Below are 115,343 nucleotides of genomic sequence, written 5' to 3'. Positions count from 1 at the left end.
TTAAATCTTCAGTTAACACATCTGTTTCAAAAACTAATACATCTGGTCTACGAGCAGCAAAACGCTGATCGTCTGTCATATATTTTCTTGGCGTAAATACTGTTTTAATATCTTCTGAATACGGAACAGGACGTTTTACATCACTGATAAACTGAATTTTTGTACTTCCTGCTTTTACCGATTTTAACTCTTGATTTTCTCCTAAGTAAAAAGATTCTTTTTGAATGTTCTTAGGAGGCCAAGCTTCGTAAGATTTCCATTCTTTTTTTCCAGTATCAAAAACGTAAGCTTCTGGCAATCCTGAATTCTTAGACCCATCTCCTTTTAAGAAATGATTGAAAAACTTTGTTTCAATATCTTTTTGAAAGTTTAAAGAAATAGAATCTCCAAAATAATAATTTCCTACTTTATTTTTCACTCTACTTCTCGACCAACCTCCATGATCCCAAGGACCAAAAACCATCGTATTATAATTATTTGGCTGATTCTTTTCTATCCCTTTGTATGTTTCTAAGGGTCCGTATAAATCTTCCGCATCAAACCATCCACCTACAATCATTGTTGCAACAGTTGATGGTACTTTATTTAAATGTTGAATAATACCTTTGCTTTGCCAAACAGAATCATAATTTGGATGTTCTACAATTTCTTTCCAAAAGAAATCATCAATTCTATTTTTATCATTAGTAGCAACTTTTGTATCTAATTTATCGTACTGAAAATATTCGTTCAGGTTTTTCAATGGACCTTTATCTAAGAAAAACTGATATTGATCTTGTGTATTCATCTTTGGAAATGAGTACCAAGCAGAATCTGTTGGTTGATCTTTATATGTTCCGAACAAAGAAATTGCTCTGAAGTAACTCAATAAGAAAGCTCCATTATGGTGAAAATCATCAAAAAAGAAATCTCCAATACAAGCTTGAGGCGAAGCTGCTTTTAAAGCTGGATGCGCATCAATTGTAGATACTGTAGCATAATGACCTGGATAAGAAATTCCCCAAGTTCCAACTTTTCCATTATTATTTTTCACATTTTTCACTAACCAATCGATAGTGTCGTAAGTATCTGTAGTTTCATCAGATTCTTTTTCTTTCTTATTCGGTATATAAGCACGCATATTATCATATACACCTTCGCTCATCCAACGACCACGAACATCTTCATATACAATAATATTTCCTTCTTTCATTAAATTCGGATTCGGCCCTATTCTTCTTCTAAACTTATCTTCTCCATAAGGTGCACAGCTATATGGAGTTCTTTGTAATAAAATAGGATATGTTTTAGTAGTATCTTTTGGTGAATAAATGGTAGCATGGAGTTTAACACCATCTCTCATGGCAATCTTAACTTCTTTCTTTGTGTAATTGTCTTTCACAAAGGTGTCTTGTTTCTTAACTGCTTTGTTTTCTTCCTCATTCTTTTTAGCTGTAGTACAACTCAGAATAAAACTAGCGATTACGAAAAGTTTTAATACTTTTTTCATGTTTAGTTTTGATTGATTTTGAAATAAATTTAAATAAAAAAGAGGTCTAAAAAAGACCTCTTTTTGGAGTTCCTAATTATTTAGGATCTAAAATATTATTGATTCGTTCTACAGCATCTTGTAAGTGATATCTACTTAAACGATCTGATGTTCTTCCGATAGCAGCTTTAACATTTCTTCTTAAAATTTTTAAGTCCGCTCTTACAATAGCTCTAATATCAGACTGACTTACATCCACTCTTGTTCCTCCGAAAAAAGCTCTAAATCTAGCTGGTACTGGTCGTTGTTCTTTTTCCATTAGGAATTGTAAACGCTCAATATGTGCTCTTTGTAAGTTTCTTCTGTAAGTGTCTATTTTTCTTCCACTATTTAGTTCACTCCATAAACCTCTTCGTAATTCACCTAACATGTCTATAACACTATAAGCTTGCGTATTGTTTAATGTTTCATTTTCAATCATTCTTGCTAATCTACCAAAGTCTAAAACATTATTTAAAGTTCTTACCTGAGCACTTCTTAAACGTTCTACACTACCAGAATTTTCAATCTTGTTGAAAATATTTTCATCAATTAACCAAGTTGGAGTTTTAAACAATTCATCTTGTAAAAATTTCATTGCTTTTTTCTGATGTGCTTTACTTACATGAGTATATACTGCTCCTTCTTGGTCATATGTTTTATAATATTCATATACACCTCCAATATTAGAAGAAACATGTCCCATATATCTGTTATACTGTCCTAATAACTGACCATACATTGTTCCTAATTCACTATAATTCTGACCATCTTCAGCCGTCCATTTAATTAAATTAGGTAAAATTCGTTTTAAGTTAGCTATACCATACTTACTTGCTTTTACAGCATCATCTCCCAAATCTTCAGTTTGTGAACTTGGATCTATAACTCCAAACTGTTGTCTCCCGAAACGATACATAGGATCTCCCGCATGTTCTAAAATCCACTGATCTAAAACTGGTTTTTCACCTTCAGCTGTTTTATCTAAAATAGGACGATATCCCCACTTAATAGAATACTTATCATAAATACCAATATTTGGCATTAACGCTACTCCTTTATCTTCTGGCTGAGCAACGTAATTAAAACGAGCATAATCCATAATAGATGGAGCTGTACCATATTTCTTTGTGAATGAAGCAGAGCGTAAAGAATCTACTGGATAAGCAACAGAACTCCCCATATTATGAGGTAAACCAATCGTATGACCAACTTCGTGAGCTGAAACGAAACGAATTAAACGTCCCATAATTTCATCTTTAAACTGATTTGATCTTGCTTCTGGATTAATTGCTGCAGTTTGAATAAAGTACCAATTATGTAATAAAGTCATTACATTGTGATACCAATTGATATCTGATTCTAAAATTTCACCAGATCTAGGATCACTTACGTGAGGTCCGTTTGCGTTTGGAATAGGAGAAGCTAAATATCGTACAACAGAATAACGTACATCTTCTGGACTCCAATCTGGGTCTTCCTCTTTACTAGGAGGATCTTTAGCTATAATAGCGTTTTTAAATCCTGCTGCTTCAAAAGCAACTTGCCAATCTTCAATACCTTGCTTAATATATTTTCTCCACTTTTCTGGTGTAGCTCTATCTATATAGTAAACAATTGGCTTCTTTGGCTCTACTAACTCACCTCTTTTGAATTTCTCTATATCTTCATCCTTTACTTCTAATCTCCAACGATCTAAGTAACGAACAGATTTACTTTTTTGTACATCTAAACCATAATCTGTTTGAGACCTAGCAAACCAACCTACTCTTTGATCAAAGTAACGACGTTTCATTGGTTTTTCTGGAAGTAAAATCATAGAATTACTCATTTCTAAAGAAATTGAACCTACACTTCCATTTGATGGTGGTTCACTAGAAAAATAAGTTTTTACATGACGTACTTCAATATTTTTAGGATAACTACTCATACGGTCTATAAAAGATCTTGTTTTATCCATCCTAGTGATTTTGAATTGTCTTCTTCTAGATTGTGGAAAACCTAATGCTTTTACATCTGTTGAAAATAAAGGAGTAGCATCGATTACAGTCGCTGTAGAATCTTTACTAAACGCTTTAATTGGAAATGAAAATAAAATAGGTTCGAAATTAGAATTTACAACAGCTTCATGAACAGGTAAAATACTATCTGCTACGACAGAATGGGAAACTACTCGTAATAAAACATTTTTTTGTTTCTTTTCCCATCTTAAAACTTGAGTGTTTTGTTTACCTCCACCAAAGCCAATTCCGCTTGCAGTTTTAGCTATTCTAGTTACCATTAACATTTCTTTACCTAATAAAGAATCTGGAATTTCGAAAAGATAACTTTGATCTTTAGAATGTACTTTAAATAAACCTTCGTCTGTTTTGTGCTTTTTTGTAACTACTTTTCCGTAAGGTTGTATTCCTCCTTTTTTAGGTTTCTTCATCGGAGGCTTTGTAGCATCCTTGTCATTTTTTTTACTATGATGCGTCTTGTTCTTATTTTTTCTTTTTTTCCTTTGCGCATCTACATTTACTGTAACACCCAAAGTAATAAGAATAGCAAGTGCTCTTGTTATTAATCTTATATTCATATAAATTAGTTGAAAAAAATTTATCGAAATTAACAAATGACCATCCCATAAGTTCTTAATAATATGTTAAAGAACTTTAATTATTCTTAATAAAAACAGAACTTATATAAAATACTTATTTTTAAACATTAAAATTTATCATAATATTAAAGAAATGAGAAAAATTCTACTTTTTGTATTCATTATCACTTTAACTGCTTGTCAACAAACCAAAAAATCAGAAAAAACCACAAAAACTTCCCCAGAGTTAAAGCCTAATAGATACAATGTTGCATTTCTTATTATGGATGGAACTTATAATACTGAACTTACTGCTCCATACGATATTTTTCAACATACCATTTTTAGAGAAGGAATAAAACCTATGAATGTTTTTACTGTAGCAGATAAAGATGAACCTGTTACCACTTTTGAAGGAATGCGTATTATTCCTGATTTTAATTATCTAAAAGATAAGTTACCTAAGATTGATATCCTTGTTGTACCAAGTGCTGAACATCATTTAGATACTGATCTAGAAAACAAGGAAATGATAGCCTTCGTTCAAGAAGTAGCTAAAGATGCTAAATTTGTTACTTCACATTGTGATGGTGCTTTTGTTTTAGCTAAAGCTGGTTTACTTGACAAAAAAGTTTCTACTACATTTCCTTCAGATATTGATAAGATGCGTGAAATGTTTCCTGATTTAGATATCAGAAAAGAAGTACTTTTTGTTCATGATGATAAATATATCACTTCAGCAGGTGGTGCAAAATCTTTCGAAGCGGCTTTATATTTATGTGAACTTTTATACGGAAAAGACATTGCTAAATCTATTTCTCGCGGATTAGTAATTGATTGGGATATTACTAAAGTTCCGCATTTAGTTGTAGAATAACATTACATTTTAAATATATCTGGATTTTTAAACCCTATAATAACACCTATAATTAGAGTTAAAACCACAACAATAAAAAAGAAAATTATAGCAAAAATTGTTAGCACTAGTAAAAATCTAAAAAAGCGAATTATTCCTTGCTTAAAATTAAGCCCATGTAATTTATTTAACACGTACAAGTAGTATATTGTAAATACAACAATATTCGAAAAATAAAAACCAGGATGTACTAATAAGGCAAGAAAAAACATTACTATAGAAACATACATTGAAGTACCAACTAAATAACTATTTATTACAATATGTTCTCCAAAATTATAAGGCTTTCTGTATGTAAAACTACTTACTAATGCATAGATTGGAATTAATAGAAAAGTAACTAGATTAAAAAACTTTAAAAACAATGTCATTATTTTATCTTGTACTTTTAACCTCATATTAGCTGTCATTTTTTCAACTTTCAGTTTTTTTAGTTGTTCGGCAGACACATCTTTAAACTCAGATAAATCTTGATTAGCTATCTTTTTTAAAGTTTCTATTTCTACTGAATTAATAGAGTTTTGAATTTCGATAAAATCTTGAGCAAAAAGATTAAAAACAATTAATGATAATGCAGCACTAATAGCCAAATAAGTAAAAGGATTTAAGTATCTTTTTCTAATACCACTAATGTATTCTCTTAAAACGACATGAGGCTCTGTAAACATTTTTTTTATCGTTACAATAAAATAACTATCCCAACCAAAACTTGCAAAGAGTTCTTTTAGTAAAAAACGAAATGTAATACGATCTTTTAAAACTTTAGCTCCACAATGATCACAAAATAAGGCACTATTTTCTATTGTTCCATTACAATTTTTACACTTCATCTTTACAATTACTTGAGTTTATCCTGCTCAAATATATAAGAATTAACCAATATTACCGTATTTTTGCAAAATATGAGGATAAGAAGACTTTCTGACTGGTTACCAACAACTAACAAAGAAGTAAAACTTCGAGGTTGGGATGAATTAGATGTAATTTTGTTTAGTGGAGATGCGTATGTAGATCATCCATCATTTGGCCCTGCAGTAATTGGACGTATATTAGAAAGCTATGGTTTACGAGTAGCTATTGTTCCGCAACCTAATGTGAACGATAACTTACAGGATTTCTCAAAATTAGGAACTCCAAGACTTTTCTTTGCTATTACTGGTGGATGTATGGACCCTATGGTTAGTAATTACACAGCTAACAAAAAGAAAAGAGATAAAGATGCGTATACCCCAAATGGTGACATTGGTTTTAGACCAGATTATGCAACTTCTGTATATTCTAAAATATTAAAGGAAAAATTTCCGGATGTTCCTGTACTTATTGGTGGAATTGAAGCTTCTTTAAGAAGAGTAACGCATTACGATTATTGGTCGGACAAGTTACTTCCTTCTATTTTAGAAACTTCTAAAGCAGATATGTTAGTGTATGGAATGGGAGAACAACCTTTACGTGAAATTGTAGAATTATTACAAAAAGGTGTTCCTTTCTCTAGTTTACGAACGATTAAACAAACTGCTTTTTTAGTAAACCCTGATGAGAAAACTCCTAAAAACAAAAACTGGGAAGATGTAGAAATTGCTTCTCATCAAGCTTGTTTAAAGGATAAAAAAATATTTGCATCTAATTTTAAAATCATTGAGCAAGAATCTAACAAGTTAATTGCTCGACGTATTTTTCAACAAATTGGAGATAAAAAATTAGTCATCAATCCTCCTTTTCCAACAATGACGGAAAACGAAATTGATGCTTCTTTTGATTTACCTTATACAAGATTACCGCATCCAAAATACAATAAGCGTGGACCAATTCCTGCTTTTGAAATGATTAAATTCTCTATAAATATTCATAGAGGATGTTTTGGTGGTTGTAGTTTCTGTACAATTTCTGCACATCAAGGAAAGTTTATTGCTAGTAGAAGTCAGGAATCTGTTTTAAAAGAAGTTGATAAAGTTGCTCAAATGGACGACTTTAAAGGATATTTATCTGATATCGGTGGACCTTCTGCTAACATGTATAAAATGAAGGGAAAAATACAATCGATTTGTGACAAATGTGTTGCTCCATCTTGTATTTCACCTGTTATCTGTAGTAATTTAGATACTTCGCATAAACCATTAACAGAATTGTATAAAGCTGTTGATGCGCATCCGAAAGTAAAAAAATCATTTATTGGAAGTGGAATTCGCCATGATATGTTGGTTCCTGAATTCAATAAAAATGCTGATCCTCAAGAATTAGATGATTATACTGAAGAAGTAATGAAAAATCATGTTTCTGGACGATTAAAAGTTGCTCCAGAACACACTTCAGATCCTGTTTTAAAATTAATGCGTAAACCTTCTTTTACATATTTCCATAAGTTTAAAGATCGTTTTGACCGTTTGAATAAAAAGAACAAACTGAAACTTCAGTTAATTCCATATTTTATTTCTAGTCACCCAGCTTGTGAACCAGAAGATATGGCAAATTTAGCCGCAGAAACTAAAGATATGGGGTTCCAATTGGAACAAGTTCAAGGATTTACTCCTACTCCTATGACTGTAGCTACAGTAATTTACTATAGTGGTTATCACCCGTATACTTTAAAACCAGTTAAAACTGCGAAAACGCGTCAGGAAAAATTAGATCAACATAAGTTTTTCTTTTGGTATAAAAAGGAAAATAGAAAGTGGATTAAAGACACGTTAACTAAAGTTGGAAAAACAGATTTAGTAAAAAAATTATTACCTGAAGATAATTCTTGGCGTAAAAATAAGCCCGGAAAAACAAAAAATACGTTTAACGACACAGTAACAAGTGTAAAAGAATCGAGAAGAAAGAACAAAGGATTTAAAAAGAAGAGAAGAAGATAATTTAATACAACTTCATTACTTCATCGAAAATAGCATAAATTTTAGTGGTTGGAATATCTTGGTGTATTTCAACCATTAATTTTGATGTAAAGGTTCGTTTTTCTTTGATCAAATCTGGATGATTGATATGAATTCCTTTTCCAATAGCGATATATGGCGTTTGACTTTTTTTATCAATCCACAAATAACAAAATATTTGATTCTTATACATAAAGCAAGGCAATCGATAATACCATTTGTGCGTAAATTCTGCATTGTACTTTAATATAATACTTTTTAACGCCAGTAAACACTCTTTTACTTCATCTTCTTGATTGTAATAAAACTCTTCTAAAGATTTCATATCAACTTTACAATTATCTACAGATCTAATGTATAAAAAAACACCATTCAAAATTTATATTTTAAATGGTGTTTGAAAAATATAAAGTAAAACTATATCTCTTTATTTCAACTGTAAATCAGCAACTAAATCGAATTCGTCATAAATTGCTTTATCTTTTAAGTTATCGAAGAAACTAGAAGAACCATATTTAATATCAAATTTCGTTCTATCTACTTTTAATGAAGCTGTTGCTTTGTTTCCATAAATAGAAATTAAAAACTTTACCGATTTAGTAATTCCCTTAATAGTTAATTTCCCTGTTACTTCATATGCATTCTTTCCTTTAGCTTTCACTTTAGTAAAATCTAAAGTTGAAATATTGTATTTTTCTACATTAAAGAAATCTCCTGACTTTAAATGACCATCTAACTTGTTTTTATAATCTCCTGTTAAATCTGTAGTATTAATAGTTGTCATGTCAATCGTTATTGATCCTCCAGACAATTTCCCATCATCAAAACTTAAATATCCTGATTTAATATTCACTATTCCTTTGTGAGAACCTGTTACTTTATAAGCTTTCCACTCAACATTACTTTCACTGATATTAATTTGTTTTCTTTCTTTTTTAATCGTTGTGAAAGAAACTGTAAAAAGAGCGATTAAAGCAATTCCTAATCCTTTTTTGAATAAATTCTTCATCGTATTTGTTTTTAATAAAAATTATACGACAAATTTCTGCAAGAAAGACGAAGGTAAAAATGATCTATTTTATGAAATCATGTTAAACTAGTTTAACTTTTTGTTTCTCTTACTAGTTGACTTTTTATCCTACTCAAAAACTCTTTTGTAATTCCTAAATAAGATGCTAGTAAGTATTGCGGAACTCTCTTTTCTATTTCCGGATAATTCTCTTTAAAAATTAAATATCGTTCTTTAGCAGTTTCGCTAAAGTTGGTGATAATTCTCTTTTGAGAAGCTACTAAAGCTCGTTCTGTTATTTTTCTAAAACAACGTTCTAGCTTTGGAACTTTTTTAAATAATTCTTCTACCGTAGTATAGTTTAACTGTAGCAACTCTGTATTTTCAATACATTGAATATTATAATCTGCTGGTGCTTGAGTTATAAAACTTCCCATATCTGAAGTCCACCAATCTTCTATAGAAAACATTACAATATGCTCATGACCATTAGAATCTAGGTAAGATGTTTTAGTACATCCTTTCAATATAAAATTGATGCATTTACAAACGTCTCCCTGCTGAACTATATATTGATCTTTTAAGTATTTTCTATGTATTAAAGCATCAATTATAATTTGTTCTTCATTTGAATTTAACTCAACTATTTTATTAATATAACGTATAAGGCTTAATGTGTGTTCCAAATCTTATTTTATAAATACTAGAGTTTATAGTTTTTAAAAAAACTTTACTTATTCTCAAATGTAACATTTATAGTGAAGTAATTCCAGTTTTAACTCAAAATTGTAAATGAGTTAATATCTAAATCTTTTGAGCAAAAACGAGTTAGGTCTTGAATGTACTTTTGTAATGAAAGGAATGATTAACCAATTAATTATAAATGATTATGAGAGATTTAATAAATATAATTTTAATGAATTTAAAGCAATTAGGTAAAGCAGCAGGTTATGCTTTACGACATTAAAAAACAGTAATAAGACTTTTATTAAACACTGTTTAAAACAAACTATAAAATATTATATGTTGTTTCGTAGTTTTTAATAGTAGTTTTTCTTTTTCATGGAGAAAAAAACCACTCAATTGCTTGAGTGGTTTTTTATTTAGCTCTTATTATAATTGCTTCAATAATAATTCTGCAACTAATTCTGAAGATGCAGGGTTTTGTCCGGTAATTAAATGTCCGTCTTCTACTGCATACGGATGCCAATCTTCTGCTTTAGAATATTCACCTCCATTTTCTTGTAACATATTTTCTACTAAAAAAGGAACTACTTCTGTCAACTGTACAGCTTCTTCTTCTGTATTACTAAAACCTGTGACTTTCTTTCCTTTAACTAAAGATTCTCCATTAGCTGTTGTGTTTTTTAAAACAGCTGGTGCGTGACAAACTGCTCCTACAGGCTTATTGCTATTATAGAAATCTTCAATTAAACGAACTGAATCTTTATCTTCTGCTAAATCCCAAAGTGGTCCATGACCTCCTGGATAAAAAACAGCATCAAAATCTTCTGATTTTACTTCGCTCAATACTTTTGTATTAGCTAATTTATTTTGAAGTTGTTCATCTTTATTAAAACGTTCTGTTGATGGTGTTTGAAAATCTGCCAATTCACTTTTTGGGTCAATTGGAGGTTGACCTCCTTTTGGTGAAGCTAATGTTATTTCAACTTCTTTATCCGCTAAATAGTAATAAGGGTTTGCAAATTCTTCTACCCAAAAACCTGTTTTTTCTTCTGTATTTCCTAGCTTATCGTGGCTAGTTAAAACAAATAATACTTTTTTCATGAGTTAAGTGATATAAATTATATTACAAATTTAAAATCTAACTCAGAGATAAAAATTGATGTATGGTAATTTATGCTTTTAATGAAATTTCTTTTCGTATTCTACTTAAACTTTCAGTAGTAATTCCTAAGTAAGATGCGATATGGAAGTTTTTTATATGTTTTTCGAAATCTGGATATACTTTTAAAAAGTCTAAATATCTTTCTTTTGCCGTTTTTGTAAGATTTGCTAAAATTCTTTTTTCTTGACGAACAAAAGCGTTCTGTAATTTTAATCGAAAAAAAGCATTTAATTTAGGGACTTCAGAAAAAAGTTGATCTAAATCTTGTTGGCTTATTTTTACTAATTCTGCATCTTGAATACAAGCAACATTTAAAACAGATTTTCTATTTGCCCATAAGGCAATATAATCACTTATCCACCAATCTTTAATAGCAAACTGTAATGTATGCTCCTTTCCAGAATCATCAAGATGATAAGTTCTTAAACAACCATTCAACACAAAAAACTGATCTTTAACATCATGATTTTGCGTTAACAACAGCTCTCCTTTTTTCACCTGAATATACACCAACTTAGAAAGTATATTATCTTTTTCTGTTTGTTTTAAATCAAGAGTTTTAAAAATAGTATTTACAATGATTTCCGATAACATTATTTACACACTTTACAGTCTTTTTTGTCCTGTATTTCGCCCACTAATTTACCATTTTCATTTATCGTATAACCACAACAATCCATAAAACCTTTTGCTATTAATTTTCTTCCTCTTTGAATTTGAGATTTAACTGTAGGCAAAGGTAAATTCAATTGTTTTGCTATCTCTTGCTGTTTTACTCCTTTGATATCATACAAGAAAAGTGGAGTTCTATATTTCTTAGGTAAATTTTTAATTATTCCTGGCAAGCAATCTCTTTCCGTATGCTCATTACTTTCTTCTTCAAACTCTATATCTATGTTATCGAATGTTATTGTTTTACCATTAGATTTAAAGTAATCGTACATTGTATTTCTAACAATTGTAAAAACCCAGGACTTTAATTTTGACGGTTCTTTTAATGTAGATAATTTACTATGAATTCTAATAAAAGCATCTTGCAAAATATCTTCCGATGTTGCTTCTTCTTTTACTTTACTAAGAATAAAACGCTTTAAATCTTCACTGTAATTCGTCCAAACCTCATTAGTATTCATATATACAAAGATAATTTACTAAAAACAGAGTTTCAATATATAATTATTGAAACCCTGTTTTAAACTATTTTAATTAACAATTACAGTTAGAACAAGTACAGTTATCACATGTACAATTAGAACAATTCCCTGTTTTGCATCCATCACAATTACATGTGCATTCTCCTTTGTATATCATAATATCTATTTTTAAACTTCATACAATAGACATTATTCTTGTGAAAAAGATGCAAACTTGTAAAATTATTTTTCTTGAAGCTGCAAAATATCTTCGAAGTATTTTTCCCAAACACCATTTACTAAACGTTCTCCAAACTCATGAAATTCTCCTTTTTCTGTTTTTGTAAATATTAAACGTCTGCTTTCATTAAAATATACCATAAAATTTCCATCTACTACTTCACCTTTATAACCTTGTTTATTTCCGTTTTTTGTAAATGGATAATAGTAATAATTTTTGTCCTTAAGATTATAACTCACAATAGTATGTAAAGCAATCCATGGAGATTTTACGTTAAGTTGAATTAAATTACCATCCATTAAATAACTAACATTTTCTGTTACGGATACTTTTTTAACTCCATCTTTACCGTAAGAAATTGAAGTTCCTTGCCAATCACCTATTAAAAATGAAAGTTTTTGCAATGCTTGTTTTTCTGATTCTTGAGCATTTACTACAAATATGACACAAAAGAATACAATTATTAGTTTTATTGATTTCATAATATAAAAAACGGGTTATTTTTTAATTCCTTACAGAATATAAAAATAACCCTTTATAACTATTTTAATTACTACTAAGCTGTTAACTCTTTTTATTTCTGACAAAAGAATTTAAGTTTTACCTTTTAAATAGTTTTCAGCCAAATTGCTAACGCTAATAGTATCCTTTTATTTTATTGACTTGTAAAATTACTTTACTTTTTGTCCAGCTAAGTAAGTTTCAAGAACTTTTGTCTTTGGAACTTTATTAATTTCAACAGTCATAATATCTTGATCTAAGATGATGAAATCTGCCATTTTACCTACTTCGATACTTCCTTTTTCATTTTCTTCGAAATTAGCATAGGCATTCCAAATTGTCATTCCCTTTAAAGTTTCTTCTCTTGTTAAAGCATTTTCCATTTGATATCCGTTTTCAGGATAATTATTTAAATCTTTTCTAGCAACAGCTGCGTAAAAAGTTAAAAACGGATTTACTTTTTCTACAGGATAATCGGTACCTAAAGCTACTTTTCCATATACATTTAAAAGCTGTTTAAATGCATAGCCTCCTTTTATTCTTTCTTCTCCTACTCGATCTGCTGCCCAGTACATATCTGAAGTTGCGTGTGTCGGCTGAATAGATGGAATTACATTTTTAAACAAATCGAAATCTTGTTGATCTACAATTTGTGCATGCTCGATTCTCCAACGCCTATCAGTTTGACCTTTTAAAACTTCTTGATACGTTTTCAACATTAAATAATTTGCTGAATCTCCAATTGCATGTGTATTCATTTGATATTCTGAATCTGCAATTTGTTTGGCAATTTCCTTGTAACGCTCAGGTGAGAAAATTAATGCTCCGAAATGATTATGACGATCGCTATATGGTTTTTTAAGTGCAGCTCCACGAGAACCTAAAGCTCCGTCTCCGTATACTTTAAAAGAACGAACATTTAAACGATCTGTTTTAATAATTCCTTTTTTAATGTAGTAATCCAAATTCTTTTGTGTTGCAGAAACCATTGCATATATTCTAATTTTTAAATCATCAGCTTGCTGTAAACTATCGATTAGTTCGATTGTTTCTTGATCTAAACCTGCATCAACAACAGTTGTTAATCCGTAAGAAAAATTAATTTTCTCAGCATCTTTTAAGGCTTGAATTTGTTCTGCTTTAGAAGCCACAGGAACTTTTACAAAATCCATTGCATTGTCGATTAAGACTCCTGTTAGTTTTCCATCTTCTTTGATAAACTCTCCTCCTTCTACTTTAGAATCGTTTGTAATTCCAGAAACATCTAAAGCTTTTTGATTCACCAACATTGCATGTCCGTCAACTCTTGTGATTGCTACAGGAGTATCTGGGAAAAGTTGATCTAGTTTCTCCTTAGTAGGAAACTTTTTTACTTCCCAATCATTTTGATCCCAACCTCTACCTGTGATAAAAGGAAGGTTTTTTTCTTTCTGAAAAACGACTAATTTTTCTAAAACAGCATCATAACTTTCAGTTCCAGTAACATCTACTTTTTGTAATTGCAATCCGTATCTAAAGAAATGACAATGTCCATCTATAAAACCTGGATATACTGCTTTTCCTTCAGCATCAATAACTGAAGTTGCTTCGTATTTATTTTCAATTTCTGATGTTGATCCAACCGCTACAAATTTTCCATCTTGAATGGCAAAACTTTCAACAGTTTCGAAATTTTTATTTACGGTATAGGCATTCGCATTTTTAACAATAACATCAACTTTTTGTTTTTGTTGACAAGAATATGCTAAGAATCCTAATGCCGATAATAGAATTATTTTTTTCATTTAAGTTAGTTTAGTTTTTTGAATAAGAACCATGCCCACGCTATCAAAACAAATTGAATAACAAGCCTAATGTAAGCTCCTTTTTTTGTTTTCATTGCTGGTTTTTCTCTTGTGATATCCCAAATATGTAATGGTAAAAACGTAATCATAAGCAAAGCCATTCCTAAAGCTGCATATTTCTGATAATTTGGAATACACAAACCTATTCCTATTACTAATTCTACCATACCTGAAGCATATGTAACAAAAAGCTTTGGAAAAAAAGCTGGTATGATTGGATAATAAAATTTAGGTTTATAAAAATGATGAAACCCGATAGCTATTAACATTACTGCCATAAGAAACCTTGAATACAAAAACATTTGCTCCATATTATGGTTTTACTTTTTCGTCTGTATATAAATATTTATCCATTAAGTACACTAAACTTGTCATAGATGCACTACCCAACTCTAATTCTCTTTTATTTACTTTATCGAAAGTATCTGTAGACGTATGGTGATAATCAAAATAACGCTGACTGTCTGGTCTATATCCAGCTAAAGTAACATGATCGTCTTTTAACGGAGAAATATCTGCTCCACTTCCTCCTTTAATTAAATCGTGCAAACCGTAAGGAGCCAATAACATTTTCCAACTTTGAACCAAAGCTGTATTTTCAGCATTTGCATCAATAGAAAAACCTCTAGGAGTGTGTCCGCCCGCATCACTTTCTAAACCAGCAACATGAATTTCTTTATTCAATTTTGCTAATCTAGCGTATTCTTTAGCTCCACGAGTTCCGTTTTCTTCATTCATAAAAAATACAATTCGAATTGTATTTTTAGGTTTTATATTATTCTTCTTTAATAAATATGCAACTTCTAAAGATTGTACAACTCCTGTTCCATCATCGTGAGCACCTTCACCTAAATCCCAAGAATCTAAATGTCCTCCTACAACAATAATTTTCTCTGGATTTTCACTTCCTTTTATTTCACCAACAACGTTATGAGATGGCGCATCTGGTAATGTTTCGCAACTTTGCTTGAAGTAAAACTGTAAACTTGGATTCTTTTTTAAATCTGCACTTAAATTTTCTGCTGCTCTAGAACTAATTGCTGCTGCAGGAATATATTGTTCTTTTGGCATTTCTCCGTAACTCATTGTTCCGGTATGAGGATAATCGTTGATTCCATTAGTCATTGAACGAACAATTACTCCTTTAGCACCAAACTGTCCACAAATTCTAGCTCCAGAAAAACGTTGCCCAACACAACCTCCGTAAGCTTGAAAAGTATTGATTAAAGTTTCATCGAAAGCTCCGTTAAAGAATACTATCTTTCCTTTTAGTTTGTCGCCTAGTTCTTCTGCTTCTTTTAAACTTTTTACCTCAATAACTTCAGCTTTAATTCCAGATGCAGGAGTAGCAATTGAGAAACCTAAAGCACAAACAGGAACATCTTTTTTCTTTCCGTTTATAGTATAATACGCTTCTTCTTTTTCTCCTCGAACCCAATGTGGCACCATAACAGGTTGCAACCACACAGAATCTAAACCTACGTCTTTCATTAGTTGTTCACCCCAAACAACAGCTTTAGCAGCTTGAGGAGAACCCGATAAACGACCTCCAATATTTTGAGTTAAATCACGTAGCCATTCATATGACTTTCCTTCAGTTAATGCTGCATTAAAAAAATGTTTAATATTAGCACTGTCTTTCTTTTGCTCTGCTTTATTTACAATAGCAACAGCTTTCGTTTCATCAGCTTTTTCTTTTTTATCTGTATTACAGCTACCAATTACAGTTGCTGCCAATAAAAAAATGAGAGTTTTTTTCATGTTTTGGTTTAATTAATGGAGTTTAAAATTACGGTTTTATTTTTTTTTCATTGTAAGTTTCACGTTCTTATAAACACATTTTTGATTAATGTTTATTTTCCTTAATCTTCAACTTATATTTTTTTAATTCTTTTAATACTTGTGGAGCTAAAACTACTAAACCTATCATGTTAGGAACCATCATAGAAAAAACCATAGCATCAGAAAAATCGGTTACTGCATTTAAAGTAGCTGCCGCTCCAACAACTGTAAATATGCAAAAGATGACTTTGTAAATATTTCCGATAGTTTTATTTCTTCCGAAGAGAAAAGTCCAGGCTTGATAACCATAATACGACCAAGAAATCATAGAAGAAAATGCAAACAAAATCACAGCTATAGTTAATACATACGGAAACCAAGAAATACTACTTTCCAATGCTTTAGAAGTTAAAATTGCTCCTTGTTCAAAAGACACTTCATTTCCAGCAGTTATTTGTCCTGTTATAATTAATGCTAGGGCTGTCATGGTACAAACAATTACAGTATCGATAAAAGGCTCCAATAAAGCTACTAAACCTTCACTAGCTGCATAATTTGTTTTTACTGCTGCATGTGCTATCGAAGAAGATCCGATTCCAGCTTCATTTGAAAATGCACCACGACGAAAACCTTGAATCATTACACCAATAAAACCACCTGCGATTCCTTCAGGATCAAACGCTCCATTGATAATTTGTGATATCGCATTTGGAATTTCAGAAAAATTAGTTAATAAAACTACAATAACAGCGAACACATATACGACCACCATAACAGGTACAACTTTGTCTGTTACTTTAGCTATTTTTTTGATTCCACCAATAATTACTATTCCCGAAAAAATGGCCATGATACATCCGAAAATCCAACCTTTTCCATAAATAAAACTTTCTTCTGCTCCAGTAACATACTCAAATAATTTAAATGCTTGATTTACTTGAAACATATTTCCTCCTCCAAAAGAACCTCCAACACACATTACTGCAAATAAAATCGACAACAATTTTCCTACTTTAGAAAAACCTAATTGTGAAAAACCTTTTTTAAGATAATACATCGGTCCGCCAAAAACAGTTCCGTCTTTTGCTATTTCTCTATATTTTACACCTAAAGTACATTCGACAAATTTTGACGCCATTCCTAACAATCCAATAACAATCATCCAAAATGTAGCTCCAGCTCCACCAATGGATAAAGCAATGGCAACTCCAGCAATATTACCTAAACCTACTGTTGCTGAAAGTGCGGCTGTTAATGCTTGAAAATGTGAAACTTCTCCATGACCTTCAACTCGTATTGTTTCTTTAACATCTTCTTGATTTGGAATATCAATATGATCATATTTTCCTCTAATGATATTTACTGAAGTTAAAAAGCTACGGATATTTATTCCTTTGAAATAGATTGAAAAATACAATGCACCAAATACAAGAATGATTAACACCCAAGGAATAGAAATGGTATTTGTTATCGGAATTTGATATAAAATTGCATCGGTAAACCAACTCGTTGCTTCATGAAAAGATTGATTAATTTGTTGATCTAAACTTTGTGTTTCTTGAATGAGAAATGCCATATTTTGTGTGATTAAAATGTTTCACACAAAAATGTTTGTAAAGACAAAACATGTAAAGGTTACACAATGCTCTTTTTAAAAGCAGCAATGATTAAGCATATGGTTAATCATGCTGAATCGTAGCAAAATCAAGCAATTCGTGATCTTTAGCGTAAGCAATTAACTGTTCTTTCCCACCTGTTCCAGAAATATTAAGTACTTTTTTGATTTGATAAATATGAGTTTGAAATCCATCGACACTTATATTCATTGCTTCAGCAATTTCAGTATATGATTTTTCTTCTCCACAAATGCCTAAATTTCCTAATACTTCTTTTTGACGATCAGACAACTCTACTTTAGACGCTAATTGCAGTTCTTTAAATTTCTTTTTCTCAGCTAAAATTTCTGATTTCAAACTTTTTATTGTGCTTAAATGACTTTCATTCGCAATTTGTAGCTTTTCATTTTCTATAATTAATTGCTCTTGTAAAAGTTTTGTTTCTTGTAATTCTGTTTGTTTTTCTTCTTTCTCAGCTAGTAATTTCCAACTATATAGTAAGATCGTAAATAAGAGTATGAATAAAAACTTAAATGATATACTAGATACCACACCTAAAATCCCCCAAGTAGTAGTATTAATCCAATTTGACAGGCTTTCTTCAGGAAAAATTCGATGTGTAACTGCAACAATAATCAATAAGAATAAAGCTAGAGTTGGTAGAAACATAAAACGCATTCCTCTATTTTTAAATGCTTTATTTAACTCTTGTAAAAGTGCAAATGCGACCACGATAGATATTGGAATATCGATTAACCAAATGACATTATTACTTGATTTTGATGGTGTATTTGTAAAAAATGAAATCAGAAAAACGAAAGCGTTCATAACCAAAACACCTCCGAAGATTACAAATACTTCTTTATTTGTAAAACGTTCTATAATTCGAATTACAATGTTTCTTTTTTCATTATGTTGAATTGAAGGAATTGATAATAATATAAATAATGAGTTTAGCAGTGAGAAGAAAACTCCAATACTAATTATGATACTATTTGACTGCTCTAATTGAAAGACTTCATTCAATATAATATTCAAAAAAGCTCCAATTCCCCAAGAAAATATTGCTAAAGCAAACCACTTAATACCGTCTACCGAAGTAGAAGTTTGACTTTTAGATTTTTCTTTGCGATAAACACGATGAATCACAAAAAAAGTAATTAAACATACAATTGCAGTAATATAATTTGAAACATGAATTAACATATTTTCAAGGTACGTTTTTTTATCAAAACAAAAACACAACTATTGTTTTATAGTTGTGTTTTTGCATTTAAAATTGTTTATCATTCATTAAAATAGTGCATCAAACTTCCAAATGAATCCTCCAATAATTTGGAATCCTTGGGCATCGAAATTGGTAAATCTTTGATAATTACTATTGGTTATGTTATTTGCTTGTAAGAAAACTGAAAATAAATCATTAAAATGATAACCTCCATTAAGATTTAAATCGATATAAGCATTTAAATCTATTGCTGTAAATGCTGCGCCATTTCGTTGAGCTCCTTTTCTACTCCCTACAAAATATAAATTTGCACCTGCATACCATTTCTTCACTTTATAGTTTGCAAAGACATCAGCTTTAATTTGTGGTAAATTCCAAGCTTCTTCTTGATTTGTTGTACTATAAGAATTGAACTCTGCATTTAAACCTAAGTTTAATTTTCTAGAAAAATCATAAGTTACTTCTCCGAAGAAACCAACTGTAGTAATATCGTCATAAATTACGTCGAATGAATTTCCAAAATTATATCCTCTGAATAAAATCCCACTTGGAAAACCTATTGTAATTCCGTTTGAAGCAGATTCATTTAACACAAAAAATGCTCTGTTTTCTTCTTTCTTAAAACTAGCTCTAACATTGTAATTTAAGTTTCCACTTAAAATTCCTCGAAATCCACCAAAAGCATCAAAAGCCTCACTAGATTGCTGAATGTTTAATGTTGGAGAAACATATGGATTTTCTCTAGAAAAACTCTCATAAGAATTTACAGTTAAATCTCCTTTAGCTCCAGCGTAAATATTAGCATACCTAGGAATAATCGGATAATTTACTTCTACATCTGGATATGCAAAAAACTTTCCTTCTGTATTTTCCAAATCGAAAGAATAATATGCTTTTCCTCCTAATTTGATATCAAAATCTTTAAATGAAAAAGCATAAGTAGGATGAATTCCAGCCGTTGCGAAACTATAGTTTATTTTTTGAAGAGGATCTGAATATGCTCTATCAAAACCTCCCATGATAAAGTTTATAGACGTTCTTAGGTCTAAATCCTCATAATTCAATCCGAATCTTCCTAAAGGAATAGCAAACTTTGCATCTACATCAGCATGAATCTCATCAGAATCTTGGTCGTCTGAAAAATACCCAATCGATGTATTTACTTCTTCTATTGCACTGTATGGAAAATAAATAGATCCTTTTAAATTATAATATTTATATAATTGTTCTTCTTCTATAGTACTAATAGTTGGATCTAAAAAGACTATATCTGAAGGTAAACCATACCAATTATATTTATTTCTATAAGCGTTTAAACCAACTTTCCAGTCGAAATTTCGCATTTCTTGTTTTAAAAATAAATCAACACTTGCATTATAATAACTGCTGTTTAATATTGTATTTTGAACAGGATCTTTAGATGATATAAAATTTATTTTACCTCCATATTCATATTCAAAAGCACTTGTATTTTGAAAATAAGCTTCTACAAAAGGAGTTAAATTATTTCCGAAACCTAAAGAAAAATAATTATCAAATAAACGCTCACGTTCACCAACATCAATTCCTTTTAAAACACCACTCTTAGGTTTAAATTTAGACGCGACTGAAACTGGTTGAATCTTATATTCTAAAGATTTACGTTTAGCTTTATCTGATAATTTAATTACAGGTTTCTTTTTAATTTTAAAAGCATCTGTAACTTTTGGTGCGTAAGAAGTTACTACCTCTACTACTTCTGTTTTTATAATTGAATCTTTAGATTTCTCTGTCTTTGGTTTATTTTGAGCTATACTAAAGCTTACTACAAACATTGCTATAGTGACTACTATTCCTCTTTTCATTCTCTTTTAACTTTTATTGTTTAGAGTTAATTGATTCATTTGTTTTCGCTTCTTTACTCTTAATTTTATTAAGTTCGTTTTTAGCTTCTTCATTAAGATCTTTAAACTGAGTAAAATTTTTCACGATATTATCTAAGATATATGTAGCTTGGTAAGCATCTTTTAGTTTATAATAGTTCTTTGCCATTATAATGTAACTCTTTACTCCCCAATATTGATATTTAGAGTAATTTGCTATTAAATTCTGAATTTCTTCATTTGAACTTTCATAAGCTTCTTCTTCATGTAAAAAGAATGCTTTGTAATATAATGTTTCGGCTTTAAGTTCTCCTGTAGCTGTATTATCTAAAGCACTGTAATAATCTTGAGCTGTTGTAAAATCATTTGTTTCAATAGCAGAACGTGCTAAAATAATTTGAGCATCTTCACCAACAACCTGATCTATTTTACCATTAGTTAATACTTTCTCTGCATAAGTTACTGCCTTTTCATAATCTTTTCTATCATAATATCCTTTCATTAAATTACTTTGAGCGAAAATTAAATTCTGATCAATATTACCTTCTTGTTCTAAGCGCTCTAACAAAGGAATTGCTTTTTTCCAATTCTCCTTCTCTAAATATAATTGACTTAGTTTAGCTAAAGCTTCTTCTGAAAACTCATTAACTCCTGCTTTAATCACATAAGCATAATGTGGAACAGCATTTTGTTTTTTTGTTCCGTTAAAGTATAATTGACCTAGATAGAAATTTGCTTTTAAAGCATGAATTCCGTTAGGAAAATCTCGTAAATATGTTTTAAATCCGCTAATTGCTCTTACTTTATCATTTTCTAAAAATTTATTTTCCGCAGCTTCATAAGTTGTGTTGTCTATATCACTATTAGATACATTTACAAAATCGATAGTTTTTACCCAAGCCGCATATTCATTTACTTTTCCAGTATCTACATAAACATTTCTTGCACTAGCAACTGCTTGTTTAGCTTCATTAGAATTTGGGAATTTTGCAACTACTTCTTTAAACTTTATAAGTGCATCTCTATTATTTCCATTATTATACTCTAATAATCCTTGGCGTAATAACACTGTTGGCACATAACCACTTTGGCTATGCTCCTCTAACAATTGATTATATGCCTTTTTAGCTTGATTTGCGTTTCCTTTAGAAGTATATGTAATTCCTAATTGATACAGTGCATCATCTTTTAAATTTGAAGCTGGATAATCTTTAATCAACTTTTTTAAATCATTTATTTTCTCGCTACTATCACCAATTAAACCATCACTCATTGCTTTTTGATATTGAGCATAATCTGACCCTGCACCTCCTTCTTGGATTACCTTATCATACGCTTGCATTGCTTTTCCGTAACGTTTCGTAGCATAATAAGAATCTCCCAAACGATTTGATGCATCATCATTTAAATCGTTTTCATCAATATTTTCTTTCAAAAATTCTTCAAAGTATGTTGTAGCATTATCATAGTCCTTTTGCTTAAAAAAAGCGTAGGCTATATTATAGTTTAAGTATTTAGCTTCCTCAAAATTTGAATTTTCTATTTTAGAGAAAGATGCAACAGCATTTTCATAGTTTCCTAACAAATAATTAGTTTCACCTAGCCAATAATGACCTTTATTTTTAATTGTATCATTTACCGCATCGGTAGCAATTAAAAAATGTGGTAATGATTTTTTTAGTTTTTGTTCGTTAAATAATTGGATTCCTCTGTATAATGAAACTTCGTTTGCTAAAGCATCATTTTCTGGATTTTGATTTGCTCTTAAATAGTCTATAGCACCTTGATAATCTTGTTGATTTAAATAAGAAGTAATTAATAATCCAGAAATTTCTTTTGAATTTTGTGATTGTGGATATTTTGCTAAATGTGCTTTTAAGACATCTGGAACACTTTTGTACGGGTTACCTTCTTCGTAACTTAATTTCGCATAATTAAAATCAGCATCTGCAGTAATTACAGGATTGAAATTCATTTCACTTGCATTTTTAAATGCATTTAAAGCTTCATTCTTCTTACCTGCTTTTAAATAACATTCTCCTAAATGATAATAAGCACTCTGAGCAACACTATTTTGACCGTTTATAATTTTATTAAACTGCCCGATTGCGCTTTCGTAATCTTCTAATTTATAGTAAGAATATCCTAAATAATAATAATCAGTATTTGTCCATTTTCCTTTTTTCCCTTCATATTGATTCAAATAAGGAACAGCTTTATCATATTTTTCTAAGTTGAAATAACTTTCTCCAATAATTTTACTGATATCTGATTTTTGTTTTTCCTTAGCTTTCGGAAAAATCTTTTCTCCAATTTGAGCTGCTTTATCAAACTTTCCGCTTTTAAAAGCCATATCTAACAGATAGTAGTTCGCTTCAGACTTATAAGTTTCATTATCTGATAATTGTTGTAAATTATCTTCAGCCTCTCCGTAGTTTTCTTGTCTATACGCTATATATCCGTAGAAATATCTTGAATCATTTCCATATCTAGGATCTCCCAATAACTTTGCAAACTTCTTTTTAGCATCTTCAAAATAGTTAGAAACTAAAAGCGCATAACCCATTTTATAATTCAGTTCTTTATTCTCTTCAACATTTAATAAAGCAGGATTTACTTTAGAATACCATTTTAAAGAATGTGAAGCTTTTCTATTTGCGAAATAATAATTTCCAACATTTAAAAAAGCTTTTTCCTTTTTACTACTGTAAGGATGTTTTTTAACAAAATCGAGCACTTTTTTATCTGCATCTGTCTGATTAAGCTTAATTGCGCACATGGCATCATAAAAATCTGCATCGGTTTGTAAATTGTGTTTCGCCGTATTTTCTGATACTTCTTTGAATACTCTTTGTGCCCCTGAATACGCTTTATTATTATACAAAGTTATCGCTCTGTGAAACCTTGCATCAATATTAGTTTGGACTTCAGTGTTTTGCCCTTCAACATTTAAAAAACTTAAAAAGTAACAAAGTGTTATAAATAAATATTTATATTTCATTTTAGAATTTATCTTTGTATCGTTCCCTGTAAGATAACGCTATTTTTTTTGTTTTGTTTGATCAATAATCGCCAAAAATAAAAAAAGTGGTTTAAATTGATAATAAATAATAGATTTGTAAAAACTTTCTTTTTATGCAAGAGCCAATACTGCATTTAGAAAATGCAGATATCTACCAAAGAGACATTCTGGTTTTATCGAAAATTAACTTCACCTTAAATAAAGGTGATTTTTACTATTTGATTGGTAAAACTGGTAGTGGAAAAAGTAGTTTATTAAAAACATTATACGGAGATCTTAGACTACAACGTGGTTTAGGTAGTATTGTTGGTTTTGATTTAAAGAAAATGAAAGAAAAAGACATTCCTTTCTTAAGAAGAAAACTAGGAATTGTTTTTCAAGATTTTAAGTTATTAAATGACCGTAATGTTTTTGATAATCTTGAATTTGTTTTAAAAGCTACAGGCTGGAAAGATAAAAATGAGCGTAAAGAGAAAATTTACGAAGTTCTAGACAAAGTAGGTATGAAAGAAAAATACTATAAAAAAACTTTCGAACTTTCTGGTGGTGAACAGCAACGTGTAGCTATAGCTAGAGCCTTACTTAATGATCCTGAATTAATTTTAGCAGATGAGCCTACTGGTAATTTAGACCCTAGAACTTCTTTAGAAGTAATGGAACTTTTAAATGAGATTCATAAAAGTGGAAAAACTATTTTTATGGCCACTCATGATTATCAGTTAATTGTAAAATTTAAGCAAAAAACGGTAAAATGTGAAGGTGGAAAACTATTTGAAGTTGTTCAACAGACTCCGCCTCCAAAAAACCAGAATAAAAAAGAAAACGAAAACACTTAGTTATTGAAGAAAAAGATTTTTGTTGCTGTTACTAATGATATTTCTACAGATCAAAGAGTTCATAAAGTTTGTACTTATCTTTTAAAAAACAACTTTGACGTTTTGGTATATGGTAGAGTTTTACCCTATACTATTGAAATTGATCGACCTTATAAAATAGTTCGAAAAAAACACTGGTTTAACAATAATTTTCTTTTTTACGCTGAATATAATGTTCGATTATTTTTCTATTTACTTTTTCATAGATACACTTACATCTTATCTAATGATTTAGATACATTACCTGCTTGCTTTTTTGCAAGCTCTTTAAAGCGAAATACACAATTAGTATATGATAGTCATGAATTATTTTCTGAAGGTCCTGAATTACAAGGACGTAAATTTGTACAAGGGTTTTGGCGGAAATTAGAATACTTTTTCTTACCAAGAATTAGAAAATCTTACACTGTTAGTCAATCTATTGTTAAGTTTTACAATGATCGACATAACAATCATATGGGACTAATTCGAAACTTACCTCAACTTCACAGAGAAATTATTGAAGAAAAAGTAAGCTTTCCTACAAAAAATAAAGTGATTTTATATCAAGGTGTATTAAATCCGGGGAGAGGAATTAAACCCATGATTAAGGCTCTACATTTACTTTCTGGTATTGATTTAGTTATTATTGGCTATGGGAAAGTAGAACAAGAATTAAAAGATTTTGTTCAATTAGAAAATCTAGAATCAAGAGTTCATTTTTTAGGTAGAGTTGCTCACGAAAAACTACCAAACTATACAAAACTAGCAGATCTTGGTATGGTATTAGAAGAACCTCTTGGCAAGAGCTTCGAATTTTCTTTACCTAACAAATTATTTGATTATATTCATGCTGAATTGCCATTAATTTCTGGTAATCTACCTGAAATTATCAACATTGTTAACACATACAATGTTGGTATTGCTGTAGATTCCTATCAACCTGAAGCTATAGCTAAAGCTGTTTCTTCTATTCTTAATAACGAAACATTAATTAATGAAATAAAGCAAAATCAAAAAATAGCAAAAGAAGAATTATGTTGGGAAAAAGAACAATTGAAATTAGATTCATACTTTAATTAGTTACATTATAAAAACTAAAGTTTCCATAATCATTCCTACATTCAATAACTTAGAAAAGTTAAAGCAATGTATATTTAGCCTACAAATTCAAAGCTATACAGAATTTGAAGTTTGGATAATTGATGGAGCTTCCACAGATGGGACAATAGATTTTTTAAAGACATTACCTTCAAAGTTTAAATTTATATCAGAAAAAGATAATGGTATTTATGATGCCATGAATAAAGGAATTGATTTAGCGCATGGAGAATGGTTATATTTTATGGGAGCTGATGATAAACTGTTCTCTAATCTTACATTATTTTCAATATTTTCTTCAAAAAATTTTGATGATACGAAATTAATTATTGGTAATGTTACCTATGATGGAAATCAAAATTTTAACTCTAGTTTTTCTAGTAAATTATGGATCAAAAACACATTACACCATCAATCTGTATTCTATAAAAAGACATTATTTAAAACACGAAAATACGACACTTCGTTTAAGGTTTTATCAGATTATCATTTCAACTTGTATCTGTACAATAAAAAGATTAATCACATAAAAATCAATGAAACTATAGCTATATGTGGCGCTGAAGGAATTTCAAAAAACTATGATTGGAATTTATACAGAGAAGATATTCGTTTAAAAATTAAAAACTCAAATACTTTATTTACTATTTTTTTCTGGATTTTAGGAATATCTAAATATCTGTTTAGAACATTAAATAAAAAACCCGCTTCAAAGTAGAAGCGGGAAATTGCTATGAAAAACTATGAAAAAGAAACTTTAAATACGTCTCTGGCAATGTAGACGGAGCTTTATCTACCTTCTTACAAAACCTTTTTGACTTTAACATTTCTTTCACATTTATAGTTACTTACTTCAGTTCTTTTAACATCCAAACATTACAACTTGAATGTCCCGAATTCCCTAATTGTGTATCTAAAATTTTAAATCCAGATTCTTCGTACATAGCTATTGCTTTAGAAAAATGTGGTAAACTTTCTAAATATATATTTGTGTATCCTAATTCTTTAGCAGAATTAATACTCTTTAGCATTAATTCTTTCCCTATACCTTTTCCTCTAATTAAATTAGAAATATAAAACTTTACCAATTCACAAACTCCTTCTTCTAAACCATCTGTAGGATAAATACCACAACAACCTACAGCTTTTCCATCTAGTTCTGCAACCCATAAAATTGCTTTTGGGATATTGAATAATTCAAATAAATGATCTGTCGATTCATCTGAATATACTGTTCCTGTTCTAGGCGCATCGAACTCTTCAATTGTATTCCTAATTACCTTTGCTAAAAATGGATTATCTTCTGACTTTACTTTTCTATAAATTACACTCACTTTCGAAAATTTTATTACTAAGATAAAACAAAAAAGCAATCTCAAATGAGATTGCTTTTTAATATTGTCACTTAAAATTTATTATAATTCTAAGTTTGCATTATTTGTTTTTACAGCATCAGCAGAAGCAGCTAAGTGTTCTTTTTCAGCATCACTTAAGTTAATTTCTACTATACTTTCGATACCATTTCTTCCTAACACTACAGGAACTCCGATACATAAATCAGATAAACCGTACTCTCCATCTAATAAAGCAGAACATGGGTAAATCTTCTTTTGATCACAAGCAATTGCTTGAACTAAACCTGATACAGCTGCTCCTGGAGCATACCAAGCAGAAGTACCTAATAATCCTGTTAATGTAGCACCACCAACTTTAGTATCTTGCTTTACTTGCTCTAATCTTTCTTCTGATAAGAATTCAGAAACTGGAACAGAGTTACGAGTAGCTAAACGAGTTAATGGAACCATACCTTTATCAGAGTGACCTCCAATTACCATTCCGTCTACGTCAGAAATTGGCGCTTCTAAAGCTTCAGCTAATCTGTACTTGAAACGAGCAGAATCTAAAGCTCCTCCCATACCGATAATTCTATTCTTTGGTAATCCAGTAGTTTTATGAACTAAATATGTCATTGTATCCATTGGATTAGATACTACGATGATAATTGTATTTGGAGAATGCTCTATTAAACTAGAAGAAACTGATTTTACAATACCAGCGTTAATTCCTAATAATTCATCACGAGACATTCCTGGCTTACGAGCGATACCAGAAGTAATAACACAGATGTCTGAACCTGCAGTTTTGCTGTAATCTCCTGTAGTTCCTACGATTTTAGTATCGAATCCGTTTAAAGAAGCAGTTTGCATTAAGTCCATTGCTTTTCCTTCAGCAAAACCTTCTTTAATATCTACTAACACAACTTCTGAAGCGAAATTTTTTATTGCAATGTACTCAGCACAACTTGCACCTACGGCACCTGCTCCAACAACTGTTACTTTCATTTTATATATTTTTATTGAAAATTAATAATCTAAGATGAGCAAAAATAGCTATTTAACTAATGATATAAAAACAAAAACTCATGGAAATGACCATGAGTTTTTGTTTTTTATATTTTATTTTAGACTATTATTCTTTAGCCTTCATTTTTGTATAATCTAATACATATTGACTAAAATATCGCCACTTTATTTTCTTAATAGGATTTTTCTCCATGAACTCCTTACAATCTCCGAATAACTCTTCATATTTATCATCTAAATCTTTCTTACGCAACCAAAATATTTTACCATCTTTTTTTACATAATATGATTTTGCCAAACCTCCTGCTACATTGAATCCGAAAGCTCCTAATTTTGTAGTTTCTTTTGCATTTGGGTCACCAAAAACCTCTATATACTTACTAAAAGTTGGGTTTATTAGTTGCATCATATACTCTTTCTCTTTCTTTTTGTTTTTTAATGATACTTTTTGATTTTTGAAATAAATATATCCTTGATTAATTACATCATTATCCATATCAGATCTTTCCCATTGACGAACATCATACACATGTCTCCATGATTTTGTGAATTTTTCAAATCCACTTGGGTATAAATACATCTCTTTTATCTCATCAGATTCTAATTTTATTTTTTTTCCTGATTTTGCTTCTTTTAATTTTATATAATAAATCTGACCTTTCTTTCTATCAACATCTTTCTTAAACCCTTCTATTCTAGTTCCGTCTTTCAGAACAACTATCGATTTCTTCTTCCCTGAATAGCGATTGTAAACTTTATCAAATAGGTCTTTTCCGTTACCTTCTTTTTTTTCTTTTTTCTCTTCTTGGCTATAACCTAAGAAAGTAATTAATGATAATGTGATTAATAAAAATTTAGTCTTCATAATGTATTTTAACGTTAAGCTTGCTAAATTAGTTAAATATTTGAAAAACAAAAAGTCTAGGAAATCCCCTAGACTTTTCATTTAAAATTTATCGCTTTAATATTATCTAAAACTAAAAGCTATACCTGCACTAACTGTATTGTACTCTTGTAACGTGTAATCTGCAAATATTTTAAAGAAACCTAAACTTAAACGTGTTCCGATTGTTGCTCTCATACTACCAGCTGAAAATTCTTGTTTAATTGGATCTTTAAAATCAGCTCTTACCCTTTGAGTAGAACCTGATACATCATAAATAACACTATAATCTCCTAAAACATCAACAGTAGCATTACCTCCACCGTATCCTACTGCTCCATAAAAATTAATTATTGGAAAATTTAAAGATGCTAACAATTGAATTGTGTAGGAGTTTAACCTGAACTGAGTTTCAGCATTTCTTACAATAAAATTAGCTTCAGTAGAATCTTCAATTTGTCCATCAACATTCATATTTGTATAAGTCCCCATTACAGCCAAATGTAATGGTAATTTATCTAGGGGTCCTAAAATATCTGTAATTTCTTTCTTTAACCCTATTCCAAAAAGCGATCCTTTCACATCATCAGAACCTACTTTGGGAACAAAACGTACAGAAGTCTCTAATTTCCATGGCAAACCTACAGTTACTTGAACCGCAGGCGCAGGAACTAAACTTCCAGGTAAATCTTCTTTAAACCCTTCTGGTAATTCTAATGGGACATCTACAGTTACATTATCTACTGTAGTACCATTACCTACATCTATACCAGAAACTGTAGTTTGTAGTGTTAGTGTTCCACCATCTCCTTCTCCAAAAATTGTTGGAGCTGTTTCCGGAGAACTTATTATTGTTGAAGTAAGCCCTAACGCAGAAATTTGATATGTTTCTCTTTCAGAAGGCACAAATGATCCACTTGCTCCAATAGTAATATCAAAACCAAATTTCTTGTGTACTTTGGCTGTATGAAACCAGCCATTATTCATGCTATAAATTAGACCTTCTAAAGCTGGCGCTGAATAAGCATTTGCTATTTTATTAGCGTCTCCAGCTGCTTTAACTAAATTTTCGATTTCTTGAGAAAAACTGCTAATTGCAGAACACATAAAAAGTGATAGTAAAACCTTTTTCATTGTATATGGTATTAGTTAGTTTTTGTAAAAATATAAAAACTATCTTCAAAATTACTACCAACTTTTAGGTATTTAACCTAAAAAACTATAAGTGATTCTCCTAAAAGGATTCTTATTTTTTTTAGCTTTGCTTTGATGAAAACTATTTTACAATCTAAATATACAGTTCCTGTTTTTTTAATATTACTTATGTTAGTTAATATACTTCAAGGCTATTCTACTGAATTATTAGCAGATGAGGCATATTATTGGGCATATAGTAAAAATTTAGATTGGGGATATTTTGATCACCCTCCAATGATTGCTTTATGGATAACTATTTCTAAACTATTTTTTAGCTCTGGAGAATTAAGCGTTCGTTTTTTCTCATCGATATCATTAACTTTTTCTTTTTACTTTGTTTGGCTACTTATTAAACATCCTTTAAAAAGAGAATATACTTGGTTGTTTTTATTATTATTAATTACAACTTCTTTATTTAATGTTTATGGCTTTATAACTGTCCCAGATACTCCTTTGGTTTTCTTTTTTTCTCTATTCTTAATTGGCTATCAAAAATACATTCTTCAAAAGAATTTTAGTAGTTATGCAATTTTAGCAATAGCAATGGCCGGTATGCTTTACAGTAAATATCATGCTGTATTAATTATATTCTTTGTACTGCTTTCTAACCTAAAAGTTTTAAAAGACTGGAAAATCTGGTTAACAACTTTAGCTACAATCATCTTATTTTCTCCTCATTTGTATTGGCAATATGTTAATGATTTTGCTTCAATTAAATATCATTTATTTGAAAGAAATACTAAAAGTTACAGAATTGATTATACAACAAATCATATTTTAAATCTTATAGCAATTATAGGACTTACCTTTCCTATTGTTTATTTAGCTTTCTTTAAGAGGTTAAAAATAAAGGATCAATTTGAAAAAGCTTTACGTTTTTTAGTTTTAGGATTTGCCATATTCTTCTTTATATCTTCTTTTAAAAGTAGAGTACAAGCACAATGGGTTGTTCCTATATCTATCCCCTTGATAATTATCCCTTTTTATTATTTAATTGATAACCCTAAGAAAATAAAAGCTTTTAAAATTCTAGCTTTTATAACAATAGTTGTAACTATAGCTTTACGAATTATTATTGCCAATGACGGACTAGTACCTAAACAATTTGAAATGCATGGAAATAAAAAATGGGTACAAAAATTAGACAATACATTAAAAGGTAATACTCCTTTATTTCTTAATTCTTATCAAAACACGTCTATTTACTGGTTTTACTCTGGTAAAAAACCTCTTCAAATTAATTCTTGGAACAGTAGAAAAAACCAATATGATTTATATGATTACAATAAAAATTTTAACCTAGAAAAATTTTCTCTTATCACATTTAACAGAACTGGTAACGCAACAGATTCAATTATTAAGAAAAATAAAAGTTTACTATTTATTGAACATAATATTATTGAATATGTAAAAAGGGGAAATGCTACATTTGAATTGAACAATCCTGTAGTTAACAAAGAAAATAAGAGTATTATTAATGTTTCTTATAATACAGAACTAATTTCTGAACTTAAAAACCTACAACTATATATAGTATTTAAGTACGAGAGATCTAGAAATATTACTCAAGCAAAATTAATTGACAATACAATTGTATTTACAACACCAAAATTAAATTGGTCTCCTTCACACATTCAAATAGTAGGAACAACAAACCCTAAAGTTCCTCCTTTGAGATTTAGCCATATGGTTGAATGTTCGTACAAAAAATAAATAATATTTAAAGAAACTTATACTTATAAAGTTTCTTTAAATACCTTTTGAAATAACATCTTGTATAACTTGTAGAATAATGTCCCTAGAATAATACCAGAAACATATCCTGTAGAAACATCTATAGGATAGTGAACTCCTAAGTATAATCTACTATATCCAAATACTAAAGGAAATAAAATTAACAAATAGATATACTTTATTCTCTTACGCAAGAGTAAAATAATAAAAGTTGTAAACGTTGTTGATAAAGAAGCATGACCAGACCAAAAACTTTTCCCTCTAGGTTTGTATGAAAACTGCCTTAAATACTCTTGCATTTCAATAGCATTACATGGTCTTGTTCTTCCTGTTAAATTCTTAATCAAGTTTGTAAATTGATCAGAAAAAGCCACAAAAATTGCTATAAACACTAAAGTAAATAATGTTTTTTTAACACCAAATTTCCATATCAATAAACCAAGTATTACAACAAATAACGGTATCCAATTAAATTGATGTGTAATCCACAACCATAAATTATCCCATTGTTCGTTTCCTAGGTTATTCAGATAAATTAAAAGCGCTTTGTCTTTTTCTATAAGCGCATCGAGCAAACTATTTTCCAACTTTAAGAACTTCTATTTCAAAAATAAGATCTGTATTCGGTTTAATTACCGGTAAACGACCAACTTCACCATATCCTAAATAACTCGGAATGAAAAGACGGGCTTTCTCTCCTTCTTTAAGTAACTTAGCACCTTCTTTCCAACCAGCTATTAATGGATAATTAGGATCATTAATAGTAAAAGTAAAAGGTTGATTCTGGTCTCTACTTGATGCTATTTTATTTCCTAAGTCATCTTGTAACATGTAGTGAACTGTAGTTGGTAAATCTGGATTTACCTTATTACCTGAAGTCTCTTTAATTTTCAATATTTTAAGCCCAGATTTAGTAGTAATAGCACTATAATAATCTAACTCTTTTTTAAGATTCTCTTTTGCTATTTTAATCTTTCTCTCTCTTTCTTTCTTACGCTCTTCTGAATTTGACAACTCTGTTAAAAACACTTCTGGAGCATTAAAGTCTTTAGCTTTTTTTCCTACTCTAATAATTTCTACTTTGTTAATGAAATCATTTTGTACGATGGTATCTACAATATTTTGGCCATAAGTTACTTTTCCAAAAACAGAATGTTTACCATCTAACCAAGGAGTTTCTTTATGGGTAATAAAAAATTGAGCTGAATTTGTAGCTGGACCAGAATTTGCCATTGATAAAACTCCTGCACTATCGTGCTTAAAAATTAACTCTCCTTTTTCGTTTAAAGGAAATTCATCATCAAAACGATATCCTCCACTACCTCTTCCAGTTCCTGTAGGATCTCCTCCTTGAATCATAAAATTTTTAATAACTCTGTGAAATTTAATTCCATCATAAAAAGGCTTCCCTTTTAAAGAGTCTGTTACTTTAGGGTTATTTCCTTCTGCTAAAGAAACAAAGTTAGCTACAGTCATTGGAACAATTTCCGAATGTAACTTAATTAAAATATCTCCTTTATTGGTTTGAATATCTGCATATAACCCATCTTTCAACTCTGGATACTTAACAGTTTTACAAGATGAAAATATAATTACTACTAATGATATTATTAAAAACTTTATTGATTTCATATTTTAAAATTAAAAAAAGAAAAGACATTGATAAAAATAACCAATGTCTTTTTAATATTTTTATTAGTGACCGTGTCCGTCTCCTTTAGTGTGTCCGTCTCCTAATGGTGCTGGAGGAACAACTTCTAATAATTCTACATCAAAAACTAATGTTGAAAAAGGCTTTAAAACTGGTCCTCTTTGTTGATATCCGTAAGCTAACTCCTGAGGAATAAAGAACTTATATTTAGCTCCTGGCTTCATTAACTGTAAACCTTCAGTCCAACCTTTAATTACTTGTGTAACTCCAAATTCAGCTGGGTCTTTTTTAGGTTCCATTGTACTATCAAAAACAGTTCCATCGATTAAAGCTCCGTGATAGTGAACTTTTACTTTGTCTGAAACTTTTGGAGCATCTCCACTACCTTCTTTAATTACTTGATATTGCAATCCACTAGCAGTAGTTTTAACTCCTTCCTTAGTTTTATTTTCTGTTAAAAACTTTTCATTTTCTTCCTTATAATCTTTGAAATCTGCCTCTGCTTTTTTCTTCATTTCTTCTTCTCTTTTCTTCATTTGATCCATTCTTAACTTTTGAAAATAGCTACTAATTATTTTCTCAGCATCTTTTCTATCAATTAAAGTAGCGTTTGAAGAATCTCTTCCTTCAGAATACCCCTGAATATATAAGTCTGGATTTAATTCTTTTGCAGCTGCATCTACACTCATTCTCATTGCTGTGTTTAATCCAATAGCATAACTCACAGTGTCTATATATGTATCTAGACTAGCTTTTGTTTTTACTTGATTATTGTTACATGAAACAATAGTCATCCCCATGGCTGCAACAGCCAAAACTTTAGTTAATTTCATTATTTACTTTTTTAATGTCGATTAATGTTAGTTTGCTTTTTAACGTTTGATTCATTCTTATCTTACCTCCATCACCTGTAACTCCATAAGCTCTGTAAGAAGGAATGACAAATGTAATAGTTTCTCCCTTTTTCATCAACTTTATTCCATCTTGTAATGCTGGTATAAAATCTTCTTTATCCACCTTATACTCTATTGTTTGTTCATCGTATAATGGAGTATTATAAAAATCTGTAATAGTATATCGAATAGTTACTACATCTCCTTTTTTAGGTGTAGTAGAGTTTAACGTGTCCTTTTTATTGTACATATACCAAAAACCATTTGGAGAATTTAAATAGTTGTTTAAAGTATCTTTAGCTAAACTATTTTCTATTTGTTTCTTCTCTAATTGATTCAGTTTTATGTTTTCTTCTATTACTTCTTTATAAAAATTAGAAGTAGTATGTTTTTTAGGTCTCCTAGCTTCTGGTGTATTACAAGCTCCTAAAAAAACACATACAATTAGTATAATAATCCACTTACTACCCATAAGAATTAGATAAGTCATTTTTATATTCTGGTAATAATGATGTAAATTTCTCAATAGTTTCCTCAATATTTACATCTGATCTACCTCCTGCCGCATTATCATGTCCGCCTCCATTAAAATGATTTCTCGCAAATTTATTTACAGAAAAACTACCTTTTGATCTAAAAGATATTTTTACAATTCTTTGCTCTACGTCTTCGATAAAAATAACAGCAAATACAATTCCTTTAAGAGATAAGGCATAATTCACTACACCTTCTGTATCTCCTTTTTCGTAATTAAACTCATCTTTGTCTTTTTGAGTTAAAGTAATGTAAGCTGTTTTATACTCTGAAATTACTTTCAAGTTACTTAATGCTCTTCCTAACAACATTAATCTACTATGAGAATTGGCATCATAAACATTATTATGAATTCTATCGTTTTTAGCCCCTTTATCTATTAAGTCAGCTATAATTTTATGTGTTGTACTAGTTGTAGAGCGAAAACGAAAAGATCCTGTATCTGTCATTATTCCTGTATACAATGCAGTAGCTATACTCTCATCTATAAGATCTAAATCATTGAACATTTCAATAAAATTATAAACCATTTGACAAGTAGAAGACATTGCTGTATCTGAATACATATATTCAAAATTGTCTGGTTGCTGATGATGATCTATTAAAGCAAAATCATTTTCATATTTCTCTAACGTATTTTTCATATCATCACCTACTCTATGTAAAGCATTAAAATCTAAAAGAAAAATAATATCCGATTTAGCCAATGCTTTTACACTTTGATTGTTTTGACGATCAAAACGATATATAGTTTCAACTCCTGGTATCCAATGCAGAAAATCAGGGAATTCATTCGGCATTAAAACCTGTGTTTTATGTCCTTTTTTATCAAAATAATGCTTTAGTCCTAAGGTAGATCCAACAGCATCTCCATCAGGATTTTTATGTCCTATTATTACAATACGTCTAGACGTTTCAAGGTACTTAGAAAGCTCTTTAAAATTCTTTAGAATCATAGACAGCGAATATACAATTTAATATTCTTTTAAAAATTTAATAAAATCTTATTTGTTTATTTGTTCATCATTTAAAAATAATCATGAAAAAAATATTTCTACTACTTCTTAGCATTTGTTTTAATTCATCCATTTATAGTCAAAATGATTTCACCATTGCTTTCGGCTCTTGCAACAAACCTTCAATAGAGAACTTATTTTGGGACGATATAGTATCTCTAAACCCAAATGTTTGGATATGGGGAGGAGATAACATTTATGCGGATACAGATAACATCCAAGAAATGAAAGCTTTTTATAAAGCACAATGGAATCAAAAAGGATACAAAGAATTAACAGAAAAAGTTAAGATTTTAGGTACTTGGGACGATCATGACTACGGAAAAAATGATGCTGGAACTGAATATGAAATGAAAAAAGAAAGCCAACAATTGTTTTTAGATTTTTTACAAGTGAGTAAATTAGACTCGAGAAGAAAACGTGAAGGTGTTTATCATTCTGAAATATTTAAAACTAAAAAAGGATCTGTAAAAATTATCATTTTAGATACACGTTATCACAGAAGTTCTTTAACAAAAGATAAGAATAGCAGTCAAAAAAAATATATTTCTAGTAAATTCAATGAAGGAACTATTCTTGGTAAAAAACAATGGAATTGGTTAACTAATGAATTAAATAATTCAAAAGCTGATTTCAATATTATCATGAGTAGTATTCAAGTAATTTCTAGTGAACATCGATTTGAAAAATGGGAAAATTTTCCTCATGAAAGAAAACGCTTATTTGAATTAATTAAAACTTCAAAAGCTAAAAACACAATATTATTATCTGGAGACAGACACATTTCTGAATTCTCTAAAATTAGTATTAAAAACTTACCTTATCCTTTAATCGAATTTACTTCCAGCGGATTAACTCATGCTTATAAAGGATTTAAAAATGAATTAAATAGCAATCGTATTGGAAACGTAATCTTTAGAGAAAGTTTTGGGGTTTTAAAATTTGATTTCAAAAAGAAAAAAGTGAGTTTTCAAATGCGTAGCGATGGAAATGCCATTTTACAAGAATTCTCACAAATTTATCCTTAACTTGCTAGTAACATTAAAAAGCGTATTTTTGCGCGAAATTAAAATAGACAAAAAAATAAAATGGCAACAAATAGAACTTTTACAATGATTAAACCAGATGCTGTTGAAAACGGACATACTGGAGCTATATTAGAAAAAATTAATGCTGCTGGATTTAGAATTGTAGCTTTAAAGAAAACGCAAATGACTAAGCGTGATGCTGAAACTTTTTATGCAGTACACAATGAGCGTCCTTTTTTCGGAGAATTAGTTGAATTTATGACTCGTGGTCCTATCATTGCTGCTGTTTTAGAAAAAGATAATGCAGTTGAGGATTTTAGAACTTTAATTGGTGCTACTAACCCTGCTGAAGCTGCTGAAGGAACAATCAGAAAACTTTATGCTACCTCTATTGGAGAAAACGCTGTTCACGGTTCTGATTCTGATGAGAATGCTGAAATCGAAAGCAATTTCCACTTTGCTGGTAGAGAGATGTTCTAAGAACATAAAAATATTAAACAAAAAACTCGCTATTTTTCATAGCGAGTTTTTTTATACTTTTAGTTAATCTTTTAAACTAACATTAATTTTCTAATTACATCCTCACCCATTTCATGGTTAAGCATATTGATAATTTTCTCTTTACCGTAACTCAATTCTTCTCGTAACACAGAAGAATTTAATCTGACGATTAAAATGCCATTTTGAAGTTTAACTTCACTAGTATAAGATTGTACACCTGGGCCCATTAGCTTTTCCCAAGCTTCTTCTATTTTTATTTTTTGAAAACCTTTTTCTAACTTATTCTCTTTAATAAAGGCTCCCATTAAATCTTTTATCGAAATACTATTATTTTGTCTTTTTGCCATAACTAAAGATTAAAAATCTGATACGGTTTATTACTTTGTTTGATTACATTTTCAGTTCTTTCAAAATGCGTGTCTGTTATAAAAATTTGACCGAATTCATCATTATTTACTAAATTAACTATTTGTGCAACTCTATTTTCATCAAGTTTATCAAAAATATCATCTAATAACAATATTGGTATTAATTCAGATTGCTTTTTAATAAACTCAAACTGAGCTAATTTTAAAGCGATTAAATATGATTTTTGTTGGCCTTGAGAACCAAACTTCTTGATCGGATACGAACCGATTTCAAAAGTTAAATCATCTTTATGAACCCCTGCAGAAGTATACTGCAAAATTTTATCTTTCTCTAATTGTAAATCCAATAAATCGTTAAAAGATATTGTATTCAACTGACTCTTGTAAGATAAATTCACCTGTTCATTATCGTTAGATATCACTTGATATTTCTCGTTAAAAATTGGAGTAAATTTCTCTAAAAACTCTTTTCTTTTCTTATGAATTTCTTCTCCATATTGAATTAATTGTTCATTATACACTTTTAAATTCAATGCATCAAAAGTTCGATTAGCTGCAAAGAATTTTAACAATGCATTTCTTTGATTTAATACTTTATTGTATGCTATTAATGAAGACAAATACTTTTTATCTTGTTGAGAAATAACACCATCAATAAATTTTCGACGAGTTTCACTTCCCTCTATAATTAAATCTCTATCAGCAGGTGAAATAATAACTAAAGGAAATTGACCTATATGATCTGAGAAGCGATCATAAACTTTACCATTTCGCTTCAATACTTTTTTCTGACCTCTTTTTAAAGAACAAATAATTTTTTCAGAACGTTCTTTCACCAAATAATCGCCTTCAACCATAAAAAAATCTTCATTATGTCGAATATTCTGACCAGCAACTGGATTAAAATAGCTTTTAGCAAAAGATAAATAATAGATTGCATCGAGAACATTAGTCTTTCCCACACCATTGTTCCCCACAAAACAATTAATCTTCTTTTCGAAATTAAATGTTTGGGCTTCAATATTTTTAAAATTCACTAAAGATAATTTCTGTAAATACACTACACTATTCGTTTTCAGACAGGAAATGCAAAATAACGAAAAATCGTCTTTTAAAATTCAATTAAAAAAACTATTTTTGCGCCACTAATTTTATAAAAGTTATGGCAACATATAAAAAGCGAGGATATAAACCTAAGAAAGAAAAGGTTGTAGAAGAAGTTATTGAAGACACATTTGATGAATCACAAAGTGATGTAGCAAAAACCTTTGAAGGACTTGATGAAGTTGCCAATAAATCTGAACAATGGATTGAAAAAAACAGCAAGCCATTATTTATTGGTTTAGTAGGTATTGCTGCATTAATCTTAGTGTATTTAGCTTTCAATAAATTTATTTCTGAACCAAACGAAGTAAATGCATCTAATGAATTAGCTTACCCAAGATCTTTCTTTGACCAAGCAGAAAAAGCTGCTGGAGCAAAAGCTGATAGTTTATATAACTTAGGTTTAAAAGGAGGTGCTGATGGAAAATACGGATTCATTGATATTGCTAAATCTTTTGGTGGAACTAAAGCTGGAAACTTAGCGAATTATTATGCAGGAATTACATACTTAAGGCAAAAAGATTATAAAAATGCAATATCTTACTTAAGTGAATTTAATTCAGATGATGAATTATTAGGACCAACTGCTTTAGGTGCTATTGGCGATGCTTTTGCTGACATTGATCAGGCTGATGAAGCTTTAGAATATTATGAAAAAGCTGCAAATAAGAAAAGTAACGAATTTACTACTCCTATGTTCTTATTTAAAGCAGGGCAAACTGCCATGAAATTAGGAAAGCACGAGCAAGCTTTAGGGTATTTTACTACAATCAAAGAAAAATACGCTACTACTCAAATAGGTAGAGATATTGATAAGTACTTAAACAGTGCCAAATACGCTAAATAACATAAATGGCAACAACAAACTTATCATATTACGATAAAAATACAATCCCAAATGCGAAAGATTTTCGATTTGGGATTGTTGTTTCAGAATGGAATCCTGAAATTACAAAGAATTTACATAAAGGAGCTATCGATACTTTAATCGATTGTGGAGCAGAAGAAAAAAATATTGTTTCTTGGGATGTCCCTGGTAGTTTTGAGCTAGTTTATGGCTGTAAGAAGATGATCGAAACTGAAAAACTTGACGCCATTATTGCTATTGGAAATGTGATTCAGGGAGAAACCAAACATTTCGACTTTGTTTGCGAAGGTGTTACTCAAGGTATTGTTGATCTTAACACAGCTTATGACGTACCTGTAATATTTTGTGTATTAACAGACAACACGAGACAACAATCTATTGATCGTTCTGGTGGAAAACTAGGAAACAAAGGTATTGAATGTGCTGTAGCTGCAGTAAAAATGGCTGCATTAAAGAACATCGGTATAAAAAAGAAGACTGTCGGTTTTTAAAAGAAACTTTTAAAAAAATATGTTAAAATAGCCAAGTTACACACTTGGCTATTTTAATTTCATAAGTATACGATTTGATAGCTTATCTTTTATTCGTAATTTTGAATTGATATGTTTTTTGGTGTGGTTTTTGAATTGATACCTTAAATTTTAAAATCAATTATTATGTTAGGATGGAGTAAATTTAAAGGAAAGACTCATAATGTTTTTGAGTACAAACCTCGTTATTATAAGGGAGATGGAAATCCTTATGAATTCAAACACAAGTTTGATGAATACAGAACCACTGTTGGAAAAAAGAAAAACTTAAAAGAGAAATTTACGGCAGCTATTAACGAATTTAAAACTTCAGAAAACGGAGGAATAAACAAAACTATCATTATTATTGCCTCTATCTTAACTTTTATATTTTTATACGTGATAGATTTTGATCTATCTATATTTTTTAGCAAATAATTAATGTCAGATATTATTCAGTTACTTCCCGATCATGTTGCTAATCAGATTGCAGCTGGTGAAGTTGTTCAGCGTCCAGCCTCAGTTGTAAAAGAATTACTAGAAAATGCAATTGATGCTGGTGCAACTAGCATCACCTTACTTTTAAAAGATGCTGGTAAAACTTTAGTTCAAGTAATCGATAACGGAAAAGGAATGAGCACCACAGATGCTCGTTTATGTTTTGAGAGACATGCTACTTCTAAAATTAAAGATGCAAAAGATTTATTTAATCTAAACACCAAAGGTTTTAGAGGAGAGGCTTTAGCTTCTATAGCAGCGATTGCTCATGTTGAATTAAAAACAAGACAACATAACGAAGAAGTTGGAACTGCCATTAAAATTGAAGGAAGCTCTGTAATATCTCAAGACGTAGTTTCTACAGCCAAAGGAACAAGTTTAGCCGTTAAAAACTTGTTTTATAATATTCCTGCACGAAGAAACTTTTTAAAATCAGACACCGTTGAAACTCGACATATTATTGATGAATTTCAACGTGTTGCAATGGCGCATCCTGACATTGCTTTCCAATTACACCATAATGGAAATGAAGTTTACCATCTTAAAGAAAGTAATCTAAGAAAACGTATTGTTGCTATTTTTGGTAACAAAATGAATGAAAAATTAGTTCCTTTAGATGAACAAACAGACATTATGAAAATAAGAGGTTTTGTTGCAAAACCTTCATACGCAAAGAAAAAAAGAGGTGAACAATTCTTTTTTGTTAACGATCGTTTTATAAAAAGTTCGTATTTAAACCATGCTGTAAATAGCGCTTTTGACGGTTTATTGGAAAATGGCTATCATCCAACTTATTTCATATATTTTGATGTTCCACCTAACACTATAGATATTAACATTCACCCAACTAAAACTGAGGTGAAATTTGACAATGAAAAAGCTTTGTATGCCATTTTAAGAGCAACAGTTAAACATAGTTTAGGACAATACAGCGTTGCTCCTGTTTTAGACTTTAATAGAGATGCAACTTTAGACACGCCGTATACGTTTAAAGACAAACCAGCTGTTTCAACACCTAAAATAATTGTTGATCCTGATTTTAACCCTTTTAAAAACGAACAAATTAGTTCTCCTTCACCAGTAACTCAAAAAAGAGAATCGATACCATCATCGTCTCCTGTTCAAAAAACACCATCTTTTAAAACTGACTACAAAAAAGACGCAGGAAGTTGGGAATCTTTATATGTAAACACATATGAAAGTACTCAACAAGAGAAACTTTTTGAAAGTGAAAAAGAAACAGAAACAGGTAAAACATTTCAAATTCAAAAGAAATATATTTTAAGCACTATTAAATCTGGAGTTGTTTTAATTCACCAATCCTTAGCTCATCAACGCGTTTTATATGAAGAGTTTTTAACGAATATTACCATTAAAGATGCTAATAGTCAACAACTATTATTTCCAATAAACATTTCATTTTCTTCGTCAGACATTGAAATGATTTTTAGCATAAAATCTGATTTAGAAAGTGCTGGATTTGTGTTTAATGAATTCACAAAAGAAAGTGTGGTTATTGGTGGAATTCCAACATCTATATCTGAAAGTCAAATTAGTTTAATTTTAGAGCAACTTTTAGATGATTTAAAATTAGAAGTTCCAGATGCTAGCTTTAGCCATTATGATGTTATGGCTAAATCATTTGCTAAATCTTTAGCTATAAAAACGGGAACTATTTTATCTGTAAAAGAACAAGAAACTTTAGTAAATAATTTATTTTCTTGTAAAGAACCTAGTGTTTCTCCCCTTGGGAAACCAACATTTAAAACCTTAACTTTACAAGAAATTGATAATATTTTTAGTAATTAGTTATGCAACAATTAACACCTGCTATTAAACACCTAATTATAATAAATGCTATTCTATTTTTTGCACCTCAACTGCTGAATTTAGATTTAACAAATATTCTTGCCTTACATTTTCCTCAAAATGATCATTTTGGTTTTTGGCAATATGCAACACACATGTTCATGCATGGAAGTGTAGCTCATATTTTATTTAACATGTATGGTTTGTGGGCTTTTGGAACTCCTTTAGAACAAATGTGGGGAAAAAACAAGTTCCTGTTCTTTTATTTTTCAGCTGGTATAGGTGCTGGTTTAATTTATACTTTAGTGAATTACTACCAATTTAATGGTATTTTTCAACAGCTTTTAAACTTAGGATTATCCAGTAACGACATCCAAGAAATATTAACATCTGGTAGATATAACAATGAGATTATCACATTAGGCAGCAAACAAATGTCTGAATTTTATTCACTTTATCATACACCTGCTGTTGGTGCTTCTGGAGCTGTTTATGGAGTGTTAGTAGCATTTGCTTTGGCTTTTCCTAATGCAAAACTTGCTATGATATTTTTCCCTGTGCCTGTAGCTGCAAAGTATTTTGTGCCTTTAATAATAATTAGTGATTTATTTTTTGGACTAACTAAATACTCAATTGGAAATGTTGCTCACTTTGCTCATGTTGGTGGTGCTATTATTGGATTTATTATTGCTTGGTATTGGAAAAAAAATCAATTTAGACATTACTAATGGAAACTATTAACAATTTAAAACAGCGATTCCTTAATGCCGGAATGTTAGAGAAGCTAATCTATATAAACATTGCTGTTTTTATCTTAGGGTTATTATCAATTTCCTTTTCAGGATTATACGGACATAGAATTAACTTTTTAAGCGATTGGTTTGCCTTACCTTCGGACCTCGATAAATTCATAACCAAACCTTGGTCGTTAGTCACTTATGGTTTTTTACATGGTGGTTTTTTACACATATTATTTAATTGTATCTGGTTATATATTTTTGGAAGATTATTTTTAGAATATTTTAGTGAAAAGCAAATATTAAGCTTTTATCTATTAGGAACTGTTTTTGGCGGAATGCTATTTATTTTTGCCATGAACTCTTTTCCTATTTTTCAAAATACAAAACATATAATAGTTGGTGCTTCAGCTGGGGTTTCAGCAATTATTATTGGTACAGCAACTCATATACCTAATTACGAATTACGAATTCCTTTGATTAATGTCTATGTAAAAGTTTGGCATTTGGCATTATTTTTCATTCTTATGGATTTAATTAGTTTATCTGGTGGAAATGGTGGCGGTCACTTTTCTCATTTAGGTGGTGCTTTATTTGGTTTTCTTTATGTGAAATACGCAGGCAATAAAGAACTCGATATTTTTACTTCATTTAAGCGAACTTCTAAAAAGAAAAAAACCAAGCTTAAAACAGTACATAAATCAGATAATTTAAATCCTAGAGGTCCATATCGAACAAAATCTAACAATCAGAAGAAAATCGATACTATCTTGGAAAAAATTGGAGACTCTGGCTATGATTCCCTAACTCAAGAAGAAAAAGATTTTTTATTTGAACAAGGAAAAAAATAAAATACGTTGCCAAAGAAAAAGAAATATTCGTTTTTAGATAAATTACTGTACTTCATAAATTCTATCGTTGCTACAGCATTACTTTTATCTTACTTTTTAGCCTTCGTGTCACCTAAAACAGTTCCTGTTTTTTCTGTGGCAAGTTTAGCTGTTCCTTTTTTAATTATAGCTAATGCTATATTTTGCATGTATTGGATTTTTAAATTAAGGAAACATTTTATTTTATCTGGATTAATATTATTACTTGGATGGTTATTCCTTCCTCCTTTCATTAAATTTTCTTCAAAAAATACAGCAAGAAATACAGATGTTAAAGTGATGAGTTACAATGTGAGAATGTTTAATCTTTATAACTGGATAAAAGAAGAAGGAATCAGCGAAAAAATCACTGAGTTCATTAAAGAAAAAGATCCAGATATTTTAGCCATTCAAGAATATCATCATTCTAAAAAAAGAAATTTAAAATTTCCATATTCATATTACGTTCCAAAGTCGAAAAAAAACAATTTTGGACTAGCTATTTTCTCCAAATATAAAATTGTTAATAAAGGCTCTCTAGATTTTAAAAATAGTGCTAATAATGCGATTTACATTGATATTTTAAAAAACAAAGACACTATTAGAGTTTATAACTTGCATCTACAATCTTTACGTTTAAACCCTAAAAAAGAAAATTTTGGTGAGTCTAGCTCTGAAAAACTGATTGGACGTTTAAAAAATGGTTTCATAAAACAAGCTTCACAAGTTGAAGTTTTTCTTGCTCACGAAAAACAATGGAATCGTAAAAAGGTAATCTGTGGTGATTTTAACAACACTGCATTTTCTTGGGTTTACAGACAATTATGTAAAGGAAAAAAAGATGCTTTTGAAATAGCTGGAAATGGTTTTGGAAAATCGTTTAATTATTTTTTTCCTATGCGTATTGATTTCATTTTAACTGATGAATCTACAAACATCAATAATTTTAAAACTTACACACCAAAATATTCAGATCATTTCCCAATCATGTCTCGAATAAATTTTGAATAGTTTATATTAGCAGTCTACTAAACTATTTACTCTTTATGAAACATTTTGAAGTTGCAGTAATAGGAAGTGGTCCTTCGGGAGCTTCAACTGCTTTTCATTTAGCTAAAAAAGGAATTTCAACAGTAATTATAGAAAAGGAAAAATTACCGCGTTATAAAACTTGTGGCGGTGGTTTTGTGTATAGAGGTAGAAAGGATTTACCTTTTGATATTTCTAGCGTAGTTGAAAGAGAATTTAATACAGTGGATATTTTATTAGGTAAAAAACTTCATTTTCAAACTGTACGTAAAGATCCTACGATCACTATGATAATGCGTGATTCTTTCGACAATTTAATTGTTGAAGAAGCTAAAAAATTAGGAGTTACTTTACTTGAAGACAACAAACTAATTGGATTAGATTTTCAAGAAGAAAAAACAATAGTTACCACTGATAAGCAACAAATTTCTGCTCAATTTATTATTGCTGCAGATGGAGCTTTAAGTCCGACAGCAAAAATGGCTGGGTGGAATGAAGAAACTCGTAAATTAATTCCTGCCTTAGAATATGAAGTAGAAGTTTCTGAAGAAGATTTTAACCGATTAAAAGATAGTGTACGTTTTGATATTGACGCTATTCCTTACGGTTATGCTTGGAGCTTTCCTAAGAAAAATCACTTATCAATTGGTGTAGCTTCTACTAAAAAGGCTAGAATCAACCTAAAAAAATATTATCAAGAATATTTAGAAACGTTGGGAATTACAAATATACTGAGTGAATCTCAGCATGGTTTTCAAATTCCTATTGCTCCGAGAACAGATGGCTTTGTAAAAAACAGTGTATTTTTAATTGGTGATGCAGCTGGTTTTGCCGATCCAATTACTGCAGAAGGAATTTCTAATGCAATTTACAGTGGAGTTTTAGTTGCTAATGCTATTAGTGAAAGTAATTCGAATGTTGAAAAAGCTAGTGAATTATATCTTGAAAAATTAAACGAAAGATTGATACCTGAAATTCAAACAGGATTATGGTTAGCAAAATGGTTTTATGAGCAAAAAACTATTCGTAACGTGTTATTGAAAAAATACGGACAAAGATTTAGTGATGCTATGGCTGATATTTTTCATGGCGATCGTTCTTATCCGACCGATATTAAACAAGCAATTACTAAAAAAGTAAAAGAACTTGTTTTTTAAAAAACATTACCACTTGGTTTAAACCAAGTGGTTTTTTTCTAAGAACAGTAATAATCTATTAACAGCAAATTATTAAAACTCAAATATTTTAGTAGTTTGCTGCTTCTAAAGCTTTAGATTTTATATAATCTTCAACTTGATCATGAGGAACTTCTTCTACCTTCACAGGGAAATCCCCATTAGATCCTGAAATAATAATTTCTTCTTGAAAAGCACCTTGAAAAGTTCCATGAACTTTGTACGGAGTAGTTCCTTCTCCTAAAGGACCTGTCCAACCCATTGCATCAATTTTTAAACCTCCAACGAAATGCGGATCCCTAACTAAATCAAATCCATATGAATAATTTTGTGCTTCTCCTTGAACATAAACACTGAAAAAACCTGGAGTTCTTAACCCAGTCCATACATACACTACTTTGCACTCACTTGGAGTAACTGGTTCTTTACCGTAAAATCCCATAATTTTGTTTTTTTTGATTCCCTACTCTATTTACTGATTGGCTTTTCAGGTGACGCCATCACTTTTCTTAAAACAGTGGCCGCTGTACATTGATTAGTCACTTCTAACTTACACACATAACCAACTCAAAAACAAACAAATACCTTAAAAGCAGATTATTTAAACTTTACCGTTTGATTTTTATTCTTAACTGAAGCACATAAAAAAACCTCTTGATTTCTCAAGAGGTTTTAAAAAATAGATTTTCTTAAAATTACCTGATTATAAATCGTTTAGTTTCTTTCATATATTCATTTTCTAACTTTAATATATACACTCCTGATTCAAATCGATCGATATTAATTGTTCTTCTCTTACCTAAAGGAGCCTTTTCAATTACTTGTCCTAACATATTTATAATAGTATATATTGTGTCCGACAGTTCTTTATCTGATCCACCTATTAAATTTAATAAATATCCTTTTTGAACCGGATTAGGAGCAATTGTTAACGAAGTTAACCCTCCTTCATCTTCATCACCTAAAACATCTACTCTAGTTCCAAAATCGTTTATCACAACAGCAGATGAACTACTACAAGTTCCTTCGTAAATCCTAACATTAGTAAATGTTGAATTATTTCCTGAACCACCATCATTATCATTAATAAATACTAAACGATCCATTGTTCCTGTGTAAGAATCTCCAACAGGAATCACATAAGTAGTTGTTCCACTAGTGTAATTATCAAAATTAGTGATTCCATAATTTTGAGTTCCATGTACCTTAAAGTAACGTGAGGAAGTTAACGTGTTATCATCCTCAAAACCAACTCCATGAATTTCCCCTTGAGATGTACTACTAAATTCGAATTCTATAACTGTATTTGGAGTTACAGTATAATTTAATGGAATATATTTCCATGTATTATTTGTTAATGTTAACGATGCACCACTAGATCCGATAGAGAAATTACCTGACGCATCTTGATTTGAGAAAGGAGTTATAGTAAAATCATTAAAATTCAACGTAGCACATCCTGGATCTGGATCAGGATCTGTTCCTCCAGTTGATAACGAAATTGCATCAATTGCAATATCACTAGACCAACTTGAACCTGTTGTTCCTACAAAACGTAATCGCACTGCCGTTTCCCCTAAATAAGCTGCTAAATCAACATTAACTGCATTCCATTGATTTCCTTGGTTTCCAGATTGATTCCAAATACTCGTCCATGTTGCTCCGTCAGTTGAAGCTTCTAATTTTAAAGAACCAACACTTGTACCATACATATGATTACTAAATGAGAAGGTAGCATTGCTAAGTGCAGATAAATCATAACACGGGCTCAATAATATTGCTGTAGCATTATTCCCAATTTGTCCTGTACTTCCATTAGTTGAAGCTTCTAAAAACATATAAAAATTGCCGTCAGCTCCAGAACTTGGTCCTGTTCCAGAAGATGGAGTTCCAGACGCATCTCTTACCCAATTCCCATCATCATTAGTAATTTGGGTCCAACCATCATTTGCTTCAAAACTTTCGCTATAAGGAAAAGTGTTTACTGTTGAAGTACAATCTGTTGGTGTTGGGTCTGGCCCACCACCATCACAAGGATTTGTAAACGAAACTGTCTGATCTGTTTGACCATTAGATCCTCCATTATTATTTTCGTCAGCTCCTTCTCCTACACCTCTTTCTGCAAAAGCTTTCCAAATTAAACACTTATACTGGCCTCCATATAAATCTTGATCAGCCTGTAAAATTCCATCACGTCCAGAAACAAAACCAGGATTTGCAGCTGTATTTTTTAATCCTTCAATTACTAAAGCCATAGCAATATTATTACCTCCTGTACCATTGTAAAAATCAGGATCAAAACCTTCTTGATCTATTAATAACCATGTCATATCCCATAAAATAGTTGCAAAGGCATAGCCTACTCCATGTGGTCTTGCCAATCCTCCAATATCAGCGTAGTCAGTATCATTTAACGATCTATCTGTAGAATATACTGTAGGCCTAATTCCTACTCCATCTAAATCCTGACCCAATACATAAGTTCCAACACCTCTTTTATCTGTTCCTTTATCGCCTGCTTTCATTGTTAACATTAACCCAAACCAATCAGACCAACCTTCACCCATTTGCTCTGAACCACCAAGAACGTTAGAGTTTCTTCCTCCAACTAATCTTGTAGAAATCCCGTGTCCGTATTCGTGCGCGATAATTAAATTATCAAAAGATCCATCTCTACCTGGTGTAGTTCTATTCCATAGAAACATTTGCATTCTTGGATTACTTCCATCTGGTGGAGTTCCAAAATTGGCATTATTTGTACCACTTCCATCTTGAGAATCTGCGTTTACCGAATCACTTCCTGCACCTCCTTTTCCATAATTATTTTCTTGAAAATTTCCACTAGCTTCATCAAAACCATACTGATACCATACATCATGCATAATGTTATTCCAATAAAATAAATTTGTTGTAGAAGCATCTCTATAAGTACTTGGTGCTTGATTTAAGTTTACTGGAAAATCAAAATCTAAAGTTGATCCTCCACTTGGAGAAGCTCCTGTGCCATTATTTCCATTAGCATCTTCTTGAGCCCATACATTATTTCCTCTTGTAATTGTATACTCTGCTCCATTTAATCCATTAGTGTCATGCCATCCATAAGGAGAAGCTGTTGAATTTGCTGGATTTGTGACAATACTCCTACCTCCATCATCTGGGTTCATTAAAGGCATTGCGTACACATTATAAGAATCTGGAGCAAACATCATAGAAGTATTAGCATAAGGAGTCATTACATGATTTTCTTCATTTTTATGTTCTTTACGTTTTAAAACATGTGTATGATCTGCATCTCCAAAATCACAGGAAATCACCCAGTTATCTTCTGTCACTATAGTATTTGAGGAAACATCTACAAAACTATTCCACCAGTTTTGCCCTCCTTCTTCATACAGAGTTACATTCCAACATAAATATAATTTCCCTTCATGAGAAATATACACCTTCTTTACTGTTATAGGTTCATTATCTTGAGTATTACCTGTATTAGAATATACACTAAAATTATCACCCTCAGAAGAACGCTTTAACGCTTTTACTAAACGCAATGCTGGTTTTAAGTTATGAGAACGAATTACTGTATTTATTGCAGCTTCTTCAGTAATTACCCCTCCTCTTTGTTGTGGAATTTTAGCTTCTAAATTAGTAATGAACTGATTTTTCTCAAAATTAATCTTATTATTAAATACAGATAAGTTAGATGTTGCATTTACTATTGGAATCCCTTTATAATACTGAGTAACATAGTAATGTACAAGTCCTTTTTTAAGTGATGATGCAGTACTTGTTACTTTCCACTCCTTAAAATCTGCTGGAGTATCTTCACTCTTTTTTTGAAGTAATTTAAAATGTTTGTCTATAACATTTAAATCTTTGGTTGAGTTTTGTGAATAACTAACCTGTAGTGCTAGAAATAGCACTACAACAATGTAGATTTTTTTCATTTTGTTTTGATTTTGAAAGGTTAACTGTTCTAAAGTTATCAAAATCAATTCTTTGTAAATAATTTATTTTTAAAATCAACAAAAAGGCAAAAATTGTTTTATTTTAACATAATTTATTAAAAACAAAACACTACTTAAGTTAAAAAACAATATTTTATTTAATTAAACTGTTTTTTTTAACCTTTTTTAAAGTCAACAAATCTATAGGATTGATACCTAAGCCTCTTACATTTTTCTGAGAAAAACGAATTACTTCATCGTAATATAATGGTACAACTGGAGCCTCATTAATAATTATACTATCCATTTGTTTATATAGATTATAACGTTTACTGTTATTGGTTTCTTTTATTGCTAATCGATATAAAAAATCAAAAGTTTTATTTTTAAAATGTGTATAATTTGGCCCGTTAGGAGTGAAATTCTTACTGTAAAATAAAGACAAATAATTTTCTGCATCAGGATAATCTGCTATCCAACTTGCTCTGAATATAGGAAGTTTACCATTGGCTTTTCCTTGTCGTAAAGTAGACGGTAAAATTACTTCTACTTTAACATCTAAACCTATATTTTGTAATTCTCTTTGAATGAATTCACATAAATCTAAATAATTGCTGTTTGTTGTAATTGTTATAACAATTTCTTTTTGTCTTGTTGATTTTTTAAACTCATTTATAAGTTCTATAGCTTTTTCTGGTTGATATGTATAACCTTTCATTTCTGAAAACGACGGTAATCCCTTAGGAATAAAACCATGTATTGCAGGTTCCCCTATATTATTTCGCAAGAATTTCATCATTTTTTCTCTATCAAAACCGTAATTAATAGCTTTTCTAATTAGCCTTGATTTTGTGGGATACTCATCAGCTACATCCATATAAACTCCTAAGTACTCTGTATTTAAATATGCTCCTTTTTGCATATTTACTTTAGACTTATATTTTTCTTTTAAAGTTCCATCAGTAGCTAAAATCTCATCTTTATAAGAAGCGTCTAAACTTTTCATAAAGTCAATATTTCCTTGAATAAACTGTAAAAACTCACTTTGTTTATCAGGCAAAAAAGTAACAGCTACAGCTTCCAAATACGGCAAAGAGTTTCCTTCTTTATCTTTTTCAAAATATTTTTTGTTTTTTCTTAAAACTAGCTTGGTATTTTCTACCCATAATTTAAATTGAAAAGGCCCTGTTCCTACTGGATTAGATCGAAAATCATTTTTATAAAAATCTATAGCTTCTTTAGGAATTACCGAGCAATACTTCATACTTAGTAAACCTAAAAAAGGTGGAAAAGGTTGTTTTAATTCTATTTTAAATATAGAATCATTTATTGCTTTGAAATGATTTACATGTTGTAAAACCCATCTACCTGGTGAAGCTACTTTTTCATCTAATAATCTACGAAATGAATATTCGAAATCATTTGCTACTACTTTTCTTGTTTTAAACTCACCGAAAAGTTCATTTTCATGAAAAAAAACATCGTCTCGTAATACAAAAGTATATGTTAATCCATCTTCAGTTATAGTCCAACTCTTAGCTATATCTGGTTTCACCTTTAAACCATCATTTAATTGAACTAAACCATTAAATAACTGATGAACCCCCCATATATTGGGTTGATCTTTAGCAAAAGCTGGATCTAAAGAAGAAATATTAGAATGTTCGTTATAACGAAATACTTGATCATCTTTAAATTTAGATGATTCTTTCTTACAAGATCCTAAAAGCACACATAATAATAGTATAAAACTATTTCTCAAAACCATATTCTCTTTCTACTTTACATATTCGTAATTGGTATTGTTGATACCATTTTTGTCGTCCCTTTTCCCTTGCATATGTATGTTCTACATTATTTTTCCATTTAGATATCGCTTCTAAACTTTTCCAATATGATACTGTAATACCAATTTCACTTCGGGCAGATTCTATTCCTAAATATCCTTCTTGTTCTTTAGCTAAATCATCCATCTTTTCTGCCATTTCATGATATCCTTCTATATCATCTGTTAATATTGTTGTAAATATTACTGCGTAATATGGTGCTGTAAAAATTTTCGCTATCATAATTTTAATTCGTATTTAGTTTCAGGTAAGCCAATGTCTTTGCTTACAAACTGATGCACTGGTTTAAAATTTAATTTTTCTAAATTTTTTGCTGAGGCTATGTTTTCATTTATAACATTACCAATCAGCTTTGTCATTTTTATTTGCTTAGCATACGCTATTAATCCTTCACAAATTTCATATCCATATCCATTCCCCCAATACTCTCTAATAAATCGATATCCTATTTCATCTTCATTTTGTTCATCTTTTACTAGCGCTAGTGTTCCTAAAAAATTCTTTTTTTTTTATCTTCAATTGCATAAATCCAGAAATCATTATTCGGCAATGTATATTTAGCTATTACTTCTTTTAAATTCTGCTGAACACCTTCATAAGTATCAACTTCTCCTGTAGCGTATTTTAAAACTAAAGGATCACTTTGTAATTTATAATATCCTTCTATATCTTCTAATTTTAGATATCTAACTTCTAGTCTTTCAGTTTCAAAAATCATTTTCAATATTGTACTTTTGCAGTCGGTTAAATGTACAAGAATGAATGCGGAAAAAAAAGTAGCTTTTTACACATTAGGATGTAAACTAAATTTCTCTGAAACTTCTACTATCGCTAGAAACTTTGTTAATGAAGGTTTTGAACGTGTTGAATTTGAAGAAAAAGCTGATATATACGTAATTAACACTTGCTCTGTAACAGATAATGCTGACAAGCGTTTTAAAACAATTGTTAAGTCTGCACTTAAACAAAATGACGAAGCTTTTTTAATTGCTGTAGGTTGTTATGCCCAGTTAAAACCAGAAGAATTAGCAGCAGTAGATGGTGTTGACTTAGTTTTGGGTGCAACCGAAAAATTTAATGTAACTAGTTACATTAATGATTTAACAAAAAATGATGTCGGCGAAGTTCATTCGTGTGAAATAGAAGACGCTGATTTTTATGTTGGATCTTATTCGATTGGAGATAGAACTCGTGCTTTCTTAAAAGTACAAGATGGATGTGATTATAAATGTACATATTGTACAATTCCATTGGCTAGAGGAATTTCTAGAAGTGATACCTTAGAAAACGTTTTAAAAAATGCTAAAGAAATTTCTGAAAGAGGTATTAAAGAAATTGTACTTACAGGAGTTAATATTGGTGACTACGGTAAAGGAGAATTCGGAAATAAAAAACACGAACATACATTTTTAGAATTGGTTCAGGCATTAGATAAAGTTGAAGGAATTCATAGATTACGCATTTCATCTATTGAACCTAACCTACTGAAAGATGAAACAATAGAATTTGTTTCTAAATCAGATACTTTTGTTCCTCACTTTCATATTCCATTACAATCTGGTAGTGACGAATTACTTAAGAAAATGAAACGTCGTTACTTACGCAAAGTATACACTAATCGTGTTACTAAAATACGTGAAGTAATGCCACATGCATGTGTAGGTGTTGATGTTATTGTTGGTTTTCCTGGAGAAACTGATGAGCTTTTCTTAGAGACATATAATTATTTATCTGAGTTAGATATTTCTTATTTGCATGTTTTCACTTATTCTGAAAGAGCAAATACAGAAGCTGCAGAAATGGATGGTATTGTCCCTAAAAACGTTAGAGCAAAGCGTAGTAAAATGTTACGTGGACTTTCAGTTAAAAAACGTAGAGCTTTTTACGAAAGTCAAATAGGAAATACCTTATCTGTTTTGTTCGAAGGTGAAAATAAAGAAGGGTATATTCATGGTTTCACAGAAAATTATGTAAAAGTAAAAACTCCTTGGAATCCTGAATTAGTAAATACTATTCACAATGTAAAATTAATTAAAATTGATGAAGACGGATTAGTACGTTTCGATTTTGTTGATACGAAAGTTATTCATTAAATTGTTTGCTCATAAAATCAAAAAAACACCTCGATAACATTATGAAAATTTTTTTCCTATCTATTTTTTTACTTGCTTTAAGCTGTGGTGCTCCCAAAGGAGATTCTAATAAAACAGAGGCAAACTCAGAAAAAGAAACACCTACAAATACTGAAGAAACAACTAATATTGATCTTTATAAAAGACAATTAGTTTTAGTTTTAAATGATCCTACTCGTGAAGATAAAACTAAAGAGTTCTTAAAGAATAGTGGAGTACAATGGAAAAAAATGGTTTTCGATAATGGAGCTTCTAAAATTGCAGTTGTAGAAATTCCAAATGATAAATATGATTTTTGGCTTAAAGCGCTGGGGTCTTCAAGTGAATTTAGGTCTGTAAAAGTAAATGCTAAAAATGTTGTTGAAGACCTTATAAAGAAAGAAGAAAACACTTTATTAAGCATGCGTAAAACTGGTTGTTTTGGAGATTGCCCGAGTTACGATATTATAATAAACAAACAAGGTGTTGTTTTATATAACGGAAAACAATATGTTTTACAAGAAGGTGAAAAGGAATTTAAACTTTCAGACAAAGAATTAGAAACAATAAATAATAAATTAAACAAAAAGAAATTTTCATCCTTTAATGCTGTTTATGACAATCCTAAAATAATGGATTTACCTTCTACTTACATAGTACATCAGGGTAAACAAGTAAAAATTCGATTATGGAATGATGACGTTCCTGAAGAATTAATGGATTTACATGAATATATTGAAGGAATTTTACTTGAAAAGAAATTCTTTGAATAAAAAATTATATGGAAAAAACTCATTTGTATTTCGTACCAGGTTTAGCAGCAAACACGAAAATATTTGAGTACTTAGATTTACCAAAAGAAAATTTTGAAACCCATTTTTTGGAATGGATTTTGCCCTTATCAGTTGAAGAAACTATAGAAAGTTATGCCAAACGAATGTGCGAATCAATTCAGCATGACAATCCTATTTTAGTTGGTGTTTCTTTTGGTGGAGTTATGGTACAAGAAATGAGCAAACAAATAAACTGTAAAAAGGTAGTTATTATCTCTAGTATGAAGAGTAATAAAGAACTTCCAAATAGATTAAAGCTTGCTCAAAAAACTAAGGCTTACAAATTGTTTCCAACTAAAATAGTTGAAAACATAGAAGAATATGAACACCTTTTCTTTGGAGATTATTTAAAGAAAAGAGCTGAATTATATAAAATGTATTTATCAATCCGTAATGCTGATTATTTGCAATGGGCAATACATAATGTCTTGAATTGGAAACAGGATTATGAATTAGACAATATAATTCATATACACGGAAATAAAGATGAAGTATTTCCTATCAAACATATTAAAAACGCTATAGAAGTGGATAATGGCACTCACATTATGATTTTAAATAAAGCTAAAACTATTTCAAAAATTTTAGCTGAAAAATGCAAGTGTTAAATCCCTTTCTAATAAAAATACAAACATATTTATGCAGGTAAAATTATTACGCATCTTTTACGTCCTTTCTTTTTTAAGTATTGTTTTTTTATTATTGAATTTAAACAATGTAAAAACAAATAATAACAAACAAATTACATCTTTAAAAGACACAGCCATTATTAAAACAGAAAAAAATGTTAGTCATCTATACGAAGTAAAGGCTGTAAAATTACCTCAACAAATGGAGTTTGCAGGTGAATCTGTTCCTTTAAATCAACTTGATGTACAAGAACGTTTAGATCGTGAATTATTAGTAAATACATATTGGCAATCTAATGGTCTTTTACTAATGAAAAGAGCTAACAAATTTTTCCCGCTGCTTGAACCATTACTAAAAAAACATGGTTTACCTGACGATTTTAAATATTTATGTGTTGCTGAAAGTGCTTTAATTCAAGTTCCTTCGTATAAAGGAGCTGCTGGTTATTGGCACTTTATGCCTAGAACAGGAAAAGAATATGGTCTTGAAGTAAATAGTAATGTAGACGAGCGTTATAACCTAGAACTATCTACAAAAGTTGCTGCTGAATATTTAAAGAAAGCTAAAAATAAATTTGGAAGTTGGACTTTAGCTGCTGCTGCTTATAACGCTGGAGGCGGTAGAATTTCTAAACGTTTAAAAGAACAAAAAGTAACTAATTATTATGACCTTTTATTAAATCCTGAAACCGGAAGATATGTTTTTAGAATTCTTGCTTTAAAAGAAATCATGTCGAATCCAAAAAAATATGGCTTTGTGTTTGATCAAGAAGATTTATACACTTTCCCTAAAGTAAAAGAAATTTTAGTGGATTATCCTATTCCTGATTTAGCTGATTTCGCAAAACAATATAATATTACTTATAAAGAGTTAAAATTAGTAAATCCTTGGTTAAGAGAAACCAAATTAAACAACAACAGCAAAAAGGAATACACGATAAAAATTCCAATTCATTAGATTTTCTCAAAAATAATCTTTCGGATTTTACAAATCCTCTACATTATAACACTACATTTTATAAAAAAACACATGCAATAAGAGCTTAGATTTAATTCAGCTTTTAAAAGGTATGTGTTTTTTACTTTCCTGTTTATTTTTTTCTTAAATAAAACTAGTAAGAACAGTAAATTCATTACTTTAAACCAAAAAGAAAAAGAAGCTGTTTAATAAAAAAACAGTACAAAAACAATCCGACTTTTTATAAAAAGTACACATATATAATTTGTCAAACAAGCTAATCCTTATTTTTTCCAACGAACGCTTCATAAATTTGATAAGAGAAAAATAGTTTTAAATTAAAATAATTTATTTCTTTTTGAAATTACATTATTAAACTGCTATTATCTCATAACCAATTTAAGATCATTAAAGAAATTTTCGCGATAACAGACATAAACCTTGAATGTCTATAAATGCTCAAGGAAAATAAATTTTAAAAATTCAAATATTATGAAAAAATCAATCTTAAACTTAGGTAAATCATTAAACAAAAAAGAACAACAAAATATCAATGGAGGTTTTGGATTAAGACAACCTTGTGCTCCTAGCTCTAGATACACACTTGAACCTGGTAATAACTCATGTGGAGGAACTGTTGGAAGAGCTTGTTCTTTCCCTACTTCTTCAACTTCTTTTCCTGGAGGAAGATGTTACGGAACTGTAATTAACAATGTTTGTACTGTAAATTGTTAATTAAACAATCTGTGGGTTGTTGTTTTCAAACAACTTATTTTCAATACAAATAAAAAGTGCGGTTTTAAAAACCGCACTTTCATATTTATAGTAAATTTCGATTGGTTTATTAATCGAAAGGTGTATCCATTTTAATATAATCTAAAAATTCTCTTTTTGTATCTCTGTCCTTAAATTTACCTCCAAATTCAGCAGTAACAGTAGAACTCTCTATATCTTTAATTCCTCTAGAATTTACACATAAATGTTTTGCATCTATAACACAAGCTACATCTTCTGTACCTAAAGCCTCTTGCATAGCTTGTACAACTTGCATTGTTAAACGCTCCTGTACTTGTGGTCTTTTAGCAAAATATTCTACAATACGGTTCATTTTAGATAAACCAATGACTTTTCCATTAGAAATGTATGCTACATGAGCACGACCAACAATAGGTAACAAGTGATGTTCACAAGTAGAATATACAACAATGTTTTTTTCCACCAACATTTCACCATACTTATAGTTATTATCAAAAGTAGATGCCTTAGGCTTATGTTTAGGGTTTAACCCCATAAAAATCTCATTGACAAAAGCTTTAGCAACACGCTTAGGTGTGCCCTGTAAACTATCATCTTCTAAATCCATACCTAAGGTTTCTAATATCACCTTAACACTTTCTTGTATTTTTGCTATTTTCTCTTCGTCCGAAATATCAAAAGCGTCTGCACGCAATGGCGTTTTAGCTGAAGTTCCAATGTGGTCCTCTCCTAATTCTTCAATTCTTTCGTCTCTCATATTATTGTGGATCTCGAACATACTTATTTGTTTAATGTTTTTCCGTAAAGATAAAACAAAAAGTTGTCTTTATTGTATTAATTTAATTATTTCCTTGATTGTAAGGAATTTTTCATCTCTAGTTTCTGTGTTCTTAAACTTAAATTTATCTTCCTCTACTGAAGTTATTACAAACTCTATGCCTCTTTTATCAACATATTTCCACTGCTTCTTTTGCTGATTATTACTAACAGCAAGATCTGGATATAATTCAGTTTTAATTCCATTTGCTCTTAACTCCGTTATAGCCTTCATTTTTGTTAAACTTTCTTTTTCATCAAAATTTAAAAACAAAATTTTAGGTTTAGGTAGTTCTACTTCTTCAAAAAGACCTAATTCTTCCATAACTAAATAGATACGGTCTAACCCAAAAGATATTCCTACTCCACTTACATCTTTTAATCCAAATATTCCTGTTAAATCATCATATCTACCTCCTCCTCCGATAGAACCTATCTTTACTTCTTCAGGAGCTGCAACTTCGAAAATTGCTCCGGTGTAATAATTTAAACCTCTAGCTAAAGTAACATCTAACTCTAAAGTTGCTGTTTGTAAACCTAACTCAGCAATACTATTTATTACAAAAGTTAATTCTTCAACTCCTTTTAATCCTTCTTCAGAATCTGATAACATTGATTTTAACGATGCCAATTTGTCTGCATTACTTCCTGTAAAATCAAATAACGGTTGTACTTTTTCGATAGCTTCTTCAGAAATATCTTTCGAAAGCATTTCTTTCACAACTCCATCTTTACCAATTTTATCAAGTTTATCTAAAGCAACTGTAAAATCAATTAATTTATCTTTTGCTCCAATAACTTCTGCAATACCTGAAAGTATTTTTCGATTATTGATTTTGATAGTCGTTCCTTTTACATTCAACTTACTAAAAACTGAATCGTATAATTGAACAAACTCTACTTCTTGCCATAAAGAATCGCTACCAACTACATCTGCATCGCACTGATAAAACTCTCTAAAACGTCCTTTTTGAGGACGATCTGCTCTCCAAACAGGTTGAATTTGGTAACGCTTAAATGGAAATGTAATTTCGTTTTGGTGTTGCACAACATAACGCGCAAACGGTACAGTTAAATCGTAACGTAAAGCTTTCTCTGAGATTTGAGTTGTTACTTTATTACTGTCTTTAGCTGAAAGTAAATTTTCATTTACTTTATTTAAATAATCACCAGAATTTAAAATCTTAAAAATTAAACGATCACCTTCTTCTCCATACTTCCCCATTAAGGTCGAAGAATTCTCAAAACTTGGTGTTTCAATAGGCTGAAAACCATACACTTCAAAAGCCTGCTTTATCGTGTTAAAAATAAAGTTTCTTCTTGCTACTTGTGTTGACGAAAAATCTCTAGTTCCTTTTGGAATTCCTGGTTTCATATAGAATAATCTATTTAATTCTTTTAACTACATCGTTTTGAGCCTGCAAATATCTGAATTTATTAGCGGATTATGAAGTTTTATTTCGACGTTTTAATTGATAGATTGAAGCATTTAGTTCAAAGCCTAATAATAACACTATTGCATTTAACCAAACAAATAACATTAAAATTAAAAGTGTACCTATAGAACCATATAATTGATTGTATTTCGCAAATTCTAAAACATAAATTCCAAAAAGATAAAAGGTAAACAACGATACAACTGTCGTTAAAAAGGCTCCTGCTGAAAAGAATTTTGTAGTATTTCCTTGTTTTGTTCCGTATCTAAACAACAAATAAACAATGGTATAAATCATAACTAAAAACAAGAATCCTCTTCCTAAATAAAATAGATTTAATTCACTAGTATCAAACCAACCTATCTCATCAATTTTTGATAAAGCTATTTGATACAATACCACCAAACATACTACTATAATTAAAAAGAAAGACATTAAAAGCGATACTCCTAAAGAAACTAAATATGTTTTAAATACATTTCTAAATTCTTGAACATGATACGAATACTCAAAACCTCCAAAAATGGCATTTACACCATTTGTCATTAAAAAAATTGAAGTTAAAAAACCAAAAGAAAGTAAACCTCCATATTGATTATTTAAAATATCTTTTATTACTCCATCAACTGCATCAAAAGTTTTTGGTGGTAAACCTTCTCTAATTAAATCGAATAAACCTTCTTGAAAACCATCAACAGGTATGTATGGAATTAAGGTTAAAATGAATAATAAAAATGGGAAAATTGCCATAAAGAAACTAAAAGCAATTCCTCCTGCTCTAGTCGTTAATGCTCCTTTAACAATTCCAATGATATACATTTCTATAACATCGTATAAGGATAAGCCTTCTAAACCAGGAATTTTAATTTCTTTTCCAAATTTAACTAACCAATTTACTACTGGAATTTTCTCTAAATTTTCTTCTATTCTTTTTGACATTAATGCAAAAATCTGATTTTTATCCTTGATTTAAAAATGAATAGACCATTTTTGAATCTGATTCACTATTAAATTTAATTTTTAATTGAATAGAATTCTTTTCAAATAGTCTGTTTTTGGTTCCAATAATTTTGATTGTTTTGTTTTCTATTGATGAAGATTGATACAGAATTTTAAACTTTAAATCATTTTCTAAATTCGTGTTTAACTGGATTACATCGTAATTATATTTACTCTTTATTAGAATATAGTTTTTAAATAATTTCACATTACCAATCCAAAAGCTTCTCTTTATGGATTCTATATTTTTTATTTCAACATTAGCAAATGAATTTATTAATGGTTCATCAGAAAATAAACGCATTGTTTTCTTTTTTTGATTCATTGTATACATTACACCTGTTATGAAAAACAAGATCATAATAGAAATAAAGAAAGTTGAAATGATGGAGTTTATATCCAATTTACGAAACAATTTTGATTTTATACTTTTCTAGCAAATTAGCAACATTATCTTTTGAAAAAATTGCTTTTTCTACTCTATTAGACTCTAAATCGATAGAAAAGTTACGTGCTGTTTTAAAATTTACATTTCTTAAATCTGAAGCTTCGAAAATTGACCCAAGTAAATCACAATCATCAAAATAACTAAATTGAAGATTTGCTTCGGTAAAATCTACCTCTTTTATACTACAATTTACAAATTGAAAGTTTTGCATTTTTAACTGATAAAAAGAAGAGTAATCAACTTGACAATCGGTAAAATTTATCTTCAATAAAAAAGGATCTATTTCATAGAACTTAATTCCTAATAATTTTGAACTACAAAAATGTACATCTTTAAAACTACTTTCTTTCAATCTTGTATTACTCAGATTACAATCGATAAATTCACATTCTAAAAATTCTGAATTTACAACGTGCATATTCGAAAAATCGCAATTCTCAAATGTACAAGAATCAAAATCTGATCTACTTATTTGATCATTTGTAAAAGCTACTTTTTTAAATGTTTCATTATCATAATAATCATTCATTGTATTATTCTTCTTTAAATTCATAAACTATAATTTTTCCATTCGGATAAGTTATAGAGCCAAATAATTTTTTGTTTTCAATAGCAAACTTTATTTCTTTAAGATGAGTGTACTCAACATCTTCTGGTTTTAAAGCTATTAGGATATCATTTTCTTTTATTTCATAGTTATACTTAAACTTTCGTATGTATGTTTCTTTATCACAAGACGAAACTCCTTTTTCTGCAAGTTCAACCTTATCTTTTAAAAATTTAACAACCACATAAATTTCTTCTCCAGCACAAGGATTATCATCTGGAGTTTCTTCACAAACCGAGTTTACACGGGCTATAAATTGTTTTCCAATTACATTAAAGTTTTGTGCTTGAATAACAGAAGTGAACAATATAAAAAGTACACCTAATCTCATTATTTATTTTTTAATAAAGATATTATATATTAACAAAAAACGATCAAAAGAATATTCTTCTGATCGTTTTTAATTTATAACCGTTATCGTTTAATCTATTTTAGTCCTCTAGCTTTTAACATTGGTTCTGCTTGAGGATCTCTTCCTGCAAATGTTTTATACATTTCAGCATAATCCATAGTACTCCCTCTAGACAATACTTCTTTACGGAATTTATCTCCATTTTCACGAGTTAATAGTCCGTTATTTTTAAACCAATCATAAGCATCGTGACTTAACATTTCTGTCCATAAATACGAATAATAACCAGAAGCATAACCTCCGCTAAATATATGAGCAAAATAAGTAGATCTGTATCTTGGAGGAATTTGATCTATATTTAAATTCATTTTTTCTAAGGCTTCTTTTTCAAACTTTGCAACATCTTCGATTTTTACATCTTTACCGATAGTATGCCATTGCATATCTAAATTTGATGAACATAGATTTTCTATAATTGAATACCCTTGATTAAATGTTCCTGCAGCTTTTATTTTTTTTAATAAAGTATCAGGAATTACTTCTCCTGTCTTATAATGTAAAGCATAATTATTTAACACCTCTGGATGTGTTGCCCAATTTTCATTAAATTGTGATGGAAACTCAACAAAATCTCTCGCTGTACTTGTTCCTGAAATTGAAGCATATATTTGATCTCCAAATAAACCATGTAACGCATGACCGAACTCATGAAACATTGTTTCTACTTCATCAAAACTAATTAAAGCAGGCTCTCCTTCTGCTGGTTTTGGAGAATTACAAACATTGTAAATTACAGGTTTTTGATTACGCAATTTTGATTGTTTCACAAAAGCACTCATCCAAGCTCCTCCTCTTTTGCTATCTCTAGCAAAGAAATCACCATAAAATAAACCTAGTTTACTTCCATCTTCTTCGAACAATTCATAAACTACAACATCTGGATGATATACTGGAATATCTTCGCGCTTTTTAAACGTAATTCCATATAATTTATTCGCCGCAAAAAAGACTCCTTTTTCTAAAACATTATTAATTTCGAAATACTGTTTTACTTCTTCTTCATCTAAATTGTATTTGGATTTACGAACTTTCTCTGCATAATGGTTCCAATCGTATGGCGTTAATTCAAAATCTCCACCTTCTTTATTGATTTCTGTTTGAATTTCTTTTATTTCTGAAGCTGCTTTTTCTAATGAACCTGGAATTAAGTTTTTAAACATTTCAAAAACTTTATCTGGTGTGCTTGCCATAGTTCCTTGCAAACTCCAACTTGCATAATTATCAAAACCTAAAATTTCAGCTTTTTTAGCTCTTAATTCTACCATTTGTTTTACTAAATCTGAAGTATCATAAGCTCCTCCTTCAGTTCTACAAAAAGATTTTTTGAATAACTTTTCACGAAGTTCTCTATTCTCTAATGTTTGTAAAGATGGTTGTTGTGTTGTATTAATTAATTGAATTTCATACTTCCCATCTTTCTCGATAGATTTAATCTTTTCTTCAGAAAAACCTTTCAACTCACTTTTATCAGTAACTAAAACGCCTCCTTTTTTCATAGCGTCTACTCCTTTTTTCCCAAAATCGTTAGATAAACTAGCTAATTGAGCATTAATTGCTTTTAATTCCTCTTTTTTATCTTCTGATAAATTTGCTCCTGCTTTTACAAAATTCTTGTAGTATTCACTTACTAAATGTTTAGACTCTGGATCTAAATTTAAACTTTCTAAACTATTATAAACTGTTTTAATTCTTTCAAACAATTTTGTGTTTAATAAAATATTATCTCCGTGTTTAGAAAATTTAGGCGCTAGTTCTTTTTGATTTTCACGAATAACGTCGTTTGTATGTGCACTAGTTAATGCAGAAAAAATAGCATTTACATTATCTAACGTTTTACTACTTTCTTCTAAAGCTAAAATTGTGTTTTCGAAAGTTGGTGCTTCTGTATTCGCTACTATTTTTGCTATTTCAGAATTTTGAACTTCCATTCCTTTTAAAATAGCAGGCATAAAATGCTCATTCTTTATTTTGGTAAAATCTGGAGCTCCGTAATCTAAACTACTTTTTACTAATAAAGGATTTTCAGAAGTACTCATATCTTCGGTATTTTCTTTTTTTGGTTCTTTTGTATTACAGCTAAATGCTAGAGCTAAAACTGTAACCATTAGTATATGTTTTTTCATTTTGGATTGTTATTTAAGTTTATCTATTGAATTACCAGTTAAATTTTGAAGATTTTCCGTGATTTTTTCAATTGGCCAATCCCACCATTTTAACATTAATAACTCATCTATAGTTTCTTGATTAAAACGTTTTTTTATTTCTTTTGCTGGATTCCCTCCTACAATTGTGTAGGGAGGAACATCTTTAATTACTGTTGAATTTGTAGCAATTATAGCTCCATCACCGATAGTAACTCCGGCCATTATTGTTGCATTATGACCAATCCAAACATCGTTACCAATAACTACATCTCCTTTATTTGGATAAGATTTTCCTTCCATTGATTTCTCCCAACCATTTCCAAAAATGGCAAAAGGATAAGTAGAAATTGCATCTGTTAAATGATTTGCTCCATTCATAATAAAACTGACTCCAGAAGCAACCATACAAAATTTACCAATGATTAGCTTGTCTCCTGTAAAATCAAAATGATACTTTACATTTTTTTCGAAATTTTCTACATTTTCAAAATCATCATAATAGGTATAATCTCCAACAATAATATTTGGATTTTTAATTACATTTTTCAGAAAACATAATTTATCGTAATTAGGCAAAGGAAACTTACTATTCTTATCAGGTCCGATCATGAATTAATCTACTGCTTTTAAACTTAAATCTAAATTATAAACAGAATGAGTTAATGCTCCAGAAGAGATAAAATCAACACCACACTCAGCATATTTACGAATTGTTTTTTCATTAATCCCTCCAGAACTTTCAGTTAAACATTGATCACCAATAAGCTCTACAGCTTTTCTTGTATCTTCGTAATTAAAATTGTCTATTAAGATTCTATACACTCCTTCATTAGATAAAATTTCTTTAATTTCATCTAAATTTCTAGCTTCTACTATAATTTTAATATCTAAATTTTTCTCTGCTAAATAAGCTTTTGTTTTTGTAATGGCTTGGGTTATTCCGCCAGCGAAGTCGATATGATTATCTTTAATCATAACCATATCATATAAAGCAAAACGATGATTTTCTCCTCCACCAATTTTTACAGCCCATTTTTCTAATGCTCTAATTCCTGGAGTTGTTTTACGCGTATCTAATACTTTTGTTTTTGTTCCCTCTAACAATCCCATAAAGTATCCTGTTTTAGTTGCAATAGCACTCATACGTTGCATTGCATTTAAAACTAAACGTTCTGCTTGTAGTATAGATTGAGATTTCCCGGAAACATAAAAAACAATGTCTCCATATTTTACTTTTTCTCCATCATTTATTAAAGTTTCTACTTTTAAATCTTTATCTACATAAGCGAAAACTTGCTTAGCAAATTCTACACCTGCGATTACTCCTTCGTCTTTTACTAATAATTTTGCTTTACCTGTAGCGTCTGCTGGAATACAAGATAATGAAGTATGATCTCCTTCTCCTATATCTTCACGAATTGCATTTGCTATAATTAACTCTAGTTCTTTATTAAATTGTTCTTGAGATATCATGTAAATTTTATTATAGAGGTAAAAATAATGTTTTACCTCTATAAATAAAATTCAACTCGAACTATTAATTATAAAAACTATGAAATAAACTCATCTCCGTAATAAAAAAACAACAAGCTTAATAAAAACTTAGATCTTTTTAACTGTCCTTCCATTGCATAATACCAAGCTCTTTTAGTTAAAAACTGAACAGCATAATCATCTGGAAATTGTTTCTTTAACTTATAGATATAAAATGGTATTCTTAAATCTTCTTTTCTGTAATTAACTCCTGTAAAGCTTTGTAATTTTTCTAAATGCTGAAAACCAAACTCTTTAGTAGGCTCAATAATTGTACCTTCTCCAAAATCATTCCATGTAGCTATTTGAATAAAGTTTGTATTTCTATTTTCTGATTCTACAAAAGACTCTTCAAAAGTATTTGTTCCATTACCCTCTAATTCCCATTCACCTTCATTTACATCTCTCCAACCACCTTCTTTATAAAAATCATTAAATCTAGGATAAGCTACTCCTCCAATAATTTCATCATTAAAATTAGCTTCATAATTATAATAACCTTTAAGTGTTTGTAAATGTTTTTTATCAATCCATGCATATTCTCCAGAACAAATATCAGTTCCTAAAATCTCTCTACTATTCCATAAAGTTAATACCTCACTTTGATTCTGTACAGATGCTAAAATTTTCTCCCAATCTGATGAATCATCTATATAATTTGGACCGAAAATCATTAGTAAATTCCTACCATTAACTTTTATATAGTTTCTATTCCTAAAATATTTTTTATTAATATGATCTATATCCGCAATAGCCTGATTTAATTGCAAATCTGTTAACCCTCTTGCTTGTTCATTTACTACTCTATCTTCATACATTATAGCAAATTTCATTCTTGAAGTTTCTAATTGAGAAATAAAATTATCTGTTCCTCTTTTAATCAAATCAAAATCCCAAACATCTCTAATTCCATACCAATCAAAAATTACACCGTCAATACCACTAAATTTCATTAATAAAAGATGATACTCTTGTAAATCTTCATCATTTGTTGAATAAGGACCTATTAAAGGATAATAATGTGATGCAATTTGCCTTTTTCCGTTTTCATCAGTCTGGTCTGGATCTTGATTCATCATAGTCCAATGTTGCCCCCAAAAACCATCTATTGATTTAGTTTGAAACCAAGGCATGTAGTGAACATAAATTTTTTTCCCAGTAACTGCTCCTCCTCTCCTGTAAAGTAATTCGTTAGTAGTATTCGAAATACTTTTACTTTCTTCTTCTTTTATTACATTTTTAATATCATATTCTTCTTCATTAAAGTTCCACTTTTTATAAAACTTTTCTTCTTTGATTTTCTCTTGAACAAATTCAACTGGAGTTTGTTCTTCTAAATAATCTTTCGAGCAGCTAAAACAAACACTACACAGAAAAACTATTATGATCTTTTTTAGGGGACTTCTCATAATAATATAATATTCAATAATTTACACCTTAAATTTAGTTTATTATTTTTTTAAATAAAAGAGGGAATTAACTGATTTTTAATCTAGTTTTGTTTTAAATCACCAGATCATGAAAATTAAATTACTTGCTGTAGGTAAAACTGATGACAAAAATTTAATTCAGTTAATTAACATCTATCAAAAAAGATTAAAACATTACGTGAAATTTGAAGTTGAAATTATTCCAGATATAAAGAATGTTAAGAATTTATCAGAAGCACAACAAAAAGAAAAAGAAGGTGAACTTATTCTTTCAAAACTTCAAAATACAGATCAACTTATTCTTTTAGATGATAAAGGAAAACACTACACATCTATTGAGTTTTCTAATTTTCTCCAAAAAAAAATGAATTCAGGTATTAAACAATTAGTTTTAGTTATTGGAGGCCCATATGGTTTTTCTGACGTTGTATATAAAAAGGCTAACGGAAAATTATCTTTATCGAAAATGACTTTTTCTCATCAAATGATTCGTTTATTTATTATTGAACAAATTTATCGTGGTTATACCATTTTAAAAAACGAGCCATATCATCATGAATAAATAAAAGCATTTAAAATTCAAACTTTTACAAGATATTACAAGTATCTTTTTAGAAGTTAATTCAGGCATTATTCACACAATTTATTTATGCAACAAACCACCTTAGAGATGATAAAAAATCCTACTTTTGTTTAAGTAATTTTTAGATATGAAATTAGTTTTTGCAACCAATAATTTAAATAAACTAAAAGAAGTTCAAGAAATGTTACCTGATTCTATTGAACTTTTATCATTAAAAGACATTAATTGTTTTGAAGATATAGAAGAGACTGCAACTACCTTAGAAGGTAATGCTAAAATTAAAGCCAATCATATCACTAATCATTATAACTATAACTGTTTTGCTGATGATACAGGATTAGAAGTGGAAGCTTTACAAGGCGAACCTGGTGTATATTCAGCCAGATATGCAGGTGAACCTGCTAACGCAGAAAATAATATGACTAAACTTCTAAAAAACCTCAATCAAAACACAAACAGAAAAGCTCAATTTAGAACATCAATTTGTTTAAATTTAAATGGGGAGCAATTCCTTTTTAATGGTATTTGTGAAGGAAATATTTTACTTGATAAAAAAGGAGAGAAAGGCTTTGGTTATGATCCAATTTTTCAGCCCAAAGGATACCAACAGTCTTTTGCTGAGATGAGTTCAGAAGCAAAAAATAAAATTAGTCATAGAGGTTTAGCTATTCAAAAACTTGTTGAGTTTCTAAAAACTTCATTAATTGACTAACTTAAAAAAAACATATTATTCCCATTTTACAATTCTTTGTTTTGCGCTATTATTTTTTAGTTTAGTAGATATTAGTTTAGGTTCGGTAGCTATTCCTTTCAAAGAAATTATTAATACTTTACTAGGAAAAACCCCATCTAAAACTAGCTGGGAAACTATTATTATTAATTATAGATTACCAAAAACAATCACTGCTATTTTAGTTGGCTCGGGGTTATCTGTTAGCGGCTTATTAATGCAAACATTATTCAGAAACCCGTTAGCTGGGCCTTTTGTATTAGGCATCTCTTCTGGAGCAAGTTTAGGAGTTGCTTTATTTGTTTTAGGCTCTGGGTTTATAGGAGGTTTTTTAGGTTTTGATATACATACTTTAGGTTTGCCTTTAGCAGCTAGTTTAGGTGCTTTTTTAGTTTTAATTGCAGTTATTTTAGCAGCTAACAAAGTAAGAAACACTATGTCTATATTAATTATAGGATTAATGTTTGGTGCTCTTACTTCCGCTATAATAAACGTTCTTTCATATTTTAGTGAAGCTGAACAAGTTAAACAATTTGTTTTTTGGGGATTTGGTAGTCTTGGAAATTTAACTTGGAATGAAATTTTAATTTTCTCTGGAATATATTTTATATGCGCATCAGGAATTTTTGCTTCAATTAAATCTTTAAACAGCTTTTTACTTGGTGAAAATTATGCCAAAAGCCTAGGAATTAATACCAAAAGAAGCAGAAATATAATATTAATTATTACTAGTGTTTTAACCGGAATTATAACTGCATTTTGTGGACCAATTGCTTTTATAGGTTTAGCAACACCACACATAACCAAGTTAGCTTTTAAAACTTCAAATCATAAAATATTGATCCCAGCTGTAACTATTACAGGAGCAATTATTTTATTAATTTGTGATACAATTGCTCAGTTTCCCAAACACCAATTTACTTTACCTATAAATGCAATTACCTCATTATTTGGAGCCCCTGTTGTAATTTGGCTTTTAGTAAGAAAGAAAAAAATTTACGTGTAATTTGAACATCGATAAAGAAAATATAATTCTAAAAACTAAAAACTTATCTGTTGGTTATCAGTCAAAAAAACAAACTAACACTATAGTTTCAGACATCAATTTATCTATTTCTAAAGGTAAATTAGTCGCTTTGTTAGGAAAAAATGGTGCAGGAAAATCTACACTTCTAAGAACATTAAGTAAAGTTCAAAAACCTATATCTGGAGAAATTTTAATTCAAAACTCTCCTTTAGAAAACTATACTCATGCAGAGTTAGCTAAAATTTTAAGCGTTGTACTAACTGAACGTTTACCTGAAAGTCAACTTTCTGTCTTTGAAATTGTAGCCCTAGGAAGACAACCTTACACTAACTGGTTAGATCGTTTGTCAATTAATGATATGAAAAAAATTCAAACAGCATTGGATTTAACCGATATCACTCATTTAAAAAGCAAACCTTTTTATCAATTAAGTGACGGTCAACTTCAAAGAGTACTTATTGCAAGAGCTTTAGCTCAAGATACTGAAGTTATAATTTTAGATGAACCAACTGCTCATTTAGACATTCATCATACTTATAAAGTTTTTTCTTTATTAGAAAACCTTGTAAAAAACACGAATAAAACGATTATCATCTCTACTCATGAAGTTAATCTCGCAATGCAACTTGCAAATGAATTCATTTTATTAACTCAAAAACAACTCTTTAGTGGAGATTTATCTACTTTAATAGATTCTGATGCTTTTTCTTTATTATTTCCTAAAGATAACATTAAGTTTAACAAGAAATTACAACAATTCGTAATTAACAAAAATTAAATTTGAAGCTCTGTAGGTTTTAACCTACATTTGATTCCCGCATATTTTATAAAACAAATTTATTTATAATGAAGAATTTTATTTTCGCTGCATGCTCACTTGCTATGATAACATATAACAGTTCTGCACAGCAAAAAAACAAATCTAAAAAGGACGATGTTACTATATACGCAGAAACAATAACCGCTAAAGATTTAGGAAAACACCTCTTTATTTATGCTTCCGATGAATTTGAAGGAAGAAACACTGGAGAGCCAGGACAAAAGAAAGCCGTGAATTATTTAAAAGATTTTTATATCAATGAAGGTATAGCTTCTCCTTTAGGAGGAAATAATTATTTTCAAAAAGTTCCTTCTGCTTATCTAAGCAATAATCGTAGAGGAAAAAAGCTAAATGATTCCGAAAATGTTGTTGCTTTTATTAAAGGTACAGAAAAACCTGATGAAATTATTGTAATCTCTGCTCATTTAGACCATGAAGGTGTAAAAAATGGAAAAATATACAATGGTGCTGATGATGACGGCTCAGGAACAGTTGCAATTTTAGAAATTGCTCAAGCATTTAAAAAAGCAGCTAATGAAGGAAAAGGACCTAAACGATCTATTTTATTTTTACACGTTACTGCAGAAGAAAAAGGATTAATTGGCTCTAGATATTATACTGAAAATCCTATTTTCCCTTTAAAAAATACAGTTACAGATTTAAATATCGACATGATTGGTAGAATTGACGCTCGCCATAAAGGAAATCCTAATTATGTATATCTTATTGGTTCAGATAAATTAAGCACAGAGTTACATAATATTTCTGAAGAAGCTAATAAAAAATACATGAATATTAATTTAGATTATAAGTATAATGATGAAAACGATCCTAATCGTTTTTACTATCGTTCCGATCATTATAACTTTGCTAAGCACAACATTCCAATTATTTTTTATTTTAATGGAACTCATGCAGATTATCATCAACCAACAGATACTCCTGATAGAATTAATTATGAACTACTAGAGAATAGAACTCGTTTAGTATTTTATACTGCATGGGAAGTAGCAAACAGAAAAAATCGAATTGTAGTCGATAAAGCTCAATAAAAAAGAGACTCGTCGTTTGGCGAGTTTTTTTATTTTTATATTTTAGAGAAAACTTTTCATATGAATATTTTAATCAATGCATTAATTGGATTTATAGCTTTTTTTCACCTTTATATTTTATGGTTTGAAATGTTTGCTTGGGAAACAAGAGGACCAAAAATTTTTAAACACTACCCTAAAGAATTATTCCCTAAAACCAAAACTCTTGCAGCGAACCAAGGATTATATAATGGTTTTTTAGCAGCAGGATTAATCTGGACTTTCTTTATTGAGAATACAGAATGGAAAATTAATGTTTCTATTTTCTTTTTAAGTTGCGTTGCTGTCGCGGGTATTTATGGAGCTATCTCTACAAGTAAAAAAATCTTTTATGTTCAAGGGTTGCCTGCTATTATCACTCTTGTTATGATATTATTAAAATAAGTTATTTCTTATTTATTGTTCGTAATGCTCTTTTTATAATGTAAGCTGTTTCTTTAGAAGAAGATTCCTTCTCCCATTGTTTACAGATGTTTAAAACCCACTCTGGCTTAGATTTACTCGTATCATTTAACCAATTTGCTACTGCGTCTCGAACATACTTTGACGAATCTGATTTTAATGGCGTTAATAAAGAAATTCCTTTTTCAGGATTCTCTTGAAAAGCTGCTATTTTTTTAGTCCATACTCCAACTGGTCTTAACGACTCTACAGCATAACGCCTTACATTTTCGTCAGTATGAGTAGCCCATGAAGACAAAATAATTATAGATTTATCTAAATCTTCAATCATTCTTTCTTTAGTTGCGAAAATCACTACTTCTCGTACTCCAAAATGAGTATCTGCAGCATAAACTTGCATTGCATTCAGTAGTTTTTCTATTTCATCAAAATGTAAACTTTCAGCCCAACAAGCCCAACATCTCACCACATCAGAAGTATGATTTTTTAAAAAATCGTAAACATTTTTATCTTTAGTTAACACCCCAAAAGTCTGCCCAATAACTTTTGTATTACTATTTGCAGTAGGTTTCTTTTGATTATTAACCGCTTGTTCAAAATCAGAAAACCATGTTTCCTTTCCTAAAAATTTTAAAACTAGTTGTAATAAAGTTAATTGATCAACAGCTAACCATTCCATTAAATTTTTAGTCTCTATTAATCCTCTATTTAAATATTCTATTGCTTCTGGATTCAAATCTTTAGCACTTCTAGCTCCCTTTCTATTTAAAATAGCTTCTGGAATTTTTTGCATGAAATAACTTTTTATATAGTGTTGTTAACTAAAAAACTAATTGAATAAAGTTTTAGTTTTCTATAAATTTAGAAAAAAGCTTTATTTTTCTTATATTAAGGTATTGCTAATTGAAAATTCAACTTTAAAAATTGTTTATTATGGACGGATGGGGCTCACTAAAAATGTTGATGAATAGACAACAAGGTAATCAACAGAGAAAGAAAAAACTAAAAGACGTTAGAGATAAAAAACTAAGTTCTAGTGTTTATTCGAAAACTAGATTTAACTTTCCTAAGGCTTCTAAAAGTGTCATTAAAAAATATGGTGAAGAAGCTAAGAAAACTCAAAAAAAAGAATCTATTATTAAGTATTCTGTAATTTCTATAATTATAGTAACTTCTTTAATTTACCTATACTTCATAGGGATTTTCTAGCTATACTCCAAACTGTGTTAAATGATGATCTAAATGTTTATAAAATAAATTATTCCATTCCTGTTTGGTTAATTTACCAAATGAAGTTGATTCTTTTCCATCGAAATGATTTTCACCTAATTCTTGGGTTTTATATAAATAATCAATTAAGATTTGCTTTTCTTTTTCAAAGTTTTTCTCTTCAGTAATTAAAAACTGAGGTGCTGTTCTACCGTTTTTCGGATAAGGTTTTTCTGAAACAACTTGATTTTTTACTAATAACTTCAAAACAAACCTCATAAAAGCATTTGGTTTTGGATGCTTATCTGTATAAATTCCCTCATAGGAAACTGAACAATGTGCCATCATTTGCGCCACATTCATTTTTCCCCATTTAGGTTGAGTTTGTGGAGTTAATGTATTGATTCTAGAAATCACTTCTTCTGTAATTTCTTTACTAAAGATATTTTTCATAATAAGAGCTTTATTTAGTGTAATACTTTAAAAATTAATTCTTTTAAAATATCTCCATGGGATTGATTTGCTCCTACTCCTTTACTTTTCACATCTGCTTCTCTTAACAATCCTATAACTTGAGATACTTTACGCATCGGATAATTTCTTGCTGCGTTTGCATAATCATCTACAAAATAAGGATTTACTCCTAACGTTCGTGCAACTGAAGCTTTAGATTTATCTTTTAATCCATGATACGATAAAAGTTGTGTGAAAAAACTGTTTAATAATGAAATTGTCATTACTAAAGGGTTATTTTTTGGATTCTTACTGAAATAATTAATAATTCTATTTGCCTTAACAACATCCTTATTTCCGACAGCTTTGCGTAACTCAAAATTATTAAAATCTTTAGAGATTCCAATATTCTCTTCTACATGGCTTGGATTGATTATTGTTCCTGCATCTAAAACAGAAGTAAGTTTATCTAATTCATTACTTATTTTACTTAAATCTGTTCCTAAAAACTCAACTAACATTTGAGCTGCTTTTGGCTCAATCGTAAATTTCTTACTTTTTAAAACTCTAGCAATCCAATCACCAACCTGATTTTCATATAACTTCTTACTTTCGAAAATCAATCCATTTTTAGCAATTGCTTTATATACTTTCTTTCTTTTATCTAACTTCTTGTATTTATAATTGAAGACTAAAATTGTAGATTTTTGCGGATTATCAGCATAACTATCTAGTTTTTCAATAGACCTACTTAAATCTTGAGCTTCTTTCACAATAATAACCTGATGCTCTGCCATCATTGGAAATCTTTTTGCTGAAGAAACAATTTCATCTACTGTTACATCTCTACCATACATAACCATTTGATTAAATCCTTTCTCAGATTCATCTAATACATTATTTTCTATATAACTCGAAATTTTATCAATGTAATATGGCTCTTCACCCATTAAAAAATAAATCGGTTTAAGATTTCCTGCTTTTATATCGTCAACAATTTGTTTTACTTCATTCATTAATTTTCAACAAAATTTAAATCAAACTTTTAGTACTTTTGATTGATGCAAAAATTGAATTTACCTTCATATACTTTCAATATCAAAAGTAATGAAAAACACTATCTGATTTTTGATGAAATCAGAAAAAAATATATTGTTTTAACTCCAGAAGAATGGGTTAGGCAGCATTTTGTACAGTTTTTAATTCAAGAAAAAAATTACCCAACTTCTTTAATTGCTATTGAAAAACAATTAACAATAAATAATTTAAAGAAAAGGAGCGACATCTTGATTTTTAGTTCAGATGGCACTCCTGATATTATTGTAGAATGTAAAGCTCCTTCTGTTAAAATAACACAGGATACTTTTGATCAAATTGCGCGATATAATTTAAAACTAAACGCTAAGTATTTAATAGTGACTAATGGTTTAGAACACTATTACTGTATGATGAATTCTGAGGACGAGAATTATATTTTTTTAAGAGATATTCCTACTTACAAACGTTAAGCGCTTTGTGCTGTATTATCTAATAACTTGTATCCTTCACCTCTAACATTAACAATAGCAATGTTTTCATCGTACATTAAATACTTTCTAAGTTTGGTGATGTAAACATCCATACTTCTAGATGTAAAATAATTATCATCTCTCCAAATCTTAGTTAATGCAATTGCTTTTGGCATTATTGCATTTTTGTATTCAGATAAATACTTTAACAACTTACTTTCTTTAGGTGTTAATCTTCTTTGTTCTTCACCTTTAAAAGAAAGCTGACGGGTTCTATAATTAAATGTAAAATCACCTATAGTATATTCCACTGCACTAAACATTTTATTATGTTCTTTTTCTTTAGTTTTTAAAATAGATTTAATCTTTTCAATTAAGACTTCTGTAGAAAAAGGTTTTTTAAAACAATAATCTACCAATGGTATTTTATTAATTTCAAATACATCCTCTAATAAAATTTCTTCTGAAAGGAAAATTACTGGAAAATCTTTACTATGTTTTCTTACCGAATTCACAAATTCAGCTCTAGTTGTTGTAATTAACTTAGAATCTATAATAGATAAATCGAATTTAGAACTATTTACCAATAAAGAAACATCGCTTAGAGTACTTGTAAATGTAACATTATACCCGTTTAAAAGCAGATAATTCTTTAAGACCATTCCAAAGTCTACATCTGCATCTATCAATAAAATTTTTATCGACCTCATTAAAAATATTTTTTTTACCCCCTAATTTTCTAGTCGTACATTTTTGAATAATCTTACAAAAGCTTAATTTGAATTATATTTTCAATTTTGTGTTACCTTATTCTCCTCTCCTCCCTAACAGAGAATTTCATGTACATATATAAGACAATTGAAACTTAAAAACTCCTACCTACATCTTCATGTTTTTTTTAAATATTAAAAAAATTAATAGTTCTTTATATTTTAAAATAATATTATTGATGTATGTTTGCGGACTTGAAAACTGCTGTAATCATATTAAATTGGAATGGTCAAAAATTGCTAGAACAATTTTTACCTTCAATTGTAAAATATAGTTCTGAAGATATTGCAATTTATGTTGCCGATAACGCTTCTACAGACAACTCTATTCAGTTTGTAAAAGATAATTTCCCTACTATTAAAATTGTTCTGAACAAAGAAAATGGCGGATATGCCAAAGGATATAATGATGCTTTACAACATATAACTGCTGATATTTATTGTTTAATTAATTCTGATATTGAAGTAACTAAAAATTGGCTACCTCCAATATTGAATATTTTTGAACAAGAAGAAAACACAGCTATTATTCAACCTAAAATTTTAGATTTTAAAGAAAAAAATAAATTTGAATATGCCGGAGCTGCTGGTGGTTTCATTGATTTTTTTGGATATCCATACTGTAGAGGAAGAGTTTTTAACAATTTAGAATCCGATAAAGGACAATATGATTTAACTTCTGATATTTTTTGGGCTTCAGGTGCTTGTTTTTTTATTCGCAGCACTGTTTTTCATCAATTAGGAGGTTTTGATGAAGATTATTTTGCACATCAAGAAGAAATAGATTTATGCTGGAGAGCACAAAATGAAGGTTTTTCAGTTAAATATGTTGGAAACTCTGCTGTATACCATGTTGGTGGGGCAACATTACAAGAATCTAATCCAAGAAAAACTTACTTGAATTTTAGAAATAGTTTACTAACTATCTTAAAAAACGTTCCAAGTAAAAACTTATTCTTAGTTATTTTTACTCGCTTAATTTTAGATGGAATTGCTGGTTTAAAATTCGCTTTAGAATTAAGACCAATTCACACATGGTCTGTACTTAAAGCACATTTAAGTTTTTATAAAAATTTATATAAATTCTTTAAAAAACGTAAACAAATTCAACGTAAATCAAATTACAGTATTCATACTTCTGTAGTCTGGCAACATTTTGTTTTACAGAAAAAGAAATTTAATTCATTAAAATAAGCTCAAACTTAATTGAGCTTACTTATTCCTCTAATTAATAGAAATATAAATTTTCACTTCTGTATCATCTGTTTCATTTGTATGCTCTGGATAAATTTCGAAATCAGCTTTATACTTTCTATCAATAGTTGAATTCCAAATCTCAATCCATTTATTATAAACAATATTATCTTTCAATTTTCCTTTTACTGAAAAGGCTTCATAATTACAATTAGGAATTTGAATACCAATCATATTTTCTGGTATTTCACCTAAAACATCAACCTCACAACCAATAATAATATCGTAAGCTCCTGTGTAATCAGATTCATAATTCGTGTAAACCGCATACACCTTATTATTGAGTTTATTTTCTACTTTATTAGCAATATTGTCATCCATAAACTTTTGCCATAAAGCAGGAATATCTTTAGCAGCTTGCATATCTGCATTTGTAGTTCTTGTTTTAATTCCAATAATGTTAAACGAGTCAATTTGTGTTTTGTTCATTTTTTTTAGTTTCAAAATTATTTATCACAAATCTAAAAGAGGTTTATGTCAAAGGTATGTCAGGGGTTTTATAAAATTTTGCTTTACAAATTTCAAAATATTCTTTTAGTGTCATTTTATGGGGAGTGAAATTTTCAGTTAGATTAATAATTCGATGAATTAAATCAATTCTAAAAACTCTAAAGTCATTTCTGAGTCTGCAGTATGCTATTAACAACCAATTCTCATTTGTACTATATAATGCAAATGGTTCTACTATTCTTTTGGTAAAATTATTTTCTAGAGAATTATACTCTATCTCTAACAAATTAAAACCTGTTATTGCAGTTTGAAGTGTAATTAAATTTTTACTTGTAATTGCTTTTTCTGGATTATAACGAAACTCTATTCGTTGGGCTAATAGTTCTGATTTTTCTTGTTGTCGTTTCCTAAAAACTGACTTAATCTTAGTAATAGCATTTTCATAATTCTCAACTAAAGATTGATCCTTATTTTTTCCAATTAAATAAGCTGCAGTAATTAAGGCATTGGCTTCTTCTTCTGTAAACATTACTGGAGGTAAATAATAACCTTCTAACAATGAATATCCTTTTCCTTCTTCTGTATATACTGGCACACCAGAATCTTCAATTGTTCTAATATCTCTGTATATTGTTCTAACACTAACTCCAAATTTTTCAGCAAGATAAGTAGCTGTCACTAACTTTTTAGATTGAAGCTGTGTAATAATAGCTGTTAAACGAGAAATTCGAGGTTTGTTACTCATAGGGTAATCTTTTCCTTCCTTTTATTTTATAAGATTCAAAAACACTTCTTAATATCATTAAAAGTTTTAATTCTAAATTACATCTAAGCTACCTTTACCTTCTCTAATTACTTCTGGCTCATCTTGAGTTAAATCAATTACTGTAGATGCATAATTATCTCCATAGCCTCCATCTATAACTAAATCAACGATTTGCTGCCATTTTTCGAAAATAAGTTCTGGATCTGTTGTATATTCAATCACTTCATCTTCATCATGAATTGACGTTGAAACAATAGGATTCCCTAGTTGTTTTACAATAGCTCTTGCTATATTATTATCTGGCACACGTATACCTACAGTTTTTCTTTTTTTAAAAGCTTTTGGCAAAGTTGTACTTCCTGGTAATATAAAAGTATATGGACCTGGTAATGCTCTTTTCAAAATTTTATAAACAGGAGTACTTATTTGTTTAACATAATCTGACAAATGACTTAAATCATTACATACAAAAGAGAAATTAGATTTTTCTAATTTCACTCCTTTAATACGTGCAACTTTTTCCATCGCTTTCATATTAGTAATATCACAACCTAACCCGTAAACTGTATCAGTTGGATAAATAATTACGCCTCCCGATTGTAATACTTTTACTACTTTTTCTATTTCTTTAGAATTAGGATTGTCGTTATAAATTTTTAAAAATTGAGCCATTATCAATTAATCTTTAATATAAATCTAAAAAGAAAAACTTCCAATATAAAATCATATTGGAAGTTTTTTAAATATTTTTTAGTAGTTAAGCTTCGTTGTCTATTAGTCTAAAACCTTCTCCATGTATATTCAAAATTTCTACACTATCGTCTAATTTTAAATACTTACGAAGTTTTGCTATATATACATCCATACTTCTAGATGTAAAATAGTTATCATCTCTCCAAATTTTAGTTAGTGCTAACTCTCTCGGCATTAAATCGTTCTTATGTACAGCTAACATTCGTAATAGCTTACTTTCTTTAGGAGATAATTTTAAAGGATCATCTCCATTAAATGACAAATGCCTTAATTTAGAATTAAAAGCAAATTTACCGATAGTAAACTCAAACTGATCATCGTCTTTAGATTTCTCTGTTTCTTTCCTTTGTAAAATAGCTTTTATTTTGTGTAATAAAACCTCAGAATCAAAAGGTTTATTCAAATAATCATCTGCTCCAACTTGATATCCTTTTAAAACATCTTCTTTCATTGTTTTAGCAGTTAAGAAAATAATTGGCACTTCTTTATTAGTCGCTCTAATATCTTGCGCTAATGAAAAACCATCTTTCCTTGGCATCATTACGTCTAAAATACATAAATCATATTCAGAATTTTTAAACATAATTAAACCTTCGATTCCATCTTTAGCATGAGTTACATTGTAATCATTTAATGCTAAGTAATCTTTTAATACTGTTCCAAAATTTGGATCGTCTTCTACTAATAGAATTTTTCTAGTTCCCATTGTTACCCTTCAATTTATATTAATGGTAGTTTAACTGTAAATGTACTTCCTTTACCTTTCTCACTTGCCACATGAACCGTGCCATGGTGGTTATCGATAATCTCTTTTACATAGGCTAATCCTAAACCATGCCCTTTCACATTGTGAATGTTACCTTTATGCTCTCGATAAAATTTATCGAAAATATATTTTTGGGCATTTTTACTCATACCTATTCCTTCGTCTTTTATTTTAAATATAAAATACTTGTTCGTGTTTTCTGTATATACATCTATTTTGGGTGCTTCCTCTGAATATTTTATTGCATTTTCTAATATATTTACAACTACATTAGTTAAATGGAACTGGTTCCCTAAAACCTCAGAAGAAATCGCCTTAAAATGTGTATTTATTGTTCCTTGTTTGTCTGACACTAATAAACTAACATGATCTATTGCTTCTTCAATTATATCTGTAGCTTCAACTGCTTCTTTTGTTATTTCTATTTGATTTTTCTCTAGCTTAGATATTCTTAATACATTTTCTACCTGACCATGCATACGTTTATTTTCGTCACGAATCATTTTAACATAGCGTTTTACTTTTTCTTCATCATTAATAATCTTAGGGTTTTTAATCGCATCTAGAGCTAAATTTATAGTAGCTATAGGTGTTTTAAACTCATGTGTCATATTATTAATGAAATCTGTTTTTATTTCTGATATTTTCTTTTGTCTTACTAATTGATATAAAGAAGTAGAAAAAGCAGCTATTACAATACCTATAAAAAATAATGATAATAATAGCGCATACATCATACTAGAAAGAAGGCTCTTTTTTTCGTTTGGAAAAGTAACATATAACTTGTAATTACTATTTCCACTATCATCTTCTAACAACGGATAGAAATAACTATTTTTTTCATCTATTTTAAAATAACCAGATTTAATTTTCGTAGCCAAACCTCCTTCATATACACCAAATTTAAATTCTTGATCTATATTTCTTTTACCTAATTCATCTTTAAGAGTACTATTTAACTCTCTTTTGCTTATTCTTTTATGAATAGGCATATGTTTCTGATTTTGGCTAAATAAATATTCTACTTGTTTCTTTTGCCAACTAGGATATTTTAAAAGTCTCGAATATTTATTCTCATCTGTGTAACTTTTAAAATCTCCATTATCAGAACTATAAGTAATGGTTTGTGAAAAATCCTCTTTCCCAGAAAACCTTTTAATGATTATTGTATCGCTATTAACAAAATCAACGGGGATTTTAAAGTTTTCTTCTAGAATAGTTGCTCCAAAAGTAAATTTCTTTTTTGCAACTGTATCTATTTGTTGGAATAGGTAATTTTTAAGCTCAGCTGTGCTTATAGATTCACTATTTTCAAAGACCTTTTTATGTTTATCAACAAATTCGTTATACTCTCTTTCTTTAATTCTTTCTGATGTTTTAGCCAATGCAATCTTCACATTATCCTCAAACTCAGAACGTTTACTTTTTACTGCATTTTTCACCCAATATAATTGAACTGCAATTATTCCTGTTAAAGAAATACTCATAAGCAGAACAATTAGAACAAAAATTCTTTTTCCCATCGATCAAAAATAAACTAATATGCTAAAGCCTAATCGCTTTTAACTTAGATTAACAAAGATAATATGTTTTTAAGAAAAAATTAAGAAATACCTTAAGATATCGACAATTAATTAAAATTAATATGTTAATTTATTATGAATTCTCTTCACATCAAACCAGACATTAGTTAAATCTAAGTTAATAATCAGATAATGAGATTGAATTGTTTTTTTTGTGTCTGACCATTGATTTTTCACCCTATTTAAAACAGTTTCTTTATCAACTCCATCTCTTTTCATTACTCGTTTAATCCTAATATCCTGCGGAACAGACACTGTTATAATCTTATCGCATAATTTATGACTTCCATTTTCAAAAAGAATGGCATTTTCATACAGAATATAATCTTTTTTGTTATGTTTTGCTATAAAACCTTGTAGATGTTTGTGCACTTCAGGATGCACAATTGAATTCAATACTTTTAATCTTTCTTTACTTTCAAAAACAATTTTTGCTAAAAAAGATCTATTCAACCCTTCTTCACTATAGGCTTCTTGAGAAAATTCTTTGATAATTTTTCTTTTAATTATTTCAGAAGTATTCATAAGTCTTTTTGCTTCTTCATCTGCATGATAAATTTGAACATTTTCAAATTCTGAAAACATTTTTGATACAGTAGTTTTTCCACTACCTATTCCTCCTGTAATACCTACTAACATTTTTTATTTATGAATTAAAAAATCTACACGTTGTGGTGTAATCCTTATTGTTGAAATCAATTCTGGTTTATTTTTAATTTCGGGCACTAAATATTGTAAATTATCTTTTTTTGTTTTTTTATAATCACAAACAATTTCAAATAAGTCCTCTGTAATTTTTTGATAATTCTTTAATCCAACTTTAAAAAACACCTTTACTTTTTTTGGAAAAGTATTCAACTTCATTCCTTTTGGAATTCCAATAATTTTTATAGGAATTTCGAAACTACCTTCTGTAAACTTATCTACCAGAACTCTAACTTTTACTTTTTCTAAATTGAGTTTTATTCCAACAACATCTTTTGGTAGCTCAAAATCCAAATCAACACTAACATCTTCACTAACCTCTTGAAGTGTTAATTGCTTTGTTTTTATAAACTCTATTTTATTCAATTGTAACTCTGGACCTGAAAGTATCACACTATCCCGTTCTAAAGCAATATTCTCCATCCCATAACCTAATTTATAATCTAGATTGAGATCTATTTGAATAGGCACTTTTTTTGAAGCTAAAGTACCTAACTTAAAATAAATTGAGTCTTTACTAACTTTAACTAATTCCAAACCTGATTTTAATTTTTTTTGAATTTCTTCCTCTTGGGATTTTGTTAATAAAACAAACTCTCTATTACTTTTCTTAATCAATTTTTCTAAAGAAAAAAACACTTTCTTAGTAGAAAAACTTGCTGCTAATAAATTAAAACCACTTCCTTTAACTGTTACAGATATTTTCTTTAAAGGCTCTTCTTGTAGTATTTTATTCTGAGGTAAATCTTTATACTCTATAATATACACAATTTTAGAGGTATATTTTTTTGATAAATTTATTAACATCCACATTAAAAATGACGCTATTAAAAAACTAAAAAATATTTTAGGTATGTGTAATGCTTTAGCCAATTATCTTTTATTGCAATCTAATTAAAAAGAAAAAGGTGAGCAAAAAAGCTCACCTTAATTTTATTCTGAAAATGATTCGACTTACTTGTTTTCTATGTATTTATTTGTTAACTCCATAGAAATAGCTGCCCTCTCAAACTTAATCTTACCTGCACCAGTTTCTATAACTACAGTATTGTTTGTATCATTAATTTCTACAATTCGTCCATGAATACCGCTTGTAGTAACAACTTTAGTTCCTTTTTTAATTTCAGATCTAAACTGTTTTTCCTTCTTTTGTTTAGCCATTTGTGGACGAATCATAAAGAAATAAAAAACAGCTATAAAAGCAACTAACATCAGCATGTTCATCATCCCTGGTTCTGACGCTTGTAAAAAAATCATATTTAACATGTTATGCTTTCTTTTTTGGAGTTACCATACCTGAGATTTTCACCTCTTCTCTTCCTTTAACAGTATTTGTGTATAAAGTAACTGTTTTACTTTGTTTATTGGGTTTACCTGAAGTATTAAACTTTACTTTAACTTCTTCTGTTTCTCCTGGTTTAATAGGTGTTCTTGGCCAAGTTGGTACTGTACACCCACATGAAGCTTTTGCATCTGTGATTACTAAATCAGACTTACCTGTGTTTGTAACTTTAAATGAAGTTTCTACTACAAACCCTTCATCTACAATTCCAAAATCGTGTAATTCTCTATCGAAAACTATTTCTGGAGCTCCTACATTGATTGCTTTATCTCTCTTTTGAGCCTCCTCTACGTTTCCTATTTTCACCTTAGATGCAGCATTACCTTCTTTACAAGATACTAACACAACTGATAAAAGCACAGTTGTTAATGTTATAATTGCTTTTTTCATTTTGTATAAATTTATTGGTTAAAAATAACTAATTGAAATAGCTATAACAAACCTCTACCGATTTTTACCATTTTATTACTTTCTTGGTAATCTTTGGATAGTTTATCTAAAACTCCGTTAATAAAATATCCACTTTTATTGGTAGAATAATCTTTAGCTAATTCTATATATTCATTAATTGTTACTCTACTTGGTATAGAAGAGAAATGTAAAAACTCTGTAATTGCCATTTTGATTAAAATCATATCAATATCAGCAATTCTATCTGTTTCCCAATTAGGAGTTTTCTCTTTTATATCTTCGTCGTACTTATGTTGATTAAGCATTACTTTTTTAAATAACTCTGAAGTAAACCTCTTATCCTCTTCATCTTTATATAAATTTCCTAAAACAAAAGGAGAAGATGATTTTTGTTTATTAAGTGTTTTGACAACCCAAGTATTCACAAAAGGAATATCATCTACCCATGAAATCATTTTATCTTCAAAATAATCTGCTAATTTTTCATTAGGTGCGATAATCTCTTTAAAGAAAGTAATAACAAAATTCTTTCCAGCATTGTAAGAGTTATCATCTGAAGCCATATACTCCTTATAAAAATCACTCTTATTTAACTCTTCCCAGATAATTTTCACATATTCGTCATCTAAATCCCAATTATCAAGTTTATTTAACTCTACATAACCTTCTAGACTTACACTTTCTCTTATTTGATTTAAGAGTATATTATCAATAAATCTTGTATTAGGATTTAAATCTTCTTTTGTGGCTAAGATTTTCTTTTTTGAAAGCTCAATTTTTTTATGAGCCAATTTTTGTACTTCAAGAAGTAATTGGAAATTCAAAACATATAGATCAAACATCTTTTGAACACTAAATTTTAAGAACTTCTCTTCTTTAACAAGATCGGTATTATGTGATTGCTGCATTGCATATACTGATTGCATCACCTTTAAACGAATATGTCTTCTGTTTATCATTAAATTGAGGACTTTAAAAAAGGCGATAGAATTTTTTCTATCGCCTTGCAAAAATAAAACTTTTATCGACTTACCTTAGCTATTTTGTTCTTTTTTACGTGCATCAATTCTTCCTTGTGCAATATTAAAAGCTGCTTGGTGAGTTGTAATATTCTCTTTATCTGCTAAATCAAAGATTTCTAATGTTGTATTATATATGTTTTCTGTTCTTTTTAAACTTTCTTCTTTACCGTATCCAGCTACTTCAGCATAAACATTAATAATTCCTCCAGCATTAATTAAAAAATCAGGGGCATATGCGATCCCTTTTTCTTTTAACAATTTACCATGTTTTAATTCATTTGCCAACTGATTGTTTGCTGCTCCAGCAATAACCTTAGCATTTAATTGAGCAATACTATTATCATTTACAGTTGCTCCTAAAGCACAAGGTGCATAAATATCTAAATCTAAACCATAAATATCGTTACCTAAAACAACATTTGCGTTATATTTTTTACTTAACTCTTCTAATCTAGCTTCGTTAATATCATTTAAAATTACCTGAGCTCCCTCATCAGTAATATGTTTAACCAAAGTTTCACCTACATGGCCAACTCCTTGAACTAAAACTTTCTTTCCTTCTAAATTATCTGTTCCAAATTTATATTTAGCAGCAGCTTTCATCCCCATGTAAACACCATAAGCTGTTACAGGAGAAGGATTTCCTGACCCTCCAATAGCTTCAGAAACACCTGTTACATGTGGAGTTACCTCACGAATAACATCCATATCTCTTGTTTCCATACCTACATCTTCAGCAGTAATATATCTTCCGCTTAAAGAGTTAACAAACTCACCGAATTTACGCATCAATGCATCGTTCTTTTGAGTTTTAGCATCTCCGATAATTACAGCCTTACCACCACCTAAATTTAAACCAGTGATAGCAGACTTGTAAGTCATACCTCTTGATAAACGTAACACATCGTTTAAAGCTTCCCATTCTGTTTTATATTGCCACATTCTTGTACCTCCAAGTGCCGGACCTAAAGTTGTATTGTGTATACCAATAATTGCTTTTAAACCTGTATCTTCGTCGTTGCAAAAAACAACCTGTTCGTGACCATCAAAAGATAACTGTCCGAAAACAGGATCATTTTTAAGGTCTTTAGTATCAATAATTTCAGACATCATAGTATATTACGTTTTACTTAAAAAGAATTTAACTATTCCTTAATATTAGGACTGCTAAAATACAGATTCCGTAATTACAAACCAAAAAAAGACTTGTAATTTGAGAATTTATTAACAAGAAAACGTTTTCTGCTAGTAAAATCATAAAAAAACAAATAAAAAAATTCATTTTTAAAATTGAAAGCTTTACAATACTTAAATAAATATTTTATAAAATATAAGTGGAGATTATTAATTGGGATTCTTATTACAGTATTATCGAAGCTGTTAGCTCTAAAAATTCCTGAAATAATTAAAAACTCACTAAATATTGTTGAAGATTATTTGAATGGAAAAACCACAGATCTGAGTAATGTAAAACAACAACTTTTAATTAATATTTTAATAATAATTGGAATTACTTTACTCGCTGGTTTTTTCACATTTTTAATGCGACAAACCCTAATCGTGATGTCTCGTTTAATAGAATTTGATCTAAAGAATGAGATTTACGAACAATACCAAAAGCTTTCTGTTAATTTTTACAAGAAGAACAGAACTGGAGATTTAATGAATCGTATTTCTGAGGATGTTTCTAAGGTTAGAATGTATTTCGGACCAGCAATTATGTATTCTCTGAATATGATTGTGTTATTTACTATTGGTTTTTCTAAAATGTTAAAAACAGATGTTGAACTTACATTATACACACTAATTCCTTTTCCTGTTTTATCTGTTTCAATTTTCATATTAAGCAAACAGATTAATAAAAAGACTACTATTGTTCAAGAATATCTTTCAAAATTAACCACTTTCAATCAAGAGTTTTTCTCAGGAATTAATGTTGTTAAGTCTTATGTTATTGAAAAATCTGTTTTAAGCAATTTTAATGAACTAGCAGATAAAGCCAAAGAAAAGAATATTGAACTATCTAAAATACAAGCCTTATTTTTCCCTTTAATGATTTTACTAATAGGAATTAGTAATATTTTAGTACTATATATTGGAGGAAAACAGTACATAGCTGGAGAAATACAGATTGGAGTTATTGCCGAGTTTATTTTATATGTTAATATTTTAACATGGCCGGTTGCAGTTGTAGGCTGGGTTACTTCAATTGTTCAGCAAGCTGAAGCTTCACAACAAAGAATTAATGAGTTTTTACAACAAGTCCCTGAAATCAGAAACTTTAACAACTCAAAAACAAATATTTTAGGAAAAATACAGTTTAAAGATGTTTCATTAACCTATGATGACACAAATATTACAGCTTTAAATAAAATTAATTTTGATGTTAATCAAGGAGAAACTATAGCTATTATGGGTAAAACAGGAAGCGGAAAATCTTCTATAGCTAATTTGGTTTCTAGGATGTATGATTCTACTGAAGGAACAATATTTATAGATAATCAACCTATAAAAGACCTAAACTTAAACGAGATTAGAGATCAAATAGGTTTTGTTCCACAAGACCCTTTCCTATTTTCTGACACTATAGAGAATAACATCAAGTTTGGTAAAAATGATGCAACTCAGGATGAAATTATAGAAGCAGCTAAAAATGCTGTGATTCATGATAACATTTCTGGTTTCACAAATGGATACCAAACTATTTTAGGAGAAAGAGGCGTAACACTTTCAGGAGGACAAAAGCAACGTACGTCTATTGCTAGAGCCATCATTAAAGATCCTAAAATTTTAATTTTCGACGATTGTTTATCAGCTGTAGACACTGAAACTGAGGAAAAAATTCTTAGCAACTTACAAAGAATCTCTAAAAACAAAACCACTTTTATTATTAGCCATAGAGTTTCATCTGCTAAAAACGCTGACAAAATCATCATTTTAGACGAAGGCAAAATAATAGAACAAGGAACTCATAATCAATTAATAAACCTAAAAGGGGTATACAATTCACTTTATGAACAACAACTTTTAGAAAAAGAAATTTAGCGTTTTGTGTGCACAAGTAAAATATTTTGTTAGATTTGTTAGTGAAAAAAACAATTAACTAGTATTTTAAGATTTGAATTATGAGCGAGAGAGTTGAACAAGAAGAGATCTTTTCACAGGTATTAAGAGCAGGAAGAAGAACGTATTTTTTTGACGTAAGAGCCACTAAAGCTGACGATTATTATTTAACCGTAACAGAAAGTAAAAAATTCACTCACGATGATGGATCTTTCCATTATCAAAAACATAAAATTTATCTTTACAAAGAAGATTTTAACGATTTTAAAGAGATGTTAAACAAAGCAACTGATTATATTGTTACTCAAAAAGGTAGCGAAGTAATTAGCGAGAGACATCAAAAAGACTTTAAAAAAAGCACTGAAAATTTTGTAGAACAGACTGCTGAAAGTTTTACAGACGTTTCATTTGACGATATATAAACGATTTAGTTCAAATTCAATTTACACAATGTAAAACCACTAATTAACTTTTAAGTTACATTGGTGGTTTTTTATTTTATTGTAATACTTGCTTCATCGCTAAAGATTTTACTTTGGTTTCTTCCCACTCTTTTTCAGGGTTACTATCTTTTGTTATTCCACCTCCAACATAGAGAATTGCTTTACTCTCTTTAATTTGCATACATCTTAAATTCACATATAAACTTGAAGATATTTCATCATTCTCCTTAGAAATATTTAATTCCCCAAGAAAACCTGTATAAAAACTTCGATTATAATTTTCGTTCTCCAATATGAATGTCTTTGATTCTTGCATTGGGAAACCACAAACCGCTGGAGTAGGATGCAAAACTCTAATTACACTAGCTATATTACTTTTAGCTTTACCAGAAATTTTAGTTCTTAAATGAAGTAGATTTCCAATTTTAAAAGTTTCTAATTGCTTAACCTTTAAGTCAACACTTACCTCCTGAAGCCTGTCAGTTATATAATCTGTTACTAATTGTTGCTCATCTAATTCTTTCTCTCCCCAAGAAATTTCTTTCTCTGCATTATAAACTTGCGTACCAGCTAGAGACATTGTAGAAAACTCATTTTTATTTATCTCTAACAAAGTTTCTGGTGTTGCCCCCATCCATAATCCAACCTTTGGATGAAACCAGACATAACAAAATGCTGCTGGATAATTAGCCAATAATCTTTGATATATAGTTACAACATCAAAACCATTTAATTCAACCAACTCCTTTCTAGATAAAACTACTTTTTTAAAATAGTTTTTCAGGATTGCATCAACACCCTTTTTCACTAGTTCAATATGATTCTTTTCATTACTATTAAGAGAATCATAATTATCTAAAACCTTTGTTTTATCACCTTCTGAAACATCTACACTCTCTTTGAAAATTCTAGATTGCTTTGAAGGAATTAAAATAGATTGCTTAGAATTATCAAAAGGAGCAAAAACAAACCCCTCTTCAATAAAATCATTTGACAAATATAAAGCAGCGTTGTTTTGAAAAAAACTTTTTACTTCTTTAGAGTTTGGCTTTCTATAAGCCACAAAAGGTAAATCATCTTTCAAAGACGATTCTATTTCTTTAAATATTTTCAATCTAAAATCTTTAAAAATTGACTTTTAACCGCATCAAAATTAGACCAAACTAATCCATGATTAGCTTTATCTATAGTTATTAGTTTAAATTGGTCTTCTGGAAATTGATCTTCCAATAACTTTGAATTTTCATAAGGCACAATCCAATCCCCTGAACCGTGAATACTAATTATTTTATTAGGTGTATTTTCCCAATCACTTTCAAAAAGCTTTAAATCTTTCTTATGAGAAAGTTTCTCTTTAGATGCTTCTTTCCAAATTCTTGGCACCAACCAACGTGTTAATTTCCATTTATAAAAATTAACCATCCAAGGCATAGGTTCTACACTACTAAAAACTGCAGGAGCTAACAAAACAATTTCTTTAACTTTTTTCTTTACCGATAATACTATTGGACCACCATATGAATACCCTACCAAAATAGTTTTGTTAGGAGATAAATCTTTGATTACATCTTTTAGCATATTTCTTTCAAAACTAATGCTTTCTTGTACGTGATTTTTATCGTTGTAATTATAGCCTATTCTATCATAAGCTATGATATTACATTTGGTTTGTAAATCATTATCTGATATATATTTTGAAAAATCATTAATTGACCCAATCGTACCATGAACAAAAACCATAGTTGGTAAAGAGTCATTAACCACTAAAGAAAGCTTTCGGTAATTAAAATCATTATATGTTTCATTTGTTAAAACAGGCTTTAAACGACTATTTTGATAAGCTTCAAGAATTTTAACATCGGATTTAGGAGCTGTAAAAATTCTAAAAGCAAAATACAATCCTATAAAAATTAAAAGAATAATTACACCGATAATTTTAAGCACTTTCTTCAGCATTATTTTATTACTTTTTATCTAAAATAATATTTGTGAGTTTACATATAGAAATGAGATTATCTTCTTCATCTAAAATTTTAACCTCCCACAAATGCGTTGTTTTCCCTTTATGAATAGGTGAAGCTGTTGCATAAACTACACCTTCTTTTTTACTTTTAAGGTGATTTATAGTCAATTCAATACCTTTTACAACTTTATTTTTTTCTTTTAAAAAAAACAAAGAAGCAACACTTCCTACTGTTTCCGCCAAAGCCGCAGAAGCACCTCCATGTAAAATACCAAAAGGCTGATGAACAGTTGAATTAACAGGCATTTTTGCAGTAATTGATTTTTCTCCAACAGCTACAAACTCTATACTTAGAGTTTCCATTAGCGTATTTTTATTGTAAGAATTAAGTCTTTGTAACGTTTCTTCTAAATTCATTTTTGATAAAAATATCAATATAAAATTATGGAGGATAAAAATACGTATTTTTGTAGTGATTAAAAATTGAATAATGTACAAAGTTCGGGTAATATTAGACGTAGAAGAAGATGTGATTAGAACATTAGTTGTAGATGAACATCAAACATTAGAAAAGCTACATATACAAATAGCAAATGCTTTTGGATTTGATGGAAATGAAATGGCTTCTTTTTATACTAGTGATAATGGTTGGAATCAAGGAGAAGAAATACCTTTGTTCAACATGTCAGAAACCGGTGTAGGCTTATCAATGACTACTTGTATTTTAAATGAAATTTTACCACATCAAAACGATAAATTAATTTACGTCTACGATTTTTTAGAAATGTGGACATTTTATGTTGAAGTAATTGAACAATCAGAAGAAAAAATTTCTGAAACTAAAATTATTTTAAGCATTGGAGATGTTCCTAAAGAAGCTCCAAATAAAGTTTTTGAATCTGACAAAATCGTTGACGATTTTGATTCAGAATTTAACGATTCTTTTAATGATTTTGACAATATTGATGATATTGATTTTGATAAATATTAGAAAATAGATTTCTAAACCTCAAAACATTACTAATATTCGTAATTTTATTTTTTTATTAAGCTAACCTTATTAACAGTAACATTTTGGTATCTTGTTCGTCAAATAAGAAATTAACTAAACTTTTTTGCGATTGGATACTATTTTATCTATTAAGAATCTCGACAAGAAATTTGGACGAGTTCATGCAGTTAAAAATCTTTCTTTTGAAATTGAAAAAGGAAACGTATACGGAATATTAGGACCAAATGGTAGTGGTAAATCTACCACCTTAGGTATCATACTAAACGTTGTCAATAAAACTTCTGGGGAATTTACATGGTTTAACGGAACTATGTCTACTCATGAAGCTCTAAAAAAAGTAGGTGCTATTATTGAGCGACCAAACTTTTATCCTTACATGACAGCTGTTCAAAATTTAGAACTTATTTGTAAAATCAAAGGAGTTTCTAAAGAAAGCATCAACGATAAACTAAAGACAGTCAATCTTTTTGAACGTAGACACAGCAAGTTTAAAACTTATTCTTTAGGAATGAAACAAAGACTTGCTATTGCCTCTGCATTATTAAATGATCCTGAAATTTTAATTTTAGACGAACCTACAAATGGATTAGATCCTCAAGGAATTCACGAAATCAGACAAATCATTAAAAAAATTGCTAAAAACGGAACAACTATCTTATTAGCTTCGCACTTATTAGACGAAGTAGAAAAGGTTTGTTCTCATGTGGTTGTAATTAGAAAAGGAGAAAAGTTATATAGTGGACGTGTAGAAAACATGGTTGCCTCTAATGGAATTATTGAAGTTAAAACTGATGGTGATCAAGAAGCCTTAGTTAACGCTCTTAAAAATTATTATGATATCGCTACAGTTAACATTGAAGATAACTTAATTATCGCTCGATTAGAAAACGAAGCTTCTGCTACCGACATTAATAAATACTTGTTTGAGAAAGGAATAATTGTTTCTCATTTAGTGAAGCGCAAACCTAGTTTAGAAGAACAATTCCTTAATCTTACAAACCACTAAAAAAATAACTATGCTACGTCTTTTACAAATAGAATTTCATAAATTGATGCACAATCGTGCTAGCAAAGTATTGTCTCTAATATATTTTGGATTATTAACTTCCATAGCATTAATAGCAGTTATAAAGTTTAATATTGGACCAGTAAAATTTCATCTAGCAGATCAAGGGATTTTTAACTTTCCTTATATATGGCACTTTAACACTTATGTCGCTGCTATTTTAAAATTTTTCCTATTATTAGTTATTGTATCAATGATGGCTAATGAATATAGTTATAAAACATTAAAACAAAATCTGATTGATGGATTAAGTAAAAAAGAATTTATACTATCTAAATTCTATACTGTAATTGCATTTGCCTTAATTTCTACTGTATTTGTTTTTATTGTTTCTTTAATTTTGGGATTAATTTATTCTGATTTTAATGAACTAAGTATTATTCTTTCAGATTTAGAATATTTATTAGCTTTTTTCATAAAGTTAGTTGGATTCTTTTCTTTCGGATTATTCTTAGGTATTTTAATTAAAAGATCAGCTTTTGCAGTAGCAGGAATGATTGTATGGTTAGTTATAGAGAGCTTGTTTAAAGGATATTTATTATGGAATTTCAGACATCTAAAACAACAATCTTTTGCACAGGCCAATGAAATCATGCAGTTTTTCCCTCTTGAAGCAATGTCTAATTTAATACGAGAACCTGTTACTAGATTAAGCGCTGTAAAATCTGTTGCTCGTCAAATAGGAGAAGATATAGTAGTAAATCATTCTGTTCGCTACACAGATATTATAATTGTTTTATTGTGGACAGCTGTGTTTGTATACCTTTCTTATGCCTTGTTAAAAAAACGTGATTTATAGGCTGTTTTCCTTATTTTTGATCTTCTTAAATCGGGACGTTCAAAAATGAAAAAAGCTTTACTATTAATCACTATTCTCTCAAGTATTCAGCTATTTGCTCAAAAAGAAGCTAACATTTGGTACTTTGGAAGAAATGCTGGTATCGATTTTAACACCTCTCCTCCTACTGCTATAACAGATGGGCAAGTTAATACTCTTGAGGGGTGTTCTACTTTTTCTGACACTAATGGAAACTTACTTTTTTATTCTGATGGAATTACAGTTTGGAATAAAAATCATGATATCATGAAATATTCTGATGGTAGGTTAGCTGTTGATTTACTCGGAAATCCTTCAAGTAGTCAGTCAGGTATGATTATACCAAAACCTAAATCAACATCTATATATTATTTATTTACTGTTGATGACGGACCAAGTGGGGGTGGAGCTTCAGGAAAAGGATTAAATTTATATACTATTGATATTTCTAAAAATAGTGGATTAGGGGAAATTATAGATGGACCTACTCCTTTATCTGGTAGTTTAGAAGATATTTGGACAGAAAAAGTTGCAGCAGTTAGAGGAACAGAATGTAATACATTTTGGGTAGTTTCTGCTGTTAATAATACGTTCTATGCATTTAAGGTAGATGATACTGGTGTTAATACAACTCCTGTAATTTCTTCCGTACCTAGTAATACAACCAGAAGAGGTTATTTAAAACTATCACCTGATGGAACTAAATTAGCAGTTGCAAACCAATTGTCTTCTGCTAATTTATATAATTTTAACGCTACTAATGGAACTGTTGACCCTAGTTCAGAAATTATCTTAACGAGAATTGCAGACGGACAACCATATGGTGTTGAATTCTCTGTAGACTCAAAGAAGTTGTATATATCTACTGTTTCTGGTTTTAGATTAGATTTGAATGATCCTCAAACTACATATAGATTACTTCAATTCGATTTGAATGATGCTAACATCCCTGGTTCAAAAAACATAATTCATCAAGAAATTGGTTTTAGAGGAGGATTACAATTAGGCCCTGATAGTCGTATTTATGTTACCATTCCATTAGCTTTTGATGATACTAGAGGTGATGCTACAAGTTTAGATGTAATTGAAAATCCAACAGCTAATGCTAGAGACATTATTTTTACAGAAAATGCTATAGACCTTAGAGGTAAATTATCTACTCAAGGATTACCCCCTTTTATATCCTCTCTTTTATTACCTATTGAAATTATAGATCTATCCTCAGGAGATATCATAAATAATCAAGATAGAAAATATTGTATTGGAGATTCCATTGAAATAGATTCTGGAAGTGTTACTGGTACAGGAATAACTTATGAATGGACATTTGATAACGGAACAACTTCAACTATAATTTCTAATCAATCAAAACTATCTCTAAATAACCTTAACACAAATAATAGTGGTAAATATAAACTAACTGTTAATCTCACAAATGATTGTAGTGAAGTTATAAAACTTGAAGGTAGCTTTTCTATTGGTGTTTTTACTCCTGCTGTAGCTAATCCTGTTAACGAAATTAATTTTTGTGACACAGATAGAGATGGCCTAAATAGTTTCGATTTACAAAATGATGTGACTCCTCAAGTTTTAGGTACTCAAACACCTAGTCAGTTTGAAGTTAATTACTATTTAAGCCAAGCTGATGCCGATGCTAATAATACTGCTAACGCATTACCTAACCCTTATACCAACCCTTCTCCTAATAGTAGCCAAACAATTTATGCTAGAATTCACAATAACGGAAATCCTGATGTTTGTTTTGATACAACTTCTTTCCAATTGAATGTTACCTCCTTGCCTACTCCAACTCAACCTATAGATTACGAAGTTTGTGATGATACAGCTAATGGTGGTGATACTGACGGTTTTTTTAATAACTTTATACTTTCTTCTAAAGACAGTGAAATTCTAGGAAGTCTTTCTTCAACACAATATAATGTTAGTTATCACACTACACTTACAGGAGCAAAAACCGATAATTCAACTGATAGTATAGATAAAAACTCTGCTTATAGAAATACTTCTATTAATGAGCAAACAATTTATGTTAGAGTAGAAAATAGAACTAATACAAATTGTTTTACTGCTTCTGAAGCTGGAACCAGTTTTCTTCCTTTCAAACTTGTCGTTAATTCATTGCCTGTATTAGCAAATCCTAATGTTCTAATTGAACAGTGTGAAAATGATGGAGATCTTGCAGCAACTATTAACTTAACTCAAGCTCAAATAAATATTTCCAATAATCACACTAACGAAACTTTTAAATATTATCCTTCTCAAGCTGATGCTATTGCTGATTCTGCCGAAATCTCTGACCCCATTAATTATGATGCTAATAATGGTGATACCATTTGGGTAAGAACTATTTCTGATAAAAATTGTTATCGAATTTCGCAACTTAATATCTCAATTAATTTTGCCGCTGATATTCTTTATGATAAAGAATTTACTGCCTGTGATGATTTTTTAGATGCTGATGGAAATAATACCCTAAATAACGACGATACTGACGGTATTACTACTTTTGATATTTCTGATGCTGAAACTGAAGTTAAAAATCTTTTTGCTCCTGCAATTAGAAACGATTTAAACATCTTATTTTTTGAAAATGAAACTGATAGAGATGCAGTAACCAATCAAATCACTAATATTAGCAATTATAGAAATACTAATATTCCTGCAAACACACAGCAAACCATTTTCATTAAAATTGTTAATAAAATTAATAACAATTGTACAGGATTAAGTAAACTCTTTATTAGAACGCTACCGCTTCCTAATTTTGACATTACTTCTCCTCAAATTTTATGTTTGAATAACCTTTCGAGTATTGAAGCTGAAAATCCTGATGGAAATTATAGTTATGAATGGACTAGAAGTGGTGATCCAACCATAATAGGTAATAATCAAACACTTGATTTAACACAGGGAGGAACATATAAAGTGACTGCAATTAATACAACTACTTTATGTAGAAGATCTAAAACTATTATTGTTAATGAATCAATCATTGCATCTGTAAATCAAAATGATGTTACCATTGTAGATGATTCTGAAAACAACTCAATATCTATTAACAACTCTGGAACAAACTTAGGTATTGGTGATTATGAGTTTGCGCTACAAAATGAAAACAATCAAATCGTTGTTGACTTTCAAGATTCTCCAAAATTTGAAAACTTAAAAGGTGGTATTTATACTATTCTTATTAGAGATAAAAACGATTGTGGAATAGCTCAATTAGACGTTTCTGTTTTAGAATTCCCAGATTTTTTCACCCCAAATAACGACGGGGTTAACGATCTATGGAATGTTAAAGGAACAAACTCATTCTTCTATCCTAAAAGCAGTATTAATATATTTGATCGATTCGGAAAATTAATTACCTCTCTACAAATCGACGGAGAAGGTTGGAACGGTTTATACAATGGAAGAAACTTACCTTCTAACGATTATTGGTTCAATATAGAACTTACTGATAGAAACGGAAAAACATTTACAAGAAGAGGACATTTTTCGTTACTAAGAAAATAAAATTAGTATTTAAAAGGTAGGAATTCACTAACTTTAACTGTTATATTGCAAGAGTTATTTACTAACTTTTAATCGAATAATCCCACTTTCAAGAAATTATGGTAAGAAAATTACTTTATATCTCTTTTTTATTTTCTACTTTATTTTGGACGTACGCCCAAGACGGAGCTTCTACTTGTAATGCAGCTGAACCTATGTGTTCAGATAGTAGTGGTGTTAAAATTTTCTCCAATGTTACAGGAGTTCCTAATAGTGGTTCGGTTGGGTGTTTAGGTGAAACTCCAAACCCTGCTTGGTTTTTTATTCGAGTAGAGCAAACAGGGGATTTAAATTTCCAAATTATTCAAGCTGCAGATTTTGACGCTACAGGAAATCCTGTTGGTGTAAGGATAGATGTAGATTTTATAGCCTGGGGACCTTTTGCTACTCCAGACAGTAATTGTACTAGTTTAGCTCAAACATGTACAGATGCATCTGGCTCACCCGTAAGCTGTCCTAGTAACACAGGATCGCCTAATTTTTACACTAATAATTTAGACAACACCAATATTGTCGACTGTAGTTTTGACCCTTCTCCAATAGAAAACTTCTCCATTAATAATGCACAAGCTGGTCAATTTTATGTATTACTTATCACAAATTATGAAGGCCTTCCAGGAAAAATTAAATTAGAACAAACCAACTTTGGTGCATCTTCAGCTGGTGCAACTGATTGTTCTATTGTAACAGGAGAATTAGGAATTGATCAAACAGCTTGTAATGGAACTCCTATTACTCTGGACGGAACCCCTACTAGAGGTGTTGCAACAGCTTTTGAATGGCTAATTAATACTGGTTCAGGATTTACTACAATTCCAGGAGAAACTAACGCAACTTTAACAATTAACGATAATAGATCTGGAATTTATAAAGTAATTATTACAGATGATGTAGGGGGAACTGCTGAAGATGAAGTTGAAATCACGTATTTACCTGTTCCTATTGCTAATACAGTAACCAACATTAATTTTTGTGACACAGATAGTGATGGCCTAAATAGTTTCGATTTACAAAATGATGTGACTCCTCAAGTTTTAGGTACTCAAACACCTAGTCAGTTTGAAGTTAATTACTATTTAAGCCAAGCTGATGCCGATGCTAATAATACTGCTAACGCATTACCTAACCCTTATACCAACCCTTCTCCTAATAGTAGCCAAACAATTTATGCTAGAATTCACAATAACGGAAATCCTGATGTTTGTTTTGATACAACTTCTTTCCAATTGAATGTTACCTCCTTGCCTACTCCAACTCAACCTATAGATTACGAAGTTTGTGATGATACAGCTAATGGTGGTGATACTGACGGTTTTTTTAATAACTTTATACTTTCTTCTAAAGACAGTGAAATTCTAGGAAGTCTTTCTTCAACACAATATAATGTTAGTTATCACACTACACTTACAGGAGCAAAAACCGATAATTCAACTGATAGTATAGATAAAAACTCTGCTTATAGAAATACTTCTATTAATGAGCAAACAATTTATGTTAGAGTAGAAAATAGAACTAATACAAATTGTTTTACTGCTTCTGAAGCTGGAACCAGTTTTCTTCCTTTCAAACTTGTCGTTAATTCATTGCCTGTATTAGCAAATCCTAATGTTCTAATTGAACAGTGTGAAAATGATGGAGATCTTGCAGCAACTATTAACTTAACTCAAGCTCAAATAAATATTTCCAATAATCACACTAACGAAACTTTTAAATATTATCCTTCTCAAGCTGATGCTATTGCTGATTCTGCCGAAATCTCTGACCCCATTAATTATGATGCTAATAATGGTGATACCATTTGGGTAAGAACTATTTCTGATAAAAATTGTTATCGAATTTCGCAACTTAATATCTCAATTAATTTTGCCGCTGATATTCTTTATGATAAAGAATTTACTGCCTGTGATGATTTCTTAGATGCTGATGGAAATAATACCCTAAATAACGACGATACTGACGGTATTACTACTTTTGATATTTCTGATGCTGAAACTGAAGTTAAAAATCTTTTTGCTCCTGCTATTAGAAACGATTTAAACATCTTATTTTTTGAAAATGAAACTGATAGAGATGCAGTAACCAATCAAATCACTAATATTAGCAATTATAGAAATACTAATATTCCTGCAAACACACAGCAAACCATTTTCATTAAAATTGTTAATAAAATTAATAACAATTGTACAGGATTAAGTAAACTCTTTATTAGAACGCTACCGCTTCCTAATTTTGACATTACTTCTCCTCAAATTTTATGTTTGAATAACCTTTCGAGTATTGAAGCTGAAAATCCTGATGGAAATTATAGTTATGAATGGACTAGAAGTGGTGATCCAACCATAATAGGTAATAATCAAACACTTGATTTAACACAGGGAGGAACATATAAAGTGACTGCAATTAATACAACTACTTTATGTAGAAGATCTAAAACTATTATTGTTAATGAATCAATCATTGCATCTGTAAATCAAAATGATGTTACCATTGTAGATGATTCTGAAAACAACTCAATATCTATTAACAACTCTGGAACAAATTTAGGCATTGGTGATTATGAGTTTGCGCTACAAAATGAAAACAATCAAATCGTTGTTGACTTTCAAGATTCTCCAAAATTTGAAAACTTAAAAGGTGGTATTTATACTATTCTTATTAGAGATAAAAACGATTGTGGAATAGCTCAATTAGACGTTTCTGTTTTAGAATTCCCAGATTTTTTCACCCCAAATAACGACGGGGTTAACGACCTATGGAATGTTAAAGGAACAAACTCATTCTTCTATCCTAAAAGTAGTATTAATATATTTGATCGATTCGGAAAATTAATTACCTCTCTACAAATCGACGGAGAAGGTTGGAACGGTTTATACAATGGAAGAAACTTACCTTCTAACGATTATTGGTTCAATATAGAACTTACTGATAGAAACGGAAAAACATTTACAAGAAGAGGACATTTTTCGTTACTAAGAAAATAATACAATCAACATGAATAAGCATAGATTTTCACCCAAACTATGCTTATTTTTGTTATATGGATTTCAAACTAGTTTCAGAATTTCAACCAACTGGAGATCAACCACAAGCTATAAAACAATTAGCTGATGGAATTAACGCAGATGAAAAATATCAAACTTTATTAGGAGTAACAGGATCAGGAAAAACATTTAGTGTTGCTAATGTTATTGCAACAGTAAATCGTCCGACCTTAGTTTTAGCTCATAATAAAACTTTAGCAGCACAATTATATTCAGAGTTTAAACAATTCTTTCCGAATAATGCTGTTGAATATTTTGTATCGTATTATGATTATTATCAACCAGAAGCGTATATTCCTGTTACTGGAACTTATATAGAAAAAGATCTTTCCATAAACGACGAAATTGAACGTTTAAGAATTAGTACTTCCTCTTCTCTTTTATCTGGCAGAAGAGATGTCATTGTAATCGCCTCAGTTTCTTGTTTGTATGGTATTGGAAATCCAATTGAATTTAAAAAGAATGTGATTGAGATTGAAGTCGGACAACAAATTTCAAGAACAAAATTCTTACATCAATTAGTTACTAGTTTATATGCGCGTTCTGAAGTAGAAATTAAAAGCGGGACATTTAAAGTAAAGGGAGATGTAGTTACAATTTATCCTTCTTACGGAGACAACGGATATCGTGTTCATTTCTTTGGTGATGAAATTGAAGAAATAGAAGCTTTTGATATTGAAAACAATCAAATTGTAGAAGAATTTGAACATCTAAATATATATCCGGCAAACTTATTTGTAACATCTCCAGATATTTTACAAAATGCTATTCATCAGATTCAAGATGATTTAGTAAAACAATGCGATTACTTCTCTGAAATAGGAAAGCATTTAGAATCTAAACGTTTAAAAGAACGAACAGAATTCGATTTAGAAATGATTCGTGAACTTGGTTATTGCTCTGGAATAGAGAACTACTCAAGATATTTAGACGGTAGAGAAGCTGGAACACGTCCGTTCTGTTTACTAGATTATTTTCCAGATGATTATATAATGGTTATTGACGAAAGTCATGTAACAGTTCCGCAAGTTCATGCTATGTATGGTGGAGATAGAAGTCGAAAAGAAAACTTGGTAGAATACGGGTTTAGACTTCCTGCAGCAATGGATAACCGCCCTCTAAAATTTGAAGAGTTTGAAACGTTACAAAATCAAGTCATTTACGTTTCTGCTACTCCTGCAGATTATGAGCTACAGAAAACAGAAGGTTTATTTGTAGAACAAGTTATTCGTCCAACTGGTTTATTAGACCCAGAAATTGAAGTTCGTCCGAGTTTAAATCAAATTGATGATTTAATTGAAGAAATTCAAATTCGTGTTGAAAAAGATGAACGAACTTTAGTAACTACTCTTACAAAAAGAATGGCTGAAGAACTGGCTAAATATTTAACAAGAATTCAAATACGATGTCGTTATATTCATTCCGATGTAGACACACTTGAACGTGTTGAAATTATGCAAGATTTACGAAAAGGTTTATTTGATGTACTTATTGGAGTAAATTTATTACGAGAAGGTTTAGATTTACCTGAAGTTTCTTTAGTTGCCATTTTAGATGCTGATAAAGAAGGCTTTTTACGCTCGCACAGATCTTTAACACAAACTGTTGGTAGAGCTGCACGTAATGTAAATGGTAAAGCGATTATGTATGCTGATAAAATTACTAATAGCATGCAACAAACTATTGATGAAACTAACAGGAGAAGAGAAAAACAGGTAAACTACAATACTAAATTTGGTATTACTCCCAAACAAATTAATAAAAAGATAGACAATACTTTGTCAAAGAATACAACCACTTCTTATCAATATGAATCGGCTACGCAAAAAGCTGCTGAACAAGATTTAGAATACTTACCTAAACCAGAACTAGAAAAAAGAATTAGAGAAAAACGTAAACAAATGGAAACTGCTGCAAAAGCACTTGACTTTATAGAAGCTGCAAAATTACGTGATGAAATAAAAGTTTTAAAAGAACATTTAACTTAACTATTTTCGTATTTCATATTTCTAAAATTGTTTGAACAATCAATTGGGTAACATTTTCCAATTAAAGTAACTCTTAACAAAATTTAAACTGATAAAATCAAAATGAAACAAATTATTATTGTTTCTTTATTTGCATTTATTTCTATAAATGCACAAAGAACAACTCACCAAAAAAAATATCGCTATTATAATGCTGACTTTAAAGAAATATCATTTTTAAACTTCAAACAAAACGAAGACTCAGAATTGTTTAAAACTGTAAATTACGAAAACGATTCTTCATTTATACGAAAATTAATGTATAAGGAAGTTTTTGGTAAATTAGATAAAAGAAGACATCATCAGCTTAAAAAATTATATAGTTTACGCTATAAAATAGACACTACTAAAGCTTGGTTTATTCATTATGTCGATTCAATTCCTAATAAAGAAAAAATGCCGGCTCAATCGGGTATAGCTTACTATAACAAACAAAAAGAAGTCATTGGCTTTGTTCCTTATGGTTCTGACTCTAAAACTCCTAAAAAAGATTACAGTAATGCTGCTTATCATGCTCATTTGAGCAGTTATAACGATTATGTTCACCACATAGAAAAAGAGATCAGTTCTTTTGGAAAAGAAAAAACATCAGAATTAATTCACTTTTACAATAAGAATCATGGTTTTCCTAAAAATGTGCTATATAATCTTAGTTATTTTAAAGATGATAATTTAATTTTAAAAAAATCTTTTAGAGAAGCTGTAAGAAATTATGAAGTTATAGTTATTCATCCTGATGGACAATTTTACCTTTCTTTCTTTGGAAATAGAAATTATATATCTTTTAGCGGAAGAAAAAATATCACTAAAAAATTATTGAAGAAAAGTTTTTTCAATAGAAAAAGAAAACAATGGAAACGAAAAGTAAAACAATTACAATAATAACATATAAAATAACAATCATTTTCTTTCTTTTTGTAAGTATTGCATCAAAAGGCCAAACATATTCTACTGATAAAAAAGTGTATTTATTAGATCATGAGCTTAATGAAATATCTGAAGAAAAATTTACGAATAGAATTAATAGTGATCTTTTTAGTTATGTTAAACTAGAAAACGATACAATCATTTTAAAAAAACTTTTTCTTAATGAAATATTTGGCAAACTCGACAAGAAAAAACACCAACAAATAAAGAAATTATTTGCACTTAGAAATAGAATCGACAGTACTAAAACTTGGTCTATCAATTACAAGGATACAATTCCTAATAAAAATGATATGTCAGAACAATCGGCATATATTTATCTCGATTCTTTAAATAACAAAATAGGCTATTTACCTTATAATTCAAAAAAGAAAAAACTAAAAAAATTCGAGAGAAAAGCTTTCAAAGTTAAGAGAGTAATAGGATATAAAAACTATTTAGAAGAAATTGGAGGTGACCGAAAAAGGTCTAAGAAAAATAAGAAAGTAGTTTTTTTTAGTGTATACGATATCAATAAAGGATTTCCTTATCAAGATTTAGAAAGTCGAAATTACTTTAACGATCCTAATAAAATTATTAAAAAAACTTTCAAGAGCGCATTTAAAAATCCTTCCAGTATTATAATTTTTCCTGATGGATATTACCTTATTAAATACACAGGGACCTATTGGAGAAATCAAAAGAAATTAAAAAATAATAAAAGTTATTTTATAGAAAATAAAATTGAATGGGATAAAAAAATTAAGAACTTAAAGTAAATTCAAAAAAGCTTCATAATATATACTATGAAGCTTTATTTTTTTAATGAAAACTTATTTTTTAGACACCATTATCACTGGTAATGTATATACTTTTGCTTCTATTTTTTCGGATAATTTCTTATAATTCAATCTGTTTTTAATAAATGCTTCAACTTGATAATTGCTTGTTCTTGAATTTACAGATAAAACAACAATTTCATTTCTTTTATTTACTGTTAAACGTACAGTGATCTTCATATCTTCTTCTACTAAAAAACCTGGATTCTTTAGTAAATTTTGAATTTCCTCTCTTACTTCTGTAAATACTTTTTTGTCTGTAGAACTTGTATTATTGGCATAAATAATTGAACTAAATGATAATGTTACAATAATTAATAAGGCTTTGATTGATTTCATAATGGTAGATTTTTTGTTTTTTGTTTTAATTAAAATTGATCTTCTTTTACTCTTTTAACTTTTGTTAATCGGGGGTTCTAATGTTAGTAATTAACTTCATCAAAAATATAACACACTACTAAACAAAAAGTTACCTAAAACTCAAGAAAATGAAAGTAATTAGTTATCAAAAACTAATTTTAATGTTAACAATATCAACAAAGATTAACCCAAAATTAAAACTCTAAAAAACAACAATTTAACACATATAAAAATAAAAAGTGAATATTAAAATTTTAGCTAAAAATTAATAGGTTTATTAAACAATTTATCAGCCAGATTAACATTATTTCTAATGTTCATTATCTATTTTTATATGTCTCCAATTGTATTTTTTATGTCGTTTGTCGATTTTATTTTTTTAAAAAACACAAAAAAAATAAATTAAAACCCTAATTAACAACCTATTACATATGAAACCCTATTCTTTTATTAGAAAAAGACTACTAATTGTATTCTTTTTCACTACCACAATTCTTTTATCACAAGTTAACACAGGTGGAACTGCCACTACATCTAATCATCAAAAACAAGTTATTGGTTACATTACTAACTGGGATGCTTGGAAAGCGACCAATGCAGGACTTCCTGCTCAAGGAGCTTTAACACATTTGAATATTGATTATTCAAAGTATACTATTTTAAACTATTCCTTTTTTGGAGTAGCTAATGATGGATCGTTACATAGTGGAGATCATAGAAATAAGCAAATTTATAAAAACGGAGTAAGTCAAGAACCTAAAGACATCTTTTTTACAGATATTTATAGTAGTTGGGATATGCATATTTTATTCGGTGAAATAGAACCTCTTCAATTCATCAATGAAAATGCTAAACAAAGAGCAGAAGCTCAAGGTTTTCAAGTTGAAGTTAATGGAAATACATGGACTCACCCTACATGGGGATTAAGTGGAACTCTTCCACTCCCATTACATAAAGAAAATGGTGCCCCTGGTTTAATCAATTTAGCTCACCAAAAAGGAGTTAAAGTTATGGCATCTATTGGTGGCTGGAGTATGTGTAAACATTTTCCAGAAATGGCGGCAGATCCTGTTAAAAGAGCACGATTTATTAACGATTGTAAAAAGTTAATCGCAACTGGATTTGATGGTATTGATTTGGATTGGGAATATCCTGGTCCTTATTCTGGAATGAATTTTACAGGTACTCAAGCAGATTTTGAAAATTTCGAAAAATTAGTGGAAGAGATTAGAGCAGCTATAGGATCAGACAAATTAATAACAGCTGCAATGGCTGCTGATCCAAGAAAGCTTGAAGGTTTTAACTGGAGTAGATTAGCTAACTCTATGGATTACTTTAACATGATGACATATGACTATAATGGAGGTTGGTCTAACAAAGCTGGACATAATGCTCCCGTTTATCCGTATACAAATGCTGAGGTATCTTTTTTTAGTTGGAAATCAACTTTAGATAAACTAAATGAATTAAATGTTCCTAAAAATAAGATTTGTTTTGGAGCTCCATTTTATGGAAGAGGAGTTATAACTGCTGGTAATGCAGATCTTAACGCTTCTACCGTTAAAAGATCAGAAAACGTTCAGCCTGATGGTCCAATACAAACAGCATCTGACTTTACAAACTGGCCTAGAGATGTTTATGACGGAACTCCTAATTACTATTATATCAAACAAAAAGCACTATCTGCTAATAGTGGCTGGACAAGAAAATGGGATAATGAAGCTAAAGTGCCTTATTTAGTGAATGGTAAATATTTTTTAAGTTACGATGATGAAGAATCTATAGGTATAAAAGCACAATTTATTAATGATAATCAATTAGGTGGAACAATAGTTTGGACTGTATATGGTGATTTAGAATTAAGTGGTTCTGTCACTTCGTTTGGAACAAAATTAAAAAGATGGTCTAACGTAAAATCTCCTTTAGTAAATAAAATAAATGAAGTTTTTGCTAGCGGTACAACTGACGGAAATACTCCACCATCAGTAAGTATAACGTCACCAAACGACAATACAAATTTCAATCAAGGTGATACTATTAATATATCCGCAATAGCTTCTGACAATGACGGAACGGTAATTAAAGTAGAATTTTATAATGGCAATATTAAGTTAGGAGAAGATACTACTATTCCATACGAATATACCTGGCAAAATGTTTCTCCTGGAAATTATTCTTTAACCACTAAAGCTATTGATAATAACAATGCTTCTACGACTTCTTCTGCTATTACTATAATAGTAAATAGTGACAACTCTAATGAATCACCAACGGTAAACATATCTTCTCCTACCAATAATGACTCTTTCAACACAGGTGATAATATAACTATTTTAGCTACAGCTTCAGATAACGATGGAACGGTAACCAAAGTAGAGTTTTTTAATGGAAATACTAAACTAGGAGAAGATACTACTATTCCATACGAATATATCTGGCAAAATGTTTCTTCTGGGAATTATTCTTTAACAGCCATAGCTACTGACAATAATAATACTTCTACCACTTCTACAGCAGTTTCAATTACGGTTAAAAATGGAGATACTTCAGACACTTGTAATGGAATTCCTGATTGGTCTTCTACAACTACATACAAAGGAGGAGAAAATATTGTATATAAAAATGTAAACTATCAAGCGAAATGGTGGTCGTTAAATCAAACTCCAGATACTCATACAGGTGATGGACAACCTTGGAGAAAAATTAAAAATTGTGGCGATACTGGAGAAAACACCCCTCCATCAATTAGTATTATTAGCCCTAATAATAATACTTCATTTAACGAAGGCGAAACGATAACTATTACCGCTACTGCTACGGACAGCGATGGAACTATTGCTAAAGTAGAATTTTTTAATGAAAACACTAAACTAGGTGAAGATACAACCGCTCCTTATACTTTTACTATAAATAATTTCACTGAAGGAAATTATTATTTAACGACTGTAGCTACTGATAATAAAGGATTAACAACAACATCTTCAACTATAAACATATCTGTTACATCAACTACTGGAGGTGGTAATTGCAATGGGCTTCCTCAATATGTAGCCGGTAATTCATATGGACAAGATCAGGAAGTTCAAAATGAAGGTGAAAAATTCAAATGCAAAATCCCAGGATGGTGTTCTTCTTCTTCAGCTTGGGCATATGCTCCAGGTACAGGAGCTCATTGGCAAGATGCATGGTCTAAAACAGGTAGCTGCAATGGAGGAAATAATACTTCTCCTCAAGTAAATATTACATCTCCATTAAATGGTAGCACCTATAATTCAAACAATAATATTGTTATTAATGCTGACGCTAGTGATGATGGAACCATTTCTAAAGTAGAATTTTTTAATGGGAGCATTAAACTAGGCGAGGATTTAACTTCCCCATACTCCTTTACTATTACTAACGCACAAGATTCGAGTTACTCACTAACAGTCGTTGCTACTGATAATGATAATAATCAAACTACTTCAAGTGTAGTTCTAATTAGAAAAAATTCTGGTGGTGGTAATAATAGTATTCCTGAAAAAATTTTAGTTGGCTATTGGCATAACTTTAATAATGGATCAACTACTCCACGATTAAGTGAAGTATCTACAGATTGGGATGTAATTTGTGTTGCCTTTGCAGAGCCTAAAACAGGAAGTACAGCAGATATGCAATTTACGCCATATGAGATTTACCAAGGAAATACACAAGCGCTCATAAACGATATAGCTACAGTAAAAGCTAGAGGTCAAAAAGTTTTAATCTCAATTGGAGGCGCTAATGCAAAAATTGAGTTGAATAATGAAAGTGAAAAAAATGAATTTATAAGTTCAATGACAAACATAATAAACACTTATGGTTTTAATGGATTAGATATTGACTTAGAAGGTAGTTCTCTTTCATTAAATAGTGGGGACACAGATTTTAGAAATCCAACTACGCCTAAAATTATTAACTTAATCGATGCTACCAAAACAATAAGAAATAACATTGGTGAAAATAACTTTATTTTAAGTATGGCTCCAGAAACAGCTTACGTGCAAGGAGCTTACGGTAATTATTCTGGTATTTTTGGAGCATACCTTCCTGTTGTTCACGCACTACGCAATGAAATGAATTATATTCATGTTCAACATTATAATACAGGATCAATGTTTGGTAGGGATGGAAAAATTTATCAACCTGCTACTATTGATTTTCATGTCGCTATGGCAGAAATGTTAATTACTGGATTTAAAGTAGCCCAAACTGGATTAACTTTCCCCGGCTTAAGACCCGATCAAGTTGCTATTGGTTTACCTGCAACAACACAAGCTGCTGGAAGTGGTTATACTTCTGAAACTATGGTACAACAGGCATTAGATTATTTAATTAAAGGAACTACTTACCCAGGAAGAACTTATACTACAAATGGTATTTATCCAGACTTTAGAGGATTAATGACATGGTCTATTAATTGGGATTTATTTGGAAACTCAACATTTTCTTCAAGTCATAGAGCATATTTAGATGGGTTAAGCACACTAAACAGAAGTAACTTAATTTCTACTGACACTAAAAATGATTCATTTAAAATTTATCCTAATCCTGTTAATAATTTCATGACCCTTGAGTTTTTAAATTCAAATAATGATAATAATAATGAGTTATTAATTTATGATAGTAAAGGAGCTATAGTTTTTAAATCTAAAGTAATCTCAGAAAAAGGAAAAAATAATTTTAATTTAAGCTTATTAGAAAGTGGTTTATATTTTTATACTCTAACAAACAATAAAACAAAGTATTTTGGTAAGTTTATTAAAGTAAAGTAATACTCTAATACAGAATAAAAAAGGGCTGTCTTAAGAAAGACAGCCCTTTTAAAAATATATTTAATTAAGAATTAGTTTACACACTAATATCTTTATGCTTTTAACACTTCACCTACTTTATCAGCAGCTTCTTGGAATTCTGTAGCAGAAATGATCTCCATTCCGCTATTATCAATTAATTCCTTAGCTTCTTTAGCATTTGTTCCTTGTAAACGACAAATGATAGGCACATTAATTTTATCTCCCATGTTTTTGTAAGCATCTACAACACCTTGCGCTACACGATCACAACGTACAATACCTCCAAAAATATTTACTAAAATTGCTTTTACATTTGGATCTTTTAAAATGATTTCAAAAGCAGTTTCTACACGTTTAGCATCAGCTGTACCTCCAACATCTAAGAAGTTAGCTGGATCACCACCTGCTTGCTTAATTAAGTCCATAGTTCCCATTGCTAAACCAGCTCCGTTTACCATACATCCAACATTTCCATCTAAATCTACATAATTTAATCCTGCAGCTTTAGCTTCAACTTCGATAGGATTCTCTTCACGTTCGTCTCTTAAAGCAGCATAGTCTTTGTGACGGAATAAAGCGTTCTCATCTAAAGTTACTTTAGCATCTACAGCTAAAATTTTATCATCAGAAGTTTTTAATACTGGATTGATTTCAAATAAAGCTGAGTCAGACTTAACATAAGCTGTATATAAAGCAGTAACAAATTTTACCATTTCTTTTAAAGCTCCACCGCTTAAACCTAAGTTGAAAGCAATTTTACGAGCTTGGAATGGTAACAATCCTGTTCCAGGGTTAATCTCTTCAGTAAAAATTAAATGTGGAGTTTCTTCAGCAACAGCTTCAATATCCATACCACCTTCAGTAGAATACATAATCATGTTTCTTCCTGTAGCACGGTTTAATAAAACTGACATATAAAATTCATTTGGCTCGCTATCACCTGGGTAGTAAACATCTTCAGCAATTAAAACTTGATTTACTAACTTACCTTCAGCAGAAGTTTGAGGTGTAATCAACATCATTCCTAAGATATCGTCAGAAATGCTCTTTACCTCGTCTAAATTCTTAGCTAATTTTACTCCACCACCTTTTCCACGTCCACCTGCGTGAATCTGAGCTTTAATTACATGCCAACCAGTTCCTGTTTCTTCAGTTAATTTTTTTGCTGCCTCTACAGCTTCTTCAGGAGTACTAGCAACGATACCGCGTTGTGTACGAACGCCGAAACTACTTAATATTTCTTTACCTTGATATTCGTGTAAGTTCATTCGTTATGAATTTTAAAAGTCGAACAAAAATACAAATTCAATTCAAACTAAAATAGCTTTGACACATTAAAAAATTATCATTTCACTTTTCTTTTAAATGATTTTTCTCTGAACTCTAACTCTCCTAAAAAATTGTTAAAAAAAATTAAATCTGTAACGGTCTATTTTTTCACTGGTCTTTACTGTAATCGATCAATTTTTTCTAGAAAAACAAACACACTATAAATCTATTACACTATTTAACTATTATCAAGTGCTATATTAAAAATGAAAAAACTAACTATATTACTAATCATTTGTGCATTAAATATAATACATACAAATGCCCAAGTAAACATCAAAAGAAAAAAGCTTTCAGCTACAAGAATAAGCTCATCTCCTAAAATTGATGGTAATTTAGATGACACTGTTTGGCAAAATGTTCCTATTGCTAAAGATTTTGTTGAATTTAGACCAGACAATGGTAAGAGTGAACTATCTGATTATAAAACAGAAGTGAAACTTATTTACGATGATAATGCTATTTATATTGCTGCAAAAATGTTTGACCCTAATCCAGATAAAATCCCTTCAGAATTCACTAATAGAGATAATATTGGTAACACCGATTTTTTTCTAATTACGATAAACCCTAATGATGATGGACAAAATCCTTTTGAATTTATAGTCACAAGTTCAGGAGTTCAAGCAGATGCTAAAATTTCTAATGGTAATGAAGATTTTAATTGGAGTGCTGTTTGGGATAGTAATACTAAAGTTACAGAAAATGGATGGGTTGTTGAAATGAAAATCCCCTACAGAGCTTTACGTTTTGCTAATCGTGAAATACAGTCTTGGGGAATAAACTACCATAGAAGAATTCAAAATTTAAATTCACAGTACACTTGGAATCACATAGATAATAGTATAGGAAGATGGACACAATACGATGGATTGATTGAAAATTTTAAAAATATTTCTCCCCCTACAAGATTAAACTTATATCCATACGCATCTGGAACAATAATTACTGAAAATGGAAATACAGATACCGATTGGAGTGTTGGTATGGATATTAAATATGGTTTAACAGAAAACTTCACATTAGACGCTACATTAATTCCTGATTTTAGTCAAGTGGGTTTTGATAATGTACAATTAAATTTAGGCCCGTTTGAACAACAATTTACAGAGCAACGCCAGTTTTTTACTGAAGGAACAGAATTGTTTTCTAAAGGTCGTTTGTTTTATTCAAGAAGAATTGGTGGTTCTCCCACTGATCAGTTTAATATAAAAGGAAACTTACAAAATGATGATGATTTTATTGCTGGAAAAAAAATAAATGAGGAAATAGTTGATAATCCAAATAAAGTTCAAATGTTGAACGCTATAAAAATTTCAGGAAGAACAAAAGATGGATTAGGTATTGGTTTTTTTAACGCTATTACTGAAAAAACAGAAGCTACTATCGAAAGAACAGAACAAACTCAAATTGGTACCGAAGTTATCACGACTAAAAGTCAACGTAAAGCTGTCACTGAGCCTTTTACCAATTACAATATTATGGTATTAGACAAACAATTCAATCAAAATTCTTCTATTACTTTAATTAACACAAATGTTACTAGAGATGGAAGATTTAGAGATGCAAACGCTACCGGATTATTATGGCATGTTGAAGATAAATCTAGTACATATAATATTGATGGTAATTTTAGAATGACAGATATTAGTGACGATCCTGCCAATGCAACAACTGGTTATTCTTTCGATACCAGTATTGGTAAACAATCAGGAGCTTGGCGCTGGGAAATTGGATATAATTTTGAGAACAAAGACTTCAATCCAAACGATTTAGGAATTCTATTCAGCAATAATGAACAAACTATTTATGGTTTTACAGGTTATCGTCAATTAAAACCTGTTGGAATTTTTAATAATTTCGGAATAAATTGGTGGTATAATGTAAATTTTCAACATAAATCTGGAATTTATACAGGAACAACTACTGGAATTTCATTTTGGTCTGAAACCCGAAATCGATTTAATTTTGGAGGAAATATTAATGTTAGAACAACAACAAAAGATTTTTTTGAACCAAGGCAAGGAAGTACTTCTGGAGTTTTCTTTGAAAGACCAACAAGAATAAACATTCATCACTGGGCATCAACAGATTACAGAAAAAAATTAGCTCTAGATTATCATTGGTTTTATACTTTTTTTAAAGATATTGAAAAAGAAGCTTATGGATTTGGTATAGGACCTCGTTATCGTTTTAATAATAAATTTTCTTTAAATTATTTCTTCAGGTTTAATAAAACAAATAATGATTTAGGCTATATAGATCAATTAGAAGATAATTCAATTATTTTCGGACAAAGAGATAGAACTAATTACGAAAACACATTATCTGGTAAATATAGTTTTAATACAAACTCATCTTTATCCTTAAGTTTTAGGCATAACTGGAGTAAAGTTCCATACAAAGACGAATTATTAAAATTAGACAGATCTAATGGGCAGTTAATTTCTAGTTCACACACAGGAAATTACGACAGGAACTTTAACAGCTGGAATTTAGATTTAAATTATGTGTGGCAATTTGCACCTGGAAGTCAATTAATTGCTTTTTACAGAAATTCAATTAATCCGAATTCAGACTTTGCTCCTGCCGATATTGGCTTTTCAGATAATATTAATCGTCTTTTTGATGAAAATATGAGACACACATTCTCTTTACGATTAGTATATTTTATCGACTATAATAATATTAAAAATCTTTTCTAACCATGCGTTAGTTTGTTTTTGTAAGAAATCAGATTATATCTTTTAGTCTGATTTCTTTTTTTTACATTCGTTGTATCGAATTCGTAACATGATTACAGGAAAAAATATACATAAAAGTTATGGTGATGTTGAAATCTTAAAAGGTGTAAACGTCAAAATTGAAAAAGGAGAAATTGTTGCTATTGTTGGACCTTCTGGTGCAGGTAAAACCACTTTATTACAAATCTTAGGAACATTAGATAAAGCTAATCAAGAGCAAAACTATCAACTTTTCATTAACGATATTTCTATAAAAGAGCTTTCTGGAAATGAACTCGCAGCTTTTAGAAATGAACACATCGGTTTTATTTTTCAATTTCACCAATTACTTCCTGAATTTACTGCTCTAGAAAATGTTTGTATTCCTGCTTTTATTGCTAAAAAAGGAAAAAAAGAAACAGAAAAAAGAGCAAAAGAATTACTTGAATTCCTTGGACTTTCTCATAGAGAAAATCATAAACCTAGTGAACTTTCTGGTGGTGAACAACAACGTGTTGCTGTAGCTAGAGCTTTAATTAATAGTCCTTCTGTAATTTTTGCAGATGAACCTTCTGGTAATTTAGATTCAAGCTCTGCCAAAAACTTACATGAATTATTTTTTGAACTTCGTGATAAATTCGGACAAACGTTTGTATTAGTAACTCACAATAAAGAATTGGCAAACATGGCCGATCGCACTTTAGAAATGAAAGACGGTGTTATTGTTGAATAACAGTTACTTTAAAATTGTAAATCATTTGCATTAATGCGCATAGAAAATATACCTGAAAGTTACATAGCAAACGGCAACCTAAATAAAAACTTATTTATTTATGACTTAAAAATGACCGAAACTGCTATTAAAACTAAGGTAAATTTAAACATGCATATGTTTAGTTTTTTACAAGTAGGAAAAAAACAGGTTCATTTTCTTGACACTTCTGTTATTGTAGACAATAAACAATCGATACTTATTCCTAAAGGAAATTGTTTATGGAGCGAGTTACTTGATAAAGAAAACACATACTATTGTAAGTTACTTTTCTTTTCTGAACAACAATTAATCGATTTTTTGAACAAACATGTTACCAAAGAAAATTCTTCAAAAAAAATTCCTTCTTATTTTGTTATTGAAAATGATACATATATTACAGCTTACCTAAACTCATTAACATCTATAAGTAATTCTAGTATGGAATTTACAGAGAACTTACTTACAGTTAAATTTGAAGAATTGTTGTTATACCTACAGAGTAAATACAAAAATGATTTTAACAACTACTTACTTTCTCTTGTTCATAAGGAAAAGACTTCTTTTAAATATAACATCGAACAAAATATTTATTCTTCTTTATCATTAGAAGAGATTGCTTTTCTATGCAATATGAGTTTATCTACTTTTAAACGTCATTTTATAAAGGAATATAATTTATCTCCAGGAAAATGGTTCCGTGAAAAACGTTTACTGAAAGCCAAAACTATTTTAGAAGAAGGAAAACTTAAAGCTTCTGATATTTATTTAGAATTAGGTTACAGTAATTTACAAAATTTTAGTAGTGCCTTTAAATCAAGATTTGGCATTTCTCCATCTTCAATTTAAAATTGACCTTTTTTCATAACAATATGGACTTTAATCGTTAACTCGTTTCTTCAGTCTGATTCTATTTTTGCCTCAGAAATTTTAAAACTAAAAAATAGAACACATGAATATTACTTTAGAACAAGCAGAAAAAATAATTGCTGCTGCTAAAACTAAATCAGTTGAATTAAATACTAAAATGAACATTGCCGTTGTAGATTCTGGAGCTAATTTAATTGCTTTTGCTCGTATGGACGGAGCTTGGTTAGGTTCTTTAGATATTTCAATTAAAAAAGCAAAAACAGCTCGTTTCTTTGATATGAATACAGGAGTAATTGGCGAATTATCTCAACCTGGTGGTTCACTTTACAATATTGAACATTCTAATGGAGGACTAATTACTTTCCCAGGTGGAGTTCCTGTAAAAGATGCTAACGGAAATGTTATTGGAGCTATTGGAGTTAGTGGTAGTACTGTTGAAAATGATCATGCTGTAGCTGAAGCTGGTAGGGAGGCTATTTAAAACAAAAAACAATAAAGAGTAACATTAAGTTGCTC

At 29.8% G+C, this 115,343-nt stretch carries 109 protein-coding genes (1 of these 109 only partly in view); 45 read left to right on the top strand and 64 right to left on the bottom strand.

Annotation, left to right across the window (positions count from 1 at the left end; genetic code table 11):
• Both AC2TEO_RS15585 and AC2TEO_RS15580 read right to left on the bottom strand, forming a co-directional pair.
• Positions 1 to 1,489: the 5' portion of a CocE/NonD family hydrolase gene (locus tag AC2TEO_RS15585; RefSeq protein ID WP_442265700.1), read on the bottom strand. Its footprint begins 443 nt before the window's first position; only the first 1,489 of its 1,932 coding nucleotides appear in the window; its start codon is at positions 1,487 to 1,489; the stop codon falls past the left edge of the window.
• Positions 1,490 to 1,565: 76 nt separating this feature from the next.
• The gene (locus AC2TEO_RS15580) at positions 1,566 to 4,085 is read right to left on the bottom strand and encodes a zinc-dependent metalloprotease (protein ID WP_442265699.1); all 2,520 of its coding nucleotides are present in this window, start codon (positions 4,083 to 4,085) and stop codon (positions 1,566 to 1,568) included.
• Positions 4,086 to 4,239: 154 nt separating this feature from the next.
• On the opposite strand from AC2TEO_RS15580, the gene AC2TEO_RS15575 reads away from it, so the two are divergent.
• The gene (locus AC2TEO_RS15575) at positions 4,240 to 4,962 is read left to right on the top strand and encodes a DJ-1/PfpI family protein (protein ID WP_442265698.1); all 723 of its coding nucleotides are present in this window, start codon (positions 4,240 to 4,242) and stop codon (positions 4,960 to 4,962) included.
• Between the two features lie 2 nt (positions 4,963 to 4,964).
• Here AC2TEO_RS15575 and AC2TEO_RS15570 read toward each other — a convergent pair whose 3' ends face one another.
• A complete protein-coding gene (locus AC2TEO_RS15570; protein WP_442265697.1) occupies positions 4,965 to 5,831 on the bottom strand; it encodes a DUF3667 domain-containing protein in 867 nt (288 codons plus the stop codon).
• A gap of 72 nt (positions 5,832 to 5,903) precedes the next feature.
• Here AC2TEO_RS15570 and AC2TEO_RS15565 point away from each other — a divergent pair, with 72 nt between their 5' ends.
• Complete coding sequence (locus AC2TEO_RS15565) at positions 5,904 to 7,853, top strand: YgiQ family radical SAM protein (protein ID WP_442265696.1); 1,950 nt, start codon at positions 5,904 to 5,906, stop codon at positions 7,851 to 7,853.
• A gap of 1 nt (position 7,854) precedes the next feature.
• Here the strand turns inward: AC2TEO_RS15565 and AC2TEO_RS15560 are convergent, their stop codons facing one another.
• From AC2TEO_RS15560 to AC2TEO_RS15495, 14 genes are all read right to left on the bottom strand, one after another.
• On the bottom strand, positions 7,855 to 8,247 hold the full coding sequence (locus AC2TEO_RS15560; protein WP_442265695.1) for a DUF1801 domain-containing protein: 393 nt from the start codon (positions 8,245 to 8,247) through the stop codon (positions 7,855 to 7,857).
• A 51-nt stretch (positions 8,248 to 8,298) separates the two neighbouring features.
• Positions 8,299 to 8,880 carry a YceI family protein gene (locus tag AC2TEO_RS15555; RefSeq protein WP_442265694.1) on the bottom strand — a complete coding sequence of 194 codons (582 nt, stop codon included), beginning with the start codon at positions 8,878 to 8,880 and terminating at the stop codon, positions 8,299 to 8,301.
• Between the two features lie 92 nt (positions 8,881 to 8,972).
• Positions 8,973 to 9,566, bottom strand: a complete 594-nt coding sequence (locus tag AC2TEO_RS15550) for a Crp/Fnr family transcriptional regulator (protein WP_442265693.1) — start codon at positions 9,564 to 9,566, stop codon at positions 8,973 to 8,975.
• A 427-nt stretch (positions 9,567 to 9,993) separates the two neighbouring features.
• Positions 9,994 to 10,668 carry a type 1 glutamine amidotransferase domain-containing protein gene (locus tag AC2TEO_RS15545; RefSeq protein ID WP_442265692.1) on the bottom strand — a complete coding sequence of 225 codons (675 nt, stop codon included), beginning with the start codon at positions 10,666 to 10,668 and terminating at the stop codon, positions 9,994 to 9,996.
• A 70-nt stretch (positions 10,669 to 10,738) separates the two neighbouring features.
• Positions 10,739 to 11,323 (bottom strand): Crp/Fnr family transcriptional regulator, encoded by a 585-nt coding sequence (locus AC2TEO_RS15540; protein WP_442265691.1) that lies wholly within the window; start codon positions 11,321 to 11,323, stop codon positions 10,739 to 10,741.
• Complete coding sequence (locus AC2TEO_RS15535; RefSeq protein ID WP_442265690.1) at positions 11,323 to 11,862, bottom strand: sigma-70 family RNA polymerase sigma factor; 540 nt, start codon at positions 11,860 to 11,862, stop codon at positions 11,323 to 11,325. Before AC2TEO_RS15535 ends, AC2TEO_RS15540 begins: the two co-directional genes overlap by 1 nt.
• 243 nt (positions 11,863 to 12,105) lie before the next feature.
• Positions 12,106 to 12,585 (bottom strand): hypothetical protein, encoded by a 480-nt coding sequence (locus AC2TEO_RS15530; RefSeq protein WP_442265689.1) that lies wholly within the window; start codon positions 12,583 to 12,585, stop codon positions 12,106 to 12,108.
• A 189-nt stretch (positions 12,586 to 12,774) separates the two neighbouring features.
• Positions 12,775 to 14,388 carry an amidohydrolase gene (locus AC2TEO_RS15525; RefSeq protein ID WP_442265688.1) on the bottom strand — a complete coding sequence of 538 codons (1,614 nt, stop codon included), beginning with the start codon at positions 14,386 to 14,388 and terminating at the stop codon, positions 12,775 to 12,777.
• Positions 14,389 to 14,393: 5 nt separating this feature from the next.
• Entirely contained in the window at positions 14,394 to 14,726 is a 333-nt protein-coding gene (locus AC2TEO_RS15520) for a DoxX family protein (RefSeq protein WP_442265687.1), read from the bottom strand.
• A 34-nt stretch (positions 14,727 to 14,760) separates the two neighbouring features.
• Positions 14,761 to 16,209, bottom strand: coding sequence for a M20/M25/M40 family metallo-hydrolase (locus AC2TEO_RS15515; protein WP_442265686.1), 1,449 nt, complete (start codon positions 16,207 to 16,209; stop codon positions 14,761 to 14,763).
• 85 nt (positions 16,210 to 16,294) lie between these two features.
• Positions 16,295 to 17,806 (bottom strand): alanine/glycine:cation symporter family protein, encoded by a 1,512-nt coding sequence (locus AC2TEO_RS15510; protein ID WP_442265685.1) that lies wholly within the window; start codon positions 17,804 to 17,806, stop codon positions 16,295 to 16,297.
• Between the two features lie 103 nt (positions 17,807 to 17,909).
• The gene (locus AC2TEO_RS15505; RefSeq protein ID WP_442265684.1) at positions 17,910 to 19,052 is read right to left on the bottom strand and encodes a hypothetical protein; all 1,143 of its coding nucleotides are present in this window, start codon (positions 19,050 to 19,052) and stop codon (positions 17,910 to 17,912) included.
• A gap of 87 nt (positions 19,053 to 19,139) precedes the next feature.
• Positions 19,140 to 20,918 (bottom strand): TonB-dependent receptor, encoded by a 1,779-nt coding sequence (locus AC2TEO_RS15500; RefSeq protein WP_442265683.1) that lies wholly within the window; start codon positions 20,916 to 20,918, stop codon positions 19,140 to 19,142.
• Between the two features lie 13 nt (positions 20,919 to 20,931).
• Positions 20,932 to 23,937 (bottom strand): tetratricopeptide repeat protein, encoded by a 3,006-nt coding sequence (locus AC2TEO_RS15495; RefSeq protein ID WP_442265682.1) that lies wholly within the window; start codon positions 23,935 to 23,937, stop codon positions 20,932 to 20,934.
• A 134-nt stretch (positions 23,938 to 24,071) separates the two neighbouring features.
• Between AC2TEO_RS15495 and AC2TEO_RS15490 the strand changes: the two genes are divergently transcribed.
• From AC2TEO_RS15490 to AC2TEO_RS15480, 3 genes are read left to right on the top strand one after another with little or no spacing between them, the layout of a single operon-like run.
• Positions 24,072 to 24,794 carry a cell division ATP-binding protein FtsE gene (locus AC2TEO_RS15490; RefSeq protein WP_442265681.1) on the top strand — a complete coding sequence of 241 codons (723 nt, stop codon included), beginning with the start codon at positions 24,072 to 24,074 and terminating at the stop codon, positions 24,792 to 24,794.
• A 3-nt stretch (positions 24,795 to 24,797) separates the two neighbouring features.
• Entirely contained in the window at positions 24,798 to 25,895 is a 1,098-nt protein-coding gene (locus AC2TEO_RS15485) for a glycosyltransferase (protein ID WP_442265680.1), read from the top strand.
• Positions 25,879 to 26,631: a glycosyltransferase family 2 protein gene (locus AC2TEO_RS15480; RefSeq protein WP_442267772.1), complete on the top strand. Its 753-nt coding sequence runs from the start codon at positions 25,879 to 25,881 to the stop codon at positions 26,629 to 26,631. Before AC2TEO_RS15485 ends, AC2TEO_RS15480 begins: the two co-directional genes overlap by 17 nt.
• Positions 26,632 to 26,761: 130 nt before the next feature.
• On the opposite strand, the gene AC2TEO_RS15475 is transcribed toward AC2TEO_RS15480, so the two are convergent.
• The 4 genes from AC2TEO_RS15475 to AC2TEO_RS15460 all read right to left on the bottom strand — a co-directional run bounded on the left by AC2TEO_RS15475 (position 26,762) and on the right by AC2TEO_RS15460 (position 30,293).
• Positions 26,762 to 27,247 (bottom strand): GNAT family N-acetyltransferase, encoded by a 486-nt coding sequence (locus AC2TEO_RS15475; RefSeq protein ID WP_442265679.1) that lies wholly within the window; start codon positions 27,245 to 27,247, stop codon positions 26,762 to 26,764.
• An 81-nt stretch (positions 27,248 to 27,328) separates the two neighbouring features.
• Positions 27,329 to 28,255: a malate dehydrogenase gene (gene mdh, locus AC2TEO_RS15470; RefSeq protein ID WP_095073642.1), complete on the bottom strand. Its 927-nt coding sequence runs from the start codon at positions 28,253 to 28,255 to the stop codon at positions 27,329 to 27,331.
• Positions 28,256 to 28,382: 127 nt separating this feature from the next.
• A complete protein-coding gene (locus AC2TEO_RS15465; protein ID WP_442265678.1) occupies positions 28,383 to 29,141 on the bottom strand; it encodes a hypothetical protein in 759 nt (252 codons plus the stop codon).
• A 102-nt stretch (positions 29,142 to 29,243) separates the two neighbouring features.
• Positions 29,244 to 30,293 (bottom strand): DUF6588 family protein, encoded by a 1,050-nt coding sequence (locus tag AC2TEO_RS15460; protein WP_442265677.1) that lies wholly within the window; start codon positions 30,291 to 30,293, stop codon positions 29,244 to 29,246.
• Between the two features lie 135 nt (positions 30,294 to 30,428).
• Here AC2TEO_RS15460 and AC2TEO_RS15455 point away from each other — a divergent pair, with 135 nt between their 5' ends.
• Positions 30,429 to 32,069: an ArnT family glycosyltransferase gene (locus AC2TEO_RS15455; RefSeq protein ID WP_442265676.1), complete on the top strand. Its 1,641-nt coding sequence runs from the start codon at positions 30,429 to 30,431 to the stop codon at positions 32,067 to 32,069.
• 23 nt (positions 32,070 to 32,092) lie between these two features.
• Here AC2TEO_RS15455 and AC2TEO_RS15450 read toward each other — a convergent pair whose 3' ends face one another.
• From AC2TEO_RS15450 to AC2TEO_RS15430, 5 genes are all read right to left on the bottom strand, one after another.
• Positions 32,093 to 32,677, bottom strand: a complete 585-nt coding sequence (locus AC2TEO_RS15450; protein ID WP_442265675.1) for a phosphatase PAP2 family protein — start codon at positions 32,675 to 32,677, stop codon at positions 32,093 to 32,095.
• Positions 32,667 to 33,722 (bottom strand): peptidylprolyl isomerase, encoded by a 1,056-nt coding sequence (locus AC2TEO_RS15445; protein ID WP_442265674.1) that lies wholly within the window; start codon positions 33,720 to 33,722, stop codon positions 32,667 to 32,669. The genes AC2TEO_RS15450 and AC2TEO_RS15445 overlap by 11 nt, the downstream gene beginning before the upstream one ends.
• A 63-nt stretch (positions 33,723 to 33,785) precedes the next feature.
• Positions 33,786 to 34,574 (bottom strand): FKBP-type peptidyl-prolyl cis-trans isomerase, encoded by a 789-nt coding sequence (locus AC2TEO_RS15440; RefSeq protein ID WP_442265673.1) that lies wholly within the window; start codon positions 34,572 to 34,574, stop codon positions 33,786 to 33,788.
• Positions 34,561 to 35,124 carry a gliding motility-associated peptidyl-prolyl isomerase GldI gene (gene gldI, locus AC2TEO_RS15435; protein ID WP_442265672.1) on the bottom strand — a complete coding sequence of 188 codons (564 nt, stop codon included), beginning with the start codon at positions 35,122 to 35,124 and terminating at the stop codon, positions 34,561 to 34,563. The genes AC2TEO_RS15440 and gldI overlap by 14 nt, the downstream gene beginning before the upstream one ends.
• On the bottom strand, positions 35,099 to 36,124 hold the full coding sequence (locus AC2TEO_RS15430) for a DHH family phosphoesterase (protein ID WP_442265671.1): 1,026 nt from the start codon (positions 36,122 to 36,124) through the stop codon (positions 35,099 to 35,101). The genes gldI and AC2TEO_RS15430 overlap by 26 nt, the downstream gene beginning before the upstream one ends.
• Positions 36,125 to 36,207: 83 nt before the next feature.
• On the opposite strand from AC2TEO_RS15430, the gene AC2TEO_RS15425 reads away from it, so the two are divergent.
• Together AC2TEO_RS15425 and AC2TEO_RS15420 are read left to right on the top strand one after the other, a co-directional pair.
• On the top strand, positions 36,208 to 37,212 hold the full coding sequence (locus AC2TEO_RS15425) for an alkaline phosphatase D family protein (RefSeq protein ID WP_442265670.1): 1,005 nt from the start codon (positions 36,208 to 36,210) through the stop codon (positions 37,210 to 37,212).
• A gap of 60 nt (positions 37,213 to 37,272) precedes the next feature.
• The gene (locus AC2TEO_RS15420; RefSeq protein ID WP_095073662.1) at positions 37,273 to 37,692 is read left to right on the top strand and encodes a nucleoside-diphosphate kinase; all 420 of its coding nucleotides are present in this window, start codon (positions 37,273 to 37,275) and stop codon (positions 37,690 to 37,692) included.
• Positions 37,693 to 37,763: 71 nt separating this feature from the next.
• On the opposite strand, the gene AC2TEO_RS15415 is transcribed toward AC2TEO_RS15420, so the two are convergent.
• Together AC2TEO_RS15415 and recF are read right to left on the bottom strand one after the other, a co-directional pair.
• The gene (locus AC2TEO_RS15415; protein ID WP_442265669.1) at positions 37,764 to 38,060 is read right to left on the bottom strand and encodes a DciA family protein; all 297 of its coding nucleotides are present in this window, start codon (positions 38,058 to 38,060) and stop codon (positions 37,764 to 37,766) included.
• Between the two features lie 2 nt (positions 38,061 to 38,062).
• Positions 38,063 to 39,142: a DNA replication/repair protein RecF gene (gene recF, locus AC2TEO_RS15410; protein WP_442265668.1), complete on the bottom strand. Its 1,080-nt coding sequence runs from the start codon at positions 39,140 to 39,142 to the stop codon at positions 38,063 to 38,065.
• A gap of 101 nt (positions 39,143 to 39,243) precedes the next feature.
• Between recF and AC2TEO_RS15405 the strand changes: the two genes are divergently transcribed.
• The 8 genes from AC2TEO_RS15405 to AC2TEO_RS15370 all read left to right on the top strand — a co-directional run bounded on the left by AC2TEO_RS15405 (position 39,244) and on the right by AC2TEO_RS15370 (position 46,661).
• Complete coding sequence (locus tag AC2TEO_RS15405; RefSeq protein ID WP_442265667.1) at positions 39,244 to 40,032, top strand: tetratricopeptide repeat protein; 789 nt, start codon at positions 39,244 to 39,246, stop codon at positions 40,030 to 40,032.
• A gap of 5 nt (positions 40,033 to 40,037) precedes the next feature.
• Positions 40,038 to 40,544: a 6,7-dimethyl-8-ribityllumazine synthase gene (ribH, locus tag AC2TEO_RS15400; RefSeq protein ID WP_442265666.1), complete on the top strand. Its 507-nt coding sequence runs from the start codon at positions 40,038 to 40,040 to the stop codon at positions 40,542 to 40,544.
• Positions 40,545 to 40,709: 165 nt separating this feature from the next.
• Positions 40,710 to 41,000, top strand: coding sequence for a riboflavin synthase subunit beta (locus AC2TEO_RS15395; RefSeq protein WP_442265665.1), 291 nt, complete (start codon positions 40,710 to 40,712; stop codon positions 40,998 to 41,000).
• Between the two features lie 3 nt (positions 41,001 to 41,003).
• Positions 41,004 to 42,869: a DNA mismatch repair endonuclease MutL gene (gene mutL, locus AC2TEO_RS15390; RefSeq protein WP_442265664.1), complete on the top strand. Its 1,866-nt coding sequence runs from the start codon at positions 41,004 to 41,006 to the stop codon at positions 42,867 to 42,869.
• Between the two features lie 2 nt (positions 42,870 to 42,871).
• Complete coding sequence (locus tag AC2TEO_RS15385; protein ID WP_442265663.1) at positions 42,872 to 43,597, top strand: rhomboid family intramembrane serine protease; 726 nt, start codon at positions 42,872 to 42,874, stop codon at positions 43,595 to 43,597.
• On the top strand, positions 43,597 to 44,457 hold the full coding sequence (locus tag AC2TEO_RS15380; protein WP_442265662.1) for a rhomboid family intramembrane serine protease: 861 nt from the start codon (positions 43,597 to 43,599) through the stop codon (positions 44,455 to 44,457). Before AC2TEO_RS15385 ends, AC2TEO_RS15380 begins: the two co-directional genes overlap by 1 nt.
• A gap of 6 nt (positions 44,458 to 44,463) precedes the next feature.
• Positions 44,464 to 45,486 carry an endonuclease/exonuclease/phosphatase family protein gene (locus AC2TEO_RS15375; RefSeq protein WP_442265661.1) on the top strand — a complete coding sequence of 341 codons (1,023 nt, stop codon included), beginning with the start codon at positions 44,464 to 44,466 and terminating at the stop codon, positions 45,484 to 45,486.
• Between the two features lie 35 nt (positions 45,487 to 45,521).
• The gene (locus AC2TEO_RS15370) at positions 45,522 to 46,661 is read left to right on the top strand and encodes a geranylgeranyl reductase family protein (RefSeq protein WP_442265660.1); all 1,140 of its coding nucleotides are present in this window, start codon (positions 45,522 to 45,524) and stop codon (positions 46,659 to 46,661) included.
• 88 nt (positions 46,662 to 46,749) lie between these two features.
• Here AC2TEO_RS15370 and AC2TEO_RS15365 read toward each other — a convergent pair whose 3' ends face one another.
• The 6 genes from AC2TEO_RS15365 to AC2TEO_RS15340 form a co-directional block, all read right to left on the bottom strand.
• Positions 46,750 to 47,121 (bottom strand): hypothetical protein, encoded by a 372-nt coding sequence (locus AC2TEO_RS15365; protein ID WP_442265659.1) that lies wholly within the window; start codon positions 47,119 to 47,121, stop codon positions 46,750 to 46,752.
• A gap of 253 nt (positions 47,122 to 47,374) precedes the next feature.
• On the bottom strand, positions 47,375 to 50,623 hold the full coding sequence (locus AC2TEO_RS15360) for a M36 family metallopeptidase (RefSeq protein WP_442265658.1): 3,249 nt from the start codon (positions 50,621 to 50,623) through the stop codon (positions 47,375 to 47,377).
• Between the two features lie 154 nt (positions 50,624 to 50,777).
• Entirely contained in the window at positions 50,778 to 52,391 is a 1,614-nt protein-coding gene (locus tag AC2TEO_RS15355; protein WP_442265657.1) for an ABC transporter substrate-binding protein, read from the bottom strand.
• Positions 52,375 to 52,692: an antibiotic biosynthesis monooxygenase family protein gene (locus AC2TEO_RS15350; protein ID WP_442265656.1), complete on the bottom strand. Its 318-nt coding sequence runs from the start codon at positions 52,690 to 52,692 to the stop codon at positions 52,375 to 52,377. Before AC2TEO_RS15350 ends, AC2TEO_RS15355 begins: the two co-directional genes overlap by 17 nt.
• Positions 52,689 to 52,919 carry a GNAT family N-acetyltransferase gene (locus tag AC2TEO_RS15345; protein WP_442267771.1) on the bottom strand — a complete coding sequence of 77 codons (231 nt, stop codon included), beginning with the start codon at positions 52,917 to 52,919 and terminating at the stop codon, positions 52,689 to 52,691. Before AC2TEO_RS15345 ends, AC2TEO_RS15350 begins: the two co-directional genes overlap by 4 nt.
• Before the next feature lie 41 nt (positions 52,920 to 52,960).
• A complete protein-coding gene (locus AC2TEO_RS15340) occupies positions 52,961 to 53,188 on the bottom strand; it encodes a GNAT family N-acetyltransferase (protein WP_442265655.1) in 228 nt (75 codons plus the stop codon).
• Positions 53,189 to 53,228: 40 nt separating this feature from the next.
• On the opposite strand from AC2TEO_RS15340, the gene mtaB reads away from it, so the two are divergent.
• The 5 genes from mtaB to AC2TEO_RS15315 all read left to right on the top strand — a co-directional run bounded on the left by mtaB (position 53,229) and on the right by AC2TEO_RS15315 (position 57,736).
• Complete coding sequence (gene mtaB, locus AC2TEO_RS15335; protein ID WP_442265654.1) at positions 53,229 to 54,563, top strand: tRNA (N(6)-L-threonylcarbamoyladenosine(37)-C(2))-methylthiotransferase MtaB; 1,335 nt, start codon at positions 53,229 to 53,231, stop codon at positions 54,561 to 54,563.
• A gap of 41 nt (positions 54,564 to 54,604) precedes the next feature.
• The gene (locus tag AC2TEO_RS15330; RefSeq protein ID WP_442265653.1) at positions 54,605 to 55,354 is read left to right on the top strand and encodes a DUF6438 domain-containing protein; all 750 of its coding nucleotides are present in this window, start codon (positions 54,605 to 54,607) and stop codon (positions 55,352 to 55,354) included.
• Positions 55,355 to 55,362: 8 nt separating this feature from the next.
• Positions 55,363 to 56,022, top strand: a complete 660-nt coding sequence (locus AC2TEO_RS15325) for an alpha/beta hydrolase family protein (protein WP_442265652.1) — start codon at positions 55,363 to 55,365, stop codon at positions 56,020 to 56,022.
• Between the two features lie 31 nt (positions 56,023 to 56,053).
• Complete coding sequence (locus AC2TEO_RS15320; RefSeq protein WP_442265651.1) at positions 56,054 to 57,001, top strand: lytic transglycosylase domain-containing protein; 948 nt, start codon at positions 56,054 to 56,056, stop codon at positions 56,999 to 57,001.
• A 492-nt stretch (positions 57,002 to 57,493) separates the two neighbouring features.
• Positions 57,494 to 57,736, top strand: coding sequence for a hypothetical protein (locus AC2TEO_RS15315; protein ID WP_442265650.1), 243 nt, complete (start codon positions 57,494 to 57,496; stop codon positions 57,734 to 57,736).
• Between the two features lie 109 nt (positions 57,737 to 57,845).
• Here AC2TEO_RS15315 and folE read toward each other — a convergent pair whose 3' ends face one another.
• From folE to AC2TEO_RS15265, 10 genes are all read right to left on the bottom strand, one after another.
• A complete protein-coding gene (gene folE, locus AC2TEO_RS15310; RefSeq protein WP_442267770.1) occupies positions 57,846 to 58,514 on the bottom strand; it encodes a GTP cyclohydrolase I FolE in 669 nt (222 codons plus the stop codon).
• A 69-nt stretch (positions 58,515 to 58,583) separates the two neighbouring features.
• On the bottom strand, positions 58,584 to 59,948 hold the full coding sequence (gene hisS, locus AC2TEO_RS15305) for a histidine--tRNA ligase (RefSeq protein WP_442265649.1): 1,365 nt from the start codon (positions 59,946 to 59,948) through the stop codon (positions 58,584 to 58,586).
• 70 nt (positions 59,949 to 60,018) lie between these two features.
• The gene (locus AC2TEO_RS15300) at positions 60,019 to 60,948 is read right to left on the bottom strand and encodes a YihY/virulence factor BrkB family protein (protein ID WP_442265648.1); all 930 of its coding nucleotides are present in this window, start codon (positions 60,946 to 60,948) and stop codon (positions 60,019 to 60,021) included.
• A gap of 19 nt (positions 60,949 to 60,967) precedes the next feature.
• Entirely contained in the window at positions 60,968 to 61,312 is a 345-nt protein-coding gene (locus AC2TEO_RS15295) for a hypothetical protein (protein ID WP_442265647.1), read from the bottom strand.
• Between the two features lie 100 nt (positions 61,313 to 61,412).
• Positions 61,413 to 62,009, bottom strand: coding sequence for a pentapeptide repeat-containing protein (locus AC2TEO_RS15290; RefSeq protein ID WP_442265646.1), 597 nt, complete (start codon positions 62,007 to 62,009; stop codon positions 61,413 to 61,415).
• A complete protein-coding gene (locus AC2TEO_RS15285; RefSeq protein ID WP_442265645.1) occupies positions 61,990 to 62,394 on the bottom strand; it encodes a hypothetical protein in 405 nt (134 codons plus the stop codon). Before AC2TEO_RS15285 ends, AC2TEO_RS15290 begins: the two co-directional genes overlap by 20 nt.
• 95 nt (positions 62,395 to 62,489) lie before the next feature.
• A complete protein-coding gene (locus AC2TEO_RS15280; RefSeq protein ID WP_442265644.1) occupies positions 62,490 to 64,598 on the bottom strand; it encodes a M3 family metallopeptidase in 2,109 nt (702 codons plus the stop codon).
• A 9-nt stretch (positions 64,599 to 64,607) separates the two neighbouring features.
• Positions 64,608 to 65,228 (bottom strand): CatB-related O-acetyltransferase, encoded by a 621-nt coding sequence (locus tag AC2TEO_RS15275; RefSeq protein WP_442265643.1) that lies wholly within the window; start codon positions 65,226 to 65,228, stop codon positions 64,608 to 64,610.
• Positions 65,229 to 65,231: 3 nt separating this feature from the next.
• Positions 65,232 to 66,092: a carboxylating nicotinate-nucleotide diphosphorylase gene (gene nadC, locus AC2TEO_RS15270; protein ID WP_442265642.1), complete on the bottom strand. Its 861-nt coding sequence runs from the start codon at positions 66,090 to 66,092 to the stop codon at positions 65,232 to 65,234.
• Between the two features lie 77 nt (positions 66,093 to 66,169).
• Positions 66,170 to 67,561, bottom strand: a complete 1,392-nt coding sequence (locus tag AC2TEO_RS15265; protein WP_442265641.1) for a glycoside hydrolase family 99 protein — start codon at positions 67,559 to 67,561, stop codon at positions 66,170 to 66,172.
• Between the two features lie 109 nt (positions 67,562 to 67,670).
• On the opposite strand from AC2TEO_RS15265, the gene rlmH reads away from it, so the two are divergent.
• From rlmH to AC2TEO_RS15235, 6 genes are all read left to right on the top strand, one after another.
• Positions 67,671 to 68,144 (top strand): 23S rRNA (pseudouridine(1915)-N(3))-methyltransferase RlmH, encoded by a 474-nt coding sequence (gene rlmH, locus AC2TEO_RS15260; RefSeq protein ID WP_442265640.1) that lies wholly within the window; start codon positions 67,671 to 67,673, stop codon positions 68,142 to 68,144.
• Positions 68,145 to 68,292: 148 nt separating this feature from the next.
• Positions 68,293 to 68,877 (top strand): non-canonical purine NTP diphosphatase, encoded by a 585-nt coding sequence (locus tag AC2TEO_RS15255; RefSeq protein ID WP_442265639.1) that lies wholly within the window; start codon positions 68,293 to 68,295, stop codon positions 68,875 to 68,877.
• Entirely contained in the window at positions 68,870 to 69,901 is a 1,032-nt protein-coding gene (locus AC2TEO_RS15250) for a FecCD family ABC transporter permease (RefSeq protein WP_442265638.1), read from the top strand. Before AC2TEO_RS15255 ends, AC2TEO_RS15250 begins: the two co-directional genes overlap by 8 nt.
• Before the next feature lies 1 nt (position 69,902).
• Entirely contained in the window at positions 69,903 to 70,700 is a 798-nt protein-coding gene (locus AC2TEO_RS15245; protein ID WP_442265637.1) for an ABC transporter ATP-binding protein, read from the top strand.
• Between the two features lie 68 nt (positions 70,701 to 70,768).
• Complete coding sequence (locus AC2TEO_RS15240) at positions 70,769 to 71,794, top strand: M28 family metallopeptidase (RefSeq protein WP_442265636.1); 1,026 nt, start codon at positions 70,769 to 70,771, stop codon at positions 71,792 to 71,794.
• 60 nt (positions 71,795 to 71,854) lie between these two features.
• Complete coding sequence (locus AC2TEO_RS15235; RefSeq protein ID WP_442265635.1) at positions 71,855 to 72,217, top strand: DUF1304 domain-containing protein; 363 nt, start codon at positions 71,855 to 71,857, stop codon at positions 72,215 to 72,217.
• Position 72,218: 1 nt separating this feature from the next.
• Here the strand turns inward: AC2TEO_RS15235 and AC2TEO_RS15230 are convergent, their stop codons facing one another.
• On the bottom strand, positions 72,219 to 73,028 hold the full coding sequence (locus AC2TEO_RS15230; RefSeq protein WP_442265634.1) for a DNA alkylation repair protein: 810 nt from the start codon (positions 73,026 to 73,028) through the stop codon (positions 72,219 to 72,221).
• A gap of 170 nt (positions 73,029 to 73,198) precedes the next feature.
• On the opposite strand from AC2TEO_RS15230, the gene AC2TEO_RS15225 reads away from it, so the two are divergent.
• Positions 73,199 to 73,444, top strand: a complete 246-nt coding sequence (locus AC2TEO_RS15225) for a hypothetical protein (protein ID WP_442265633.1) — start codon at positions 73,199 to 73,201, stop codon at positions 73,442 to 73,444.
• Here the strand turns inward: AC2TEO_RS15225 and AC2TEO_RS15220 are convergent, their stop codons facing one another.
• Both AC2TEO_RS15220 and holA read right to left on the bottom strand, forming a co-directional pair.
• Positions 73,445 to 73,897 (bottom strand): DUF1569 domain-containing protein, encoded by a 453-nt coding sequence (locus AC2TEO_RS15220; RefSeq protein WP_442265632.1) that lies wholly within the window; start codon positions 73,895 to 73,897, stop codon positions 73,445 to 73,447.
• A 14-nt stretch (positions 73,898 to 73,911) separates the two neighbouring features.
• A complete protein-coding gene (holA, locus tag AC2TEO_RS15215; protein WP_442265631.1) occupies positions 73,912 to 74,913 on the bottom strand; it encodes a DNA polymerase III subunit delta in 1,002 nt (333 codons plus the stop codon).
• Positions 74,914 to 74,958: 45 nt separating this feature from the next.
• Here holA and AC2TEO_RS15210 point away from each other — a divergent pair, with 45 nt between their 5' ends.
• Positions 74,959 to 75,405, top strand: coding sequence for a type I restriction enzyme HsdR N-terminal domain-containing protein (locus AC2TEO_RS15210; protein ID WP_442265630.1), 447 nt, complete (start codon positions 74,959 to 74,961; stop codon positions 75,403 to 75,405).
• Here AC2TEO_RS15210 and AC2TEO_RS15205 read toward each other — a convergent pair.
• Positions 75,402 to 76,115 carry a response regulator transcription factor gene (locus AC2TEO_RS15205; RefSeq protein ID WP_442265629.1) on the bottom strand — a complete coding sequence of 238 codons (714 nt, stop codon included), beginning with the start codon at positions 76,113 to 76,115 and terminating at the stop codon, positions 75,402 to 75,404. The two genes, AC2TEO_RS15210 and AC2TEO_RS15205, sit on opposite strands and share 4 nt — an antisense overlap.
• Before the next feature lie 255 nt (positions 76,116 to 76,370).
• On the opposite strand from AC2TEO_RS15205, the gene AC2TEO_RS15200 reads away from it, so the two are divergent.
• On the top strand, positions 76,371 to 77,369 hold the full coding sequence (locus tag AC2TEO_RS15200) for a glycosyltransferase family 2 protein (protein ID WP_442267769.1): 999 nt from the start codon (positions 76,371 to 76,373) through the stop codon (positions 77,367 to 77,369).
• Positions 77,370 to 77,399: 30 nt separating this feature from the next.
• Here AC2TEO_RS15200 and AC2TEO_RS15195 read toward each other — a convergent pair whose 3' ends face one another.
• The 11 genes from AC2TEO_RS15195 to AC2TEO_RS15145 form a co-directional block, all read right to left on the bottom strand.
• Complete coding sequence (locus tag AC2TEO_RS15195) at positions 77,400 to 77,858, bottom strand: GyrI-like domain-containing protein (RefSeq protein ID WP_442265628.1); 459 nt, start codon at positions 77,856 to 77,858, stop codon at positions 77,400 to 77,402.
• A 43-nt stretch (positions 77,859 to 77,901) separates the two neighbouring features.
• Positions 77,902 to 78,624 carry a helix-turn-helix transcriptional regulator gene (locus tag AC2TEO_RS15190; protein ID WP_442265627.1) on the bottom strand — a complete coding sequence of 241 codons (723 nt, stop codon included), beginning with the start codon at positions 78,622 to 78,624 and terminating at the stop codon, positions 77,902 to 77,904.
• A gap of 72 nt (positions 78,625 to 78,696) precedes the next feature.
• Positions 78,697 to 79,317: an L-threonylcarbamoyladenylate synthase gene (locus AC2TEO_RS15185; protein ID WP_442265626.1), complete on the bottom strand. Its 621-nt coding sequence runs from the start codon at positions 79,315 to 79,317 to the stop codon at positions 78,697 to 78,699.
• 85 nt (positions 79,318 to 79,402) lie between these two features.
• Entirely contained in the window at positions 79,403 to 80,104 is a 702-nt protein-coding gene (locus AC2TEO_RS15180; protein WP_442265625.1) for a response regulator transcription factor, read from the bottom strand.
• Between the two features lie 14 nt (positions 80,105 to 80,118).
• Entirely contained in the window at positions 80,119 to 81,651 is a 1,533-nt protein-coding gene (locus AC2TEO_RS15175) for a sensor histidine kinase (protein ID WP_442265624.1), read from the bottom strand.
• A gap of 153 nt (positions 81,652 to 81,804) precedes the next feature.
• Positions 81,805 to 82,386: a dephospho-CoA kinase gene (gene coaE, locus AC2TEO_RS15170; protein ID WP_442265623.1), complete on the bottom strand. Its 582-nt coding sequence runs from the start codon at positions 82,384 to 82,386 to the stop codon at positions 81,805 to 81,807.
• 3 nt (positions 82,387 to 82,389) lie between these two features.
• Positions 82,390 to 83,220 carry a CdaR family protein gene (locus tag AC2TEO_RS15165; protein ID WP_484730867.1) on the bottom strand — a complete coding sequence of 277 codons (831 nt, stop codon included), beginning with the start codon at positions 83,218 to 83,220 and terminating at the stop codon, positions 82,390 to 82,392.
• 186 nt (positions 83,221 to 83,406) lie between these two features.
• Positions 83,407 to 83,718: a preprotein translocase subunit YajC gene (yajC, locus tag AC2TEO_RS15160; protein ID WP_442265621.1), complete on the bottom strand. Its 312-nt coding sequence runs from the start codon at positions 83,716 to 83,718 to the stop codon at positions 83,407 to 83,409.
• Position 83,719: 1 nt separating this feature from the next.
• The gene (locus AC2TEO_RS15155; protein WP_442265620.1) at positions 83,720 to 84,184 is read right to left on the bottom strand and encodes a DUF1573 domain-containing protein; all 465 of its coding nucleotides are present in this window, start codon (positions 84,182 to 84,184) and stop codon (positions 83,720 to 83,722) included.
• A 41-nt stretch (positions 84,185 to 84,225) separates the two neighbouring features.
• Positions 84,226 to 85,164, bottom strand: a complete 939-nt coding sequence (gene nusB / locus AC2TEO_RS15150; RefSeq protein WP_442265619.1) for a transcription antitermination factor NusB — start codon at positions 85,162 to 85,164, stop codon at positions 84,226 to 84,228.
• A 75-nt stretch (positions 85,165 to 85,239) separates the two neighbouring features.
• Positions 85,240 to 86,340 carry a Glu/Leu/Phe/Val family dehydrogenase gene (locus tag AC2TEO_RS15145; protein ID WP_442265618.1) on the bottom strand — a complete coding sequence of 367 codons (1,101 nt, stop codon included), beginning with the start codon at positions 86,338 to 86,340 and terminating at the stop codon, positions 85,240 to 85,242.
• Positions 86,341 to 86,517: 177 nt separating this feature from the next.
• Here AC2TEO_RS15145 and AC2TEO_RS15140 point away from each other — a divergent pair, with 177 nt between their 5' ends.
• Positions 86,518 to 88,272, top strand: coding sequence for an ABC transporter ATP-binding protein (locus AC2TEO_RS15140; protein WP_442265617.1), 1,755 nt, complete (start codon positions 86,518 to 86,520; stop codon positions 88,270 to 88,272).
• An 80-nt stretch (positions 88,273 to 88,352) separates the two neighbouring features.
• Positions 88,353 to 88,712 carry a PUR family DNA/RNA-binding protein gene (locus AC2TEO_RS15135; RefSeq protein WP_442265616.1) on the top strand — a complete coding sequence of 120 codons (360 nt, stop codon included), beginning with the start codon at positions 88,353 to 88,355 and terminating at the stop codon, positions 88,710 to 88,712.
• Positions 88,713 to 88,788: 76 nt separating this feature from the next.
• Here AC2TEO_RS15135 and AC2TEO_RS15130 read toward each other — a convergent pair whose 3' ends face one another.
• Genes AC2TEO_RS15130 through AC2TEO_RS15120 form a run of 3 tightly spaced genes read right to left on the bottom strand, consistent with a single transcriptional unit; the run spans position 88,789 to position 91,113 of the window.
• Positions 88,789 to 89,847 carry a chorismate-binding protein gene (locus AC2TEO_RS15130; RefSeq protein WP_442265615.1) on the bottom strand — a complete coding sequence of 353 codons (1,059 nt, stop codon included), beginning with the start codon at positions 89,845 to 89,847 and terminating at the stop codon, positions 88,789 to 88,791.
• Positions 89,844 to 90,677, bottom strand: a complete 834-nt coding sequence (locus tag AC2TEO_RS15125; protein WP_484730866.1) for an alpha/beta fold hydrolase — start codon at positions 90,675 to 90,677, stop codon at positions 89,844 to 89,846. Before AC2TEO_RS15125 ends, AC2TEO_RS15130 begins: the two co-directional genes overlap by 4 nt.
• 19 nt (positions 90,678 to 90,696) lie before the next feature.
• Positions 90,697 to 91,113: a PaaI family thioesterase gene (locus AC2TEO_RS15120; RefSeq protein WP_442265613.1), complete on the bottom strand. Its 417-nt coding sequence runs from the start codon at positions 91,111 to 91,113 to the stop codon at positions 90,697 to 90,699.
• Positions 91,114 to 91,186: 73 nt separating this feature from the next.
• Here AC2TEO_RS15120 and AC2TEO_RS15115 point away from each other — a divergent pair, with 73 nt between their 5' ends.
• The 8 genes from AC2TEO_RS15115 to AC2TEO_RS15080 all read left to right on the top strand — a co-directional run bounded on the left by AC2TEO_RS15115 (position 91,187) and on the right by AC2TEO_RS15080 (position 103,920).
• Positions 91,187 to 91,687, top strand: coding sequence for an IS1096 element passenger TnpR family protein (locus tag AC2TEO_RS15115; protein ID WP_442265612.1), 501 nt, complete (start codon positions 91,187 to 91,189; stop codon positions 91,685 to 91,687).
• A gap of 130 nt (positions 91,688 to 91,817) precedes the next feature.
• Positions 91,818 to 92,714, top strand: coding sequence for an ABC transporter ATP-binding protein (locus AC2TEO_RS15110; RefSeq protein WP_442265611.1), 897 nt, complete (start codon positions 91,818 to 91,820; stop codon positions 92,712 to 92,714).
• 10 nt (positions 92,715 to 92,724) lie between these two features.
• The gene (locus tag AC2TEO_RS15105) at positions 92,725 to 93,573 is read left to right on the top strand and encodes an ABC transporter permease (RefSeq protein ID WP_442265610.1); all 849 of its coding nucleotides are present in this window, start codon (positions 92,725 to 92,727) and stop codon (positions 93,571 to 93,573) included.
• A 45-nt stretch (positions 93,574 to 93,618) separates the two neighbouring features.
• Positions 93,619 to 97,128 carry an FIDD domain-containing protein gene (locus AC2TEO_RS15100; RefSeq protein WP_442265609.1) on the top strand — a complete coding sequence of 1,170 codons (3,510 nt, stop codon included), beginning with the start codon at positions 93,619 to 93,621 and terminating at the stop codon, positions 97,126 to 97,128.
• Positions 97,129 to 97,226: 98 nt separating this feature from the next.
• Entirely contained in the window at positions 97,227 to 100,148 is a 2,922-nt protein-coding gene (locus AC2TEO_RS15095) for a T9SS type B sorting domain-containing protein (protein ID WP_442265608.1), read from the top strand.
• Between the two features lie 56 nt (positions 100,149 to 100,204).
• A complete protein-coding gene (uvrB, locus tag AC2TEO_RS15090; RefSeq protein WP_442265607.1) occupies positions 100,205 to 102,196 on the top strand; it encodes an excinuclease ABC subunit UvrB in 1,992 nt (663 codons plus the stop codon).
• A 102-nt stretch (positions 102,197 to 102,298) separates the two neighbouring features.
• On the top strand, positions 102,299 to 103,117 hold the full coding sequence (locus tag AC2TEO_RS15085; RefSeq protein WP_442265606.1) for a hypothetical protein: 819 nt from the start codon (positions 102,299 to 102,301) through the stop codon (positions 103,115 to 103,117).
• The gene (locus tag AC2TEO_RS15080) at positions 103,087 to 103,920 is read left to right on the top strand and encodes a hypothetical protein (protein ID WP_442265605.1); all 834 of its coding nucleotides are present in this window, start codon (positions 103,087 to 103,089) and stop codon (positions 103,918 to 103,920) included. The genes AC2TEO_RS15085 and AC2TEO_RS15080 overlap by 31 nt, the downstream gene beginning before the upstream one ends.
• 54 nt (positions 103,921 to 103,974) lie before the next feature.
• On the opposite strand, the gene AC2TEO_RS15075 is transcribed toward AC2TEO_RS15080, so the two are convergent.
• Complete coding sequence (locus AC2TEO_RS15075; protein ID WP_442265604.1) at positions 103,975 to 104,319, bottom strand: hypothetical protein; 345 nt, start codon at positions 104,317 to 104,319, stop codon at positions 103,975 to 103,977.
• 452 nt (positions 104,320 to 104,771) lie between these two features.
• Here AC2TEO_RS15075 and AC2TEO_RS15070 point away from each other — a divergent pair, with 452 nt between their 5' ends.
• The gene (locus tag AC2TEO_RS15070) at positions 104,772 to 109,133 is read left to right on the top strand and encodes a glycosyl hydrolase family 18 protein (protein ID WP_442265603.1); all 4,362 of its coding nucleotides are present in this window, start codon (positions 104,772 to 104,774) and stop codon (positions 109,131 to 109,133) included.
• A 92-nt stretch (positions 109,134 to 109,225) separates the two neighbouring features.
• On the opposite strand, the gene sucC is transcribed toward AC2TEO_RS15070, so the two are convergent.
• Positions 109,226 to 110,422, bottom strand: a complete 1,197-nt coding sequence (sucC, locus tag AC2TEO_RS15065) for an ADP-forming succinate--CoA ligase subunit beta (RefSeq protein WP_442265602.1) — start codon at positions 110,420 to 110,422, stop codon at positions 109,226 to 109,228.
• A 267-nt stretch (positions 110,423 to 110,689) separates the two neighbouring features.
• Between sucC and AC2TEO_RS15060 the strand changes: the two genes are divergently transcribed.
• The 4 genes from AC2TEO_RS15060 to AC2TEO_RS15045 all read left to right on the top strand — a co-directional run bounded on the left by AC2TEO_RS15060 (position 110,690) and on the right by AC2TEO_RS15045 (position 115,308).
• The gene (locus AC2TEO_RS15060; RefSeq protein ID WP_442265601.1) at positions 110,690 to 113,188 is read left to right on the top strand and encodes a DUF5916 domain-containing protein; all 2,499 of its coding nucleotides are present in this window, start codon (positions 110,690 to 110,692) and stop codon (positions 113,186 to 113,188) included.
• A gap of 88 nt (positions 113,189 to 113,276) precedes the next feature.
• The gene (locus AC2TEO_RS15055) at positions 113,277 to 113,939 is read left to right on the top strand and encodes an ABC transporter ATP-binding protein (RefSeq protein ID WP_442265600.1); all 663 of its coding nucleotides are present in this window, start codon (positions 113,277 to 113,279) and stop codon (positions 113,937 to 113,939) included.
• A 111-nt stretch (positions 113,940 to 114,050) separates the two neighbouring features.
• Positions 114,051 to 114,806 (top strand): helix-turn-helix domain-containing protein, encoded by a 756-nt coding sequence (locus AC2TEO_RS15050; RefSeq protein WP_484730865.1) that lies wholly within the window; start codon positions 114,051 to 114,053, stop codon positions 114,804 to 114,806.
• Positions 114,807 to 114,909: 103 nt separating this feature from the next.
• A complete protein-coding gene (locus AC2TEO_RS15045; protein WP_442265598.1) occupies positions 114,910 to 115,308 on the top strand; it encodes a GlcG/HbpS family heme-binding protein in 399 nt (132 codons plus the stop codon).
• Positions 115,309 to 115,343: the final 35 nt, after the last annotated feature.

Source organism: Tenacibaculum aquaeponti, from assembly GCF_057221555.1.
This window is presented reverse-complemented; position numbering and strand designations above follow the sequence as displayed.

Excerpts from the sequence above, each read along its gene's own strand:
- AC2TEO_RS15280 (WP_442265644.1), bottom strand. The coding sequence starts at position 64,598 with ATGAAAAAACATATACTAATGGTTACAGTTTTAGCTCTAGCATTTAGC.
- AC2TEO_RS15325 (WP_442265652.1), top strand. The coding sequence starts at position 55,363 with ATGGAAAAAACTCATTTGTATTTCGTACCAGGTTTAGCAGCAAACACG.
- mdh (WP_095073642.1), bottom strand. The coding sequence starts at position 28,255 with ATGAAAGTAACAGTTGTTGGAGCAGGTGCCGTAGGTGCAAGTTGTGCT.
- AC2TEO_RS15100 (WP_442265609.1), top strand. The coding sequence starts at position 93,619 with ATGAAAAAAGCTTTACTATTAATCACTATTCTCTCAAGTATTCAGCTA.
- AC2TEO_RS15265 (WP_442265641.1), bottom strand. The coding sequence starts at position 67,561 with ATGAGAAGTCCCCTAAAAAAGATCATAATAGTTTTTCTGTGTAGTGTT.
- AC2TEO_RS15515 (WP_442265686.1), bottom strand. The coding sequence starts at position 16,209 with ATGAAAAAAACTCTCATTTTTTTATTGGCAGCAACTGTAATTGGTAGC.
- AC2TEO_RS15195 (WP_442265628.1), bottom strand. The coding sequence starts at position 77,858 with ATGAACAAAACACAAATTGACTCGTTTAACATTATTGGAATTAAAACA.
- AC2TEO_RS15220 (WP_442265632.1), bottom strand. The coding sequence starts at position 73,897 with ATGAAAAATATCTTTAGTAAAGAAATTACAGAAGAAGTGATTTCTAGA.
- AC2TEO_RS15095 (WP_442265608.1), top strand. The coding sequence starts at position 97,227 with ATGGTAAGAAAATTACTTTATATCTCTTTTTTATTTTCTACTTTATTT.
- mutL (WP_442265664.1), top strand. The coding sequence starts at position 41,004 with ATGTCAGATATTATTCAGTTACTTCCCGATCATGTTGCTAATCAGATT.
- AC2TEO_RS15190 (WP_442265627.1), bottom strand. The coding sequence starts at position 78,624 with ATGAGTAACAAACCTCGAATTTCTCGTTTAACAGCTATTATTACACAG.
- AC2TEO_RS15205 (WP_442265629.1), bottom strand. The coding sequence starts at position 76,115 with ATGAGGTCGATAAAAATTTTATTGATAGATGCAGATGTAGACTTTGGA.
- AC2TEO_RS15210 (WP_442265630.1), top strand. The coding sequence starts at position 74,959 with ATGCAAAAATTGAATTTACCTTCATATACTTTCAATATCAAAAGTAAT.
- AC2TEO_RS15055 (WP_442265600.1), top strand. The coding sequence starts at position 113,277 with ATGATTACAGGAAAAAATATACATAAAAGTTATGGTGATGTTGAAATC.
- AC2TEO_RS15075 (WP_442265604.1), bottom strand. The coding sequence starts at position 104,319 with ATGAAATCAATCAAAGCCTTATTAATTATTGTAACATTATCATTTAGT.
- AC2TEO_RS15580 (WP_442265699.1), bottom strand. The coding sequence starts at position 4,085 with ATGAATATAAGATTAATAACAAGAGCACTTGCTATTCTTATTACTTTG.
- AC2TEO_RS15405 (WP_442265667.1), top strand. The coding sequence starts at position 39,244 with ATGGCAACATATAAAAAGCGAGGATATAAACCTAAGAAAGAAAAGGTT.
- AC2TEO_RS15155 (WP_442265620.1), bottom strand. The coding sequence starts at position 84,184 with ATGAAAAAAGCAATTATAACATTAACAACTGTGCTTTTATCAGTTGTG.
- AC2TEO_RS15050 (WP_484730865.1), top strand. The coding sequence starts at position 114,051 with ATGACCGAAACTGCTATTAAAACTAAGGTAAATTTAAACATGCATATG.
- AC2TEO_RS15330 (WP_442265653.1), top strand. The coding sequence starts at position 54,605 with ATGAAAATTTTTTTCCTATCTATTTTTTTACTTGCTTTAAGCTGTGGT.
- AC2TEO_RS15420 (WP_095073662.1), top strand. The coding sequence starts at position 37,273 with ATGGCAACAAATAGAACTTTTACAATGATTAAACCAGATGCTGTTGAA.
- yajC (WP_442265621.1), bottom strand. The coding sequence starts at position 83,718 with ATGTTAAATATGATTTTTTTACAAGCGTCAGAACCAGGGATGATGAAC.
- AC2TEO_RS15465 (WP_442265678.1), bottom strand. The coding sequence starts at position 29,141 with ATGAAGACTAAATTTTTATTAATCACATTATCATTAATTACTTTCTTA.
- AC2TEO_RS15425 (WP_442265670.1), top strand. The coding sequence starts at position 36,208 with ATGAAAAAAATATTTCTACTACTTCTTAGCATTTGTTTTAATTCATCC.
- AC2TEO_RS15540 (WP_442265691.1), bottom strand. The coding sequence starts at position 11,323 with ATGTTATCGGAAATCATTGTAAATACTATTTTTAAAACTCTTGATTTA.
- AC2TEO_RS15145 (WP_442265618.1), bottom strand. The coding sequence starts at position 86,340 with ATGATGTCTGAAATTATTGATACTAAAGACCTTAAAAATGATCCTGTT.
- AC2TEO_RS15180 (WP_442265625.1), bottom strand. The coding sequence starts at position 80,104 with ATGGGAACTAGAAAAATTCTATTAGTAGAAGACGATCCAAATTTTGGA.
- nadC (WP_442265642.1), bottom strand. The coding sequence starts at position 66,092 with ATGATATCTCAAGAACAATTTAATAAAGAACTAGAGTTAATTATAGCA.
- AC2TEO_RS15500 (WP_442265683.1), bottom strand. The coding sequence starts at position 20,918 with ATGAAAAGAGGAATAGTAGTCACTATAGCAATGTTTGTAGTAAGCTTT.
- gldI (WP_442265672.1), bottom strand. The coding sequence starts at position 35,124 with ATGACTTATCTAATTCTTATGGGTAGTAAGTGGATTATTATACTAATT.
- AC2TEO_RS15570 (WP_442265697.1), bottom strand. The coding sequence starts at position 5,831 with ATGAAGTGTAAAAATTGTAATGGAACAATAGAAAATAGTGCCTTATTT.
- mtaB (WP_442265654.1), top strand. The coding sequence starts at position 53,229 with ATGAATGCGGAAAAAAAAGTAGCTTTTTACACATTAGGATGTAAACTA.
- uvrB (WP_442265607.1), top strand. The coding sequence starts at position 100,205 with ATGGATTTCAAACTAGTTTCAGAATTTCAACCAACTGGAGATCAACCA.
- AC2TEO_RS15135 (WP_442265616.1), top strand. The coding sequence starts at position 88,353 with ATGAGCGAGAGAGTTGAACAAGAAGAGATCTTTTCACAGGTATTAAGA.
- AC2TEO_RS15105 (WP_442265610.1), top strand. The coding sequence starts at position 92,725 with ATGCTACGTCTTTTACAAATAGAATTTCATAAATTGATGCACAATCGT.
- AC2TEO_RS15340 (WP_442265655.1), bottom strand. The coding sequence starts at position 53,188 with ATGATTTTTGAAACTGAAAGACTAGAAGTTAGATATCTAAAATTAGAA.
- AC2TEO_RS15115 (WP_442265612.1), top strand. The coding sequence starts at position 91,187 with ATGTACAAAGTTCGGGTAATATTAGACGTAGAAGAAGATGTGATTAGA.
- AC2TEO_RS15505 (WP_442265684.1), bottom strand. The coding sequence starts at position 19,052 with ATGTTAATTCATGTTTCAAATTATATTACTGCAATTGTATGTTTAATT.
- AC2TEO_RS15290 (WP_442265646.1), bottom strand. The coding sequence starts at position 62,009 with ATGAATTTAAAGAAGAATAATACAATGAATGATTATTATGATAATGAA.
- AC2TEO_RS15430 (WP_442265671.1), bottom strand. The coding sequence starts at position 36,124 with ATGATTCTAAAGAATTTTAAAGAGCTTTCTAAGTACCTTGAAACGTCT.
- AC2TEO_RS15545 (WP_442265692.1), bottom strand. The coding sequence starts at position 10,668 with ATGAAAAAAGTATTATTTGTTTTAACTAGCCACGATAAGCTAGGAAAT.
- hisS (WP_442265649.1), bottom strand. The coding sequence starts at position 59,948 with ATGAAACCAGGAATTCCAAAAGGAACTAGAGATTTTTCGTCAACACAA.
- AC2TEO_RS15085 (WP_442265606.1), top strand. The coding sequence starts at position 102,299 with ATGAAACAAATTATTATTGTTTCTTTATTTGCATTTATTTCTATAAAT.
- AC2TEO_RS15535 (WP_442265690.1), bottom strand. The coding sequence starts at position 11,862 with ATGAATACTAATGAGGTTTGGACGAATTACAGTGAAGATTTAAAGCGT.
- AC2TEO_RS15385 (WP_442265663.1), top strand. The coding sequence starts at position 42,872 with ATGCAACAATTAACACCTGCTATTAAACACCTAATTATAATAAATGCT.
- AC2TEO_RS15365 (WP_442265659.1), bottom strand. The coding sequence starts at position 47,121 with ATGGGATTTTACGGTAAAGAACCAGTTACTCCAAGTGAGTGCAAAGTA.
- AC2TEO_RS15440 (WP_442265673.1), bottom strand. The coding sequence starts at position 34,574 with ATGAAATTAACTAAAGTTTTGGCTGTTGCAGCCATGGGGATGACTATT.
- AC2TEO_RS15530 (WP_442265689.1), bottom strand. The coding sequence starts at position 12,585 with ATGAAATCAATAAAACTAATAATTGTATTCTTTTGTGTCATATTTGTA.
- AC2TEO_RS15070 (WP_442265603.1), top strand. The coding sequence starts at position 104,772 with ATGAAACCCTATTCTTTTATTAGAAAAAGACTACTAATTGTATTCTTT.
- AC2TEO_RS15320 (WP_442265651.1), top strand. The coding sequence starts at position 56,054 with ATGCAGGTAAAATTATTACGCATCTTTTACGTCCTTTCTTTTTTAAGT.
- AC2TEO_RS15285 (WP_442265645.1), bottom strand. The coding sequence starts at position 62,394 with ATGAGATTAGGTGTACTTTTTATATTGTTCACTTCTGTTATTCAAGCA.
- AC2TEO_RS15355 (WP_442265657.1), bottom strand. The coding sequence starts at position 52,391 with ATGGTTTTGAGAAATAGTTTTATACTATTATTATGTGTGCTTTTAGGA.
- AC2TEO_RS15120 (WP_442265613.1), bottom strand. The coding sequence starts at position 91,113 with ATGAATTTAGAAGAAACGTTACAAAGACTTAATTCTTACAATAAAAAT.
- AC2TEO_RS15185 (WP_442265626.1), bottom strand. The coding sequence starts at position 79,317 with ATGGCTCAATTTTTAAAAATTTATAACGACAATCCTAATTCTAAAGAA.
- AC2TEO_RS15460 (WP_442265677.1), bottom strand. The coding sequence starts at position 30,293 with ATGAAAAAGGTTTTACTATCACTTTTTATGTGTTCTGCAATTAGCAGT.
- coaE (WP_442265623.1), bottom strand. The coding sequence starts at position 82,386 with ATGTTAGTAGGTATTACAGGAGGAATAGGTAGTGGAAAAACTACTGTA.
- AC2TEO_RS15575 (WP_442265698.1), top strand. The coding sequence starts at position 4,240 with ATGAGAAAAATTCTACTTTTTGTATTCATTATCACTTTAACTGCTTGT.
- AC2TEO_RS15315 (WP_442265650.1), top strand. The coding sequence starts at position 57,494 with ATGAAAAAATCAATCTTAAACTTAGGTAAATCATTAAACAAAAAAGAA.
- ribH (WP_442265666.1), top strand. The coding sequence starts at position 40,038 with ATGGCAACAACAAACTTATCATATTACGATAAAAATACAATCCCAAAT.
- AC2TEO_RS15275 (WP_442265643.1), bottom strand. The coding sequence starts at position 65,228 with ATGATCGGACCTGATAAGAATAGTAAGTTTCCTTTGCCTAATTACGAT.
- AC2TEO_RS15495 (WP_442265682.1), bottom strand. The coding sequence starts at position 23,937 with ATGAAATATAAATATTTATTTATAACACTTTGTTACTTTTTAAGTTTT.
- AC2TEO_RS15350 (WP_442265656.1), bottom strand. The coding sequence starts at position 52,692 with ATGATAGCGAAAATTTTTACAGCACCATATTACGCAGTAATATTTACA.
- folE (WP_442267770.1), bottom strand. The coding sequence starts at position 58,514 with ATGAGAGACGAAAGAATTGAAGAATTAGGAGAGGACCACATTGGAACT.
- AC2TEO_RS15370 (WP_442265660.1), top strand. The coding sequence starts at position 45,522 with ATGAAACATTTTGAAGTTGCAGTAATAGGAAGTGGTCCTTCGGGAGCT.
- AC2TEO_RS15255 (WP_442265639.1), top strand. The coding sequence starts at position 68,293 with ATGAAATTAGTTTTTGCAACCAATAATTTAAATAAACTAAAAGAAGTT.
- AC2TEO_RS15060 (WP_442265601.1), top strand. The coding sequence starts at position 110,690 with ATGAAAAAACTAACTATATTACTAATCATTTGTGCATTAAATATAATA.
- AC2TEO_RS15395 (WP_442265665.1), top strand. The coding sequence starts at position 40,710 with ATGTTAGGATGGAGTAAATTTAAAGGAAAGACTCATAATGTTTTTGAG.
- AC2TEO_RS15455 (WP_442265676.1), top strand. The coding sequence starts at position 30,429 with ATGAAAACTATTTTACAATCTAAATATACAGTTCCTGTTTTTTTAATA.
- AC2TEO_RS15380 (WP_442265662.1), top strand. The coding sequence starts at position 43,597 with ATGGAAACTATTAACAATTTAAAACAGCGATTCCTTAATGCCGGAATG.
- nusB (WP_442265619.1), bottom strand. The coding sequence starts at position 85,164 with ATGATAAACAGAAGACATATTCGTTTAAAGGTGATGCAATCAGTATAT.
- AC2TEO_RS15360 (WP_442265658.1), bottom strand. The coding sequence starts at position 50,623 with ATGAAAAAAATCTACATTGTTGTAGTGCTATTTCTAGCACTACAGGTT.
- AC2TEO_RS15230 (WP_442265634.1), bottom strand. The coding sequence starts at position 73,028 with ATGCAAAAAATTCCAGAAGCTATTTTAAATAGAAAGGGAGCTAGAAGT.
- AC2TEO_RS15445 (WP_442265674.1), bottom strand. The coding sequence starts at position 33,722 with ATGAAATCAATAAAGTTTTTAATAATATCATTAGTAGTAATTATATTT.
- AC2TEO_RS15225 (WP_442265633.1), top strand. The coding sequence starts at position 73,199 with ATGAATAGACAACAAGGTAATCAACAGAGAAAGAAAAAACTAAAAGAC.
- AC2TEO_RS15510 (WP_442265685.1), bottom strand. The coding sequence starts at position 17,806 with ATGGCATTTCTCATTCAAGAAACACAAAGTTTAGATCAACAAATTAAT.
- sucC (WP_442265602.1), bottom strand. The coding sequence starts at position 110,422 with ATGAACTTACACGAATATCAAGGTAAAGAAATATTAAGTAGTTTCGGC.
- AC2TEO_RS15520 (WP_442265687.1), bottom strand. The coding sequence starts at position 14,726 with ATGGCAGTAATGTTAATAGCTATCGGGTTTCATCATTTTTATAAACCT.
- AC2TEO_RS15555 (WP_442265694.1), bottom strand. The coding sequence starts at position 8,880 with ATGAAGAATTTATTCAAAAAAGGATTAGGAATTGCTTTAATCGCTCTT.
- AC2TEO_RS15080 (WP_442265605.1), top strand. The coding sequence starts at position 103,087 with ATGGAAACGAAAAGTAAAACAATTACAATAATAACATATAAAATAACA.
- AC2TEO_RS15295 (WP_442265647.1), bottom strand. The coding sequence starts at position 61,312 with ATGCGTTTATTTTCTGATGAACCATTAATAAATTCATTTGCTAATGTT.
- AC2TEO_RS15525 (WP_442265688.1), bottom strand. The coding sequence starts at position 14,388 with ATGAAAAAAATAATTCTATTATCGGCATTAGGATTCTTAGCATATTCT.
- AC2TEO_RS15490 (WP_442265681.1), top strand. The coding sequence starts at position 24,072 with ATGCAAGAGCCAATACTGCATTTAGAAAATGCAGATATCTACCAAAGA.
- AC2TEO_RS15415 (WP_442265669.1), bottom strand. The coding sequence starts at position 38,060 with ATGGCAAAAAGACAAAATAATAGTATTTCGATAAAAGATTTAATGGGA.
- AC2TEO_RS15565 (WP_442265696.1), top strand. The coding sequence starts at position 5,904 with ATGAGGATAAGAAGACTTTCTGACTGGTTACCAACAACTAACAAAGAA.
- AC2TEO_RS15300 (WP_442265648.1), bottom strand. The coding sequence starts at position 60,948 with ATGTCAAAAAGAATAGAAGAAAATTTAGAGAAAATTCCAGTAGTAAAT.
- AC2TEO_RS15240 (WP_442265636.1), top strand. The coding sequence starts at position 70,769 with ATGAAGAATTTTATTTTCGCTGCATGCTCACTTGCTATGATAACATAT.
- AC2TEO_RS15235 (WP_442265635.1), top strand. The coding sequence starts at position 71,855 with ATGAATATTTTAATCAATGCATTAATTGGATTTATAGCTTTTTTTCAC.
- AC2TEO_RS15175 (WP_442265624.1), bottom strand. The coding sequence starts at position 81,651 with ATGAGTATTTCTTTAACAGGAATAATTGCAGTTCAATTATATTGGGTG.
- AC2TEO_RS15045 (WP_442265598.1), top strand. The coding sequence starts at position 114,910 with ATGAATATTACTTTAGAACAAGCAGAAAAAATAATTGCTGCTGCTAAA.
- holA (WP_442265631.1), bottom strand. The coding sequence starts at position 74,913 with ATGAATGAAGTAAAACAAATTGTTGACGATATAAAAGCAGGAAATCTT.
- rlmH (WP_442265640.1), top strand. The coding sequence starts at position 67,671 with ATGAAAATTAAATTACTTGCTGTAGGTAAAACTGATGACAAAAATTTA.